Genomic DNA, 111679 nt, shown 5'->3' with positions numbered 1-111679 from the left:
GCGATCGCGCACCTGGATGCGCACGCCGCCGGCCGGGTCGTGATCGAGCTCGAGTTCGGCCGCGCCGGCGTAGTGGATCGCGTTGTCGATCAGATTGCCGACGATGCGCCGTAGTGCATGCGGACGCGTGGTTACCGGGCCGTCGACGCGGCCGGCGAAGGTCACCGGCCGGTCAGTGTCGAGGTAGTCGTAGACCAGGCTGTCGAGGAAGGCGTTGAGGTCGGTCCGCACCGCCGGCTCCGACGCGCCGTGCGCGCTGCGTGCATACGCGATGCCCTCGCGGACCAGATGCTGCATCTGGCCGAGGTCGTCGAACATCTTGTCGCGCTCGCTCGATTCGTCCATCGCCTCGGCGCGCAATTGCATGCGGGTGATCGGCGTCTGCAAGTCGTGCGAGATCGCCGCGAGGATTTGCAGCCGTTCGCGCATGTAGTGGGCGATGCGGTCCTGCATGGCGTTGAACGCGCTGATCGCCTGCGCCACTTCGGTCGGACCGCCGACCGGCAGGCGCTCGCCGTCGCCGGCCGGATGCAGGGTTTCGGCGGCTTTCGCCAACCGGCCCAACGGCCGGGTGGTCAGCCGCACCGCGGCCCAGGTGCAGAGCAGCAGCAGCGCCAACTGGATCGCGAGCACGTACGGCAGCCACTTCGCCAGCGGCATCACCGACGGCCGCACGTCGATGACCATCGCGGTGCCGTCGCTCAAGTTCAGACGCACCTGGAAGTGTTCGCCATCGCCGGGCACCGCGGTGGCGCGGGTCGGGTAACGCGGGCCCAGGGCGCTGGCGATCATCTCCGCCATGTCGCGCGAAGTGCCGCGGAGCGGTGGTTCGCTCTGCGCGCTTGCCGCGGCCTCGCCCGTCGCGCCGTTGTCCAGCATGTAATGAAACGTGCGCCGCCGCAGCAGCGGCAGCCAGCGCTCGCGTTCCTGCGGCGGCAGGCGGTCGAGCAGGTTCACCGCGACGACCACGTCCTGCTCCAGGTTGCTCATCAGCATCGAAGTCGCCGCCGTGTAGCGCTCGTAGAACAGCAGGCCGAACGACAGCGCATGCGCGATCAGCAGGCCGCTCAGCAGGATCAGCGACAGGCGCGAGGCCAAGGTGCGCGGCAGCCAGCGCGAACCGCCGCGCGCGGCCGGCGTTGGCGCTGTATCCGTATGCGGGTTCATTCGTCATCCCCCAGCAGGCTCACCGGCATGCTGAACACATAGCCTTCGCTGCGGACGGTCTTGATATAGCTCTGCTCGCGCGCATCGTCCTGCAGACGCTGGCGCAGGCGGCTCACCAGCAGGTCGATGGAACGTTCGAAATGCTCGGCGTCGCGGCCCTGGGTCAGGTTGAGCAGTTGGTCGCGGGTGAGCACGCGGTTGGCGTGATCGAGAAACACGTGCAGCAGGCGGAACTCGGCGCCGCTGAGCGCGACCACGGTGTCGTCGGGATCGAGCAGATGGCGCGCGGTGGTGTCCAGGCGCCAGCGTCCGAACGCGATCGTGCGACTGGCCTGGGTGACCTGCAGGTTCGGCGGCAGCATGCGCGTGCGCCGGATCACCGCCTTGATCCGCGCCAGCAGTTCGCGCGCGGCGAACGGCTTGGTCACGTAGTCGTCGGCGCCCATCTCCAGGCCGATGATGCGATCGGTCTGGTCGTCGCGCGCGGTCAGCATCACCACCGGGATCGCGCGGTGCTTGCCGGCGCGCAGGTTGCGGCACAGGGTCAGGCCGTCTTCGCCGGGCATCATCAGGTCGAGCACGATCAGGTCCACCGCGTGGGTGTCGAGCAGCGCGCGCATCTCGCGGCCGTCCGCGGCGACCGTCGCGCGCAGACCGTTCTTGTGCAGATAGTCGGCGACCATCTGGCGGATCTCGCGGTCGTCGTCGACGACCAGGATGTGATCTACGTGGTCCATGCGGGGCCTGTGCGATGCGCGGTGGGGGACGGAGCCGGCGGCGGAACTTCGATGGCGATTGTGCCACCGCGCGGGTGCCGCGCACGTCGCCGAGACAGCGCTCAGCGCCGCGCCAGCAGCGCGCGGATGCGCGCGTCGGTGACCTCGTACTCGCCTTCGCCGTAGTGGCGGTAGACGATGCGGCCGTCGCGATCGATCAGGTACAGCGCCGGCCAGAAACGGTTGCCGTAGGCGTTCCAGGTGGCGTAGGCGTTGTCCTGCGCGACCGGGTAGTCGATGCCCAGGCGCGTGATCGCGGCCTGCAGATTGCCGGCGCTGTGTTCCTCGTCGTACTCCGGCGTATGCACGCCGATCACCACCAGACCCTGGTCGCGGTAACGCTCGTGCCATTGCTTAACATGCGGCGCGACGTGCAGGCAGTTGATGCACGAGTAGGTCCAGAACTCCACCAGCACCACCTTGCCGCGCAGGCTGGCCATGCTTAGCGGCGGCGTGTTGAACCAGCGCGCGATTCCGGCGAATTCCGGCGCGGCCACGGCGCGCGCCGCGTCCGCATGCGCGGCCGGGGTGCAGGCCGCGGCGCTCAGGCACAGCGCTATGCCGGCGAGCATCGACTTCCACAAGGCGCGACCGGTCGAATCGGGGACGCGTGCGATAGCGGCGGTTGCGGGCAACGACGTCATGACGTGGGCTCCAGGGCGTTGGGGAAGGACGAGCTGCGGTCCAGCGAGCGGGCCCGCGCCTGTTTGCGCTTGTTGGCCTGCGCCCACTTGCCGACCAAGCGCACCGCGACGGCGGCGCACAGGATCGAGAACGGAATCGCGTACAGCACGCTCATCGCCGGAATGCGCTTGAAGAACGAGTAGCCGAAGATCGCGGCGATCACCCAGATGCCGGCGGTGTGCAGGCGCTTCCACGCCGCCGCGGTCATGTGGCGCGAGGCGAAGCGGAACGAGGTCAGCGCGAGCAAGGCGATGAACACGTAACCCAGCGTGCCCGGCGCGTTGGTCACCGCGTTGCGGCCGGGCCAGAACTGCGGGTTGAGCACACCGTAGGCGACGATCGCCAGCAGATGGACTAAGTGCGAGAACGCGAACGACAGGCCGATATAGCGCCGTTCGCGCATCAGCCCACGGGTGAAATCGTTCGGCACCAGCGCGGCCAGCGAGGACGCCACGAACGCGAGCAAGAACAAGGCGAACGAGCTGCGCGCGGTGGCGCGGATCACCGCACGCACCGCTTCGGTGGTATCGGGATTCAACGCCAGAATCAGCGCCGACATCGCCAGGATCGACAGGCCGATCAGCCAGAACAACGACCAGCCGCCGGGGATTCGGGATTTAGCGTTCATCGTATGACTCCGTAGCAAGATGGGTACCCAGGACCACGCCCTGCTCGCGCAGTTGCCGCAGCAGGCTCAGGCCATGGGTATGAAGTTCGTCGGCATCGCCGCCGGTTTGCGCGGCCAGCGCGGCGAGGTGCTCGCGGCCGCGGTACGCGTTGACTTGCAGCGAGGTCAGCAGCTGATAGACCAGCGGCGCGATGCGGGCGAACCGCACCTGGTGGTCGCGGTCGCGATGCACGAGCACGGTAGTGACATGCGGCGGCGGTGCTTGCGGAATGTGGGCAGGACCGATCTCCAGCACCGGCCAGCGATACGCCAACGGCATCGCCAGCGGCGACAGCAGCGGCCGGCCGTCGAGCAGATCGCCGTGCGGGTCGTGCGCTGGCGCTTGCGCATCGCTGATCAGCAAGGCCTGCTCCACCCATTCGTAGTGCGCGAGTTCGGGCAGCCACGGCGGCAGCTGCAGATCGTCCGCATGGGTCTCGGTGAATTCGACGAACTCGCCGGCGATGCGGGTGAACAGCGGCGTGCGGCTGCGATGGCGGGCGTAGAACGCCTGCACCAGCGAGGTCCATGCCGCGGCGCCGAGGGTTTGCCGGATCACCGGGAAACCACCGGCGAGCAGGCTGTCGATCGAGCCCAGGAACAACTCGCGATACACCCGCATGCGGCGCGCTTCGATCCCGGGCGGCGACGAATGGCGGGCCGGGTCGCGCAGGTGACACGCGAGGACGGATTGCTGTTCGCGCAGAGTGTCATGCATGGGCCGGCTCCAGTTGTGCGATGCCGGCGTGCGCGGTCTGCATCGCGCGGATGCGCTGGGTTTCGGCCAGCAGTTCGGTCAGCGGCGGGAAATTGAAATCGCGTTCGAGCAAGGTCGGACGCACGCCGAAACGGCGGTAGGCGCTGTCCAGCAGCGACCACACATCGGCCTTCACCGGCGCGCCGTGGGTGTCGATCTTGAGGTCGGCCGCTTCATCGAAGTGGCCGGCGATGTGGTACGAGGCGATGCGCTCGCCAGGCAGTCGGGCCAGAAACGCCTGCGCGTCGTAGCCGTGGTTGATGGCGTTGACGTAGAGGTTGTTGACGTCGAGCAGCAGGTCGCAGTCGGCTTCGTCGAGCACGGCGCGGATGAAGTCGATCTCGGCCAGCGCCTGGTACGGCGCGGCGTAATACGACACGTTCTCCACCGCGATGCGCCGGCCGAGCACGTCCTGCACCTGACGGATGCGCGCGGCGACGTGGCCGATCGCTTCATCGGTGAACGGGATCGGCATCAGGTCGTACAGATGGCCGTCGTCGGCGCAGTAGCTCAGGTGTTCGCTGTACAGGCCGATGCCGTGGCGGTCGTTGAACTGGCGCGTGCTGCGCAGCAGGTCCATATCGAGCGGCGCGCTGCCGCCCAGCGACAGCGACAGGCCGTGGCAGCTCAGCGGAAACCGCGCGGACAGTTCGCTCAGCGCGTCGCCGAACCGGCCGCCCACGCCGATCCAGTTGTCCGGCGCGACTTCGAGGAAATCCACCGCGTCGTCGTCCATCGCCAGCAGCGACGGCAGCAGACCGCGGCGCAGGCCGAGACCGGCGGACCGTAAGGGAAGAGTGCGCATGCTGAATTCCTCGATCGTTCGAAGGCGCCCCCGCGCCGAAGCGCAGGGGCGCGTGAGTGCGGCTTACTTGCCGGCGGGGACCTTCGCGAACAGGCCGGCCGGCATCGGCTTGCCGTTGGCCGCGTAGGTGGCCTTGAGGTAGTCGTAGGCCTCCTTCTCGGAGATGAAACCGTCGCTGTTGACGTCGAGCTTCGGGAAGTCGGCGGCGCGGGTCGGCGCCACCGCGAGGAATTCGGCGCGCGAAACCCGGCCGTCGCCGCTGCGGTCGGTCTTGGCGAACGAGGCGTCGCCGCACTTGCCTTCGCCGCATTTGCCTTCGCCGCACTTGCCTTCGGCGGTCTTGCCCGCGGCCTTGGCGTCGGCGCCGCACTTGCCCTCGCCGCACTTGCCTTCAGCGGTCTTGCCGGCGGAGGTCTTGGCGTTCGCCCCCTTGGCCTTGTCGGCACCGCACTTGCCTTCGCCACACTTGCCTTCGCCGGCGGCGTGGCTGGCGGCGACCATATAGCCCTGGGCGAGCGGCTGCATGGCGAAGGCGGATTGGCCGAGGACCAGACCGGCCAGGGCGACGCCGAGCATGCCGGCGGTGGTGGAACGCGAAGCGGAACGATGATTGCTGACGGACATGGTGATTCTCCGATGGCGCACGGCGAAGCCGCGCTGAGGTGGGCGCCGCGGATGCGGCGTGGGCGAAACGAAAGAAAGGAGCGCCGGGCCGTCAGGCTCCGGCGCAGGACAACCGGTTCGCGGCGTTGCGGCCGCGCGGCTTGATCGCCAGCACGATGCCGGCGAACGCGAGGGTCGCGCCGACCCAGGGCAGCAACAGCGACACGGTTGCGCCGATGCCGAGCAAGACCACGCCCCAGGCGAGAGCATCGGCCGATGCGGCGGCGATCGGCGCGCGGCGCGATGCGATCAGCCGGTCCAGGCTCAGGCGACCGGCGCCGCCGAGCATCAGCGGCAGCAGCATCGCCAGATAGATCAGCGGCAGCTTGTAGTTGCCGTGGCCCTCGTTGCTGATCGCATAGCCCTGCCACAGCTCGGCCAGGCTCGACCAGTCCGACGGCCAATGCACCGCGTAGATCGCGACCACCGTCAGCACCCACAGCGCGGCGGCGACGTAGCGCGTGCCCAGGCCGAGCAGTAGGGCCACGGCGCCGGCCAGTTCCGTCCAGGTCGCCAGGGTCCAGTTGAGATCGGCGCCGAGCAGCGAGAACGGCAGCGGAAACTTGTCGCCGAGGTCGGCGAACCAGTTGTCGCCCTGCAGCTTCTCGCGCCCGGCTTCGAAGAATTCCCAGGCCAGCAGGACGCGCAGTCCGAGCGGGGCGAGCCACGGCGCGACACCGTCGACGCGGGACATCAGGGGCGCTGCGGGGGTTGAGGCGACAGACATCGGGGGTTCCTTGAAGAGGCGGACCGTGCGTTCCGGTGACGCCATTTCAAGCTCGCGGGGTATCGCGCCGGTGTCCGCCGACCCGGGGATTTGTCTGCAAACGTGGCTGTCGCGGCGGCGGATACACTGCGATACAAATCCGCGGGGGCTGGGGCTGTACCGGTTTCACGACCTGGAACGCAAGCGACACGACAGCGGGCTCAAACCTCGGCCAACGAAGGGAGCGGGACATGATCCGAATCTCCGGCATCGCGCTTGCGGCCCTGTACCTGATCGGCTGCGCAGGCGACTCACCTCCCACCTCGGAGGAATGCCGCGCACTGCTGCAATCCAGAACGGCCACCCATGCGGAGATGTTCGCGTTCATCGCGCGGGCAAAGCGCGATCTGGATGCCTATCCCAGGAATCGGATCGATTCGCACACCGAAGGACTGGGCCTATGCACCGGGGCGTTGATGCGTAAGGCGCAATCGATCAAGTAGTGTGGCGCGTGCTCGCGCGATGGCCGCACCATCGGCGGGTGGCCATGCGTTCTACTCAGGAGCGGTGCTGTTTCCGTCGGCGCGGCGGCCGCGAGGGTGCGGTGAATTGAAACCGGCCTTTGCAGCCGTGACGGTCCGTTGCCGATGACGCGCTCGCGTCGAGGCGCAGACAGGCCCGCGTCGAATTTCGTCTGTGTTCGTACCCGCCCGAATAGAGAAAAGGCCGATGAGCACCTCATCGGCCTTCCTATTTCCCGCTCGAGATCGCACGACCGCCCTTATCGCGATCGCCGTCTATCGACCAGCATCAATGCCAGTTGACGTTCACCGACACGCCGACAATGCGCGGTTCGTTGTAGACCGCGGCCATATAGTTCTCGATAACGCCCTTTAGGTTCTTCTCGTTGGTGATGTTGCGCGCGAACAAGGCGACTTCATAAGCGCCGTAACCGCCGGTGTAACCCACCTTCAGGCCGCCCTCGAAATTGCCGCTGGCGTTGAATTCCTTCGAGTCGTACAGCACGAAGCTGGTGTAGCCCTGCTTGTTCCAGTCGGTGGCGACGAACAAGGCGCCGCTATCGCTCAGCGGAATGTCGTAGCGCGCGCCCAGGTTGACGCTGTACTTGGGCGCGTTCGGCAACGGGTTGCCGTCGATCTGGGCGAAGGTGTTGGCGCCGACCTTGATGGTCGGGTCCTCGACCGTGCACACCACCGCGCCGTTGAGCGCGCAGACCTGCGCGTACACGCGCTTGTCCTGGATTTCGCTGTGCAGCAGGCTCACGCCGGCGGTCAGCGACAGGTTCGGGATCGGGCGCCAGTCCAGATCGGCTTCGATGCCGTAGGCGCGGGCCTTGTCGGCGTTGAACAACACGCCGTTGCCGTTGGAGTCGTTGCCGTTGAGCTGGATGTCGTCGACGGTGTAGGTGAACGCGGTGGCGTTCAAGCGCAGGCGGTTGTCGAACAGGCTGCTCTTGATGCCCGCTTCCCACGACAGGATGGTTTCCGAATCGGCGGTGGTGAAGTCGGCGTTGAACACCGCCGAGCGGCCCTGGATGGTCGGGCCGCGGAAGCCGCGCGCGACCTTGGCGTACACGCTGAGGTTCGGGTTGATCTCGTACATCGCGCTCAGGTCCCAGCTGGGCTGGGTATCGAACATGCGCACGTCGCGGCGGCCGGTGTAGGTCGACACGCCGGCGGCGGTGTCGGCGGTCTTGAGCAGACGGGTTTCCTTGGTGTCGCGGGTCTGGCGCAGGCCGGCGGTCAGGGTCAGCGCGTCGCTGACCTTGTAGCTGAGCTGACCGAACGCGGCCCACGAGGTGTTGGCGTTGCGCAGACGCACCCAGTTGTTGGGATTGCGCGCCGGGCCGTTGAGGAACCACGCGCGCTGATAGAAATCGGTCACGTCGCGGCCGTCGAAGTAGAACGCGCCGACCTGCCACTGCAGCGCGTCGTCGGTTTCGCTGGCCAGACGGAATTCCTGGGTGAACTGATCCAAGTCGCGGATCTGCCCCATCGACTGCCCGAAGCCGTTGGGCACGCCGCGCACGGGATAGTTCGCCGCGGCGCCGCCGTCGGTGTCGCCGCGGCTGTAACCCGACGTCGTTTCGTAGGCGCTGATCGAAGTCAGCGAGGTTTCGCCGAAGTTGTAGCTCGCCTTGATCGATCCGCCATAGGTCTTGTACGCCTGCGGGTTGTTGCCGGCTTCGTCGTAGGCGACCTTGTCGCGCGGCACGTCGACATCGTTGGAGCCTTTGACGATGGCGTTGCGCAGGAACAGGGTCGAAGTGCCCGAGTAGTCGCGCGCATGCGCGGACGCGAGGATCGAGAAATTCTCGCTGGGTTCCAGCAGCAGCTGCACGCGCAGGTTGCGGTCGTCGAAACCGCCCATCGCGTCGTTCTTCGGCGTGACCGTGCCGTCGGCGCTGGCGCCGGCGAAGGTGTTGTCGACCCAGTCGTCGCGGTGCTGATACAGCGTGGACACGCGGAACGACAGCACGTCGTTGATCGGGCCGCCGATGCCGCCGTCGATCGACACGGTGTTGTAGCTGCCGACGCTGGCCTGCACGCGGCCGCTGAAATCCTGGCTCGGCTTGATGCTGTCGAACTTGATGATGCCGGCGGTGGTGTTGCGGCCGAACAGCGAGCCCTGCGGGCCGCGCAGCACTTCGACCTGATCGGTGTCGAACACTGGATTGGATTTGAGCACCACGTGCTCAAGCACCACGTCGTCCTGGATGATCGACACCGGCTGCGAGGCGCCGAGGTAGAAGTCGATATTGCCCAGGCCGCGGATGTAGAAGCGCGGGAAGATGCGGCCGGTGGTGGTTTCCGCGTACAGGCTCGGAACGCGGCCGGACAGCGCCAGCAAGGTGTCGTCGCCGCCGGCGGTCAGCGCGCGCATCGCGTCGCCCTGCATCACCCCGACCGAGACCGGCACGTCCTGCAGGTTCTGCTCGCGGCGCTCGGCGGTCACGGTGACCGCGTCGAGCGAGGTCGCCGATTGCGTGGTCGCGGGCGCGGCCGCTTGCGGCGCGTCCTGGGCCGATGCCGCGGTGGCGGCCGAGACCAGCAGCAAAGCACCGCAAGCGCGGGCCAGCGCGGTCACGGCGAGCGGACGACGGGAAACGGCGACGCCGCCGCGCATGGGCAGGCGGGGTTCGGGGTACAGGGACATCGTGGGTGATCCTTTGGGGGAATGCCTGGAGTGCAATGGCGCGCGGCGGGCGCAAGGCCGGCGACCGGTCGCGGATGCTTCCGCGTGGCCGCACGGTATGTCACGAGTGTTGCATGCGGGTTGCAGATCGGCGCGGGTGGCGGACCGGCGACGACGCGGCGCGAAGCCGCCTCGCAATGCAAATACGCAGGCTCGCCCGGCGCCGTCGACCGACACGATCAGCCGTCGCGATCGACCCATGATCATCAGGCGATGCAGGCCCGCGATCGCCCGATCCTGCCCGTCGCCAGTCGCTGCCGCAGCGCAACAACCTTATGGATCAGTCACTCCCCGGCCGCGTTTGACACGCCGCCGGGCCTGGCCCAGGCTGGTTTCAGCCTGACCATGGGTCAAGTGAATGGAAGCTCATAGCCGCCTGTCTGCCGCATTAGGGATGATCGCCATCATGAGTATGCACAGCGCCGCGAGCGCGAACCCACCGCAGGCGCCCAGCCTGTTCACCGCACCCGCGCCGGTCGCCGCGCCGGTGGTCAAACTCAATCCGCATGCGCGCGACGGCCATGTCCTGAGTTTTCATTTCGACGATCTGCCGCAGGCGCTGACTCAGGTCGCCGCCACCGCCGATTTCCAGGTCGCCAATGTCGAATGCGTGCCGGTCGATTACGGCAAGGCGATCGGCGGCGTGCGCCTGGCGCCGCGCCACAGCCTGCCGCTGAATCTGAAGCGCGACGACGACGGCCGCTATGTCGCGATCGTGCATGTCGATGCGCTGCTCGACGAGGATTATTACGGGCTCGGCGTATGCCGCTGGGAACTGACCACGGCGACGGTGCATTTCCATTCGCCCAGCACGCATTTCGTCGGCGGATTGAAGGCCGACCGATTGATCGCGGGCGGCGAAACGGTCCAGTACTACCTGGCGCGCGATCTCGCGCAGAAACCGCGCTCGATGGATTACGTGTACGGCGAAACCGCGGCCGATTTCTATCAGGCCAGCGCCGGTCCGCAGTTCACCTTGGTACTGAACGCCCACAAGGAAGTGCCGTGATGCCCAGCAGCCAGGACTATGCAGCGCTCAGCCAGGACAGTTACAACGACCACCCCGCCGATCCCAACGTCGTCTTGCCGCCCATCAACGGCGTCGATTACCGCGTATTGGCCACGGCCAACAACCCCGAGAATGGTTATCAGGGCACGGTCTACCAACGCGTGGATTCGGGCGAAATCATCGTCGCCCATCGCGGCACACAGCCGTCGAGCGGGGTCGGCGAATTCATCCGCGACGTGATTCGCACCGATGGCGGCATGGTCATCAACGGGGTCAACAATCAGGCCGCCGACGCCATTGCGCTGACCCAGCGCGCCATCGACATCGCTCAGGAACAGGCCGAACGCACCGGCCGCCCGCAGCCGCCGGTCGCGGTCACCGGCCATTCGCTCGGCGGCACCCTGGCGCAGATTTCCGCGCACCGGTTCCAGGCCGAGGGCGTGCATGGCGAAACCTTCAACGCCTACGGCGCGGCCGGTCTGAACATGGGCATCCCGGCCGGCGACAACGACCGCATGATCAACCACGTGCGCGCCAGCGACACGGTCAGCTCGGCCAGTCCGCAATACGGCCAGACCCGGGTCTACGCGACCCAGGAAGACGTCGATGCGCTGCGCGACGCGGGCTATGCGAACAACCGCAGGCAATCGTTCTGGCCGGATTTCATCGGCGGCGATCTGCGCAATCCGGTCGGCGTGGTCGCCAGCCGCGGCCTGGCCGCGCACGACATCGCGCCATTCGCCGGCAGCGGCGGCACCCCGCCGTTGATGACCCAGGCCAATGAGGACCGCGCCCAGCAGTTCGATCCGATGATCGACAAGTTCCGCGGCGACATCGGCGCTGCGCGCGCCGGCATCACCGGCGCCTCGCAGGCCGTGCAGGACGGCATCCGCCGCGTGCGCGAGGGTTGGAACGACCTGTTCTCGCACAACGGCCACGTGCAGGGCGCGCCGCTGATCAGCGACAGCCCGCTGCTGGGCCAGACCTACGCGGCGATCGACCGCGGCGGCCCGGCGCTCGCCGGCCTGGACAATCGCGCCGTGGCCAGCCTGACCGCCACCGCCGGCGCGCAGGGCCTGCACGAGATCAACCACGTCGCACGCGGCAACAACGGCACCTTGTTCGCGGTGCAGGGCCAGTCGCCCAACGACCCGGCGGCGTTGCGCGCCTCGGTCGATCTGGAAACGCAGCGGCAACCGCTGGCGGTGAGTTCGCAGCTGTCGGTGCAGCAGGCCGAACAAGCGCAACGCAATGGCGCGCAGCAAGAGGCGGTCGAACAGACTCGGCGTAATCCGTCGATGGTGTGATCGCGCGGCGGTCGCGGCTACGGAAGCGTGAGTTGCAAATGAAAGCGGGGCGGATTCGTCGTTAGACCGAATCCGCCCTTTTTTCTGTCAGCGACGTTCGTCGCGATGCGTGCGAATATTCGCTGTCGGCGCGAGCGCCAGCCTATTCGATATGCGCGGCGAACCCGACCCGCCCCGGCGCGATGTGCTCGCGCAAGGTCAATGCTGGAATGTCGTAGTCGCCGGCATTCTGGCGCCGGTATGCGATCGGCGCGGTCGTCTCCAATGCGTCCAGGCGTTGCCCCAGCGCCTCGCACAACTCGGCGTATCGCGCCTCGTCGGTGCGGCTGCTGCGATAGACCACGAACGGCGGCAGCACGCTGAAGCCGGGGTAATACAACACCCCGTGCTGGATCGGAAACAGCACGTCGTCGATCGGACCGTTGATGCCGCGCGGGCCGTAATGCGATTCCCAGCCGCCGGTGGTGACGATCAGCATCGCGCGCTTGCCCGCGAGGCTGCCTTCGCCGTAGCGATCGCCCCAGTGGCGGTCGGAGTGTTCGCCCACACCATAGGCGAAGCCGTAGGCGTACACGCGATCGACCCAGCCCTTGAGGATCGCCGGCATCGAGAACCACCACAGCGGAAACTGCAGGATCACCGTATCGGCCCAACGCAGCTTGTCCTGCTCGCGCGCGATGTCCTCGCGCTGGGTGCCGCTTTCGAACGCGCGCTTGGAATCGCGGGCGGGATCGAAGCGCGCGTCCGGGTCCTGATCGGTGCTGTCGTCGGCATCGATCGCGGCCTTCCAACGCATCGCGTACAGATCCGACACCTGCACGTCGTGGCCGGCCTGTTGCAGCCGCTGGATGGTGAAATCGCGCAGCGACCCGTTCAAGGACCGTGGTTCGGGATGGGCGTAAATCAGAAGCACGTTCATGGCGAAGGCCTGCGAAGTCGGAAAACAACACCGTAGGCGCCGGCTCGGTATATTGGAAATTGATTTGTGATATTCCAGGTATAGCCATGACTAATCTCAGACGGCTCGATCTCAACCTGCTGGTGACGCTGGATGCGCTGCTGTCGGAACACAACGTCACCCGCGCCGCGCAACGGCTGAATTTCTCCCAGCCCTCGATCAGCGTGCATCTGGCCAAGCTGCGCGATGTCTTCGCCGATCCCTTGTTGTTGCCCGGGCCGCGCGGCATGCGCCCGACCGCGCGCGCCGACGAGTTGCGCGAACCCTTGCGCCAGGCCCTGGCCGCGCTGGAACGCGCGGTCTCGCCCGCGGCCGCGTTCGATCCGGCCCAGGCCACCCAGACCTGGCGCGTGGCCGCGTCCGATTACAGCGAATCCACCGTGCTATTGCCGGCCTTGATCGGCTTGCGCGCGGCCGCGCCGGGCACGCGTCTGGCCGTGGTCGAAGCGTCGCCCTCGCGCATCGCCAGACAGGCCGAGCAAGGCGATATCGATCTGGCCTTCCACACCAGCCACGATGCGCCCAGCGGCCTGCGCCGGCGCACTTTGTTCGCCGAGCGTTATGTGCTGGTCGGCCGCGCCGGGCATCCGCGTCTGAAACGGCGGCCGACCCTAGCCCAGTTCTGCAAGCTCGATCATGTGATCGTGTCGCCCGACGGCGGCGGCTTCCATGGCGTCACCGACGATGCGCTGGCGCCGCTCGGCCTGCGGCGACGCGTGGTGCTGTCGGTGCCGCATTTCCTGTTCGTGCGCTCGGTGCTGGCGACTACCGACCTGGTCGCGATGCTGCCCGCGCGGCTGGTGCGCGACACCCCGGCGCTGCAGGTGGTCGAACCGCCGGTCGAGGTGCCCGGTTACGAGATGGCGATGCTGTGGCACGAGCGCGTGCATCGCGATCCGGCGCATCAGTGGCTGCGCGAGCACATCGCCGGTTCGGTGTGATGGAGGTTCCAACCCATCAGGACGCAGCGGTCGTGCCTACGATAGCCGCGAGATCTTTTGTGGGAGGGGCTTCAGCCCCGACGCCTTTCGCTCCGATCGCATCGCAGCTTCGTCGCGGCTGATCGGAGCGCGTCGGGGCTATAGCCCCTCTCACAAAAAACTTCCGGCATCGCGGGTGCATATGTGCGAACGGCATGCCTTGGGCATGCCGTTCGCATCGCAACTCGTCGAATCGAAGATCGAACGCGACGATCAGACTTCGTTGTTGATCGCGGTCGAACGTTCCTGCGCGGCTTCGCGCGCCGCCGCGGCCAGCTCCGGCTTGCCTTGCGCTTCGTAACGCAGGGCGATCTGTTCGCCCAGGGCGACCGCTTCGTTGCCGTAGTCTTCGCGGCTGTTGCCGCTGTAGCTCATGCCGGCGTCGATCTCGGCCTGCACCGCCGCCTTGAAGTCGTTCCTGGTATCGGTCACGTCCTTCGACTTGGCTTCCCATTCGCCGCGGTTCGTCGAAGGCTGCTCGCTGGCTTGGGTCGCCGCGTCGTACTTGGCCCCGGCCGCGTCGGTGGCCTTGGCTTCCGCGGTCGGCGCGAACACCACTTCGCCCGGATAGATCAGGTCGGCGCTGCGGGTGTTCGGATTGGAGGCCGGATCGAGGCTGAACTGCGGATTCGCTGCGAGCAGTTGTTCCAGCGGAATCTTGTTGTCGGCGGCGATCTGGCTGAGGTTGTCGCCCGGCTGGACCACGATCGGCTTCATGCCCGACGGGGTAACGACTTGCGCGGCCTCGACTTCGGCCTTGGTGTTGACCAGTGCGCCCAGCTGCGGCCCCGCGTAGGACGGGCCATTCAAAGCGGTCATGTGCTGCCTCGCAGGTTGGAAAATCTCGTGGCGGCATTGCAGCGCATGTCGCGGCGCGAACAAAGCTGGGGCTGACCCTAGCGGCCGAGCGTGCGGATGAACAGGCGCGTCGCGGCCGATCGCAGCGTGTTCGCGGTCTGCGACGCTTCGATCAGGGCCGCTGACTCATCGCATACACCGCCTGCACCACCTTCGCCATGCGCGGGTAATCGAGCCGGTCGTAGGTGTCGCTGGCCTGGTGGTAGGTGTCGCTGCGCAGGAACGCGGTGTCGCTGACCATCCAGGCCGGATAGCCCTGCGCCCAGTAGCTGAGGTGATCGGAGAAATCCACGCCCTGCACCAGCAGCGGCGGCGCGCTGATCGAATGCACCGGCAGGTCGGTGGCGCCGGCCATCGTCGCCTTCAGTGCACGGGTCTGGGCGAAGTCGCCCATGCGGCCGACCAGCACCGCGAAATCGCCGCGATCGGAATACAGCCGATGCATACCGCGCACCGGGTAGCGCTGACTGCCGGGCCGGTCGCTGAAGCGGCCGATCATTTCCAGCGACAGCATGTACTCCACCTCGCGTCCGGCCTGGCGCAGCGAGCGCGCGTGATGCGCGCTGCCCATATGCTCGCTGCGGAAATGCGGCGGCTCTTCCAGGGTGTAGGCGACCAGTTCGATCGGCCGGGTCTGCTCGCCGCGGCCGAGCATGCGAGCGAGTTCCAGCAGGCCGGCCACGCCACTGGCGTTGTCGTCGGCGCCGGGGGTGTGGGTCTTGGGCGAATAACCACGCGGGTCGTCGTTTTCGACCCCGACCTCGGCGAAGGAATCGTAATGCGCGCCGATCACTCGCAGCGGCCCGGTGCTCGGCCCGAAACGCCCGATCACGTTGCGGTAGACCATGCCTTCGACCGCCACATCCTGATAGCTGACCTGCGCGCCGGCCAGTCGCAGTTGTTCGTGGATGTAGCGCGCGGCCTGGTCGAGGGTTTCAGTCTGATCGTAGCTGCGCGGATACAGGTCCACCGACAGATGCTTGACGTCGGCGAGCAAGCGCTGCGGATCGGCGGCCGGCGGCGTGGAGGCAATGGGCCGCACCCAGGGCTGCACCACCGCGAACACGATCAGACCGGCGATCGCCGCGACGATGGCGATCAGGGTTGCGATCCGTCGCAAGAACTTCAACATGCCTCGATTCCTTTCGATGGGTGGCGACTCAAGTCCTGCGCGGTTCAAATCCAGCGTTGATCGACCAGTTCGCGCTTGATGTAAGCGTAGTAGATCGGCCCGACGATCAACCCCGGCATCGAGAACGCCGCCTCCATCACCAGCATCGCCAGCAGCAGTTCCCAGGCGCGCGCCTGGATCTCGCCGCCGACGATACGCGCGTTGAGGAAGTATTCCAGCTTGTGGATCACCACCAGGTAGGCCAGCGCGGCGATCGCGACGTACAGCGATATCGACAGCGCGGCGACGGTGATGACGGTGTTGGAAATCAGATTGCCGATCACCGGCAACAGGCCGGCGACGAAGGTGATCGCGACCAGGGTCTTGGCCAGCGGCAGGCGGATGCCGAACAGCGGCAGCACGATCAGCAGGAAGATCGCGGTGAAGGTGGTGTTGAGCAGCGAGATCTTGATCTGCGCGAACACCACCCGGCGGAACGCGTCGGCGAAGCGGCTGGCGCGGCCGAGCAGTTCGTTCGCGAGCGGGCCGAGCCGGCCGATCGGCTGCTCGTCGTACAGCGCGATCATCGCGCCGAGCACCATGCCGATGATCAGCCGCACCGCGACCTGCGCCGCCTCGGCGCCGGCCAGGCTCAGTTCGCCGCGATGCGCCTCCAGCCACGCCGACACCGCGCGCTTGAGCTCGCTCATATCGTCGGGCAGGTAGGGCTGCGCCCACGGCGGAATCTGTCCGCGCGAGGCGTCGATGATCTCCATCACCCGCGCCAGCAAGGCCTGTTCGCCACCGGTATCGACCCGGAAGAACGCCACCAGCCCGAGCACGGCCAGGATCAGCAAGCCGATGATGACGAACGCCAGCACCGCCACCGCGACGAGGCGGGCGCGGTCGCCGCGCACCTTGCGCTCGACCAGCGGCGCCAGCACGTGGATCAGCTGGAACACCAGCAGCCCCGACAGCAAGGCGCCGACCAGGCCCAGCCGCAGCACCAGGTACATGCCCGTCAAGGCCAACAACCAGGCGGCGATACGACTGACGGGACAAGCCAGGGGCGAACGGTCTGCCGCAGCGTCGGACGCGGCGGCGACGGGGGAACCGGTCATGGCGAACTCTCGAGGGCCGCGCGATCGCAGCGCCGACAGTTTACGAGCAGCGCTCGGGCTTTTGATATGCAAGTGAGCAAAGAAGGTGCCGACGCTGCCGAGCAGGATCCGGCTCGACACAGAGCCAGCCTTGCCCACAGGCAGGCTGCGGCATGGACGGCAGCTGCCCGCTTCGGCGGGCGCGCATGGCTGTGTTCTCGCCGCGATGATCGTTTGATCCAGTCCCACCACGAATTCATGGCGAAGTCTGTCCGGCCCATGACGAAAGAGCCTCGCAAGCGAGGCTCTTTCGATACCGCACGATCGACCGCGAACGCTTACAGCGGTATGCAGCAACCCACGCGGCCGCCGCCGTAGCGGCAGCCGGCCTTGCACGGACAACCCGAATCCGGGTTGATGCACTTGCCACCGACCATCGTGGTCTGGAACGCGCCGACGGCGCCGACACTGAACGACCCGACGATCGCGAGCGCCAGCAGAACCGCTTTCATCCTGGATGCGACTTGCTTCATGTTCCCTCTCCTTAGATTGAGACCTGCGCGGCGTCTTCCCTGACGCGTGAGGCGGTCGGCGGTGGGTAACGTCCTTGTGCTCGATCGTTCCGACGTGGGTGGCGGCGACGCGGAGGCCGTCGCGTGGAAAACGCGGGGCGATCGCGCTCGCGCGTCCTGTCGCCATCGCCGACAGATGCGTTCGCGTGCAACGAACAAGAAGCCCCCGCCCATCTATACCGGAGCCATGACGCCACTACTTCGACGCCGATCACGCCCTGGAAGGTCCGCTCGATGAAGCTTCGACGGCATGCATCGCAGGTCGCACTGACCCCGGCGCGGACGCGGACGACGAGCGAGCGACGAAAAACCCGCACGCCGATGCGGCGCTTCGCGAAACTTTTTTCGTTATCTCGATGCGCATCGCAGATGCGATGATCGTTGCACGCGCGACGGCGCGTCCTAACGAAAACGCGCATGTTCGTCGCGATGAAATGCGCTCGATTCGTTATCGGCATCGCATCAACAAACCCGCGAACCATGGCGGACGATTCGTGACTCGCCTCACCGACACGCACGATGCGCACTGGCTACTGTGTGCCCCTCGCATCGCCGTCGCCATCGCAACTCAGCCAGGCATCGCTCCGATCTTCATCGCATCGCATGGATCGTTTTCGCGGCCTTCAACGTCGTCATCGCTTCGATGACATCCGTGTCGGCGCGGCCATGCACAGCCATCGACAATCCACGCAAACCGTCGCCCAGGCTCGCGCGCGACGTTGCGTGGCCGCTTGACCCAGAACCCATCGCGAGCGGCGATCGCCCCATCATCGCGCTTGCGTCACCAGGACGATTCCCACACGGAGGTTTGCCATGAAACGCACATCGAAACCGCTTCACCGCCTGCTCGCCGCAGCCTTGGCGCTCGCCATCGCACCGGCCGCGATCGCCGCATCGGCTGCTTATACTCCGCCGATCAAGAAGGCCAAGACCACGCTGGGCCGCTACGACTCGCGCGAGTTCATCGAGGTCAAGTTCGTCCAAGGCAGTGGCGTCGGCCTGATCAACGGGCGCCTGTCCTCGGCCGCGCACGGCCGCGGCTCGGTGCTGGACGCGCTCACCGCGGGCGCCGGCCCGGTCGCGACGGTCGAACCGCTGTTCCGCGCTTCGCCCGCGACGCTCGCGGCCACGACCCAGGACGCGCAGCAACGATCAGGCCGCGCGCTCGCCGACCTGAGCCAGTGGTACCGGCTGCGGCTGCGCCCCGGACAGGATGCGGCGCGCGTGACCGATCAACTCAACGCGATGGCGCTGGTCGAGATCGCCTACCCGGCGCCGCTGCCGGTGCCCTCGCCCACGCCCAACTTCAACGCCTATCAGCAGTACCGCGGGCCGATCGCGAGCAACGGCGTCGACACCGACTACGGCTGGAACTACTCCGGCGGCGGCGGCGCGAACATTCGCGTGCTGGATATCGAATACAGCTGGAACACCGACCACGAGGATCTGTCCAAACTGCGCCAGCCCGGCGCGCGCATCGCCAACGGCACCCCGGTCGATCCGTTCGCCAACAGCAACCACGGCACCGCCGTGATGGGCATCCTGTCCGCCGACAACAACGGCTTCGGCGTCACCGGCCTGGTGCCCGACGCCATTCCCCAATACACCAACGCGGCGAACGCCGAACGCGGCTACGACCTCGCCAACGCGGTGTTCACCGCCGCGTACGCGCTGCTGCCGGGCGACGTGATGGTGCTGGAACAGCAGGCATCCGGCCCGCCCGGCTGCAGCGACTATGTTCCGGTGGAATGGATACCGTCGGTGTACGACGCGATCGCGCTGGCGACCTCGCGCGGCATCCATGTGATCCAGGCCGCCGGCAACGGCAACATGAACCTCGACAACGCCGCCTGCTTCGGCTCGCCGTTCCCGAACGGCCGCCCGGATTCGGGATCGATCATCGTCGGCGCCGGCGGACCGAGCGCGAATGCCGTATGCAGCAACGGCGTGGCCGAACGCGCGAGGCAGCCGTTCTCGACCTACGGCGCGCGGGTCAATCTGCAGGGTTGGGGCGCGTGCGTGACCACGACCGGTTACGGCGATCTGTACAGCGCCGGCGTCAACTCGTACTACACCGCCAGTTTCGCCGGCACCTCCAGCGCGACGCCGATCGTGGCGAGCACGGTGGTCGCGCTGTCGGGCATCCTCAAGATCCGGGGTTTCACCGCCACCCCGCAGCAGATGCGCGATGCGCTGATCGCGACCGGCACCGGGCAGACCGGCGGTGGGCACATCGGCCCGCTGCCGAATCTGCGCACGGCGCTCAATTCGCTCGGGTTGTAAACCTGCGATGAGCCCTCGGCAGACGCGCCGCCGCGTGCGGCGCGTCTGCGCGGCGGGTACGAATCACGATGACTTCGGAAGCGGCGGCAGCGGCGGCAGCGGTGCGGGCTCGCATACCTCGGGCGGACACGGCGTATCGGCAATGCGATCGATCACGACGCTGTTGATGTGGTCCTGATCGAACGGGTGGCCGATGCTGATCTTGTTGCCGCCCTGCCGGGTGGACCAGTAGCCCGACGACGCCCTGGAATGCGGACTCGGCGGCATGTAATCGGGATTCGACCAGAATCGCCGCGCGAACTCGTTCGCGTCCGGACCGGACTGGGCCAGTTCGATCACCAGCATGCTGTTGGCGGGGTCGCTGTTGCTGATCCGCAGATCGACCGCCTTCACCGCCAGCCCGGCGAACTGCCCGCCGCTCGCGGCGTAGAAGGTGAACGATCCGTTGTCGGACTCTTTTTTCAGTCGCACCGACAGCAAGGTTTCGACGTAGCCGACGCTCAGGGTGTCGGCGGCCACCACGGTGTCTATTGCGTTCTTGATCGCGGTCATGGCATCGGCCGCTGGGATTGCGGCTTGCCGCGACGAGGTCGTCGGGGTCGTGGCCGGCTGTTTTCCGGCGCTCGCGCCATCGGCCCGACTGCAAGCGGCAGCCGCGGTCAGCGCCATGACGCAGACCGCGACGCATCGCAGCAACCGACTGCGTTCGATCTGCGTGTATTGGCGCAAGCGTTGCGCGACATGCGACGATCGGTCGCGCGAGCGTCGGAATGGCATCGGTCGTCCTTGGCATGCGCCGCATCGGCGGTGGGGCGAATCTACCCGGCGGAACTTTCGTTCGCAAGCAACGCGCGGACGGCCGCGGATGTTCGATTCGCGCTCGATTCGATACGGGCACAAAGGACTTAGATGATGCGGGAGCGCTTCGAATCCGACGCACTGCGCCCATTGGCTACGCCCGCTCTTACGGATTGGGCGCCGCATCGCCCGTGGCTGGCGATGCATCGACGGCGATACCATCGACCGCCGCTTGCCCCCGCCGCAGCGGTTGAATACGCAGGCTGCGATTGCGGCATACGTCGATATCGCTGTAGACCACCGCGCGGCCGTTGCCGAAGGTGAAGCGCAGATCGTAGACGCATTGATCGCCGGCCCATTCGACCGTGGCCGAATCGCCGCCGCCGTCGATCGCTTCGCCCAGCGGCTCGGGCTGGAAGCGGTCGCTGCCGGCGGGTGCGATCGCCAACGCGACCAGGCGATCGTGGGCGCGGTTGATCAGTTCGAAATAGTGCGTGCGCGTGCCGGCCTGGCTGGGCAGGACGGTGGCGAACGAGAACATGGCGACAACGGTCAGAACTGCGGCGCGGAACGATCGCATGGCCAGAACTCCGGTGCGGGATGGACGGTGGCTCGGGCGCCGACGCCCTCCGCCGGCGCTCCGATGCGCGCATCACAGCCGGCGCGGGCCGCGCCGGTCCATGCGTTCGGGACGAATCGTCGCTGCGGCCGGACCAATCGTAGCGACGCGAACCAATGCTGTTCGAAGCGCGTGGAGGCGCTTAGGATCGGCGCTGACTCCGCTGCATCGGCCGCTCATGAACATCCAGCTCGGCGACACCGCCATCGGCCTGCGCCGCTACCTCGGCCTGTGGTCGGCGGTGGTGCTGGTGTTCGCGCTGCAAGGCTTGGTGCACGATGCGTTGCTCGGATCGACGGTGTGGTCGGTGTTCGACTACCTGCGCTGGTCGATGATCCAGTGGTACACCTGGGCCGCATTGGCACCGATGGTGTTTCGTCTGGCCGCGCGTCGTCCGATCCAGCCGCCGATGCCGCTGCGCGCGCTGACCGCGCACCTGCTCAGCGGCGCCGGCGTGACCGCGCTGGCGCTGGCGATCGGCGCGACGGTATCGACGATGACCGAGCCCGGCTCGTTCGGCGAGCAACTGCAGCAGTACATCGGTCGCTACGCCGCGACCGGTTTCATGACCTATTGGGCGCTGCTGGCCATCCAGCATTCCTTGCACTACCAGGCCGAGAAAGCACGTCGCGAAGTCGAAGCCAGCCGGCTCGCGACCGAACTGGCGCGCTCGCGGCTGCAGGTGCTCAAGACCCAGTTGCAGCCGCATTTCCTGTTCAACACCCTGCACGCCATCGTGACCCTGCTCAACGAGGACACCGTGTCGGCCGAAGACATGCTGCTGCGCCTGAGCGAGCTGCTGCGCGCGTTCCTGGAGGACTACGACGGCCAGGAAATCAGCCTCCAGCGCGAGCTGGAACTGTTGGACCTGTACCTCGGCATTCAACGCGTGCGCTTCAAGGATCGGCTGACCACGCAGATCTATGTCGCGCCCGATGCCGTGAACTGCGCGGTGCCGAGTCTGGTGCTGCAGCCGATCGTCGAGAACGCGATCCGCCACGGCATCGGCCGCCGCGTCGGCAGCGACCGGATCGAGATCGATTGCCGGCGCGAAGGCGAGCAGCTGTGCATCGATGTGCGCAATCACAACAGCACGCTCGATACCGAACGCACGGCCGAAGGCGACGGCGCGGGCCACGGCATCGGCCTGTCCAACACGCAACTGCGTTTTCAGGAACTGTATGGCGACGCCGCGCAGCTGCGTCTCGACCTGATCTGGCCACAGGGCGTGGCCTGCCGCATTCGCCTGCCGTTCCGCGAGCTCGATTCGGCCGACGACGAGCCGGAGCACAGCGGCGCATGAGCCTCACCGCGCTGGTGGTGGACGACGAACCGATCGCGCGCCGCGCGATCGTGCGTCTGCTCGACGCCGACGCCGAGATCGACGTGCTCGGCGAATGCGGCGACGGCGCGTCCGCGGTCGAGGCGATCCGCAACCAGTCGCCCGACCTGGTATTCCTCGACATCCAGATGCCGGCGATGACCGGGCTGGACGTGGTCGCGGCGATCGGCGCGCAGCGCATGCCGGCGACGATCTTCGTCACCGCCTACGAGCAGTACGCGGTGCGCGCGTTCGAGGCCAACGCGGTCGACTACCTGGTCAAGCCGTTCAGTCGTGAGCGCTTCGCCACGACCTTGCAACGCGCTAAGTCGCGCTTGTCCGCGGCCGGCGACGCCCAGGCGCGGATTCTTCAGGCGCTGGAAAGCCTGCGCCAGCGCGACGAATACCTCGAACGCATCGCGGTGCGGGTCGACGAACACGTTATTTTCGTCGCGGTCGACGACATCGTCTGGATCAAGGCCAACCGCAACACGGTGCAGATCCATCTGGCCGACCGCATCCACGAACTGCGCGAGACCATGGCCGCGCTGTCCGCGCGCCTGGACCCGCGCCGCTTCGCCCGCGTGCATCGCTCGGCGATCGTCAACGTGCAACGGGTGCGGACCATCCACCCGTGGTTCAACGGCCACCATGTCGTGACCATGGACAACGGCCAGCAACTGCGCATGAGCCGGTATCAGCACGAGGCCTTTCTGCGCCTGGTCGGCTCGCGGCGCGACGACTGAACAGCGCGTTCGGCGCTTCGTCATCCTTCGTTAACGAATCGCTCGCGTGTTCGCCGTTCCGCATCGATGCGATGCGATCGCATGTCCGGATGCATCCGAAGCCGGGTTCGCCCCGTAGTTCCTCAGGCAAACGATCAGGCCGATACGTTGCGATGCATCCATCCATTCAATGAGGAACGTATCCATGAACACCCGACTCAAGACCCTCGCGGTCGTCGTAATGCTTGCCTTGTCCGGCGCGGCGTTCGGCGCCGATGCCAAGGGCATGAACAATCCGATGGTCGGCGGCGCGCCGATGCTGGTGACCCGCGACATCGTCGACAACGCGGTCAATTCCAAGGATCACACCACCCTGGTCGCGGCGGTCAAGGCGGCGGGGCTGGTCGACACGCTCAAGAGCTCCGGCCCGTTCACCGTGTTCGCGCCGACCAACGCCGCCTTCGCCGCGCTGCCGGCCGGCACGGTCGACACATTGCTCAAGCCCGAGAACAAGGCGACCTTGACCAGCGTGCTGACGTATCACGTGGTCGCCGGAAAACTCGACGGCGCCGCGTTGATGGCGCAGGTCAAGGCCGGCGGCGGGCGCGCCCAGCTCAAGACCGTGCAGGGCGAAGTGCTGACGGTCCGGACCGCCGGCGGCAAGGTCACGGTGACCGACAGCAAGGGCAACACCGCCAATGTCACCATCGCCAATGTGTATCAGAAGAACGGCGTGATCCATGTCGTCGACAAGGTGCTGATGCCGTAAGTCGGGCGCGGGCGTGCAAACGGCCGGCGCCGTGCGCCGGTTGTTTGCCTGCGTATCCACCGGCGTGCGTGGCGGCTTGCGCTGAAACGTCGTAGGCGGGGTGTCGCGGTCGCGGCTTGCGGCGCTCCTACAGTGGGTGTTCGCGGCTACGAAGTCCTGAGATACAAGATCTTCGCGCAACCCACGTCATCCGACTGTAGGAGCGGCGCAAGCCGCGACCGCGACACCTCGCTTGCGAACGCATGTCATCGGAAGGTATCGATGCCACAGCAGTCGGTACAGCAGGCGTCCGCGCAACAACACGCTCGCCACTGCGTCAGCGCGAGGATTCATACGGAACCGTCCAACGCAGCAGCGAACGCACCGGCAGACGCTTCAGCCGCGCCGGTTGGAAGGTCCATAAACTCGCGGCCAGCGCGGCCGCGTTGTCGGTGGCGCCGTAGCCGCAGGAACGCTCGATATTGACGGCGTGCAGACGCTTGCGCGTCGGCGACCCTGTCGGGAAAGGCCGGCGGGCAGAGCGGGCACGCGGCGACCTTGAAATGATGCATGCCGCGTCCTTTCGATGAAACCTCCGTATGCGTACGCGTTCGACTAACCCAGCCAGCGGCGGATGCGCCGATACACCTGCGCATCGCCGAGCAGGTCGAGATGATGCAGGCCGTGGCCAATCCAGCGATGGCTCTTGGGAATATGCAGATCGAACGCGGGATCGGGATGCAGCCCCAGCGCGCTCGCGACCGGCACCAGGGTGTCGCCGCTGAAGCGTTGCGCGGCGGCTAGGCCGCCGACGTTCGATGCACCTTCTTTATCGGTGGATACCGCGATCGCGTAGCTGCGCACCGATTCCGGCAGCGGCAACGGCGTGCGCGGATCGCGGCGGCCGTCGTCGCCGTGCTTGCGCCAGTCGGCTTCGATCAGGTTGCCGTGGCGCAGGTCCTGGATGCCGGCGCTGCGGATCTTGCCGAGCCGCGCGAACGGCGCGGTGTACGGGCTCAGCCCGATCAGCATGTCGAACCAGCTGCCGGCGCGCTCCAGCGGCGCGCCGTGATGCGGCGTGCCGAGGAACACCAGGCTGTCGAGCCGGTTCAGCCACGGCCGCTTGCCGCGCTGCGCGCTGTGGCAGGCGCTGCGCGCGACCAGTCCGCCCATGCTGTGGCAGACGATCGCGAAACGTTCCACCGGCACCGGCCATTCGCGCAGCAACTTGTCGAGTTGCGCCGACAGTTCGCGGCCGTTGCCGGAGATGTGGCGGCCGGTGTTGTAGTGCAGGTACACCGGCGTCCAGCCGGCATCGCGGGCGAGCGCGGCGCCGTAGTCGTGGCCGTTCCAGTTCCACTGCAGGTCGTTCATGCACAACCCGTGGATCAGCACCACGATCTTGCCGCTGGCTTGCGGATACGCGGCGGCCAAGGATTTTCGCCCGAGCTTGAGCGGCCGGCCGTCCTTGCGCAGGTGCATGTCGATCGCGAGCGGGTTATCGGTCGCGGCCAGATGGTCGCCGAGCACGCCGTTGAGCGCGGACACCACCGCGCCGCGCTGCGGCAGCGAGTCGATCCGGTTCAACAGCGGCGCGAACTGGGCCAGCGCCAGGTCCAGTCCGTCGCCGACGAAACGGGTGATGCCGCGCACGCTGCGGTAAACCAGGCCGGTGATGCCGCGGGTCGGGTCGCGCACCGCGGCGCCGAGCGGCGACGGCAGGGCGACGATGGTGGCGTGGACGGATTCGACCAGATCGGTCACGCCGGTGATGGCGTCGATGGTCAGGCGGCCGATGCCGCGCAGGTCGGTGCCGTGGCCGGCCACGGCGTCGGCGGGCGAGCGTTTCGGCATGGGCGTCCTGCGTCGGTTGAGCGGACGCCCAGCCTACTGCACGCGGGGCGAATTATCGCGCGCAAGCCGCGGCGCATGCTCAGTCGCGGCCGAGGTTGCGTCAACCGTTCGCCGATACCGCGCGCGCCGATTCGTGCCAGTCATCACCCAACACATCGTCGATCGCGGCGCCGACGGTTTCGCCGCGATCGGCCTACAAAGCCTGCGCGGCTTCGACGTCCGCGCCGATCAGCGCGCGGCCCGATGCAGGCGCAGGCGCTCGCCGTCGAGTTCGTAGGCGAAGCCGGCATCGGGCCGGGCCAGAAACCCCCACAGCGGCCGCAGCACCGCTTCGGCCTTGAGCAGCACTTCCTGGAACTCGGCCTGCGGGTCGGACAGCCAGGTGATCGCGCCGCCGGCGCCGAAGGCGACGCTGTCGCCGTCGTAGGACAAGGTGCGGATGCCGATGTTGAGATCGGCGACGCGGTTGTAGCCCAGATAACCGATCGAGCCGCAGTAGACGCCGCGCGCGCTGCGTTCGAGCCGGTCGATGATCTGCATGGTGCGGCGCTTGGGCGCGCCGCTGATCGATCCGCCGGGGAAGGTCGCGCGCAGCAGGTCGATCAGGCTGCGATCGGGCCGCAGTTGCGCCTCGACCGTGCTGACCAGTTGGTGCACGGTGCGATAGCTTTCGACTTCGCGCAGCTTCGGCACTTCGACCGTGGCATGCACCGCGACCCGGTTGAGATCGTTGCGCATCAGATCGACGATCATCAGGTTTTCGGCGCGGTCCTTGACCGACTCGGCCAGATGCCGCGCGTACTGCGCATCGAGTTGCGGGTCGTCGGAGCGGCGCATCGTGCCCTTGATCGGCTTGGCCTGGATGCGACCGCCGCGGTCGACGCGCAGGAAGCGTTCCGGCGAGGTGCTCAGCACGTGGTGTTCGCCGCTGCGCAGGTAGGCGCCGAACGGCGCCGCGTTGCCGCGACGCAGGCGCAGATACAGCGCAAGCGGATCGAGTTGCGCGCGGAAGCGGAAGTGATTGGTCAGGCAGATCTGGTACGACTCGCCGTCGACGATGGCGCGGCGGCAGTGTTCGATCGCGGCCAGGTAATCGTCGTGGCCCAGGTCCATGTCGACCTCGAGCGTGTCCAGCGGCGCGGGCGGCGGCAGCGGTTCGGGCGCGGGCTGCGCGAGGGTCGATGCGGCCTGCGCGGCGACGGTTTCGAGCCAGCGCTGCGCGCCGGTTGCCTGCGCGGTATGCGGCGCGGCGATCGCGATCGCCCAGGCACGGCCGCGGCGATGGTCGAAGGCGAGGAAGCGATGCACGCGCATCCACAGCGCATCGGGCAACGGCGTGCCGGCGTTTCCGTCGCTGTCGCCATTGCCGTCGCCATCGAACAGCGCCTTCATCTCGTAACCCAACCAGCCGATGAAGCCGCCGCGGAAATCGAACGGCAAGGCGTTCTCGGCGTCGGCCGGCATCGGCTCGTCGACCTGGTTCGTCTCGAGTTCGCGTTCGATGCGATCGAGCAAGGCATGCCCGGTCGACAGCGACGCGTCGTCGTCGGCGATGCGGTAGGCGAGCAGATCGTCGTCGTCGACCGCGCCCATGAACGAACACGCCGCGCGCTCCTCGACCGCATCCTGGCTGTCGAGCCAGAAGCTGTTGCTCTGCCGCGCATACAACGCGTTGAACACGGTTTGCGGATCGAGCTTCGCGTCCAAGGGCTTGCACCACAGCTGCAAGGCGTGCGGCGGCGCGATGGGCGCGGCCGGCGGCGGCTGTGTCACCGGCGCGGCGAGGCTGACGAAGGCGCGGCCGTGATGCCGCCGCACCAGATCACGGAAATTCACGATCAGGTCGATGCCGTGCTCGCTCAGGATCGACTCGGGGTGGAACTGCACGCCCCACTGCGGGCGATGACGATGGCGCAGGGCCATGATCAGGCCGTCGTCGGTGTGCGCGGTCGCCTGCAACGCGGCCGGCATCGGCGCCGCCGCGATCAGCGAGTGATAGCGCACCACCTCGAACGATGCCGGCAAACCGGCGAACAGCTCGCTGCCGTCGTGATGCAGGCGCGAGACGCGGCCGTGATAGGGCTGCGGCGCATGCGCGATGCGGCCGCCTTCGGCGTAGGCGATGCCCTGGAAGCCCAGGCAGACCCCGAGCAAGGGCAGCGCGCTGTGCGCGATCGCCTGGCGCGCGACATGGAAGTCGGCCTCGTGCTCGACGCTGCCCGGACCGGGCGAGACCACGATGCAGTCGTAGCGTTGGTCGGCCCGCAGCTGTTCCCAGCTGCACGCATCGTTGCGCAGCACGGTCGGCGCCTGGCCGAACGCGCGCCCGATCTGGTCGGCGAGGTTCCAGGTGAAGGAGTCGTAGTTGTCGATCAACAGGCAACGCATGATCCGGCCATTGTCGTACAAAGCCCGGGCGCGGCGGTGGTTCGAAGACGACTCGCCACGATCGGCCGCATGCACGGCGCGGCAAACGGCGCTCAGTCGCCAGCGCGCAGGCAGCAGGCGATCGAACGCACGCCGCCGTCTTCGAAGGCGATATCGACCTCGAAGGCCTGCCCGGCCCGCACCGTCGGCGACAGATCGGCCGCGGCCAGGAAACCCAGGCGACCGTCGCCGACCCGCGTCAGCCGCATCGCCTCGAAGCCGAAGAACGCGCGTACCTGCGGGTACAGCGCCTTGTACAAGGCTTCCTTGGCCGAGAACGCCGCGGCCAAGCCGGCCACCGCATCGGCGAAGCCGGCCTCGATCACGGCCTGTTCGGCCGCATCGACCACCACGCCGCGGATCTCCCCGGCCAGGCGCGCGTCGATCCGCGATTCGATGTCGATGCCCAGGCCGATCACTCGCGGATCGGCGCTGGCAAGGCAGACCGCGCGATCGCCGGCATGCGAGATCGAGGCGATCGCGCCGGCCGGCCACAGCGGTTCGCGGTCCGGGCCGATCGCGATATCGGCCGAGGCGATCCCCAACCGCGCCAACGCACGCCGCGCGCAGACCCGGCCGGCGAGAAATTCGCCGCGCCGCTTGGCCACCGCGCGCGCGAGCTGCGGCGGCAGGCGCAAGCCATGCCCGGGGTACAGCGCGTCGTCGTAGGCGTCGAGGCGGAAGCGGCAGGCGTAACCGGTCAGCGGCTGGCCTTGTGCCTGCGCATCGAAGGGCGTGGCTTCGTGGATGAAGGCGTCATGGTTCGGGTGCATGCGCTCAGACTCTCGCGTCGCGCGGTAGTGCGATGGCGATCGCGGCGATGCGGCGAGTGGGCGAATGCGGGCGACGCGGTGAACGCATGAGGGGTCCGTTACGAAGATGGGGTGCAACGCGGGACGTAATCGCGGCTATATCGCTGGAAATAAAACGACTGCCTCGGCGCATGGTATCGGCTCGCGACGCAGAACGGCCCGCCGAAGCGGGCCGTCGCAAGGCGATGCGGCATCGCGCCGCCGCGCACCGGTTGAAACCGGCGCTCGGCGGCGCGGCCCTCAGCTGACGCTGGCCGCGCTCCAGGCCCGCGCGATCGTGGTCTGCTCCGGCGAACCGGCGCCGTACAACTCGGCCGCGGCGGCCAGGGTCGCCGCGCGCGCCTGCGGGTAGGTCGTGCTGGAGGTGAACTTGGTGGTCAGCGCGCGATACCAGATCTTGCCGAACTTGTCCCGACCGATGCCGACGATGCCGGTGTCGCCGTTGCACACGAGCTGGGCCGGCGTCAGCGTGGTGCCGGCCGGAGTCACCGCGCCTTCGATCGCCAGATAGGCCATGCGGTTGGCGACGCCGGAGGTGTAGTGCGGGTCGTGGATGCCGCCCGCGGCCAGATTCGGATCGAACCCGCTGCCGCCGATGTAGCAATTGAACGACTTGCCGTCGGCGCCCTGGTTGTACATGTCGCGGAACGCCAACCCGCCGGTGCGCATGATTTCGCCGATGCGGTAATCGCCCGGGTCGTTGGGGTGGTTGGCGTAGAACTCGACCAGGGTGCCGAGGATGTCGGAGTTGGCTTCGTTCAAGCCGCCGGCATCGCCCGAGTAGGCCAGATTCGCGGTCGCCGCGTTGAGCCCGTGCGACATCTCGTGGCCGGCCACGTCGATGCCGACGATCGGGCCGTAACCGCGGCTGGCGTCGCCGTCGCCGTAGAACATCACCTTGGTCAGGGCGAAATAGGCCGCGTTGACGCCGGTGGTGCCGCCGGTGGAGGTCTTGAAGTTGGTGTGGGCGTAGCTGCTGATGCCCTTGTTGTCGTTGTACAGCCCCAGGCGGCCGTGCACGTTCTTGAAATAGTCCCAGGTCGCGCCGACGCCGTAGTGGATGTCGGTGGCGACGGTGGCGCGATCGCTGAGGGTGTTGTTGCCCCAGGTGTTGTCGGCGTCGGTGAACAAGGTCGCGCCGAGGGTCGCGCCGAGGATGTCGAACAGGTTGGAGATCGCCGCGCCCTTGGCGTCGTAGACCTTGCCGCTGCCGCGGGTGGTGTCGATCAGGTCGAACTTGGTCGCGCTCTTCTGGTCGGTCGGCAGGCTCAGGTTGCCGTAATAGAACGATTTGCCGGTGCCGATCGCGGCCGCGGTCTGCAACTGGTCCTGCACGTCGAGCACGCGGCCGTCGCTGGCATCGACGTAATAGGTCACGAAGCCGGAGTGCTGTTCGGTTTCGTCGCCCTGCACGGTGACCTCGTAGGCGAGCACAGGCGCCGCGCCGCGTGCATACACCACCAGTTCGTTGCCGTGGATCTTGCCGACCCGGCCGTTGAAACGCGCGCCGGCTTCGATCGCGGCCCGATCCTTGCCGATCACGCGTGCGCTCAGCGACGGACGCTGCGCGCTGCGTAAAGTCAGCTGCGCGGACTTGAGTTCGCCACGCCGCGACTTCACCACCACGTCGCCGCCGATGACGCGCAAGCCTTGGTAGCTGCGGGCGAAGCGCGCGTGCTGGGTGCCGTCGCGGTCGATCACCACGTCGCGGGCTTCGAAGCGGTCGGCGGCGCTGGCGCGCAGCAGGCCGGCGTTGCCGGCGATCAGGCCGCGCGCCTGCGCGGTCGCGGCGTCTTTGGCGGCGAGCCCGGCGTCGGCGGCGTGGGCGAGCGGCGCGGTCAGCAGCGTCGCGGCGATGGCGAGAGAGAGTCCTTCCTGTTTGAACCGGGTAGTCATGGCGTCCTTACTCCTTGGCCTTGGGTCGCTACGGCCCGGCGCGGCGCCGGGTCCGGTTTCGATATTCGGCATATTTCAGGTGCCATGAGGCGCCATTCAGGGAGCGGATCACGGCAAAACTGCGGATCCGTTGGGAGTTCGCGCTTTTGCCCGGCCTGCCTCCGCCGGGCCCGCCTTCGCCGCATTGCCCCGACCTCGGTGGCGGCTTGCCAGCGGCGGCACGCGGTGATCTAAAGTGTGCCGTCGAACGCGCGGTGCAGCCGGTCAGGCCGCCGTGGCGCGCGATGGCGATACGCGCCGGCGCGGACGCTCGCGTCCGCGAATTCGCCGGTGCGCCCTCCTGACGAACGGATTCAACACAGGTGCCTGGATGAGAGCGATCTTTTGCGTGGTCTTGTGTCTGCTCAGCGGCCAGAGCCTGGCTGGCGGCGACATCGTCCCCACCGACGGTCCCGGCAGCGACTGCGTCGCCGCCACGATCGCCACCAAGCGCACGGCGGCCAACCGCAAGTACGACGAGGCCTACTGCGCGGTCAACAAGGACCCGGCCGCGTACCGCACCTGCCTGAACAACGCCGCCGCGAACCCGACGATTTCGTTCTTCACCGACCGCTGCGGCGACGCCGAAGACGGCGCCTACGTCAGCTTCAACGGCCAGACCCATCAGGTACGACGCAAGTCCGAATCGCCGCACCGCGAGGTGCGCTACGCCGGCACCTACACCGGCGAAGGCGTGAGCGTGCGCGTGGTGCCCGGCAAGCTGATCGAGCGTTTCGTCGAAGAAGGCGAAGTGCTGGGCATCACCCACTCGGTCGATGTGTTCATCACCCACGGCGGCGAAACCGTGAAGATCCCGGCGATCTACGACGACCGGCACTGACCCGCGGCCGCCGCGGGCGGCGTCGCGCCGAAGACGCACCCGTTCATCGCAACCGCAACGACAACGGCCCGCCGAAGCGGGCCGTTGCGATTGCCTGCACCGGCATGCGCGCGGTGCGGCTTGAAACGCTACCACTTGAAGCGGCTACAACTTGAAGCGGTGCAGCCTGAAGTAAACAGGGTCGATCAGTTGACCCTGACCGCGCTCCACGCCCGCGCCACCGCGTTCTGTTCGGCCGAACCGTTGCCGTACAGCTCGCCCGCCGCCGCCACGGTCGCCGCGCGCGCCTGCGGGTAGGTGGTGCTGGAGGTGAACTTCGTGGTCATCGCGCGATACCAGATCTTGCCGGCCTTGTCGCGGCCGATCCCAGTCATGCCGGCATCGCCGTTGCAGGCCATCTGCGCCGGGTTCAGACCCGTGCCGGCCGGAGCGACCGAGCCTTCGGCCAGGAAGTAGAAGAACAGGTTGCCCACGCCGGAGGTGTAGTGCGGGTTATGCGCGCCGTCGGACAGGTTGGGATTGAAGCCGCCGGTGATGTAGCAGTTGAACGACTTGCCGTCGGCGGCCTGGTTGTACATGTCGCGGAAGGCCTTGCCGTCGCTGCGCATCTTCTCGCCGATGCGGTAGTCGCCCGGATCGTTGGCGTTGTTGGCATAGAACTCGACCAGCGTGCCGATGATGTCGGACGAGGCTTCGTTGAGGCCGCCGGCGTCGCCGGAATACGCCAGCTTGGAGGTCGCCGCGGTCACGCCGTGGGTCATCTCATGGCCGGCCACGTCGATGCCGACGATCGGGGTGAAACCGCGCGCGGCGTCGCCGTCGCCGTAGAACATGCCCTTGACCAGGTCCACATAGGCCGCGTTGGCGCCGGTGGTGCCGCCGGTGGAGGTCTTGAAGTTGGTGTGGGCGTAGCTCTTGATGCCCCTGCCGTCGCCGGCCAGGCCGCTGCGGCCATGCACGTTCTTGTAGTAATCCCAGGTCACGCCGACGCCGTAGTGGATGTCCACGCCGACGGTCGCGCGGTCGCTGGTCGTGTTGTTGCCCCAGGTGTTGTCGGTGTCGGTCATCAAGGTGGCGTTGGAGGTCGCCGAGATGATGTCGAACAGGTTGGAGATCGCCGCGCCCTTGGCGTCGTAGACGCTGCCGCTGCCGCGGGTGGTGTCGATCAGGTCGAACTTGGTCGCGCTCTTCTGATCGGTGGAGATGCTCATGGTGCCGTAGTACAGCGAGCGGCCGGTGCCGGTCGCGGCCGCGGTCTGGATCAGGTCCTGCGCATCGAGCACCTTGCCGCTGGTCGCGTCGACGTAATACTTCACCAGGCCCGAATGGCGGCTGTTGCCCTCGCCCTGCACCAGCACCTCATACGCCAGCACCGGCTGCGCGCCGCGCGCGTAGATCACTGGCTCGTTGCCGCGCACCTGCTCGATGCGGCCGCCGAAGCGCGCGCCGGCCTCGACCGCGGCGTCGTCCTTGCTGATGCGCGGCGTCAGCGACGGGCGCTGCTTGCTGCGCAGGGTCAACAGGGCCGAACGCAACTGGCCGCGCTGCGACTTGACCACCACGTCGCCGCCGATCACCCGCAGCCCACGGAAGCTGCGATCGAAACGGACATGCTCGGTGCCGTCGCCATCGACGATCGCGTCGCGCGCCTCGAAGCTGTCCTCGCTGTTGCCCTGCAACGCATTGAGATGGTTGGCGATCAGGCCGCTGGCCTGGCTCATCGCCGAAGCCTTGCGCGCGTCGGCGGCATGGACGGCGGGCGCGACCAGCGCCGCGGCCAGGGCGAAACTCAGCACGGCGCGCTTGGGCAGATTGGAATGCAATGACATACGTGACTTCCCCTCAATTGGATCGAAAGCCGAACGGATCGGCGACTGGCAGCGACGGTGGCGGCGGCGCTGCCCGCATACTCGATCCATAACGCAAGCCGTGGCATGCGCCGGCGAAGCGAAATCGCGGGTAAAAATGTGCGGTTACGCAGAGTTCGGCGAACTCTTGCAAGCGATGCATTTCGTTTGTGCACGAAGTATGTCTACGCCACGACGATGGGCCGCGTTCGTTCGTACCTGGGCGTATGGATGCCTTCGTGTGCCTGCGCGCTTTACCCGATGCGCGGCCGGTCGCGAAGCGGATCGGCGGCGTCCGGCGAAAGGATGACTCCCGGCGCATCCCCAAACCGTCATTCCCGCGAACGTGGGCGCTGCTCTACTTCGGCGAAGCCGAATATCCAGCGCCTTTGTGCGGGAACGTTTGAAGTCACTGGATTCCCGCGTTCGCGGAAATGACGGCGCCGAATGATGGCGCTGAAGTCTGTGGATATTCGGCTGCACCGAAGTAAAGCAGAGCCCGCGGACCGACCGAAGGCCCCACATCGCCCCGCATCGCGCGGCGCACGCGATACGGGCGAGCGCGATCAGTCTTCGACGATCGCGTGCGGCATGAAGCGCGAGGTGTCCTGGGTGATCGGACTGGCGTCTTCGCGGATGCCCATGCCGGCGGCCTGGTCGGCGACGACCCAGCTGCCGATCAACGGGTAATTCGCCGCGCCGTCGTCGCCGTCGAAACGCGGCAACGGGTGATGCGCCTGACGGATGGTCGGGCCGTCCTGGTACGGGCCGTCGCTGCGCAGGCGTTCGCCGCTGGCGCTGACCAGTTCGATGTTGGCGCCTTCGCGCGAGAACAGCGGCTTGCGCACCCAGCCCGCGGCCAGTTCGGCGGTTCGCGCGGCGGCGTCCTCGAAATGCGCTTCGAGCAGATTCGGATGATCGCGATGACGTTCCCACAGCAAGGGCAGCACGCCCTTGTTGCTGAGGATCGCCTTCCACGCCGGTTCGATCAGCTGCACCTGCGAGGCGGCCAGCTTGGCGCCGTATTCCTCGACGAACATCCACTCCAGCGGATACAGCTTGAACAAGGTCTTGATGACCCGGTCCTCGCCGTCGGTGAACCAGCCTTCCTTGCTCAGGCCGATGCCTTCGATGCTCAGCTCCAGCGTGTCCACGCCGGCCTGTTCGGCGCAGTCGCGCAGGTAACGCACCGTGCCCTGGTCTTCGATCGAATCCTCGACCGCGGCGAAATGCACCGGCGTGGCGATGCGTTTTTCGCGCGACAGGGTCGCGAAGGTTTCGATCAGCAGTTCCTGGATGCGGTTGTACTGATCGCTGCCTTCAGCCAGAGCGCCGCGCGCGATCGCCTGCTCCAGCCACAGCCACTGGAAGTACGCCGCTTCGTACAGCGAGGTCGGAGTGTCGTAATTGAGTTCGTACAGCTTGGCCGGGCCGCGGCCGTCGTAGGCCAGGTCCATGCGCCCGTACAGATGCGGCTCGCGCTCGCGCCACGACGCGGCGATCAAGTCCCAGTAATCGGCGGGAATCGCCAGCCGGGTCAGCAGTTCCTCCGAACCGGCCACTTCGTCGACCAGGGCCATCGACATGTCGTGCAGCTCCTGGGTGGGCTGCTCGATGTCGTCCTCGATCTGGCGCAGGCCGAAGGCGTAGTACGCCGATTCGTCCCAGTAGGCTTCGCCGTCGATGGTGTGGAAGTGGAAGCCCAGCGACTGGGCCTGTTCGCGCCAATCCGCGCGCGGGGTCGTAAGGATGCGTTTCATGCCGCTCCGATGAACATTGCGATCGCCGCGCACCGAACGGTTCGGCGCGCGCGAGTACGACCTGGATGTGGGGCCGACCCCGGGCTCGAATCAACCGCCCCAGCTGCTGCCGCGGCTGGAGCCGCTGCTGCGACTGCCGCCGAAGCCGCCGCGCGCGGCCGCGCTGGAGCCGAAACCGCCGCGCGAGACGGTCACCGCGCGCGCCGGCAACGCGGTGTTGCCCTGCTTGCCGTAGACCGTGCCGCTGCTTTTTCCGACCAGTTCGCCGCCCGGACGCAGATACCCGCCGCTGCGGTAATCGCGGTACAGCGGCGATACGCCGCCGATGCCGTAGTACCCGCGCGGCTGCATCGCCTGGCTGAGCGCGTAGCCGATCAGAAAGCCCGACATCGAGGGCATGTAGCTGTGGCTGCTGGTGCTGGCGTTGGCGGCGAGCGGCGCCGGCTGGCAGGCGCCGAACTGGTCGTTGCACTCTTTCTCGCTTTCGAACCGCGGCGCGAGTTTTTCGTGCTCGACCAGCGCCTGCTGGTAGGCCTTTTCGCATTCGGCCGGCGAGATTTCGGTCTGCGCCGCGCAATCCTCGCGCGAGGTCAGCACCTTGCCGCTGGGTTCGTCGTCGCCGCAGCCGGTCAACACCGCCGGCACCGACACCGCCATCAACACCAGCCGCAGCTGGCGCGAACGTTTGCTGTTGCGATCGTGGACAGTCATGGCGGCGCTCACGGGGTCATGGCGGCGGCGTTGATCAGGCCGACGCTGACCGATACGCCGGCCGAGAAGATGCCGGCGGCGGTCTGGTTGAGGGTGATCTGCTGCGACAGCTTCGGCGCGACCAGGCGCGCGAGCAGGAACGCGACCGCCTGCACCACCACCGACACCGCGCCCCAGATCGCCGCGTCGACCAGGCTGACCGAGTTGGAGATCGCCGAATGCAGCGGCAGGGCCAGGCCGATCAGGGTGCCGGCGAACGCGGTCGCCGCGGCGCTGTTGCCTTCGCGGATCAGGCTCAGTTCGCGGTGCGGGGTGATCAGCACCAGGGCGAGCGCGGCCAGCACCAGCACGCCGAGGCCGATGCCGGCGTAGGCGAGGAAATTGAGGAAGCTGTGGGCGGTGATCGGTGCGTCCATGGAGAGAGTCCTTGCGGCGGAGTGATGCGGTGGAAGCGTTCGCGCTGGAGCAGCGCGTCTGCGCTCAGGTGACGTCGATATCGGCCGTGGTCAGGTCGATGCCGATCGCATAGGTAACCACGAACTCGCTCGGACCGTAGTCCTCGGCGGTGACCAGCAGGAATTCCTCGCGGTCCAGCTCGGGCACTTCGCGCCGGTACAGCATGGCGTAGTGGGTCAGGTCGTCGTCGCGGCGCGGCGGGTCGTGGCGGTACAGCACTTCGTCGTAGATCACCGGCGGCGCCTTGCCGCCGGTGCCGAGTTGATCGCCGAATTCGCGATACCAGGTGCGCCCGGCGTAGTCGATATGGTCGGCGCCCAGGTGCGGATGCTCGTGGATGAAACGCTTGAATTCGGCCTGGTTGGCCGGGTTCACGGTTTCCTGGAACACGAACGCCTTGATCCCCTCGACCTGGCCGCTGGCGGTGCTGACCTGCAGATAGGCGTCTTCGTCGAGATAGAACCGGTGCAGCGCGTGGCCGCCGCCCAGGTCGATGTGGCCGTAGCACGGGATGCCCTGGTGGCCCTCGGGCAGGCGCACGGTCCAGGCCTGCGGATGGGCGCGGAACGGCAGGGTGTCGAACGCGACCCGGCCGTTGATGCGCAGGCCCAGCGGCAATTCGTGCGCGAACGGCAACGTCGCCGTCTGCGAGGTCTGCTTCTTGCCGCCGAACAATCCGTCCAACCAACCCATTGCGTTTACCTCGTCAGGCTTTTAATCGAATCGCTGGCGATCGATTCGTTATCGATCGAACCAGCTTGCATCAGATCGTATCGAGCAGGCCGTATTCAATCGGACCGTATTCAATCGGACCGTATTCAGTCGGGCTGTACTCAATCGGGCCGGATCGAAGCGGCCGTGTCGATCCGGGCCGCTTCACGCCGCGGCCGCCGCGAGCGAGGCCCACGGCACCCGCGCGCTGTCGATGCGCGCGTCGGCAAGGTAATACAACAGTGTGCCGGCCACGATCTCGTCGTGATCGGACGGATTGAGCACCGGCGCGGCGGTGCGGCCGTCGCGATAGCCGATCCACAGCGCCGACTGGGCGCGGAACGCGGCCGCGAGCCGGCCGGCGCGCACCGGCGCGGCATCGGCCGGCACCTGCAGGCTGAACTGGGTCGGGCCGCCCGCGCCGAGCCATTCGCCGGCGACCAGCGAACTGCCGGCGTCCTGCGCGGCGCGCGCGATCACGTCCACGTGCAGCGGCCGGGTGCATTCGACATGCGGGTAGTGGCTGCGCACCAGCTGCGCGACCGCCGCGGATTCGAAATGCGCGACCACGTGCGCGCCGGGCTTGTGCGCCATCAGCGCGAACACCGCCGCCAGCGAACGGTCGTCGTGGTCGGTGTGGACGATCACCCGCGCGGCCTGCGCGATCGCGGCGCGCGGGTATTCGTTGCAATCGGCGTAGGACTCCACCGCGATGAAGCGGATCTGCTCGGGCAGCGGGTTCTCGCTCAGGCCCTCGGCGATCAGCACGATGCCTTCGTCGTCGGTGTGGGTGTCGGCCAGCAGCAACTGCACCAGCCGCTGGGTTTCGCGGCCGTGCCAGCCGATCAGCACGGTGTGGCCGTGCATGTCCTCGTAGCTCATCTTGCCCACCTGATGGCGCCTCCAGAAATTGAGCAGACCGGCGCTGGTCTTGGCCAGCACCGAGGCGAACAGCGCGATCGCGCCGGGCATCACGAACAAGGCCGCCGCCCAGCGTCCGGCCGGCGTGCCCGGCGACAGGTCGCCGTAGCCGATCGTGCTGGCGGTGGTCATGTAGTAGTAGACGAACGAATCCCAGCCCAGCAGCTTGTCTTCGCCGGCCCAGGCCAGCAGCAGCCAGGTGCCGGTCATGTGCAGCACCAGCGCGGCGGCGACCACGCCCCAGCTGATCCGGCGCAGATGGCCGCGCAGGCTGCGGAAGAGTTTGCCGAGTACGATCATGTCAGCCGGTTCGCCTGGTTATGTCCATGCCACGCGGCTTGAAGCCGATGATGCTGGGGGGTTGGGATGTGATATTGCTTGGTCGCGGTGCTGGGATTGCTGCGGTGTTGGCTACTGAGTTGCTTGTGCGATTTGCGCGTCGTGTATTTCCGGATTCAGCGCGATTTTTGCCGTCATTCCCGCGAAGGCGGGCTCCGCTTTACTTCGGCGGAGCCGAACATCCAGAGACTTCAAAGGTTCTCGCACGAAAGTCACTGGATTCCCGCGTTCGCGGGAATGACGAGCAAGAGCAACGGCAACGACAAGAGCAACAGCAACAGCAACACCACAACCGCCCTGCAACCGTCAGACCTCGAACCCGCGGCGGCCATCGACCGCCGCGGGCCCGCGAGCCGCCGTTATTCCTTGCGCTCGACCTTGTCGGTTTCCTTCACTTCCACCGCCGGCAGCGACAGCGGCTCGTGGCTGAGCTGCTGCACCGGCTTGTCGCGGAAGCGCTCGAGGATGTTCTCGACGCTGGTCGATTCCGGCAGCAGGCCGGCGTTGGCCAGCTTGGCGTTGAGATCGCCGTCGCCGCTTTCCGATTCCAGCTGCGCCGCGGCCTGCAGGCGCGCGCCGCGCTCGGCCTGGCGGGTCTGGATGCGTTCGAGCGAATCCAGCGCCGTGGTGACCTTGCCGGTGGCGCCGGAATGACGCGCGGCGACCGCGGTCTGGGCGCGCTGCACCGCTTCGGTGGCCTTGACCGTGTCGACCTGCTGCTTGACCCGCGCCAGCTTGCGCTCGGTCGCGGTGATCGCGGTCTTGAGCTGGTTGATGCTGGCGTCGTAGCTGTTGATCGCCTGCTCGTCGTTCTTCAGGTCGGTCTCGACCACCGCCAGGCGTTCGGCGACTTCGCGCGCCAGGGTCTCGTCGCCCTTGCGCAGCGCGCCGGCGATGTAGGTCTCGTACTCGGCCTTCTTGGCGAAACGGTCCTTGCTGCGGTTGGCCTGCAGCTGGCGCTGCGCCATCACCTTGGTCAGCTCTTCCTTGGAACGGATCAGCTCGGTGCCGGCATCGCGAATCTCCTGGTCGAGGATCTTCAGCGCGTTGGCGTCGACGACGGCCTGGCCGGCCTCGTGCGCGGTGCCGCGGAACAGGGTCAGGATTTTCTGCAGGATGCTCATGCGGTCACCAGATAGGACTTGAGGGCTTCCACCGCGTCGATCGCGTTGTCGGCCAGGGTGCGGATTTCCAGCTCGATCTGCTCGGCGGTGGAATCGGGCGCCATTTCGCCGAACACGATATAGACGTCGCGTTCGTTGATCGTGGTCAGGCCCAGGTTGGACAGCGGGTTGATCGGGTTCAGGCGCAGACAGGCTTCGTTGAAACCGGCCGCGTCGCGGACCTGACCGGCCTCGACCAGCGGGGTGGAGACGAAGATCTCGCGATCGGTCAGGGCGATGGTGATGCCCAGATCGCCGCTGTCGGGCAGGGTCACCTGGATCGCGCCGTCGGCGGTCGGCACTTCTTCGACATTATCGGCGCCGAAGGAGGCGCCCAGGCGGGTCAACAGTTCTTGTGTGGTCCAGCGGGACATAGGTCGGTCCTTGAAGGGAAAGGCTGACAGGCGCGGGGGCGTCCGGATCGCGGGGCGCGGCGGCGGGCGCCGTCGCGGGCCCAGCGATCATCGTCCGTGACCGAGCTCATGGATCGCAAAGGTTATAGGGGCGGGCGGCGGGCCGCGCAAGGCGCATAGGTCGCAAGTCATGCCCGCGCGCTCGCGCGCGAGCCAGGCGTGGCACGCGTTTGCGGCCGATCCGGTGGCGCGCGGCGGCTCGCATCGTGGTCCAGCCCGCGCGGCGCGCGCTTGAGCTAAACTGTCCGGCGGAACTACCCGACCGGCATTCCCGGCCCGTGGCCCCTGCGCATTGCAGACGGCCGGCGGCGTCGTCTCGGCGGGTCCGTGCAGCGGCCGCGCCGATCCCCGGTAGCGGCCTCGTCGATGGCTCTATGTGCCCCGGACGGGGCACACGCAATAGGTGGATCGTGCGCAATTACGACCTCGAATTCCTGAAGAAATTCTCGATGGTGATCGGCTTCCTCATGCTGGTGACCCTCGGCCTGATGATCGCGGCCTACTTCGTCCACAAACAGTTGCCGCAGGAAATCGACCCGCGCGCGGCCAAGCGCACCGAAAACCGGATCGGCCCGGTCGGCGCGGTCTACGCCGGCGCGACCGGCGCGGCCTCGCAGCAGGCCGCGGTCGCCGCGGCAGCGGCCAAGGCCGCCTCGCAGGTCGCCTACGACGGCACCCTCGACGGCAAGGTGATCTACGACAACCTGTGCGCGGGTTGCCACAAGTCCGGCGCCGGCGGCGCTCCGACCCTGGACGCCTCGCACTGGGCCGCGCGCATTCCGAAGGGCAAGGACACCTTGCACAAGCACGCGCTGGAAGGCTTCACCGGCACCAGCGGCGTGATGCCGCCGAAGGGCGGCAACCCGGCCCTGAGCGCGCAGCAGGTCGCCGCGACGGTCGACTGGATGCTCGACAACATCAAGTAAGCGCGGCGCGTTCAGCGCTTGCCAGCTTGCAACGACGCCGCCTTCGGGCGGCGTTTTTGTTTGGGGAATCGGGAATCGGGAATCGGGAATCGGGAATCGGGAATCGGGAATCGGGAATCGGGAATCGGGAATCGGGAATCGGGAAAGGCTCCGATCGCCTCGGCCCCAATGCAAGGGGTTCCCCCCTTTGCAAAAGGAGGGAACAGCAAAAGCCGCAACGCATGATGTTGTCTGCGCCGGTCTCCCGGCCACGGCCGTCGACCGTCGGCCTCGCACCGCCGGTCCTGGCGCTCACTGCCACCGCTCATCCACCCGCCACACAACACACGCGACAGCGCCACACGGCTGCGGATAATGGCCGCTCCAACGCCTACGCCGAGCCTGTCATGACGCGATTCCGCACTGCCCTCGCCTTCGCGCCCTGCCTGCTGCTCGCGGCCTGCGCCACCGCCCCGCGCGCCGAACGCGCCGAAGCAACGCTCGCGATCGGCAAGGTTCAGGGCCACGGCGCGGCCAGCGCGCTGGTCGGGCAGACGGTCACGATCGAAGGCCGGGTCACGCTCGCCCGCGCCGGCGCGGACGCGGCGCCGGGCTGGATCGTGCAGGACGGCGGCGACGACGATCCGGCCAGTTCCGACGCGATCTGGGTCACCGGCGCGGCCGCCGCGACGCTCGCGCCCGATCAGCTCGTGCGCATCACCGGCCGGGTCCGCGAGGCCGCGGTCAACGGCGGCCGCCGCGGCGCAGCGCGCACGGTCACCGCGATCGACGCCGAACGGATCGAGCCGTCGACCACGCGCTCGCAGCGCAAGGCCCTGGGGGCGATCGCGCCGGTCGCGATCGACGCCGCGCCCGACTGGTCGCGCCTGGAAGGCATGCGCGTGCGCATCGCCGCGCCGCTGACCCTGGGCGAACGCGATCCGAAGGCCCACACCCTCACCGCATCCTTCGACGGCCCGCTGTGGCAACCCGGCGAGCGCGCCGCGCCCGGCAGCGACGCGGCGCGCGCGATCGCAAGCGACAACGAACGCCGTCGCGTGGTGCTGAGCGGCGATGCGGCGACCCTGAGCGCGGCCGCATTCGCCGCCCGCAGTGGCAGCCGCTTGGACGCGGTGGAAGGCATCGCTTGGCCGGTCGGCGGCCACGACGGCATCGTCCTAGCCACCGCGCCGACGCTGCAGCCCGCGCAACGCCCGCAACCGCCGCAGGTCGCCGGCGACCTGCGCATCTCCGCGTTCAATCTGGAAAACCTGTTCAACGGCGACGGCCGCGGCGGCGGCTTTCCGACCCCGCGCGGCGCGCGCACCCAGGCCGAGTACCACGCCCAGTTGGCCAAGCTGGTCGAGACCATCCACAGCCTCAACCCCGACGTCGCCGCGTTGATGGAACTGGAGAACGACGGCTACGGCCCGGAGTCGACCCTGGCCGATCTGGTCGCCGCGCTCGACCGCGCCGACGCGGCCGACGGCGGCGCGCAGGACTGGCGTTTCGCGGCGCCGTGCAAGCAACCCTGCCCGGCCGGCATCAAGGGCCCGGGCAGCAACCCGATCCGTGTCGGCTTGATTTACCGCGGCCAGCGCGTGGCCGCGCGCGGCGTGTCCGCGACCCTGGAGCAAGGCTCGTTCGGCCCGCTCGCGCGCGTGCCGATGGCGCAGGCGTTCACCGCGATCGGCGCCGGCAAGCGCGCCGGGCCGGCGTTCGTGGTGGTCGCCAACCATTTCAAATCCAAGGGCTGCGCCAACGCCGAAGGCCTGGACAAGGATCAGGGCGACGGCGCGTCGTGCTGGAACGCCGAGCGCACCCAGGCCGCGCAACGCCTGGATGCCTGGCTCAAGACCGACCCGACCGGCAGCCGCGGCGATCTGACGATGATCGTCGGCGATCTCAATGCGCACGCGCAGGAGCAACCGCTGCGCGCCTTGTACGCGGCCGGCTGGCTGGACGCGTTCGCGGTGGCCAAGGTCGATGCGCCTTACAGCTATGTCTACGACGGCGAACTGGGCCGGCTCGATCACGCCCTGCTGTCGCCGTCGCTGGCGAAGCGGCTGCGCGGCGCGGCCGAGTGGCATAGCAATGCCGACGAGCCCAGGCATGCGGGCTATCGCGACGGCGGCGCGGGGCCGTGGCGCAGTTCCGATCACGATCCGGTGTTGCTCGGGTTCGACTTGATGCCGCGTTGAGCGCCGCGGCGCCGGTTCGACGCGATCCGGTCGAACCGCGCCGGGCCTGATGGACCGACCGCACAACACGTCGGGACTTGCGATGTCTCGCGTGCGGGTGAGTTTCAGCCCCCGCACGTTCCGATCCAGCGCCATCCCAACGCGATGACGCGACGCAGCCCGCAACCGCTGTACTCGACCTGTCCGCACACACCGCCCAGGCGCGCGCAACACACCGTCGTAACACCGCGCTCACCGCGCCCCGTATCATGCCGGGCATGAGCACCCCCGCCTTTCCCAGCGACGCTTCCACCGTGCTGAGCCTGCCCGGTCCGGCCGGCGCGATCGAGATGATCGTCGAGGCCGCCGAAGCGACGCCGCGGCCGATCGTGGCCATCGTCTGCCATCCGCTGCCGACCGAGGGCGGAACCATGCACAACAAGGTCGTCACCATGACCGCGCGCGCCCTGCGCGAATGCGGCGCGGCGACGGTGCGCTTCAACTTCCGCGGCACCGGCGCGTCCGAGGGCGAGTTCGATCAGGGCAATGGCGAAGGCGACGACCTGCGCGCGGTCGCCGCGTGGGTGCGCGCGACGCGGCCGGACGCGCAACTGTGGCTGGCCGGTTTCAGCTTCGGCGCCTACGTATCGCTGCGCATGGCCGACGAACTGCAGCCCAAGCTGCTGATCTCGATCGCGCCGCCGGCCGGACGCTGGGACTTCGACCGGATCGCGCCGCCCAGCGGTTACCCGTGGATCGTGATCCAGGGCGAAGCCGACGAGATCGTCGATCCCGACGCGGTCTACGCCTGGCTCGACGGCCTGCGCCAGCCGCCCGAGCTGGTGCGCATGCCCGACACCAGCCACTTCTTCCACCGCCGCCTGATCGATCTGCGCGGCGCGATCAAGAATTCGGTCCGCCCGCATCTGCCGCCGGAGACCGCGGCGAGTGCGTCGTCGGATCCGGCGACCGGCACGGCCTGATTCGGCCGGTCCGGCCTGATCCGCGCCATCATCATCGCCTTCCGCATTGCGTCCACAGGATTCCCAACGATGCGCCACGCCCTGAGCCTCGCGCTGCTGTCGCTCTGCGCCAGTCTGATCGCGACCGCCTGGCCCGGCGACGCCGCGGCCGCCGGCATCGCCTGCGCCAAGGCCGCCAGCAAGAACGAACGCGCGATCTGCGCCGACCCGGTGCTCGGCCGCCGCGACGGCGAACTCGATCAGGCCTACCGCGCCGCGCTCAAGGCCAGCGCCTACGGCGGCCAGTTGAAGAAAGACCAGCTCGCCTGGATCAAGGAACGCGACCGCTGCGACGGCCAGGTACGCTGTCTGCGCATGGCCTACGTCGAACGCCTGACCGAACTGCAACCGGCCGCGATCGCCGGCAAGTTCCAGTGGGACGGCGACTGGACCCGCAGCGACGGCGGCGCCACGCTCAACCTCAAGTCGCTGGGCGGCGACAACTACCAGATCGAACTGCAGGCCAGCTCCGGCGCCAACACCGGCCTGCTGTCGGGCCGCGCGCGCGCGGTCAACGACAACGAGATGGTCTACAAGGGCAAGCCCGGCGGCGGTGGCGACAACACCCGCTGCGAGCTGACCTTCCACCGTTTCCACCGCCAGCTGCAGATCGAGCAGCAGCACACCAGCAACGACTGCGGCGCCGGCCTGGGCGTGCATTTCAGCGGCCGCTACCTGCCCGGCCTGGGCGAGGCGGTCGCGACCACGCAATGGAACCTGCTCGACCTGGGCCTGTTGCTCAAGCCCGAGGACGACGCCAGCCTGCGCCGCCTGCTCGGCGACGATTACGATCTGCTGGTCGAACGCCTGGATGTGATCGACACCCGCGCCGATCAGGAAGGACTCAACGCCACCGTCACCAACGGCTACGTGCGCGGTCTGGCCAGCGACATGCGCGCGCTGCTGATCCAGAGCACCGAGGGCGGCAAGTTCTGGGTCGCGATCCGCGCCCAGGACAAACAGGGCAAGCCCGAACTGCGCTACTACAGCAACGACCCGGCCTGGACCGCGAAACTGCCGCAGACCATCGACACCTGGTCCGACGGTTATCAGCAACACCCGCCGGTGCGGCTGATGTCGGCCGGCGGCCGCGTGCTGCGCTCGCCATGAGTTCGAGCGCCGCACACCCCGCCGATGCGGCCGCGATGACGCCGTCGCAGGCCTACGCCGCCGGCGTTGCCCGCGGCGACTGGAGCGACGATCCGGCCCAGCACCCGGCCTTGCGCGAACTCGACCGCATCCACGCCGGCGTGCTCGATCCGCCCAGCCAGAGCCTGTTCGACCGATTGCGCGGCAAACCGCGCGAAGGCGTGCGCGGGCTGTACCTGTGGGGCGGCGTGGGCCGCGGCAAGACCTTCCTGATCGACCTGTTCTACGAGAACTTGCCGATCGCCGAAAAGCGCCGCACCCACTTCCACCGCTTCATGCGCGAGGTGCATGCGCAGTTGCGCAACCACGCCGGCGAGAGCGATCCGCTGGCCAAGATCGTGCGCGAATGGCGCGACCGGCTGCGCGTGCTGGTGCTCGACGAGTTCTTCGTGATCGACATCGGCGACGCGATGCTGCTCGGGCGCCTGCTCGATCGCATGTTCGCCGAGGGCGTGACCCTGGTGACCACCTCCAACACCGAGCCGGCCAATCTGTACGCCGACGGCCTGCAGCGCGACCGCTTCAAGCCGGCGATCGAGCTGATCCAGCGCCACTGCGAAACCGTGCTGCTCGACAGCGCCCACGACTACCGCCTGCGCGCGCTGACCCGTTCGCCGGTCTATCGCGCGCCGCTGGACGCGCAGTCCGACGCCTGGCTGGCCGGGCGCTGGAAGGAACTGGCCGCCGGCTGCGCCAGCGCGAGCGGCCCGCTGCGCATCGAAGGCCGCGACATCCCGGTGCGCGCGCTGGCCGACGGCCACGCCTGGTTCGATTTCGCCGCATTGTGCGAAGGCCCGCGCGCGGCCAGCGACTACATCGAGATCGCGACCGAGTACCACACCGTCCTGCTCGGTGGCATTCCGCGCTTTCCCGGCGGAATTCACGACGACGCCGCGCGGCGCTTCATCAACCTCATCGACGAGTTCTACGACCGTCACGTCAACCTGGTGTGCACCGCCGACGAAGCGCCGACCGGGCTGTACCAGGGCCATCGCCTCGCCGCCGCGTTCGAGCGTACCGCCTCGCGCCTGATCGAAATGCAGTCGGCCGAATACCTGGCGCTGGAGCATCGCGGCTGAGGCCGCGATCGGACCATCATTCGATCCGGTCACGCGGCCGATCACGATCGCGCGGTACCGCTGGGCACATCCGTGCCGCGCATCGCAACTCGCGCGAGCACCGGTTCGCGCGCGCATGCGCCCATCGGCCACACCGCGACTGAACGCCGTGCCGAAGTTGCACGCCGCGTGTCCGGACCGTCGCCACGCGCGGCCGATCGCGCGCAAAAGCGGCGCTGCGCCGCGACACGAAAGCACAAATGCCCTGTTTTTCAGGGTTTTTTCTCGCCCGCGGCGGATCGGCGCGCGAGCGCGCGAACGCGCCTAAACCTTCATTCGCAAGGGATTTTCCGCTCGCGATGCGTGCGCGGGCCGGCGCGCAACTGAAAAACAGCCACTATTTGCATCGAAAACTCTTGGCGGCGCGTCGAGCTTGCCCTACATTCCGCCTTGCCGAGGGGTTATCCAGGCAACCCATCCATCCAACGAGTCTTACCGGAAAAAACTATGGCTACGAAAAAACCCGCTGCAAAGAAGAAGGCCGCTCCGAAGGCTGCTCCGAAGGCCGCCGCCAAGACGGCCGCTCCGAAGCCGATCAAGGAAGTGCTGAGCAAGTCCGCTCTGGTCGCTCACCTGGCCGAAACCACCGGTGTCGTCGCCAAGGACATCCGTTCGATCCTCGGCGCGCTCGAAGGCGCCGTGCATGCCTCGATCAACAAGAAGGGCGCGGGCGCTTTCACCCTGCCGGGCCTGCTGAAGATCACCGCCGTCAGCGTGCCGGCCAAGCCGAAGCGCAAGGGCATCAACCCGTTCACCAAGGAAGAGCAGTGGTTCGCCGCCAAGCCGGCCACGGTGAAGGTCAAGGTCCGTCCGCTCAAGAAGTTGAAGGACGCCGCGGCCTGATGACCGCTGGTGCGGCGCGCCCTGTGCCGCCGCATCGCTCCGCTTCGCCGGACGCCGCCCTCGGGCGGCGTTCTGCGTTTTGGCGATCGCTACGGGCGAACCGGTTTCCGCCGTCCCGCGTCGCGGGCGGTTCGGCGATCGAGCCGTGTTTCGCTTGGTGCGCGGCGCCGCGGCCGGTGTTTGCGCGATCGGTTCGTCGGCCCATCGGCGGCAACATGAAAATCCTGAATGCGTCATTCGCGCGGCGCATTCAGCAGGCGAGGTTTCGATGTGCTGCGATGTGCGCCATGGCATAGTGCGCACACTTGTTCTGGAGCAGTACCGTGGATCCGATCAGCCTGGAAGAACTGGCGTTGCTGGACGTGTTGCAACGCATCGATCAGGGTCAGCCGCTGACCCGACATTCGCGGGCGCTGCACGATCGGTTGATCTCCACCGCCCTGGTCGAAGTCGGACTGATCGTTCCGGGCGAAGAAGCCGCCCTGCAGCTGACCGACGCCGGGGTGGAGCGCTGCAAATCGCTGCGCCACCGCGTCGCCGCCGATACCGAAGCGCTGCAGGTGCTGCGCGAACGCGAAGAGTCCGGCGCGCCGGCACAGACCGATGTCGCACGCGGCGGCTTGAGCCAGATCGGCCGCGGCGACGCCGACTCGGTGACGATCGATCTGTCCCAGGCCGGTTGATCCGACCGGGCGATTCACTCCGCCGCCCGACGCATGCGAGCGGATCGAAACCAATCCGCTCGCCGCGCTATGCCGGCTTGCATCGCGCGCGTCGATCCCGATATCGGATGATCCCGACTTCGAATCCACGCCCGCGCATGACGCCGTTCGATCGACACCTGACTGCCTGGAAGCTCGTGCCCGACGGCGCGCCGATCCACACCCACAGCAGCGATCTGCTGCCGGTGCGCTACGGCGACGAAGCGGCGATGCTGAAGATCCCGCGCGACGCCGAGGAAAAATTCGGCGCGCTGATGATGCGCTGGTGGAACGGCGACGGCGCCGCGCGCGTGTTGGCGTTCGATCAGGACGCGCTGCTGATCGAACGCGCCTGCGGCCCGCGCTCGCTGAGCCACATGGCGCGCAACGGCCGCGACCAGGAGGCCACCCGCATCCTGTGCGAGACCATCAACCGCCTGCACGCACCGCGCAACACGCCGCCGCCGTCCGAACTCGCGCCGCTGACCCAGTGGTTCGCCGACCTCGATACTTATGCGCGCAGCCACGGCGGCGTGCTGGCGCGTTGCTGGCAGATCGCCCAGGAACTGCTGGCGCAGCCGCGCGAGGTGCTGCCGCTGCACGCCGACATCCATCACGAGAACGTGCTCGACGCCGGGCCGGGGCGCGGCTGGATCGCGATCGATCCCAAGCGCGTGATCGGCGAACGCGGCTACGACTTCGCCAATCTGTTCACCGACCCCGATAAGGAAACCGCGCTGGCGCCGGGCCAGTTCGAACGCCGACTGGACGATGTGGTCGAATACGGACGGATCGAACGGCGGCGTCTGCTGCAGTGGATCGTCGCGTTTCAGGGCTTGTCGGCGGCGTGGTTCCTCAGCGACGAGGAGGAACCGGCAAAGGAGTTCGCGATCATCGGCATGGCGCTGGCGAAGCTGGATCGGTGATCATCGCCCGGTCTGTTCGCGCGATGGAGAGCGCCCCCGATGATCCGAACCCGCCGCTGGTGTCTGCTCGCGCTGGCATTGCTCATGCCGCTCGCGCACGCCGCCGACCATTGCCGCGCCGGCGAGGTCGCCTATTTCGCCTGCCAGACCCGCGCCAAGAAGCTGATCTCGCTGTGCGGCGCCGCCGCCGGCAAGACGCCGAGCGCGCTGCACTACCGCTTCGGCCCGCCGGGCAAGGTCGAACTCGAATATCCGTCGGCGAGCGCCGCCGATTCGCTCGCGCGGTTTTCCTACAACGAGTACACGCGGGCGATGACGTACTACCTCGACATCGGCTTCGCCAACGGCGGCTATCGCTATGCCTTGTTCAAGCGCTACGACGGCACCGAATCGCCGGTCACCGATTACGGCGTCAGCGTGACCGCGCCGGACGGGCGCGACACCACGATCGAATGCGTCGGCAAGACGATCCAGCGCTTGCCCGAGCTAGCGCCGGTCCTGCATTGCGACAAGGAGCATGCGTTCGGCTGTCCCGGTAGCTGATCGCGCACGGTGATCTTGCGCGGCGTGCTTCGCTTGAGGTCTTTGTGCGGCAAGCTCCTACAGGTAGTCAATATGGATTTCGCTTGAGCCTGAAGCCGCGCAGTTCATCCAGCGCTGCGAGGTCGCTAATTCGCGAGAACAAAAGCACACCCGAAGGGTGTGTTTTGCTAACACGAGCTACAAGCCTCGCAGCGCTGGATGAACTGCGCGGCTTCAAGCTCAAGCCGAAGCTGCATGGCCTACCTGTAGGAGCGACGCAAGTCGCGACCGCGGGAATGCAACTACTACGCAAGTTGCGAGGTTGTCGTAATGGCGCAGTCGCGGCTCGCGCCGCTCCTACAGGGGGCAGCGAAGCCCGCGCTATTCCCGGGCCATGCGCTGAACGCAATTTCAGGTGTCCGACCCGATCAATCGCAATCCAAAAACGCAGCGAAAAAGAACCACGAACCACCCAACCAACACCCCCCGCAAGCGATGCCGAAACCGGTGTTCGCGTCGCGGCGAAGTTTCAACGCTCCGCCGCGGCCTCCCAGCCGCCGCCCAGCGCCTTGTACAGGTTCACCTCGGCGGTCAGCGCATCGCCCTGCAGCTGCAGCACGGTGAGTTCGGCGTTGAACAGGTTGCGCTGCGCGTCGAGTTCTTCCAGGTACGAGGCATAGCCCTCGTTGTAGCGGTTGTGGGCGATCCGCAGTGCTTCGCTCAGCGCCTGCCGCTGCTGCTGCGCCTGCTCGCGCTGTTCGCGCAGTTGCGCGATCGTGGCCAGCGCGTCTTCGACTTCGGCGAACGCGGTCAACACGGTCTTCTGGTAACCCAATACGGCCTGGTCGCGACGCGCGGCGCCGGCCTGGACCTGCGCGCGCAGGCGGCCGTGGTTGAACAGCGGCGCGAGCACGCTGCCGCCGACGCTCCACAGGCGGATCGGGTCGCCGCGCAACAGGCTGGAATCGAGGCTGCCGAGCGATCCGGTCAGCCGCAACGACGGCAACAGTTGCGCGCGCGCGGCGTCCAGGCTGCTGTCGGCCGCGGCGATCTGCGCCTCGGCCTGGGCGATGTCGGGACGTCGGCGCAGCAGTTGCGAGGGCACGCCGGCCGCGGGCAGCGCGGGCGCGGCGATCTCGTCCAATGTGCGTCCGCGCGGCATCGCTTCGGGCGCGCGGCCGAGCAATACCGACAGTGCGTTTTCCTGGCGCCGGATCGCCAATCGCAGCTGCGGCACGACCTGCGCGGTGGCGCGGTATTCGGCCTGCGCCTGCGCCAGTTCCAAACGCGAGCTGTAACCGGTGTCGAAGCGGCGCTGGGCGACCTTGAGCGCGCCTTCGCGCGACACCAGCGTGCGTTGCGCGACCTCCAGCCGCGCGTCGCTCGCGCGCAGGCCGAGGTAAGCCGACGCAACCGCGGCGGCGACGCTGAGCCGCACGCTGTCGGCGCCGGTCTGGCTCGCAAGCAGGTTGGCGCGCGCGGCATCGGTCAAGGCGTCGAGCCGGCCCCACAGATCGACCTCAAAGGCGGCCTGGAACTGCGGCTGGCTGACGTCGGAGATGTTGGCGCGGCCGGTCGCGGCGCTGACGCTGCGCGAGCGTTGCGCGCTCGCAGCGAGGTCCAGGGTCGGCCATTGCGCCGCGCCCTGCGCGTCGAGCAGCGCGCGCGCCTCGGCGACGCGCGCGGCGGCCAGGCGCAGATCGGTATTGCCGGCGAGCGCGGTCTCGACCAACTGGCTCAACACCGGATCGTTGTAGCCGCGCCACCAGTCGCGTTGTACCGCGATGCCGGCGCCGGGCGCGTCGCGCCAGGCCGGCGGCGTTTCGACCGTACTCGGCGGCGGGGCGACGGTGACGCAGGCGGCGAGCATGCTCATCGCTAATGCGAGCGCGGCGGTGCGCAGCGAGATGATCGGCAACGCGCCGTGTCGTGTCGTGACGACGCATGATGTCGGTACGTGGATGCTCATCGCGTCGGTTCCGTCCCGGTGGACGGCGGCGTGGACGGCGCTTGCGCGGGCATTGCGGGCGCCGACGTCTGCGAAGCGGGCGCCGGCGAGGCTGCGTCATGTGCAGCGTTAGCACGCGTACCGTCATTTCCTCTCGACACCGGAGCCGGATTCGAACCCACGGGTTGTCCCGTCGACGCGTTCGCAGACGCCGCATTCCCAACAACAGCCGCATCGCGCGCCGCATTCGCCGCCGCGGCCTGTTCGTCGCGACGCACTGCGTCTTCGTCGACCTTGCTCGCGGTGTCGACGGTGGCTTCGACCGACATGCCCGGACGCAGGCGCGCGGCGAGTTCCTGATCGGCGTCGATCGCGATCCGCACCGGCAGCCGCTGCGCAACCTTGGTGAAGTTGCCGGTGGCGTTGTCGGTCTTGATCACGCTGAATTCCGACCCCGTCGCCGGCGACAGGCGTTCGACATGACCGTGCAACACCGCGCCATCGAGCGCATCGACCCGGAACGACGCCGCTTGCCCCGGCCGGATGCGCGCGGTCTGCGATTCCTTGAAGTTCGCCACCACCCACACCCGCGACGGCACCAGTTGCATCAGCTGCGTGCCCGGCGTGACGTACTGCCCCAGGCGCACGCCGATCTCGCCGAGCTGGCCGTCCTGCGGCGCGTGGATGCGGGTATTGGCCAGATCGATCTCGGCCAGCCGCAACGCAGCTTCGGCATTGGCGACCGCGGCGGTCAGCGCGTCGCGGTTGACGATCACCGAACGCACGTCTTCGTCGGCCGAACGCCGCGCGGCCTGCGCCTGGCCCAGGCCGGCCTCGGCCTGACGCAAGGCGGCGAGGGTCTGGTCGCGTTCGCGCAAGGACAGCGAGCCGTCGCCGACCAACGCGCTGGCGCGGCGCATGTCGGCCTGGGCGCGGGCGAGGTTGGCCTGGGCGGCGGCGAGCTGGGCCTCGACGTTGGCGACCGCGGCTTCGCGCACGCGCCGCGACTGGGTCGAGTTGGACAGATTGGCCTGCTGCGCGGCCAGATTGGCGCGCGCCTGGTCGACCCGCTGGCGGTAGTTGCGATCGTCGAGTTCGACCAGCACCTGCCCGGCCTTGACCCGCATGTAGTCCTGCACGCGGACTTGCGCGACATAGCCGTCGACCTTCGGCGCGACCACGGTGACGCTGCCGCGCACGTAGGCGTTCTCGGTGGTCTGGCGCGCGCTGGAGAACGGCCACAGCCGCCACGCGTACAGGATCAGCAGCACGCCGACGATCGCGATCACGATCGCGGGAATGGTGGCTTTGGACTTGAAGGGCGTCTTCAAAGGCATGGGGCGTCCTTCGGATCAGGGGCGGGCGGGAGCCGCTGGCGGGGATTGGATCGCAACGGCCGTGGTGGGCGCGTCGTCGGGCGGATCGGCGGGTGCCGGCGCGGCGGCGGGCGGGCCGAACGGGCCGGGCACCTGCGCGGCGAAGCTGACCACGGTGTGGCCGCGCCGCCACAGCTGCCAGCGCATCAACATCGCCCACGCCAGCACCAGCGCGGCCAGCCACGCCACCGCCAGGAACACGTCGTTGTAGGCCAGCACCCACGACTCGCGGGTGACCTGCTGGCTCAGCGAGGTCAGCGCCTGATTGCCGCGCGCGGCCGGATCGCCGACCACCCGCGCGACCGCGCCGCCGAGTTGCTGGGTGCGCAGCACCACCTGCGGATCGCCGAGGGTGAGCTGCTGCATCAGCTGCTGGTAATGCGCGGTCTGCTGCCGGGCCAGGTAGGTGCCGAGCACGGCCGAGCCGAGCAGGCCGCCGAGCGCGTTGGTGGTGCTGAACAAGACGATGAAGGTGACCAGGTTGCGCACGCCGTCGGCGACCACCCGCACCAGCGCGAGCAGGATCGAACTGGCCAGGAACATCGACGCGGCCATCGCGATCAAAGTCTGGGTGATGTAGAAATTCGCCGGCCGGGTCAGGTTGGTCGCATGCGAATCGATGTAGGCGCACACGCCGACGATCGCCACCGCGATCAGCCCGAGCATGTCGAAGCGCTGCTTGGGCAGGAACGGCAGGGTCACCACGAAGCCAGCGACCGTGCCGATCAGCACCAGCCAGAACATCGTGTGCATCTGGTCGTTGAGCAAGCCGAGCACGTTTAGCAGGCCGACCGCGCCGACCGACTGTTCCGACAACACCATGCGCGACAGCACGATCGCCAGCCCCAGCCGCACCATGTAGCCGCCGTGCAGCAGCCAGCGGATGTTGACCATCGGCTTGGAGCGGTTCATCTCGATCACCACGAACGCGCCGGCGCAAATCACCGCGGCGACCAGGCATTGGCCGAGCCATGGCGTGTCCAGCCACCAGCGCAGGCGGCCCTGGGTCAGCACCACGCAGACCAGCGCGATCGCGCTGGCGTACAGCGGGAAACTGGCGATGTCCCAGCGGTCGAACATGTTCTGACGCGGCACCGGCGTGACCCGCAGCAGATTGATCGCGGCCAGGCAGGCCAGCGCCAGCCCAAGTTCGAACATCACGATGCCGTGCCACTGCGCGTTGAGCAGCAGGCTCTCGGCGATGATCCGCGAGATCGGCGCGCCGGTCTGCAGCGCGGCGAAACCGAACATCAGGCCGATCACTTTCTTCGGCCCGGCGAACACCTCGGCCATGTACAACACGGTCAGCGAACTCAAGGGCGCGGCGGCGATACCGAGCGCGGTGCGCGCGGCGATCGCCGAGTCCAGGTCGTTGGCGAGCAGATGCACCACCGCGGCGACCACGAACAGGCCGATGCCCAGGTCGGCGAACAGGCGCAGGCCGTAGTGCAGGCGGAACTTGGTCAGCAGCAGGCTGGCCGGGATGTTGGTGGCGAAGTAGGCGGTCAGCAGCCAGGTCGCCTCGGCGCTGGTCGCGCCGAGCGCGCCCTGCACCTGCTGCAGGTTGGACGCGACCAGGTTCATGCCCAGACTCTGGGTCAGGCCGAGCAGCAGCGAGATCGAGACGAAACCGGCGATGCGCCAGCGCGACATCGGCGCGGGCGCGGCGGGCGGACCGGCCGGCGGCGATGCGTCGGTGGGCGGCGGCGTACCCGCGGCGGCTGGCGGCTCGCTCGCGGGCGGCGCGGCGTCAGCGGCGGGCGAGGATGGCGACGGGTCGGTGGCGGAGGTGCTGGCCATGGATCGAGGCACGCGGCTCCGGCGGGTTGCAGGCGTTAGTAGGCAACAGCGGGCGGTCAAGGATCAAGCGCGCGCGTGTCGGTTGGGCTGTCGGATTACGCCGGAATACTGCGCCGCGTGCGTCGCCGGGATGTGATGCGGCGCCGGGTTCGCTATCGTGCGCGGGCCGCCGCCGCGGCCGGGTTCAGGGGGAGCCCGGCGTTGTGCCGCGATGTAAACGGGATACCCGCATGAGCACTGAAGAAGATCCGTACCGCCGGCCGGAACCCGCGCCGCGCGGCGCCCTGGAGTTGGGCGACGGGCCGCTGGAATTCTCGACCTCGCGCAGCGAGCGCAACTCCGGCCCGAAGGGGCTCGGGGGTTGGCTGATCGTGGTGGCCATCGTCTTGTTCTGGGCGCTGCTGAGCCTGATGGCCTCAATGGGCTTCACCTCCAGCCAACTGGCCGCGCTGGACCCGGGCGACGCGCTGCGCGCGCCCTTGCGCGTACGCATGGCCGCCGATGGCGTGTTGCTCGCGCTGAACATCGGCGCCATCGCGCTGTTCTTCATGAAGTCGCGATGGTTTCCGCGCGTGTTCATCGCCTGGCTGGCGCTCGGCGCGCTGGCGGGAATCGTGATATTCGTGCTGGCGCGGCAGAGTCCCGATATCGCACCCGAATACTCGTACCGATTCGGCGCCGCGATGGTGAGCGCGCTGTTTTACGGTGGGATCTGGATCGCTTACACGGTCATGTCGGATCGGGTGAAGAACACGTTTGGTTCCTGAAACCGTTTCGGAATTCGTCGGCGATTGGCGCGGCGAGCGTCGTGGTTGTGAGGTCGTGGTCGCGGCTCGCGCCGCTCCTACAGGTAGCTCCGTGACCATCGGCGTCGCCCTGTAGGAGCGGCGCGAGCCGCGACCGCGGCACCGCACGAACGTCGCAAGCTCGATGTTGATACGCGGCTCCCGATTACCCGGCCGTCGCGCCACGCCGCCAAAACGCCAGCAACCCATACACCGCCACCAGCACGATCAACGACGCCACGATCGCGCCCCATTGCTCGGCGGTCATCGTCGCCAGGATCGCCGCCATCGTCAGCACCGCGAGCAACGGCATCGGCCAGCTGCCGCCGGGCATGCGGAACGGTTCGCCCGCGCCGCGCAGATCGCGCGCCTGCGCGCGCCAGGCCGCGATCGACACCGCCGCGAACAGCAGGCAGATCGCGCCGCCGGAAATCAGCGCCAGGGTTTCGAAATTGCCCATCAAGGCCAGCACCAGGGCGATGCCCGCATGCGCGAGCAAGCCCACCCGTGGCACGTGGTAGCGCGCATCGACCCGGCCGAACGCGCGCGGCAGATAACCGTCGCGGCCCAGCGCGAACAACAGGCGCGAGGACGAGAACAGATTGCCCATCAAAAAGCCGGTCATCGAAACACCGGCGGTGATCAGCAACAGGCCGTGCGCCGGCGACCAGATCGCGCCGGCCGCGTCGGCCACCGGCGCGGTGCTGTCGGCCAGGCGCGCGCCGAGCAGGCCCTGGCAGGCGACCTGGATGCCGATGTACAGCAGCACCACGACCACGATCGCCGACAAAGTCGCGCGCGGCACGTGGCGGGCCGGATCGCGCACTTCGCCGGTCGGCACCAGCGCGGTTTCCATGCCCGAATAGGCGAACACCACCAGTACCATCGACGAACCCAGCGCGCTCCACGACGGCAGTTCGGTCCAGCCGACCTGGCTCCAGTCGACGAAGAACAGGCCGACGCTGGCGAGCAGGAACAGCGGTGTGAGCTTCAGGGTCGCCAGCAGCACGATCATGCGCGCGCCGAGTTTCACCCCGAACGCGTTGAGCGCGAACAGCGCGGCATAGACAGTGGCGATGAACAGCCCGCGCGGCAGCGGATCGCGGAACAGCGTCCAGGCGTTGCCGGCCTGCTCGGCCAGAGCCGCGGCGACACCGGCGCTGGAAGAGGTATTGCAGATCCACATCAACGCGCCGGTAAGGAAACCGGCGAACGGCCCGAACGCGGCGCCGACGAAGGTGTAGGGCCCGCCGGTCGCGCTGGCGCGGCTGCCGATCGCCGAGAAGCACAGCGCGATCGGGATGATCGCGATCGCGCCGGCCACGAACACCAGCGGCGCGCTCGCGCCCATGCGTCCCATCAACAACGCCGGCAGCATGAAGATGCCGGCGCCGACGATGATGTTGATGATCGAGGCGCCGAGCTGGAACGGCCCGAGCGCGCGGACCAGGGCGGCTTCGCCTTGTAGGGTGGCGGGCGCTGGGTCGGCGGAGGACGTCGGAACGGACGGATCGACAGCGGTCATGGCGGCTTCCCGGCGGGTCGGGCGCAGCCTCGCATGGCGTGGAGGCAAAGGCGAGGTCGGGTGCAGCAAAGTGAGGGTTCGCGCGCGCGATGCCGATCGTGGTTCGTGGTTCGTGGCTTGTGGCTTTCATTGCAGCGCGGAGCAGTGCGCACTCCCCCCGACCATCGCCCGCGCTTTTCCCCCGTTTGAAAAAGGGGGGTGGGGGGATTTGCTTTTAACCACAAACACTGCGCTACGACGACCAAAGTTGCGTGGACCAGGAAGTTGCTGCGTCGGCTCGCGAGTAAAAGCGAATCCCCCCTGCCCCCCTTTTCCAAAGGGGGGAAAAGCACTCAGCGCAGGAGTGTGTTTGCGATCTCTCAAGGGACTGCATTCGGTGTTGCGGGTGACTACACCGACCGCGACGCGCGCAACCTCACATCCCCTCGCGCATGAAATCCACGAACACCCGCAACTTCGTCGGCAATTGCTTGCGCGCCGGGTAGTAGATGTAGAAGCCCGGAAACGGCGGCTGGTAATCCGCCAGCGCCTCGACCAACCGCCCGCTTTGCAGATCCTCGCGCGCGATCGGTTCGAACAGTTGCGCCAGTCCCAGGCCGGCGCGCGCGGCGCTCAGGATCATCATGCCGTCGTTGCAGATCAGCCGGCCCTGCACGTCGACTTCGAAATCGCGGCCGTCGCGGCTGAACTCCCACGGGTACAGGCGCCGGCTGCCCGGCAGGCGCAGACGGATGCAGTCGTGGCCGACCAGATCCTGCGGCGTGCGCGGCGCCGCATGACGCTCGAAGTACTCCGGCGTGGCCACGATCACCTGCCGCTGCAACCCGCCGACCGGCAACGCGATCATGTCGCGCGCCAGGCATTCGCCCAGGCGGATGCCGGCATCGAAACCGCCGGCGACCAGATCGGCCAGCGTGTCGTCGGCGAACAGCTCGACCTCCAGTTCCGGATAGCGCGCCAGGAACGCCGGCAGTCGCGGCTCGATCAGAATTTTGGCCGCGGTGCGCCCGACATTGATGCGCAGCCGCCCGGTCGGCCGGTGCCGGACCGCGTCGAGGTCGTCGAACGCGGCCTCGATCTGCGCCAGCCCCGGCCCGATCTGTTCGAGGAAGCGCGCGCCGTGTTCGGTCAGGCCGACCTGGCGGGTGGTGCGGTTGAGCAGGCGCACCCCGAGCTTGCTCTCCAGGGCGCGGACGGTCTGCGACAGCGCCGACGGCGACACCTCCAGCTCGGCCGCGGCACGGGTGAAGCTGCCGAAGTGGGCGACCCGGGCGAAGGCAAGGACGGCGGGCAAGGGATGGGCGGCCATGGCGGCTCCCGAAGCGACAATCGAGCCTCAATTATGAAGCAGATCTTCAAGAGCCATTCGGATAACGCCGGTTTTTCGCCCAATCAAACCGGCCTAAAGTGCATCCACGCCTTTACCGGGCGCGCGGTCCTTCCCCCACCGCGCCTCGTACCTTCCGATCAGGAGCCCCACCATGACCACCCTTCCGACCCGCCGCCTCGGCCGCAACGGCCCCTCCGTGTCCGCCCTGGGCCTGGGCTGCATGGGCATGAGCTTCGCCTACGGCGCCGCCGACGAGACCGAATCGCTGGCCACCCTCGATCGCGCGCTGGAACTGGGCGTGGACTTCCTCGACACCACCGACATCTACGGCCCGCACAGCAACGAGGAGTTGCTCGGCCGCGCGTTGAAGGGGCGTCGCGAGCAGGTGTTCCTGGCGACCAAGTTCGGCATCGTGTTCGACCCGGCGCGGCCGCAGGCGCGCGGCGTCAGCGGCCAGCCCGAGTACGTGCGCAGTTCGATCGAAGGCAGCCTCAAGCGCCTGGGCACCGGCCACGTCGACCTGTACTACCAGCACCGCATCGACGCCTCGGTGCCGATCGAGGAGACCGTCGGCGCGATGGCCGAACTGGTGCAACAAGGCAAGGTGCGCTATCTCGGTTTGTCCGAGCCATCGGCGGAGACCCTGGAGCGCGCGCACGCAGTGCATCCGATCACCGCGGTGCAGAGCGAATACTCGCTATGGACGCGCGACCCCGAGCGCAACGGCGTGTTCGAGGTGTGCGAACGCCTGGGCATCGGCTTCGTTCCATACAGCCCGCTGGGCCGCGGCTTTCTGACCGGCAACATCACCAGCGCCGATCAGTTGCAGAGCGACGATTTCCGTTTGACCACGCCGCGTTTCCAGGGCGACAACTTCGCCCACAACCTGGCATTGGCGCAGCAGGTCAAGGCGATCGCGGCCGACAAGGGCTGTACGCCGGCGCAGTTGGCCTTGGCTTGGGTGTTGGCGCGCGGCGAATACTTGGTGCCGATCCCGGGCACCAAGCGCCGCAAGTATCTGGAAGATAACGTCGGTGCGCTGCAGGTGTCGCTGTCGGCGGCCGAACGCGCGCAGTTGGATACGGTGTTCGCGCCGGAAGCGGTCGCGGGCGATCGCTATACCGCGGTCGGGATGGCGTTGATCGGGCGTTGAGGGTGGTTTGACGGATTGCGGCGCTGGCGTCGTGGTTCGTTGCTTTTGGGTGGCGCGCAGCGATCTGGGCGTAAAAGCGAATCCCCCCTGCCCCCCTTTTGCAAAGGGGGGAACAGCAAAAGCGCGTGCGTCGCTTCACTGCCGATGTCGCATCGTCGGCACCACCGACATCGTCATAGTCGTCGCTGTCGTTGCCGCATGCAGCTGGCATGCGCAATCACATAGCCCACTTTGGAAAAGGGGGCGAGCGCCCGGCGCAGGCACGAAGCCAGATCGCGGGCACAGCGCGGGGGATTCGCTTTTCGATCCGACGCGGCGATCTGGGCGTAAAAGCAAATCCCCCCTGCCCCCCCTTTTTCAAAGGGGGGAACAGCAAGAGCGCAGGCGTCGCTTCACTGCTTATGTCGCATCGCCGGCATTGCCATGGTCGTCGCTGTCGTTGCCGCATGCAGATGGCATGCGCAATCACACAGCCCACTTTGGAAAAGGGGGCGAGCGCCCGGCGCAGGCACGAAGTCAGATCGCGGGCACAGCGCGGGGGATTCGCTTTTCGATCCGACGCGGCGATCTGCCTCTAAAAGCGAATCCCCCCTGCCCCCCTTTTGCAAAGGGGGGAACAGCAAAAGCCCGTCAATCAGTCGCTTCAACAATCAGCGAACTCATCAATCAGCAAACGCACCCAGCGGCCAACTCACCACTGATACCGCACCGTCGCCGTCACCGTGCGCGGATAGCCGTAATAGCACCAGATCGCGCTGTTGCAGACGCTGACGTATTCCTTGTCGGTCAAATTGCTGGCGTTGAGCTGGAAGCGCCAGTTGTCCAGGTCGTAGCGCAGCGAGGCGTCGAACAAAGTGTACGACGGCGTCTTCCACTGGTTGTAGATGTCGCCGTAATGCTCGCCGGTGTAGCGCACGCCCGCGCCGATGCCCAGGCCCGACAGCACGCCGTAGCCGATGGTGTAGTCCGCGCCCAGCGAAGCCACGTTGCGCGGCTGCAGGGCGATCTGCTTGCCTAGCGCGGCTGCGTCGTTGGTCTGAGTCACCTTGCTGTCGGTGTAGGTGTAGGCGCCGTACACGCTCAGGCCGTTGCGGAAATTCCAACGTCCTTCCAGTTCGGCGCCACGCACCCGGGTTTCGCCTTGCTGGACCGAGAACAAGGTGTGGTTGGGATCGACGGTCAGGGTGTTTTCCTGCTTGATCTCATACACCGCCAGGCTCGCCAGCGCACGGCCGCTGGCCGGCTGGAACTTCAATCCGGCCTCGATCTGTTCGCCAGTGGTCGGCTTGAACGACTGGCCGGCGAAGTTCACACCGACGGTCGGTTCGAACGATTGCGACCACGCGACATACGGCGCCCAGCCCGAATCGAACAGATAGTTCACGCCCAGGCGGCCGGAGAACTTGCTGTCGTCCTGGCGCTCGCGGGTCACCGGCGTGGCCAGCAGCTGATCGGTGCGGGTGCGCACCTTGTCCTGGCGGCCGGCCGCGGTGATCACCCAGCGGTCGATCTTGATCTGGTCCTGCACGTACACGCCAAGCTGCTGTTGCACCTTGTCCTGGCGCGAGGTGTAGGCCGGCTTGACGATCGGCGCGCCGTAGACCGGGTTGAAGATATCCAGCGACGGCGCGCCGAACGCGAACGCCGAGGCGTAATCGCTCTCCAGCCGGCGGTAATCGAGACCGGCCAGCAGCGTGTGCCGCCATGCGCCGGTGTCGAATTTCACTTCCACGTTGTTGTCGACGGCGAAGGACTTGGAGCTTTCCTCCAGCGGGAAGTAGTAGCGCGTCAGCGTGCGCTGGTCGGCCTGCAGTCCGAACGCGCCGACGCCGGCGTCGTGATCGACATCGGCCTTGCCGTAGCGCAGGTTCTGCCGGAACGTCAGCGCCTCGCTGAAGCGATGGCTGAATTCATAACCCACCGACTTCATCGTCTTGAGGTAATCGTTCCAACCCGGCTCGCCGGTGTAGCGGCTGCGCGGGATGTTGCCGTTGGGATTGGCGAACAAGGTGCCGTCGGCCGGCAGGAAGCCGCCGCCCTGCGCGGTGTCGGCCTTCTGGTAACGCGCCAGCACGGTCAGCGAGGTGTCTTCGCTGGGTTTCCAGGTCAGCGCCGGGGCGAAGAAATAGCGGTCGTCCTGCACGTAATCGACCACGTTGTCGCTGTTGCGGGCCAGGCCGGTGAGCCGATAGAACCAAGTGCCGCTGTCGCCGAGCGGGCCGCCGAAATCGAACGCGGCCTGGCGCAGGTCGTAGTTGCCGATCGTGACTTCGACTTCGCGCAGCGCTTGCGTGGTCGGCCGCTTGCTGACCATGTTGATCAGGCCGCCGGGCGGCATCGCGCCGTACGACACCGAGGTCGGGCCCTTGAGCACGTCCAGGCGTTCCAGGCCGTAAGGTTCGATGCGGGTGCCGCCGGTCCACACGCCGTCAGTCAGCGCCAATCCGTCCATGTAGCGCGCCGGGTTGAAGCCGCGCACCAGCAGCCAGTCGCTGCGGGTGTCCTGGCCGTAGCCGCCGCCCTGCGCGCCGGCGGTGTACCACACCGCTTCCTCGACGCCCTGGATGCCGCGGTCGCGCATCTGCTGGGCGGTGATCACCGAGATCGACTGCGGCGCCTCGATCAGCGGGGTGTCGGTCTTGGTCGCGGTCTGGCTGCGCTTGGCGATAGGCGCGCGCACTTCGACGTTGTCCAGGGTGGTGGCGTCGGCCGGCGCCTCGGCGGCGTGTACGGCGAAGGCGCCGAGCAGCAGCGGCAGGCCGAGCAGGGACAGGCGGATCGCGCTTGCGAGCGCGCGGGGGTCGGACACGGACGAGGTCGGCATACAGGCCTGGACGGAAGCGGAGAAGGGAGCGATCGCGGCCGCGGTTCCGTGCTCGCCGGCAAACGATAACCATTCTCATTTTACGGACGCGGCGGCGTGGGGGCAAATCCGCGGGACGCGGCCGCACGGGGCAAACCGGGAGCGAGTTCGTGGCGGGACGCGGCTTCGGCCGGATCGACGCCTCGGCCCCGAGGCCCGCGCGCGGCGGCTTCGCGCCCGCGGGGATGGCGGACCTGGCCGCCGCAACGAAAGGGCCTTCAACCCCGGCGCTTTGCGCCGGCGCGAAGGCCCTCCCGACGGGCGCGTTGGCGCGCCCGCTATCGCGATGCTCAGTCGATGATGATTTCCGGCATCAACGGGCAGTTCTGCGGCGCGGCGCAGAGGTTGTGCTGGTGCGCGCAGACGCCGTAGTCGCCGCCGGTGGCGGTCATGCAGGCGTTATAGATGTCCATGCATTCGATACAACTGCCCGCCGAAGCGGTGGATACGAAGCCGGCGGCGAACACGAACGCGGCGGCGAACAGGGTCTTGTGGCGAATGGAACGCATATGAACCTTCTCCTTGGTCGACAACTGGAAACAACGCGGATGCGGATCAGATCTCCGGCATCAACAGGCAGCCCGCGCGCTGAGCGCAGATGTTGTACTGGTGCACGCAGAGCCACTGCTCCGCATCGGGTTTCGACATGCAGTAGTCGTAGGTGTTCATGCACCCATCGCAGCGGGGATTGAACTGCGCCGACGACGCCGAAGCGAAACCCGCGGCGAACACGAACATCGCGGCCAACAACGTCTTGTGCTGGGAAATACGCATAACGACCTTTCTCCTTGGTCTGTGCCGGATTGGCGGGACTGGCATTCAGTACGAATCGCCAGGATGCGGATGATCGATGGCGGGCGAGGCGAATTACGTCGGCATCAGATCGGCATGTACGGGCAGTTGTAGCGCCCGGCGCAGATGTTGTACTCGGTCACGCAGGCGTCGATCGAGGCATCGGGCTGACTGACGCAGTAGTCGTAGGTGCCCATGCACGAATCGCAGCGCCAATCGAACGAGGCCGAAGCCGTCGAAGCGAACGCGGTGGCGAACACGAATGCGGCGGCAAATAACGTCTTGTGGCGGGTGATACGCATTGACCTGTCTCCTTGGTCGGTGCCGGAACGGCCGCGCCAGCATGCCCGCGCGCACACGCCGCCGATGTGATTGGGTTCACGCATGCGGGCGCGGCGCGACGAGCGCGTTCGGCGATAAGTGCCGCGGACAGCGGCGTTCGATGCGAGTCGCACCGGCGCCGACGGACCGGAGCCGGCAACCGGCATCGCAGGCGCGACCGAAACACCGCGTTGCCAGAACACACCGCTCGCCCGCGTATCGCCGCGCGCGGATACCTTTTAGGATCGAGGGCCCTCACTGCCGCGGAGTTCGCGATGCCCTGGTCCGATCGCGCATCGATCCCGTTGTTGGCGCTGGCCCTGTCGGTCGCATCGGCGACGTCGGTCCCAGCCCAAGCCGCCCCGGCGGACCCCATGCGTACCGCCGAGGCCGCGCACGCGGTCAACGCTCAGGTCGTGGGTTGGCGCCGCGACATCCACCAGCATCCCGAGCTGGGCCAGCAGGAAGTGCGCACCGCGAAATTGATCGCCGACCAGTTGCGCAAGCTCGGCCTGCAACCGCGCACCGGCATCGCCCACACCGGCGTGGTCGCGGTGCTCAAGGGCGGCAAGCCCGGGCCGAAGATCGCGATCCGCGCCGACATGGACGCGCTGCCGGTGACCGAACCGGCCGGGCTGCCGTTCGCCTCGACCGTCAAGGCCGACTACCGCGGCCAGCCGGTCGGGGTGATGCACGCCTGCGGCCACGACGCGCACGTGGCGATCCTGCTCGGCGTGGCGACCGCGCTGGTCGCGCAGAAGGATCAGCTGCCGGGCGAGGTGATGTTCGTGTTCCAGCCGGCCGAGGAGGGCCCGCCGGTCGCGGGCGCGCCGTTCGGCGCCAAGCTGATGCTCGACGAGGGCGTGTTCAAGGAGTTCAAACCCGAAGCGGTGTTCGGCCTGCACGTATGGGCCGGATTGCAGGTCGGTGAAGTCGGTTATCGCAGCGGCCCGATGCTGGCCAGCGCCGACGAATGGAGCCTGACCGTGCGCGGCAAGCAGACCCACGGGTCGCGGCCGTGGGACGGGGTCGACCCGATCACCGTCGGCGCGCAGATCCTGCTCGCCAGCCAGAGCCTGATCGCGCGCCAGGTCAACATCGCCGCGACGCCGGTGGTGCTGACCGCCGGCCAGTTCAATGCCGGCGTGCGCTTCAACATCATTCCCGACGAAGCCAGGCTGGTCGGCACCTTGCGCACCTTCGACGCCGGCGTGCGCGAGGACGTGATCGCGCGCCTGCGCCGCACCGCGCAGGACTACGCCCACGCGGCCGGCGCCACGGCCGAGCTGCAGGTGGTCAACAACGCGCCGGCCACGATCAACGACCCGGCGCTGACCCGGCGCGTGCTGCCGTCGCTGCAACGCGCGGCCGGCAACGACAAGGTCAGGGAATCGGGACTGGTGACCGTGGCCGAGGATTTCTCCCAGTTCGCCAACACCGTGCCGGGGTTCTATTTCTTCGTCGGCTCGACCGCGAAGGGAACCGACCCGGCGAAGGCGCCGATCAACCATTCGCCTAACTTCATGCTCGACGAGGGCGCGCTGGAAGTCGGCACCAAGACCATGCTGCAGGTCGCGCTGGATTACCTGCACGGGCCCTAAGGCATGGACGAACACGCGCCGGGACGCGCCACGCACCTCACCGACGGCAAGTCGGACGACGCGAGCTCGCCGCCCGCCACCGTCGCATCCGCGCCGTTGCGGCTAAGCGGGCAGGTGCGCGGACTGGAGCGCGCGATCGAGTCCATCCGCCGCCCTGGCCACGGCGTGCTGACCCAGTTCGCGGTGTATCGCTTCCGCCTCGATCGCGTTCGTCTGGCGTTCTACGCACCGATGTCGGAAGACGAATACGCGCCATCGCCGCTGAGCGAAGGCGACCGCGTGGACGTCGCCGCACAGCGCTGCACCGGGCGACGGCACCACAACGATGAGATCGGAGCCGACGGGATCGGCGACGACGGTGTGGTCCTCGCGCTGGAAAACCGCGAGAACGGCCGCCGCTACGTTTGCCACAGCATCTTCCGTTGGCTGGTCCTGGACATCGCGCCGGTCGGCTACACCCCGCGCATGCTGCGCGACTCGCTTTACTGGACCGTGGGGATGTCGGTGGCGGCCCTCTTGGTCGTCGCGGCCATCACCGGATTGGACGCGGCGTTGTCGTCCGGCCAGGCGTCGTGGTCGTGGCTGCTCGACGAAGGCCTGTGGGTGGTCGCGCTGGTCGATGCGGCGATCTGGGGGCCGGTGGCGGCCCTGCAGCTGCGCTGGCGATCGGGGTGGCCGACCCGACGTCAGGCTTATAGCGATCGGGTGTATGCGGCGATGGGTTACGGCTCGGTGTTGCGGCCGGTGGCGGGGTTGGTTGAGTTGTAGGTCGTCGATTTGCGCTGACAGGGTGACGGTGGATGCGGCTGGGGTTGGGACGTGCTGCGGGTGGTCTGGGTCTGCGTCTGAATTTTGGGTTAGGTCTAGGTCTTTCGTGATTCCCACGCCTACTTCAAATCTCCGCGCCCCCTCCTACCGTCATTCCCGCGAACGCGGGAATCCAGTGACTTTGACGCAACCTGTACGAAAGTCGCTGGATTCCCGCGTTCGCGGGAATGACGTTCTGGAAAGATGGCGCTGAAGTCTCTGGATTCCCGCCTTCGCGGGAATGACGGTAGGTGGGTTGCGCGGAGATCGTCTGACGAAAATCGTCCCGCCGTCGCAACAGCATGAGCCTCGAGGCGAGCGCAGAGCGCCGCACCGCTTTTCTCGCCGCCCGCCGCCCGCCGCCCACTCCCACCTCCCGACTTCCGACTGCAACCTCACGATTCCCGATTCCCGATTCCCGATTCCCAATCCCGAATCCCGAATCCCGAATCCCCGCCCCAACCAACCGACCAACGTAGCGCATCCCCGCCGCCCCCCATCGGCTAGCATCGAACCTTTCCCGCCCGGAGTTCCGTCGATGAAGCGTCCGCTGTCCGTCGCGTTGCGTTGCGCCCTGAGTCTCGGCGTCCTCGCCGCCCTGCCGCTGGGCGCCGCCGCGCAATCGAGCGAACGGCCCGAGGTCGCCGCCGCCGCGGCCAAGGTCAAGGCCGACGTGATCGCCTGGCGCCGCGACTTCCATCAGCACCCGGAACTGTCCAACCGCGAGGAACGCACCTCGGCCAAGGTCGCCGAACACCTGCGCAAGCTCGGCCTCAAGCCGCTGACCGGGATCGCCCGCCACGGCGTGGTCGCGATCATCGAAGGCGGCAAGCCCGGCCCGAAGATCGCCCTGCGCGCCGACATGGACGCGCTGCCGGTGACCGAGCAGGTCGATCTGCCGTTCGCCTCCAAGGCCACCGCGAGCTTCCGCGGCGAGACCGTCGGGGTCATGCACGCCTGCGGCCACGACGCCCACACCGGCATCCTGCTCGGCGTCGCCGATGCGCTGGTGGCGATGAAGAAGGACCTGCCGGGCCAGGTCATGCTGGTGTTCCAGCCGGCCGAGGAAGGCGCCCCCGCCAACGAGGAAGGCGGCGCCTCGCTGATGCTCAAGGACGGCCTGTTCAAGGACTTCAAGCCCGAGGCCATGTTCGGCCTGCACGTGTTCTCGACCCTGCCCGCCGGCCAGCTCGGCGTGCGCGGCGGGCCGCTGATGGCCGCGTCCGATCGCTTCAGCATCAAGATCAAGGGCCGCCAGACCCACGGCTCCACGCCGTGGGGCGGGATCGACCCGATCGTCGCCGCCGCCGACGTGGTCGGCACCGCGCAGACCATCATCAGCCGCCGCACCAACATCGCCAAGCTGCCGGCGGTGGTCACCTTCGGCTCGATCAAGGGCGGCATCCGCTACAACATCATTCCCTACGACGTCGAAATGACCGGCACCATCCGCACCTTCGATGAAGGCATGCGCCAGGCGATCTTCAAGGACCTCAAGAACGTCGCCGACCACGTCAGCGCCGCCCACGGCGCCCACGCCGAAGCGCAGGTGCCCGACCAGGACGGCAACCCGGTCACCTACAACGACCCGGCGCTGACCGCGCGCATGCTGCCCAGCCTCAAGGCCGTGGCCGGCGACAAGAACGTGATCGACATGCCGCTGGTGATGGGCGCGGAGGATTTCTCGTACTACGCCAAGGAAGTGCCGGCGATGTTCTTCTTCGTCGGGTCGACCGAAGCCGGCGTGGATCCGTCGACCGCGCCGAGCAACCATTCGCCGAAGTTCAAGCTCGACGAGAGTTCGCTGGACATCGGCCTGCGCGCGATGCTGCAGGTGACGTTGGATTATTTGAATGGGGCCAAGGCCGGTTGAGGCGCGGGTAAGCACCTAAGCGGCGGAATTTTGGCAGCCGTGCGCCGTCGTGCCTGTCGGCCGATCATCAGATCGCCTAGGCACGCGAGCTTTTGCGCACTTTGAAAAAGGGGGCGAGCGCCCGGCGAACGTCCCGATTGCAGTACGTCAACCGCAGCGCGGGGGATTTGCTGTGCGCGGCAGATCGCTGCGATCTGACTGCAAAAGCAAATCCCCCCTAGCCCCCCTTTTTCAAAGGGGGGAACTGTTCTGCGGCGGCTTGGAGAACGTCGGTTGGACAGTTAACGATGCGGTCAGCGCCCTTGTGGCGACGGCATCGGGTGGACGTCGTCTGCAATAGCCCCCGCGATCATCGCCCCGGCCCTCCACCCGCCCGATCCCGCCCCGGCCGCCCCGACCCGGAGCGGCTAAAATCGCCGCATGACCACCCACGACCTCCCCCTCGGCCGCCACGTCGATTACCCGCGCGAGTACGACGCCTCGCTGCTGTTCCCGATCGAACGCACGCTCGGTCGCGCCCATCTCGGCCTGCGCGACGACACCCTGCCGTTCGTCGGCTACGACCGCTGGCACGCCTACGAGCTGAGCTGGCTCGACCGCCGCGGCAAGCCGCGCGTGGGCACCGCGACCGTGTCGGTGCCGGCCACCTCGCCGCACCTGATCGAATCCAAGTCGCTCAAGCTCTACCTCAACTCCTTCAACGCGACCGCCTTCGACGACGAAGCCGCGGTGTTGGCGACGATCGCGCGCGACCTGTCGGCCGCGGCCGGCGCGGTGGTCGAGGTCGCCGCCGGGCTGCCGTCGATCGGCCACGACGAGGCCAGCGAATCGATCGACGAGCTCGAGGTCGCGATCGACGACTACGGCCCGCCCAAGGCCGAGCACCTGGCGATCGAATCCGACAGCGTCGTCGAGGAGCGCCTGAGCAGCGCCCTGCTCAAGTCCAACTGCCCGGTCACCGGCCAGCCCGACTGGGCGCGCGTGACCCTCGCCTACCGCGGGCCGAAGCTCGACCGCGCCGCGCTGCTGCGCTATCTCATCTCGTTCCGCGACCACGCCGAATTCCACGAGCAGTGCGTCGAACGCATCCACACCGACCTGAGCCAGCGCACCGCGCCGCAGTGGCTGTCGGTGGAAGCGCGCTACACCCGCCGCGGCGGGCTGGACATCAATCCGTGGCGCGGCAGCCCCGGCCTGAGCCCGCCGCGCGCCGGCCGCGACGAGCGCCAATAGACCGGTGCGCACATCGCCTACACAGGGCGTGTGCCACCGCGTTACCGGCAAAAACCCGGGCGGAATCCGCTCATTCAGTTTCGTCATGGGCGTTCACGCGGACGCTATGTCTTTTTAACAAGCGGCATGTCATGTTCCGCTTCGCCACTTCGGCAGGAGCCCTCAACCCATGACTACCCCGGACAAGAAAGCCGATTTTTCCGATGTGCAAGGCGGTGTGTCTAGCACCGACGAAATCAAAGAGAAGGCCGACTTCAGCGACGTGCAAGGCGGCGTGAGCTCGACCGATGAGATCACCGGCGGTGGCGAGCAGACCTATACGGTCGAGAAGGGCGACACGCTTTCGCATATCGCCAAGCAGGTCTACGGCAAGTCGAGCAAGTGGAACGCGATTTTCGAAGCCAACCGCGACCAGCTCGACGATCCCGACAAGATCCAGCCTGGCCAGGTCCTCAAGATTCCGACCCTCAACGACTGATTCGTCGACTGCGTTTCACCATCATTGCCATCGTTCTCAGGAGATCCACCATGTTGATCCGCACTCGTACGCATTACGCCGTTGCCGCCGCTCTGGTCGCCACCCTGGCGCTGGCCGGCTGCAAGAAGAAAGAAGAAGCCGCGCCGACCCCGCCGCCGGCCGTCGAAACTCCGGCGCCCGCTCCGGCCGAACCCGCCCCGGCCCCGATGGCTGCGACCGCTACCGTCGCCAGCGTCGACCTGGGCAGCGCGATCGGCGCCGACAAGAAGGTCACCGCGGCGGCCGCGGCGTTCAAGCCGAAGGACACGATCTACGCCTCGGTCAGCACCAGCACCTCCGACCCGGCCGCGACCGTCGCGACCAAGCTCGGCGCCAAGTGGACCTTCCAGGACGGCCAGACCGTTCACGAAGAGCCCGCGGTTGATGTGCAGGCCACCAACGGCGGCGTGACCGCGTTCGAACTCAAGAGCCCGAAGGGTTTCCCGGAAGGCAAGTACAAGGTCGAAATCACTCAGGACGGCAACGTCGTCCAGAGCAAGGAATTCGACGTCAAGAAGTAAGCGACTCTCTCCGCCTGCGTGGGCGGGCAAGCAGGGCGCGGCTTATTGCCGCGCCCTTTTTTTTCGGTTGCGATTTGTCCGGGCAAGGTCGACTCGTTCCGGCGAACTCGTTGGCTGCCGCGCCTCGAAGGCAACCGTCTATGGCTTCGGTCCGCACGCTGCTCTGCGTATGCATTCCCCCCTTTGAAAAAGGGGGGTTAGGGGGGATTTGCTTTTGCTTTTGCTTTGCGAACTCCGAGAAGCAAAGCAAAAGCAAATCCCCCGCGTCATGGCGACGATCCCAAACTCACCCGCGCCGGGCGCTCGCCCCCTTTGTCAAAGGGGGCGACGATTGACGCGATTGGTCGGGAGTCGGGAGATCCGCGCCTGGATTTGGCATGGCGATTCGATTCGATTCGAATCGAATCGGGAATCGGGAATCGGGAATCGGGAATCGGGAATCGGGAATCGGGAAGATCCTAAGCACCAGCAGAAGCGAAAGCGGAAAATCCCGCCAGCCACCGCCGTCGTCATCCGCGCCCTAAGCCCGCGGAAACTCCCCATCCACATACACCCACCGCCCATCGACCCGAACGAACCGGCTGACCTCGTGCAGCCGCACCGCCGAGCCGCCGCCGATCCGGTAGCGCGCGGCGAATTCGACCACCGCCGCGTCCTCGCCCTCGCGCAGGTGGCGCTTGACCTGCAGGCCCAGCCAGCGCACCGACGGATCCAGGTCCAGATCGGCCGGACAGGTGTCCGCATGCCAGCTCGCGCGCAGGTACTCCAGATCGCCGACCGCATACGCGCTGTAACGCGAGCGCATCAGTTGTTCGGCGGACTCGGCCGCGAGCGTACCGTCGTGCAGCCGCCCGCAGCAGGCGGCGTAGCGGCGCGCGGGATCGCAGGGGCAGGTGGCGGGCAGGGGCAGGCGGGCGGTCATGCGGTATTTTCGGCGCAGACACGCCGCTGCGACTACCATGCGCGTCCCCCTTCGCCGCACGAGCCCCACCATGAAAGCGCCCGCCTACCTCGACGACGCCCAGATCGAACGCCTGGCCGACCTGCTCGACCAGCGCGCCGTGCCGTACAAGGGCTTCAACCTGGAAGCGCTGGACGGCTTCCTGTCGGCCCTGGTGGTCAGCCCCGCGCAGCCCGCCACCGAGCAGTGGCATCCGATGGTCTGGGGCGGCAAGGAACCGCGCTGGAACGACGCGGCCGAGGCGGCCGAGGTCCACGCGCTGCTGCAAGGCCACTGGAACATGGTCAGCGCGCGGGTCCGCTACGGCGACGACGACCTGCCCGATCACCTGGCTCCGCTGCTGTGGCTGCCCGAGGAGCTCGAGAGCGAACAGCCCGACGAACTCGACGTCGGCCGCGACTGGTCGTTCGGCTTCTTCCGCGCGGTCGAATTGAACGAGGCGGCCTGGGACGCGTGGCTCGACGACAACGACTGGATCGATGAGATCTTCACCCTGTTCGACCGCCTCGCCAGCGGCGAAGTGATGAGCGAAGACCCGCAAGCGCCGGGCACCCCGATCAGCTACCGCGAGCGCCTGGAAATCGTCGCCGGCCTGCCGGGCATGCTGGCCGACCTGCACCATCACCGCATCGAAGCGCTGACCCCGCGCGAACCGCTGCGTCGCGAAGACACCCCCGATCGCAACGATCCGTGCCCGTGCGGCAGCGGCAAGAAATACAAGAAGTGCCACGGGGCCTGATTCGCCGTTCGCGCGGCCGGCCTTTCGGATCCGGCCGCGCACTCGCTTCATTGCATTGAGCAAGCATTGCGGCACACGCTCGGCCGATCGCGACGGCAAGCGCGTCGGTCGGCGGCTTGATCGCGCCTGGACCGGCGCCTGGCGTGATACCAATCCGCATCGCGCACCGAGTATCGTCCGGACCGAATCAACCGTTTCGGACCGACCATTGCCCGGACTGCCCGCATGCGCGACACACCACTGAGTTTCCACTATTCCTGGTCGGACTTGCGTCCGGTGCGGCCGCTGGTGCTGGTGGTGCTGGGGGCCGAACTCGTCGGCGCCGCGCTCGGCTGGTCCAGCTTGTCGTCGCCAAGCGGGTTCGTGCGGCTATGGTTCGGCGGGGCCCTGGCCGCGTTGCCGGGGTACGCGCTCGGCCTGATCGTGCAATGGCTGCTGCGGCGTGAGCGGTTCGCGACCCACCCGGTGCTGATCCGCCGCATCGGCCTGATCACGGCCTTGCTGACCCTGGCCGCCGGGTTGATGTTGATGCTCGGCATCGACGCCGAATTCGGCCAATCCCGCTGACATTCGTGTTCGCGTGGACGCCGGCCTGGATCGCGCTTCTCCGCCGATGGCGGTCGATGAGAAAATCGCGCCGGTCTTTCCCGTGCCCGACGTCATGTCGCCTGCTTCCCACCCCTGCCTGAGCTGCGGCGCCTGCTGCGCCCGTTTCCGCGTCGCCTTTCACTGGAGCGAGACCGACGCGCACCCGCACGGCGCGGTGCCCAGCGACCTCACCCAGGCGCTCGACCCGCACCGCGTCGCGATGCGCGGCACCTATGCCGGCGCGATCCGCTGCGCCGCATTGCGTGGCGAAGTCGGCGCCGACGCGCACTGCGGCATCTATGCGCAACGTCCCTCGCCGTGTCGCGAACTGCGACCGGCCTGGGAAGACGGCACCGCGAGTCCGCAGTGCGACAAGGCGCGCGCGGCGTATGGGATGGCGCCGTTGTCGCCTCAGCTATGGCGGACATTGAGCCCGGAGCCATCCGAAGCCGGCTAGTCGTCCAGATCGGGCTACAGCAACGAATACCTCATGGCGATTAGCCCGATCCGATATCGCGCCGATGCTCGGCGTCTAGCAGACGTTCCAGCATCGCGATCTGCGCCACATCCTGCCGGCACCCGTAGAACGGAAGTTGCCGCAACAGTTCGCGCCAGCGCCGCAATGCGGAGAAGTCGCGTTTCAGCGTCGCGCGCTGTGCTCGCCATTGGCTTTGCAGCCGCCGCAGTTCGTCTGTCAGCGCAAGCCGCAGTCGCCAACACTCCGCGCACAAGGTCCGCTGTTGCCAGATGTACGCCTTGCGCACCTCAAATGCCTCTCGTTGCTGCGCCGCGGTGAATACGAATTCGCTGTCGCATCGACGGCAACGCAGAGACATGTCCTGGTAATGCGTGCCGGCGAATTCGGCCGCCAACGACCGGCGGCTTGGTGCCGACCAGTTCTGCGTGTTCAGCTCAACTTTCGTAGCTCGCCCCGACACAACTATTCCCTTTTCGACTTATCTGCGGATCGGCGTGACGCTGGGGATCATCACCCCTCAGCTGCCCACATCACTGAACCTGTCGATCGTTGGCCCTCAAGAGTCGATCAGGACACCAATCCCCCGTCTGCTCATCGTAGCCGTGAGTCATGGCAACGATCCATCGTCATGGCCGCAACGCGGACAGCTTGCTTTCCTCCGGCAACAGCTGCGCGGCGCGCTCCATCGGCTGCTTGCGCACGACGATGTCGTACCAGACTTCGTCCTCGTCGCATTCCGGCCCCAGTTCCAGCAGATCCATTACCCCGACGAATTCGAAGAACACCCGATTGCCGTCGCTGTTGGAATAGTCGTGGTGGGCTTTGCGCCCGCGCCGCTTCGCCTCGGCCAGCGCCTTGCGCGCATCGACGGCGTGGAACACCACGATTCGCTCCTCGCAGGTGCGCATGATGCCGGGATCGGCGCCGATCATGACGCGAAACTGGAACAGCAGTTTGGCCGAATAGCGCGGCAGCGCGAAGGCGGGTTCGGCGGCGCTCATCGGTGGCGACTCCGGGGTGAATTTTCGTCTTTTATTCCGAACAGCTTCAACGTGCGCGCCACACGCTCGGGCGAGGCGTTTCCATCCACACCGCGCTGCAAGGCTTGCCTGGCTATCGCATCCAGCGGCGAATCCTCGCGCTCGTGCAGCACCTGCGGCGAACGCCACGCGCCGAACCATGGCTCGGCGCGCTGAACGACGAAACGCAGCAGATCTTCCCGGCAGCGTTCGTAGGTGCTGCCGGAAGAGGCGTTGAAGCGAAGATGAAAGCGATCGGCGCGGAACCGATCGAGATCATTGCTGTTCGGGCCATTGAGCATCACCGCATCGCGATCGTCGTCCAACACCGCGATGCCCAGATGAATCCGCAACGACACCGATGCGTTGTATGGCGCGCCGTAACTGCTGCCCGAACGGAACAGATGGATGAAGTCGAGACGATGTTCGTATCGGCGCGTCCAGAATTTGCTGCGCGTGCGCGCAAAACCCAGACTGGCGAGATCTTGGGTGAAATCGCGCGAGATTCGCTCCATTCCAGCCCGAACGATCTGCGTCTTGGAGCCCGTGTCCGTGGTCATGCCTTGAGTCGTCCTTGTTCGTGCATCCCGATTCCCCGTCGCGCCTCACTCACCGTGCCGCAAACCGCAATGCAGGCATTTGCCCGACATCGGCCACCACAACAAATAGAACAACAACGAAAACGGTTTGCGGCAGCGCGGGCAGGCGAACCACAGCAGCCGGATCATCGTGGCGCAAAAGCTCAGCAACCACAGCACCCCTGCGGCGGCGGTGATCCACACCCCCGCATCGCCCGGCAGCGCCGGCGAAATCATCAGCAGGCCGGAGAAGACCATGAAGCCGCCGGCCCAGGCGCCGAGAAACCAGATCCAGCGCGCGTGGTAGTCGCGCCATTGTTCGGCATGAGCGGCAGGCTCGGTCACGTCGGCATCCTCGCTTGGGTCGGCCGGGGACTCGGGCCGCAGGTCCATCGAAGAGAATGGTAACCACGCGGCGCCTCACTTGGCGGCGCGCCCGCGGCCTTCGCAACACAGCGACCCGCCGCGCACTTTGCCTCGCCCCGCCCGAACCGCGACAATGGCGGGCCGGGTCGCAGCGCCATCGCGTCCCGCAAGGACCCTGCTCCGCCCCGTGCGCCCGCGCACGGTGGCCCCACTGGAGATCGTAATGACCGAGTTCGTAGCGACGCCGCCCGCAGGCGGCGCCAAGATCACCAAGAGCCCGACCGGCCTGAATGTGCCGGATCGCCCGATCATCCCGTTCATCGAAGGCGACGGCACCGGCCCCGACATCTGGCGCGCTTCGGTGCGCGTGCTCGACGCCGCGGTCGCCAAGGCCTACGGCGGCAGCAAGAAGATCGAGTGGCTCGAGGTCTATGCCGGCGAGAAAGCCAACAACACCTACGGCACCTGGCTGCCCGACGGCACCGTGCAGGCCTGCCGCGATTACCTGGTGAGCATCAAGGGCCCGCTGACCACGCCGGTCGGCGGCGGCATCCGCTCGCTCAACGTCGCGCTGCGCCAGATGCTCGACCTGTACGTCTGCCTGCGCCCGGTGCGCTGGTTCGAGGGCGTGCCCTCGCCGGTCAAGAAGCCGGGCGATGTCGACATGGTGATCTTCCGCGAGAACACCGAGGACATCTACGCCGGTATCGAATGGGCCGGCGGCAGCGCCGACTCGCAGAAGGTGCTGGACTTCCTGCAGAAGGAATTCCCGCAGGCGTTCGACAAGATCCGCTTCGGCACCGCCGAAAAGAACGCGGCGTGGCTGGGCGAACTGCAGGCCATCGGCGCTCCGGCGCGCGAGCTGCCGGTCGAAGTCGGCCTAGGCATCAAGCCGGTCAGCCGCCTGGGCACCGAGCGTCTGGTCCACAGCGCGATTTCCTACGCGATCGAGAACAAGCGCAAGTCGGTGACCCTGGTCCACAAGGGCAACATCATGAAGTACACCGAAGGTGGCTTCCGTGATTGGGGCTATCAGGTGGCGCGCGACTACTTCGGCGCGGTCGAACTCGACGGCGGCCCGTGGCACGTGATTCCGGAAGGCAAGCCGGGCGCGGGCCTGGTCATCAAGGACGCGATCGCCGACGCCTTCCTGCAGCAGATCCTGCTGCGTCCGAAGGAATACGACGTCTCGGCGACCTTGAACCTCAACGGTGACTACCTGTCCGACGCGCTCGCCGCGCAAGTCGGCGGCATCGGCATCGCGCCGGGCGCGAACATCAACTACGTGACCGGCCACGCCGTGTTCGAGGCGACCCACGGCACCGCGCCGAAGTACGCCGACCTGGACAAGGTCAACCCGGGCTCGGTGATCCTGTCGGGCGAGATGATGCTGCGTTATCTGGGCTGGACCGAAGCGGCCGACGCGATCATCGCCGCGATGGACAAGGCCATCGGCAGCAAGCGCGTGACCTACGATTTCGCCCGTCTGATGGACGGCGCGACCGAGGTCAAGTGCTCGGAGTTCGCCGACGAGATCATCAAGCACCTGTAATCGGGCGCGTTTCGATGGTCGTGCAAGAGGGCGCTTCGGCGCCCTTTTGTTTTTCAACGCGTAAATCGGGCGCTACCTGTAGGAGCGGCGTAAGCCGCGACCGCGATACCGCGCTTGCGTCGTATCTGCGGTGTCGCGGTCGCGGCTTACGCCGCTCCTACAGAGGGCTATCGAGGCAAGAATCGGATGCTGGTCGGTGGTCGCGCAAAAAGGGCGCTTCGGCGCCCCATTGTTTTGTCGCGCCAATCGGGTACTACCTGTAGGAGCGGCGTGAGCCGCGACCGCGATACCTCGCGCTTGCGTCGTATCTGCGGTGGCGCGGTCGCGGCTCACGCCGCTCCTACAGGGGGCCATCGAGGGTAAACAAAAAGGCCCGGCGGATGCCGGGCCTTTTGTTTGCAACGCTCGCCGCCAGCGCGCTCAGCGCATGTACGGCGCCTGCGTGTTGTCGACCTGCTTGCGCTGGATCTCTTCGATCTTGGCCCGCTCTTCCTCGGCGGTCATGCGGTGCTTGGGCGCGATGTTCGGTTCGATCAGGCGCATCCAGTTGCGGGTGATCTGCTTGCTTTCCTCTTCGCAGCGCAGCGCGCGCGCTTCGGGCAGGCGGCCGCTGGTGACGATGCGCAGGTACTTGCCCGGGTTGTGGCCATACACCATGCACTGCAGGTTGAAGTAACGCTGCGCGCCGACCGAGTGTTCGTCGGCATAGGTCGCCATGTCGTGCTGGCCGTCGTCGGTGGCGATGAAGAAGGTCGCCGCCAGCTGCAGTTTCTGCGCGATGTCGCCGGCCGATTCGTCGGCGCTGACGAACGACAGCATCAGGGTCGTGGCGAGCTGGTCGACCGCGTCTTCCTCGCGGCCGGTCGACGGCAGGTCGAGCATGTCGACCAGCGCGTGGCCGGTTTCGTGCAGCATCAGGAAACGCAGGTTGGCCATCAGATAATTGAGCTGATCGCGGGTGCTGCCGCCGCTGGCCTGGGTCATGGCCGCGCCCTGGCGGACCAGGAACTCGAGCATCTCGTAGCACAGCACGATGTCGCCCTTGTCCTTGGCGTAGAACGCGTTGACCGTGCCGCATTCAGCGGCGATGTAATGGATCGGCCGCGGCAGGGTCAACCAGCCGTCGAGCTGATTGACCTCGGGCAGTTGCTTGAGCACGTCGATCTCGCGCGCCATGTTGTACATCGGCAACAGGTCGGGATTGCGCGGCGACACGTATTCGTAGGTGAAGTGGGTGCCGTCGGCTTTTTCGGCCGGCACTTCGGCGGCGACCGGCACCACTTCGGCCGGCGGGGTGATGGCTTCGACCGGCTTGACCGGCACCGCGGCGGTGGCGAGGGGGGCCACGACGGGCGCGGCGGCCTGCTTGGCCTGCCACACGCTGTAGCCCCAGATCGAGCAGACCGCGATCAGGGCCGCTGCGAGAATGCCGATGATGATCTTCTGTACCATGTGAGTGGCTCTTGTCAGGAATGGCGCGGGACACGACGATCCCGATTCCGAGCGCACAAGACGCGGCTGACGATTGGACGTCTCCGATGGCCGTTCCAACCGGCGCCAGTTGCCTCCTTGCACCGTCGGGATCGGATGGTACTCCGATATTTCTGAGGATTGCATCGAATTTTTGACAGTTGCGCTCGCCGATTTGCGGCCGGGCACGGGCCACCCGCGACGGCGCGATGGGCCGGGCCGGCGACGCATCGGCGATCGACCGCGATCGCGCACACGACGTTTTAGGGACGACACGCCATGACCGATACCGACCTGCCCCTCGACGGCCCGTTCGCCGGCATCGAGCTCGGCCAGGTGGACCCCGCGCTGCGCCGCGGCTTCATCGAAGCGGCGCAGGATTTCGCCGACGTGATCGCCGGCCGTCCGCCTCGTCATGCCGGCGAGGATCGCGAAGGCCCGGTGGCGGCCGACGGCGGCAGCCGCTGCTACCGCGGCCACGGCTATACGCTGCTGGTGCTCAAGCGCCTGTCGCGATTCGGCGGCGTGGACGGGCTGGTGTACGGGCCGATCCTGAGCTTCGACGAAGCCTTCAGTCCGCACGAGCGGCAACTCAGCGCCACCCGTTTCTACACCTACGACGCTTTGCGCGCGTTGCTCGGCGCATCGGCCTGAACTGTGCCGAGTTGGGCGCGCGGTCTTTGGTTGCTGTGGGTCGCGGTGGCGCTGCCGGCGTGGGTGCATTGGCATTACGTGGTCGGCCGATTCGATCTGGCCTCGTTCAGTGAGATGAGCCCGGCGCGGTTTCTCGGCGAACTGGCGCTGGTGGCGCTCGCGCTGTTCGTGGTCTCGGTGCTGCCGTGGTCGCTGTGGCTGGCCCGGCGGCGACGCCGGCATGGCCCGCGCCGTCGCGACGCCTGGATCGGCGCGGTCGCGATGGCCGCGGCCACGCTGCTCGCGCTGCACGTCAACTTGGCCGCGTACGCGCCGTTCTATGGCAACACCTGGGCGCGGTGGGAGCCGACGTTCGAACTGGTGCTGCCGCAGTGGCCGTGGTTGCTGGCTGGTGTGGCGGTGACGATTGGGCTGGAATTGGCGGTTGCGGCGCGTGTGAGGCGGCGGCAAGAACAGAGCGTGCCGCGCTAATCAAAGCCAACTTTGTAAAAGGGGGCGGCGCCTGACGCAACGCGATGCGCGCGGAAGACTGTCGCGCGAGAGTATTCGCTTTTGCTGGCGGAACAGGAGCAAAAGCAAATCCCCCCTGCCCCCCTTTTCCAAAGGGGGGAAAAGCACGGGTACCGGGGTGTGACGAAGAAGCGTGGCCGGCCTGCGGTGATGCTCGCCATGCTTATGGGTGTTCGGCGGCGGCTACGGAAATGGGAAGCGCGGCGCTAATCAAAGCCCACTTTGTAAAAGGGGGCGGCGGCTTGCGCAACGCGATGCGCGCGAAAGACTGTCGCGCGGGGGATTCGCTTTTGCTGACGGAATAGGAGCAAAAGCGAATCCCCCCCTGCTCCCTTTTCCAAAGGGGAAAAGCACGGGCTGCGGGAAAATGGAGAAGAACGGCGTGGAAAGCGGTGCTGTTCCGGCGATGGCTCGAACAACTCCGCGCTCAACAATCGTTGTTCTCGTACACCGTGCGCTCCAACTGGTCGTCGAGCTTTTCGCGCTCGGCTTTGCCCACCACCGTCTTGCTCAGCTGCACCGGCAGCAAGCGCTCGCCGTCGGGGTTGATCCATTTGCCCTTGAGCGTGCCGCGCGTGTCGACCAGCATCATCGCGCCGGTGACGCCGGTGCCCAGGCCCGATTCGACCAGGGCCAGGTGGCCCTTGCGATCGTCGGTCGCCTGCAGCAGCAGCCATTTCGATACGCCGTCATAGCGGTAGATCGCGCTGATCAGGCGGCGGTCGCCGCCGCAGGGCACCGGTTCGCTTTTCAGGTACAAGGTCACCGCACGTTCGCCGACGCGGCCTTTGTACAAGGTCGTGGTGGTCGCGTCGCGGCCTTCGACCTCGGCTGCGTTCGCCAACGGCAGTTGCAGCGCCACGCCCGCGCCGCATAGCAGTACGAGCACGCACAACATCCGCAGCCACAGCGCCTGCATCCAGCGTGTGCGCGCCATGCGCGGCGGCGACGTCCCGGTCGGGTGGCTCATGATGGTTTCATCCGTAAACGAATCGATGCAGCCGCGAGCATGCCACAGCCCCGCGACGGTCGCCGTACACTGCGGCTATGGCCATCGCATCCGCCCCCATGCACGCCGCACCCGGCGAAGCCGAAGCCGTCGCCGGCCAGATCCGCGACGCCTTCGCCGATTACCACGCGCGTTTCGCCGCGATCACTCGCCGCGCCCAGGGCCGGTTCGAACGCAGCGACTGGCAGGGCGATCGCGCCGACGCGGTCGAACGCATCGAGCTGTACGACCGCTGCATCGCCGAGGCCAGCGATGCGTTGCAGGCGCGGCTGGGCGAACGCGCGCGCGACCGCGTGCTGTGGTCGGCGGTGCATGCCGCGTATGCGCAGACGGTCGCGCCGTTGCTCGATGGCGAGTTGTACAAGACTTTTTTCAACACTCTGACCCGGCGTTTTTTCAAGACCCGCGGCGTCGACCCGTCGATGGAATTCGTCGCCCTCGATATCGAACCGACCGATTCGATCACCCATCCGGTCGCGCGCCACAGCTACGCGGTATCGGAAGACCGCCTGGTCGAAACCTTCATGCGCGTGCTCGACGACTACCCGTTCGCGGTGCCGTACGCGCATCGCACCCGCTGCGCGGCGGGAATCGCGGTGCGCTTGCAGGAGGACCTGCAGCACTGGGGCCCGCACCCGGTGCGCGCGGTCGAGTTGCTCGACACGGTGTTTTACCGCGAACGCCGCGCCTACCTGATCGGGCGCGTGTTCGGCGAGCGTTCGTTCTCGCCGTGCGTGATCGCGCTGGTCAACGAGGACGGCGCGCTCAAGGTCGATGCGGTGCTGACCGTGCGCAGCGAAGTCGTGCAGTTGTTCAGTTATTCGCGCAGCTATTTCCATGCCGACCTGGGCACGGTCGGCGATGCGGTGGTGTTCCTGCGCACCTTGCTGCCGGGCAAGCCGATCGACGAGTTGTACACCGTGCTCGGCCGCGCCAAGCAGGGCAAGACCGAACGCTACCGCACCTTCTTCCGCCAGTTCGCGGCGCAGTCGGGTGAGCGGCTGATCCGCGCCGAGGGCGAACGCGGCATGGTCATGGCGGTGTTCACCCTGCCGAGCTACCCGCTGGTGTTCAAGCTGATCCGCGATCACTTCGCTTATCCGAAGGAGGTCGCGCGCGAGGAAGTCGAGGCGAAGTATTCGCTGGTGTTCCATCACGATCGTGTCGGCCGGCTGGTCGATGCGCAGCCGTTCCGGTTCCTGCGCTTTCCGCGTTCGCGCTTCGCGCCGGATCTGCTGGACGAGTTGCTGAGCACATGCGCCAGGAGCATCAGCCTGGACGGCGACGATCTGGTCTTGCACCTGTGCTATGTCGAACGCCGGCTGCGGCCGCTCAATCTATACGTGCGCGAGCAGACGCCCGAGGCGGCGCGCGCGGCGGTGATCGACTACGGTCAGGCGATCCGCGATCTGGCCTTGAGCAATATCTTTCCGGGCGATCTGCTGCTGAAGAATTTCGGCGTGTCGCGGCATGGGCGCGCGATCTTCTACGACTACGACGAGCTGTGCCTGGTCAGCGACTGCCGCTTCCGGCCGGTGCCGGCGCCGCGCAATCACGAAGAGGAAATGGAATCGGGTCCGTGGTTCTATGCCCACGGCAACGATGTGTTTCCCGAGCAGTTTCCGCGTTTTCTCGGCTTGTCGCCGCCGCTGCTGGGCGCGTTGATGCACGCGCACGGGGACATCTTCAAGGTCGAGTGGTGGAAGCAGGTGCAGGACGGGCTGGCCAGCGGGCAGCACAACGATGTGGCGCCGTATCCTTCGTGGCGGCGGTTGCCTTGAGGGATGGCTGCTGGGGCGTGCGGGGTTGGGAGCTCGTGGTTGCTTTTGGTTGCTTCTGCTTTTGCTCGCTTCTACCTTTGCTCGTCATTCCCGCGCAGGCGGGAATGACGTTCTGGTGGGATGGCGCTGAAGGCCCTGGATATTCATTCGCCTTCGCCGAAGTAGAGCGGAGCCCGCTTTCGCGGCAATGACGGTCTGGTGGGATAACGCTGAAGTCTCATCCCCAATCAAACACACCCGCGCGCGCCGCACTCCACCTCGACCTTCGCCGTCTCGCTCGGCCACAACCGCAGCCATGCGCGCCAGCCGGTGATCACGCCAGGCCGCGCGGCTTGAGCACGATGCGAGGCCGTCGCGACCGCGACCCGGGCCGACGCCTTGCGCGCGACCACCTTGCGGGTCGCCGCCTTCGCCTCCGCGACGGTCGGCGCGGTGCGCGCGGAGCCCTGGGCGCCGTCGTCGCCGTCGTCGTCCGCGTCGCGCGGATCGACGAAATGGCCGTGCAGGAACATCAGGTTCTTGTAGATATTCATGGCCTCGTCTCCTTACCAATGCTCGGGTTAGCGCCAGCGCGGTCGGTGTGGACTTGCACTGGCTTATTGAGTGATTCGCAAGGTACGCTCGCCCGATTCGGCAAAAAAGCGACGTGTTTGCAAGCCAGACTTGAATCAGGTTGAAGGCGGCCGCGCGGTTCGGCATCCGCCCTCAGGCCCGGGCCGAACGCCCCGTCCGACGGACCCCACGCGATGAACCGACCTCCGCTGCACGCCCTGCTGGGCTTCGCCACCGCCGCGCGCACCGGCAACCTGACCCGCGCCGCCGAGTCGATGCACCTGACCGTCAGCGCGCTCAGTCACCAGATCCGCACCCTGGAAGAACGCCTGGGCCGGCGCCTGTTCGAACGCGGCCCGCGCGGGGTGCGCCTGACCGCCGACGGCGAGCGGCTGCTGTCGGTGGTCGCGCCGCACCTGGATGCGCTCGATCACGCCCTGCGCCCATACAGCCCGCGCCGCGACGACGTGCTGACCCTGAGCCTGATGGCCTCGATGGCCTCGGCCTGGCTGGTGCCGCGGCTGGGCGGCTTCGTCGCCCGCTATCCGCAGCTCGAACTCAATCTGTTTTCCTCGACCGCGCTGGTCGATTTCGATCGCGAGCCGGGCATCGACGCGGCCATGCGCGGCGGCTACGGGCGCTGGCCGGGGCTGGTGATCGAGCATCTGTTCAACGAAACCCTGGTCCCGGTCGCCAGCCCGGCGCTGATCGAACGCATGGGCGGCCTGCCGGCGCAGGAGGATCTGCACCGCTGGCCGCTGCTCGGCGACCTGTCGACGTATTGGCAGGACTGGTTCGACCGCTACGGCGGCAAGCGGCCGAACCGCTACATCGCCCATTTCGACGATTCCGAGACCATGCACCGGGCCGCGGTCGAAGGCCTCGGGGTCGCGCTCGGCCGGCTGGCGCGGACCCGGCTGCTGATCCAGAGCGGCCAGCTGGTGCCGTTGAGCCAGGGCCGGCTGCAGATCGACTGGGGCCATTACTTGGTCTATCCCGAGCGCTCGGTCGATCACGCCGGGCTGGAGTCGTTCCGGACCTGGCTGCACGAACAGGCGCGCGCCTATGTCGCGCAGATGGAAGCCGACGTGGCCTCGGGCCGCGGCGCGGACATCGAGGACCGTTCCTGCGGCAAGCCGGGCGCGACGGACGAAGCCGAAGGCCCGCCCGATCTGGCCGCCGACGGCGAGGCCGGGGCCGGCGCGGCGGCCAAGCCGAAGCGCAAGCGGCGCTGAGCCGGACCGGCCGCGACCCAATGGCGGCTGCGGTTGCGACTTAAGTTCAGGCCATGCTGGGGTCGCCCCGCATCCCCGATCCTGAACGCATGCGGTAGGCTGGCGCCCTCACCGAAGCTCACCGGAGTCTGTTGCATGGAACGTAACCGCCCCGCCCGATTGCTGCTGCTCGCCGCGCTGCTGCCCGGCCTGACCGCAATCGCGCACGCCCAAGACAACACGTCCGAGCCCGCGCCCGCCACCGGCGAGCAGGCCTCGACCAGCGCAACGGCGAGCGACGCCACGCCGAGCGACGCCGCTGAAGCGTCCGCGGCCGCCGCCCAGGCCGCCGCGAACGAAGCCGCCGCGGCCGCCGAATCCGCCCGGGCCAGCGCCACCGCGGCCGCCGCCGCGACCGAAAGCAAGTCAACCGAAGCGGCCGCGCCGACCCCCGCCACTCAACCGGCCGAGGCGACCGCTCCCGCCCCCAAGCCCGTCGCAGCAGCCGCCCCGGTCGCCGCGACCGTGCCGGCCGAAACGATCAAGCCCGCCGCCAAGCCGGCCGAGCCCAAGCCGACCACCAAGCCCGCGGCCAAACCCGCCGGCGACGTCGGCTCCCCGAGCCTGCGCGCCGCCGTCGCCGGCAGCTGGCGCGACCCGAAGAACGTCGCTCGCGACGGCTACCGCCATCCGCTGGAAACCCTGACCTTCTTCGGCGCCAAGCCCGAGCAGACCATCGTCGAAATCACCCCCGGCGGCGGCTGGTACTCGGAAATCCTGGCTCCGTTCCTGCGCGAGCGCGGCAAGTACGTCGCCGCGGTGGTCGACCCGGACACCCAGTCCTCCGACGGCGCGCGCAAGTACCAGGCCAAGGCCAAGGCCACGCTGGAACAGAAGTTCGCCGCCTCGCCGGCGCAGTACGACAAGGTCGCGATCGCCGCGTACGACAGCTTCAAGCCCGCGTTCGGACCGGCCGACTCGGCCGATCTGGTGCTGACCTTCCGCAACGTCCACAACTGGCGTTCGGCCGGCCAAGCCGAGGTGATGTTCAAGGGCTTCTATGACGTGCTCAAGCCCGGCGGCACGCTGGGCGTGGTCGAGCATCGCGCCAAGGCCGACGTGCCGGCCGACGACAAATCCGGGTATGTCGGCCAGGCCCAGGTGATCGCGCTGGCCGAAGCGGCCGGCTTCAAGCTCGAAGCCAAGAGCGAGATCAACGCCAACCCGCGCGACACCAAGGACTACCCGAAGGGCGTGTGGACCCTGCCGCCGGTCAATCAGCACGACGCGGCCGACGACGCCAAGTACCAGGCGATCGGCGAAAGCGACCGCATGACCCTGCGCTTCCGCAAGCCGCGCTGATCGATGCGCCGGCCGATCGCTCCCGCCGTCGCCGCGCTCGCGGCGGGGGCGCTGGCGGCGTGGGCGTCCGGGGAGCTGGCGATGTCGTTGATCGCCGGCTATTTCATGGCCGAGTACGGCCTGTCCTCGGTCAGCATCGGCGCCACCGCGATCGCTTACTGGAAGGCCTGCGCGGTCGCGGTGTGGATCGTGTCGCCGCTCGCGTTCTGCACGATCGGCGGCCTGGTCTGGCGCGGATTGCGGCCGCGCAAGCGCGATTGATCGGCGCCACCTCGCGGCCGGCGCCATCACCGGTTTGGCGCCGCGCGCGAGCCTGCGCGATCATCCTCGAATGCTGATCGCGTTCAACAAACCTTATGGCGTGCTGTGCCAGTTCACCGACCGCAGCCAACCGCCGCGGCCGACCCTGGCCGGCTTCGGCCTGCCGCCCAACGTGTACGCGGCCGGGCGGCTGGATCACGACAGCGAAGGGCTGCTGCTGTTGACCGACGACGGCGGCCTGGCCCATCGCCTCACCGACCCGCGCCACAAACAGCCGAAAACCTATTGGGTGCAGGTCGAAGGCGACCCCGGCGAAGACGCCTTGCGCGCCCTGCGCGACGGCGTGAACCTCAACGACGGCCGCACCCTGCCGGCGCGGATCGAACGCCTCGACCCGCCGTCGCTGTGGCCGCGCGACCCGCCGGTGCGCTTTCGCAAGACCGTGCCCGACGCGTGGCTGGCGATCACCATCCACGAAGGCCGCAACCGTCAGGTGCGGCGCATGACCGCGGCGGTCGGCCTGCCGACCCTGCGGCTGGTGCGGGTGGCGATCGGGCCGCATCGGCTGGACGCGTTGCAGCCGGGGCAGTGGCGGGCGGTCTGAGCCGTTCGCGGTGCTTCCATCAGCGGTGTGGATAACCGGCGCGGTCCGCGCTTACGGCGGACAGTTGCGCAACGCCTCATCGGTCGTACGCACTTCCACCCCGTTGCAGAAATGGCCCGGGATCACGCAATCCAGATACGGCCGCGCCAGGCGCTTCGACTCGGCCTTGCTGGAGATCGTCTGCGGCGTCTGCGCGCCGACCTGGGCCACGCAGCGATCGTGTTTGTTGGTCACGTACTCGCGGCACTTCGGCGGCGTCAGCGTGGTCGGGCCGGGCTCATTGCCGTCGCACAGGGTCAACGCGGTTTCGCGCCACAACAGATAGAACTCGCGCTTGGGAATCGGGTTCTGCTCGATGGTGGGAATGCTGTACTCGGGCTTGGCGAACCATTGCAGGTAGGCGAACACCGCGGCGGCGGCGAGGACGATCAGCAGCAGGATCTTTTGCATGGCGGTTCCGTGGGTTCGTACTGGCCGCATCACGGCGGTGAGGCGCGAGGCATTGTCTCGCAGTCGGGATTGGGGATTGGCGATTCGTCATTCCGAGCGCCATGCGAACCGCAGGATCGCCGCGCCCGGCGGCTTCGTGGTCGCGACGGAATCCATCGGCATCGCCGACCGGCGCATCGCGGTTCTGCCGCCGCGACGGGACGAAGAGGACGGCGTCAGCGAAGACGGCGCGCCATCCAATGCAAGCAAAGCATCTGCAGCACAGGGTAGCGGCGCAAATTTTCAGCCTCCGCTCTGCCCGCAAGAGACGATTAATTCCAGCGTGCGACCGATTTCATTCGGATTCGCGGCGGCGCAGCCCCCCAATTGGGTACCTGCGGAATGCTTCAACCGCACCCACCCAAGTCACCCCAAACGGACCCCCGCCACACCTCATCTGCGACCACGATCGCAACACCAACCCCATTCGCCGCGCCCCCTGAGAAACCATCCCGGTTTGATCCCGCTACGACGCTGGAACCGCCCCCGCGCACGCCCTAGCGTCGACGGTTAGCTACGCGCCTGGCGCTACGCCACCGCGGTCTGCTCATCTCAGGAGCCCGACCCATGTCCACCTTGCGTTCGCTTTCCCTCGGCATCGGCGCCGTTGTGTGCGTCGGCAGTGCCACCCTGCTGTCTCCCGCGACCGACGCCACCGCCGCCGGCCGGGTCACCGCCGCCACCACGGACTTCGAGCGCGCGCCGCCCGCGGTCGACGCCATCCACATCACCTCGCTCGGCCAGCAGACCGGCGGCAACGCGTTGCTGGCGCTGACCTACAGCAAGGGCCAGGACCTGCCGACCCAGATTCCGTTCAACGTCGGCGACACCACCGTGCAGTTGCAGCAGGACCCGTCCAATCCCCAGCGCTACACCGCGCTCATTGCGTTCGACTTCGACGGCTTCGTCCGCGAGCAGGAAAACCGCCAGATCCTGGCCCAGTCGCAGGAGCTCGTGCCGGAATTCTCCGGCCGCGAACTGATAGGCCAGGCCACCGTGCAGTTCCTCAACCCGACCACCCTGCGCCAGCAGATCCTCGCCGGCACCCCGATCCTGGTGCCCGGGCCGGTGCTGCCGTGGCCGGCGGCGCTGGTGCGCCCGGAGCGCTCGCTGATGGTCACCCACCCCGGCGTGGTCGAAGACCCGACCCGCACCTTCGACGCCTGCACCGGCGCCGGCAATCCCAACGGCGCGTGGACCTTCAACCGGATGATGACCAACATGGCCAATCAGCCGATGACCGGGGTGCTGCCGGCGGATTTCGTCGAAAACTGGATGCGTACCTGGGGCACCTCGACCAACATCAACACCTTCCCGGTGAACCTGCGCTCGCAGGTCATCACCCAGGTGCTCAACACCTGGCCGCGCATCGCCTCCACCGGCAAGCTCGACCTCAACCGTTCGCCGTTCCGCCTGCTGGCGATCGTCAACCGCATCGACATGCGCGGCAACAGCGCCTACGGCGGCGGCAACGCCGGCGAAACCCGCTTCGTGTTCGGCGTGCTGCGGCGCAGCGGCACGACCTGCGTGGCCGCGCCGTTCACGGTGATCCTCGAATACGCGCCGAACGTCAACGGCTGCCCGGCGGTGCGCAACCTCGCCAATCAGTGGGGCAACCTGGGCACGCTGAGCCTCGGCTCGGCCACCTACAACGCCGCGCTGCAGGCGATCACCGATCCGGTCATCGCCGCCAACGCTTCGCCGCGCAAGCCCAACGGCAGCGCGATCAACCAGATCCGCAGCAACGAGTTCCTGCAGAATCCGTGGGAACTGCGCGAGTTCAAGATCCTGCAGGGCAGCCCGCAGCTGCGGATCGTGCCGGCCGCGCAGACCCCGCATCACACCCGCAACAACACCGGGCTGCTGGCCAACTACATCAACACCTTCAACACCCAGATCCTCAACAACACCTACATCGTGCCGTTGAGCTACCTGGGCACGCCGTTCCAGAGCGGGTCGGTGATCAATCCCAGCCCGCAGCAGGTGTGGAAGGCGCCGGGCATCGTCGACAACAACGGCCGCAACAAATTCTCGGTCAACACCTGCGACGCCTGCCATGGCGCCGAGACCCAGACCACCAGCTTCCTGCATGTCGCGCCGCGCTCGCCGGGCGCGCAGTCGGTGCTGTCGCGGTTCCTGATCGGCAACGGCAGCCTGGCCGCGCCGACCACCTTCACCATGCCCGATCCGGTCAGCGGGACGCCGCGCACCTACGGCGATCTGCAACGCCGCCAGAGCGACCTGGCCACCCTGCAAAGCAGCACCTGCCTGTCCGGCAGCCTGTTCCACGAGGCCACCCGGTCGCTGCTGACCGCAAGCCACTGAGCCATGCGCGGGGCGGCCGCGGCCGCCCCGTCGCGCGCGCCCATCCGCGGCCGCGCCGCATGCGCCACCGCGCCGACGCCGCCCGAGTCCGACCCGCCTTCGCAGGAGCCTTGCCATGTCCGGTCTTCGTTCGATCACCTTCGGGTTCGTCGCCGCGGTATGCGCGGCGTCGGCCTATTTGCTCTACCCCGTCCCCGCCGACAGCGCGAGCGGTCGCGTCGTCGCCGCCGCGGACGACGGCGGCTTCGATCTGATCCCGCCGACGGTCGATGACCTGTACCTCACCGCGCGTCCGCAGGATGCCCAAGGCAACGCGCTGCTGGCGGTGACCTACGCCGCCAACCAGGCACTGCCGGCGAGCCTGCCGCTGCAGGTCGGCGGCCGCCCGGCCACCCTGGTCCGCGACAGCCAGAATCCGCAGCGCTACACCGCGATCATCGCCTTCGATTTCGACGCCTTCCTCGCCGAACAGACCCGCCGCCAGCAACTCGCCCCGAGCAAGCCGTGGGTGCCGCGCTTCGACGGTCGCGAACACATCGGCGATGCGCCCTTCGCGTTTCTCGATCCGGCCCAACTGCGCAGCGATATCGCGCGCCAGGTGGCGATCCGGATTCCGCGCGAGGTCCTGCTCGGGCCGCCGATCGCGATCAGCGCGCCGCGCTCGCTGATGGTGGTCCATCCGCTGGTGGTCGAAGACCCGACCCGCACCTATGACGCCTGCACCAACACCGGCAATCCCGGCGGCGCGTGGACCTTCAACAAGCTGATGACCGACATGGCCAACCAGCCGGTCACCGGGGTCAACCCGGCCGACTTCGTCGCCCAGTGGCTGCAGTCCCATGCCAGCAGCGCGAGCGTCAACGGTTTCACCGTCGACGGCTCGCCCGCATTCGCGCAAATCCTCAGCGAGTGGCCGCGGCTGGCCAGCGGCAAGCTCAACCTGGCCAAGTCGCCGATGCGGCTGCTGGCGATCGTCAACCGAATCGACCTGCGCACCAATTCGGCCTACGGCGGCGGCAGCGCCGGCGAAGGCCGCTTCGTGTTCGGGGTGATCCGGCCGCAGACCGGCGGCGGCTGCCAAGTGCTGCCGCTGACCGTGATCTTGGAATACGGCGTGCCCAAACTCGGCTGCCCGTCGGTGCGCGGTTATGCCCAGCAATGGGCCGGACTGAGCACGCTGGTGCTGGGCTCGTCGGGCTACAACGCCGCGTTGCAGGCGCTGACCGATCAGTTCGCCCTGGCCAACGCCTCGCCGGGCAAGCCCAACGGCAGCGCGATCAACCAGGTGCGCACCAACGAAGAACCGTGGCATCCGTTCTGGGACTGGCGCCAGCGCGAGGACCAGCTGACCACCACCAGCCCGCTGCTCAAGCCCGCGACCACCAAGCAGACCCCGGACCGCGGCTTCAACACCACCGCCTCGGCCAGCCCGCGCCTGTGGCAGTACGTCAACGCCAACGCGCCGGCGATCCTGACCGGCAGCTACCGGGTGCCGCAGATCTACTCGGGCGCGCCATTCCTCGGCGGCGACACCGTCACCACGCCTTACTGGCAGCACGCCTCGATCGCCAACAACAACGCCCGCCACAAGTTCTCGCTCAACACCTGCGGCGCCTGCCACGGCCCGGAAACCGACACCGACTTCACCCACGTCACCCCGCGCGCCAGCGGCGCCCAGGCGGCGTTGTCGGACTTCCTGACCGGCGCCCCCGCCGGCGGCACCCTGGACGTCCCGCAGACCTACACCCTGCCCGATCCGGCCGTGCCGACGACCCTGCGCAGCTACGGCGACCTGGCGTTCCGCCAGAGCCACCTGTCGACCCTGGCCAGCAGCAGCTGTCCCAGCGGCGGCCTGTTGGCCGAACTGCATTTCTTCCCGATCGCGATGTCGGCCACGCACTGACGCGCGCGCGCCGACGGCGTTACTTCGACGCCGTCGGCGTGGCGGTGATCGGCACCGAGTTCGCCCCGGGCCGGCTCAGGATCACCACCCCGCCAAGCACCACCGCGGTACCGATCAGCTGGATCGCGGTGATCGGTTCGCCGAGCACCCACGCGCCGAGGAACACCAGCGACACCGGCCCGATCACCGAGAACTGCGCGGCGGTGCCGGCGCCGAGCCGCGCGACCGCGGCCATGGTGAAAGTCACCGGCAGGAAGGTGCAGAACACCGCGTTGGCGACGGCCCAGGCATACACCTGCCACGGCAGGCCGAACAGCGCCGACGGCGGGCGCGCGATCAGGTAATGGATCATCACCGCCGCGGTCGAGACGATCATCGCGTAGGCGACCAGCTGCAGCGACCCCAGCCGCTTGACCAACTCACCCGACATCGCCAGATACAGCGCATAGCTCACCGCCGCGCCGAGCACCAGCGCACTGCCGAACAGCACGTGCTCGCCCTGCACGCGCAGGTTCTCGACCATCACCAGCACCACGCCGGCGTAACTCACCGCCAGCGCGATCCATTCCTTGGCCGCGACCTTGCGCTTGAACGCGAACAGGCCGATCAGCAGCACGATGGTCGGATTGAGGAACAGGATCAGCCGCTCCAGCGACACCGGCACGTACTCCAGGCCCCAGAAATCCAGCAGGCTGGACAGGTAATAGCCAAGCACGCCGAGGATCACGATCAGGCCCCAGTCGCGCCGCGACGGCAGCGCCTGGCGGGCGCGGGCACGGCGGGTTTCGCGAATGCCGAGCAGCGCGAACAGCGGCAGCGAGAACGCCATGCGCAAGGTCAGCACCTGCAGCGAGTCCACGCCGTAGCGGTACTGCAACTTGGCCAGGATCGCCTTGGCCGAAAACAGGATCGCGCCGGACGCGGCCAGGGCGATGCCGACGCGGCGGGAGGTGGCGACGGGTGCGGCGGCGATGGGCGTGGCGGCGTTCATGGCGAAGGTGTTCGTGGCGGGGCGTTCGTGGCAAGGCGCAGCCTAAGGCGGAAGCGGGCGACGCGGCAGAGTCAGTTGCCGCGTTCGCGCGCCGGTACAGATGCGACGCAGATTCGATGCGGATTCGATCCAGATTTCGATGCGGATGCGCTGCGAACGCGAACGCGGCCGGTTTCGCTCGCGCCTCAGGCTTGCGTGCTCGCCGCATCCAGCGCAGCGATCTCGTGCGCCGCCAGGGTCAGCCGCGTCGCCGCGAGCAATTCCTGCAGCTGCGCCACGCTGGTCGCGCTGGCGATCGGCGCGGTGATCGACGGCCGCGCGATCAGCCACGCCAATGCGACCTGGGCCGGGGTCGCGCCATGCGCGCCGGCGACCTCGTCGAGCGCGGCCAGGATGCGCAGGCCGCGCGCATCGAGGTACTTTTCGACCGAGCCACCGCGCGCGCGGCTCTTGCCCAGGTCGGCGCGGCTGCGGTACTTGCCGGTCAGAAACCCGCTGGCCAGCGCGTAGTAATTGATCACCCCGATCCCGCGCTCGCGCACCAGCGGTTCCAATTCGGCTTCGAACACCTGCCGGTCGTAGAGGTTGTAGTGCGGCTGCAAGGTTTCGAAGCGCGGCAGCCCGTGCCGTTCGGCCAGGTCCAGCGCCTGCGCCAGGCGCGCGACGGAATAGTTGGACGCGCCGATCGCGCGCACCTTGCCCTGTTCGATCAGCCGCGCGAACGCGCCCAGGGTGTCTTCCAGCGGCACGCTCTGATCGTCCTCGTGGGCCTGGTACAGATCGATGACCTCGGTCCCGAGCCGGCGCAGCGAATCCTCGGCCGCGGCCTGGATATTGGCCGGCGACAGGCCCGGCCGCTGCGACCATTTGGCGACCTTGGTCGCGATCACCACCCGCTCGCGACGACCGCCGCCGTGGGCCAGCCAGCGCCCGATCAGGATTTCCGACTCGCCGCCGCGATTGCCCGGCACCCACGAGGAGTACATATCCGCGGTGTCGACCAGGGCAAAGCCGGCGTCGACGAAGCCGTCGAGCAGGGCGAACGTGGTCGCCTCGTCGGCACTCCAGCCGAACACGTTGCCGCCGAACGCCAGCGGCGCGACACGCAGGGACGAGCGACCGAGCGGACGCAGGCTCATTGGGATTTCCTTAATGGACAGGGCTGCATGATGCGCCGCCGCAAAAGCCGCGGACAGGCCGAATTTGCAACGCCGCGTTGCCGACTGCGGCAGCTTGTCGCAGCGGTGTGAACAATTCAGCTTTATGGGTGACCATCCCGCCTTTGCGTGAAGGTTTCTGTTAACTTTCCACACGATTTCCATGCAATTCATGTATGCGAAATCGACGTGAAATCACGCTTTCCCAGGTGATCCAGGGATCTACAGGACGTATGAGCACACCCGCGACATCCACCGGCCGAATTCTTGTCGTGGACGATCAGGCCGCGAACCTGCGCGTGGTGACCGCCTTATTGTCCCGGCAGGGCTATGAAGTGGTCTCGGCCTCCACCGGCGACGAGGCGCTGCGGCTGTACGCCGAATCCCCGCCGGACCTGATCCTGCTCGATGTCATGATGCCCGGCATGGACGGCTTCGAAGTCATGGCCGCGCTGCGCGCCGGTTCGCCGCTGCGCGTGCCGGTGGTGTTCGTGACCGCCGCCCACGACCGCGACCTGCTGCTGCGCGCGTTCGACGCCGGCGTGGTCGACTACGTCACCAAGCCGTTCCTGCCCGAGGAACTGCTCGCCCGGGTCAACGCCCATGTCGGCCTCAAGCTGACCCGCGACCGCCTCGAGCGGGTCGCGCGCGAACGCGAGGAACTGGTCAACCTGGTGGCGCACGACCTCAAGAACCCGTTGACCAGCGTGCTGTTCGCCAGCGACCTGCTGATCAACCACGGCTGCAAGCCCGAGCGCGTGCCGCGCTATCTGCAGATGATCCACGAGAGCGCCGACGACGCACTCGGTTACATCCGCCACTACCTGGAAAGTCAGGCCGGCACCCGCGAACGCGCGCAGCAGAACGGCCGCGCCGACCTGAGCGAAACCCTGGACTGGCTGGTGCGCCGCTACGAGATGCAACTCGATGCGCGCGGTATCCGGGTCGAGATCGCGCCACCGCCCGGCGGCGCGGCGAAGGTCGCGATGGACCCGCGCGTGTTGCGCCAGGTCAGCGAGAACCTGGTCACCAACGCGATGAAATACGCACCCGGCAGCGACCTGCTGCTGGCCGCGCGCAACAGCGCGCCGGGCTTCTGGCAACTGATCGTCGCCGACCGCGGCCCGGGCATCCCGGCCGCGCGCCAGCGCGAACTGTTCAAGCCGTTCGTGCGCCTGCACGACGACGACCTCGACGACGGCCTGTCCAACGGCCTGGGCCTGTCGCTGGCGAAACAGATCGTGGTCAACGCCGGCGGCCAGCTGTGGTACGAATCGCGCAAGAGCGGCGGTTCGCGTTTCATTATCGAGTTGCCGGAAGCCAATGCCGAGTAAGGTCGTGTTGTTGGCGCGGCCGCGGCGATGGCCGCGATGGCCATGGCGGCATCGACGACGGCACGATGCCGCACGATCGGACAGTCGGCACGTGCAGGCTTATTCGTACGGGCTCTTCAACCGCACGCGAATCGTGTCGTGCGGCTCGGTGCGCGCAGTCGCCGAAGCAAAGTCTCTATCCCCCACCGCGCCACCCACCCGAATGGGTTCCTCCCTTTGTAAAAGGAGGGCCAGGGGGGATTCGCTTTTGCGGTCAGATCGCAGCGCATCGCACGAAAAGCGAATCCCCCGCGTTGCGCATCCACCAGTAACGATCGCGCGCCGGACGCCGCCCCCTTTTTCAAAGTGGGCAATCATCAAAGCGCTCGAATGAGGAAAAGCGGTCCATCTGGCAGCCTGCGTATCCATCACGAACGGACTGTATCCAACAACGAAAAGGCCGGCGCATTGCGCCGGCCTTGGATGTTTCGCGATGCGATCAGCTTGGTTGCGACGGCGTTTTACGTAACGCCGTCGCTCGGTTAATTCGGCGGCGACCCTGACGCCATCTCCACCGATCCAACCACAAGGCTCAAACCGATTCCGAACTCACTCGTTCGGCGATTCCTCGCTCGCCTGCCGCGTGGTGCGACGACGCGAAGTCTGACCGTTGGCGCGGCGCGCTTCGACGCGGCGGGCGCTGCCTTCGATCGGTTCCTCGGATTGCAGGCGCGCCTTGCGGCGGGCGGCGGCGTACCAGAGCAGGCCGGCACCGGCGACGGCCGCGACGGCGACCACCGGGTTGCGGCGGATGAAACCGCCGGCGGTGCGGGCGCCGGTCTTGAGCGCACCGAACTTGGCGCCGGTTTCCAGCCATTGGCCGGCCTTGGGCGCGGCTTCCTTCAGATTGGCGCTGATCGCATGGACCAGTTCCAACGCGCGGTCGGGCAGGGATTCGAACTTGCTCATCGTGTCAGTCCTGGACGAGAAACGATGCCCAGTGTCGGCCGATCACCGTTGAAATTTTGTGATCGCTGCGGCTCGGGACCGGCTGGGGGCTGAATGTCTTGGGGGCGGGAATCGGGAATGGGGAGTCGGGAATCGTAGAAGCCAGAGCGCCGCGCGGCCGCTTTTACGATTCCCGATTCCCCATTCCCGATTCCCGGCCCCATCAAGTCCCACGCGGCTTGGCCCGATGCGTCGCCGTCGCCGTCCACGGGTCGTCGGGCCAGGGGTGACGCGGGTAACGGCCTTTCATCTCTTTCCTGACTTCCGGATAGCCACGCTCCCAGAAGCCACGCAGGTCCTGGGTGACCTGCAGCGGGCGGCCGGCCGGCGACAGCAGGTGCAGGGTCAACGGCATGCGGCCGTCGGCGATGCGCGGGGTCTCGGCCAGGCCGAACAATTCCTGCAATTTGACCGCCAGCACCGGCGGGTCCGCGCCGATGTGCGGGTCGTGGTATTCGGCTTCGAAGCGGTAGTGGATCGCGCGCTCCTGGCCCGACGGCACCGCGATGCGCGTGGGCACCAGGGTTTCGAGCTTCTGCCGCCAACTCCAGTCCGCGAGCGAACGCAACGCGTCGCCGAACGCGGCTTCGTCGAGCGCATCGAGCCGGGTCTTGCCGCGCAGCGCGGGCTTGAGCCACACGTCGAGGTTGGCCAACAAGCCTTCGTCGCTCAGGTCGGGCAACGCGTGTTCGCCCTTCGCCAACTCCGGCATCCACTCGCGCAGGCAACGCACGCGCGCGCGCCACTGGCGCAGGCCTTCGGTCCACGGCAGCGCGTCCAGGCCGAGTTGGCGGACCGCGTCGACCAGCGCATCGGCGTAGCGCGCCGGATCGGGCTTCGCCAGCGGCCGGCTGTCGAGCACGATGCGGTCGTAGCGGCGTTCGCGCACCGCCGCGATGCCGCGCGCGGCCGCGTCCCAGATCACCCGGTCTTCGCTGACGAAGCGCTGCGGGAATTCGCGCTGCAATCGGGTTTCGTCGAGCGGCGCGGCGCGCAGGATGCGCGCATCGCGCGGGTCGTCGCGCAGTTCGCTGATCACCAGCCACGGCTCGCCATACACCGCGCTGTCGTCGAACAGCTTGGCGCTGCGGCCGTTGGCGAGTTGGTAGCGGTACGGATCGCTGGGATGTTGATGGGCGATGCGATCGGGAAACGCATGCAGCATCAGATCGCCGAGCGCATGCGCGGGCACGCTGGCCGGCGGCGTGACATCGACACGCAAGCGGCGGCGCCATTGCTTGGCGGCCTGATCGAGCGTCGCCAGCGCCGAACGCGAGGCATCGGCCGGCGCGCGGCCACTGCGAAACGCGGCCAGCGCCTGCCAGCGCGCGGCCAGCGCATCGCCGCCGCTGCGCAGCGGGTCGCGCGCTTCGATCAGCGCGGCCAGGTCGCAGGCCAGGGCTTTTTCGCGCGCATCGCTCGGCGCCAGCAGCATCGCCGCGAGCCGCGGATGGGTGCCGAGCGCGAGCATGCGTTTGCCGAACGCGGTGATGGTCGGCGCGGTGCGTTCGCTGCCCTCCAACGCGCCCAGCCGCAGCAGCAGTTCGCGCGCCGCGCCCAGCGCGCCGCTCGGCGGCGCGTCGACGAAGCGCAGGCCGGCATCGCCCCAGGCGGCCAGTTCCAGCATCAGGCCGGCCAGTTCGACCTGAGCGATCTCGGGCCGGCGCTGCGGTTCCAGCCGCTGCGATTCGGGCCACAGCCGGTACGCCCAACCCTCGGCGACGCGGCCGGCGCGGCCGGCGCGCTGGTCGGCCGAGGCCTGCGCGATCGCCACCACGTCGAGGCGGGCGAAGCCGCTGTTAGGGTCGTAGCGGGGCTCGCGGGCGAGGCCGGAATCGATCACCACGCGCACGCCGGGCAAGGTCACGCTGGACTCGGCGACGTTGGTCGCCAACACCACCCGGCGGCGGCCGTCGGGATCGGGTTGCAGCACCCGGCTTTGTTGTTCGACCGGCAGTTCGCCGTGCAGGCTCAGCACATCGATGCCCCGCAAGGCCTCGCTGCCGGCCAAGGCGGCGTCGGCGCGCGCGATCTCGCGCTGGCCGGGCAGGAACGCCAGCAGATCGCCGGGATGCTGCGTCAGCGCGTGTTCGACCGCGCGCTTGAGTTGATGCTCGAGCTTCTCCTCGCGCCGCGCCGGAAAGTGGCTGACGTTGACCGGATAACTGCGGCCGGCGCTGCTCAGCCGCGGCGCATCGAGAAACTGGGCGAGGCGTTCGCCGTCGAGCGTCGCCGACATCACCACGATGCGCAGGTCGTCGCGCAACGAAGCCTGCACGTCCAGCGCCAATGCCAGGCCGAGGTCGGCGGCCAGATGGCGTTCGTGGAATTCGTCGAACAGCAACGCGCCCACGCCTTCGAGCGTGGGATCGTCCTGGATCATCCGGGTCAGGATGCCCTCGGTGACCACTTCGATCCGGGTCGCGGCCGAGACCTTGTTCTCGAAGCGGATCCGATAACCGATGGTCTCGCCCGCGGTTTCGCCGCGCTGCCGGGCCATGAAGTGGGCCGCCGCGCGCGCGGCGACGCGGCGCGGTTCCAGCACGATGATCTTGCGGCCCTGCAGCCACGGCGCATCGAGCAGCGCGGGCGGCACCTGGGTGGTCTTGCCGGCGCCGGGCGGCGCTTCCAGCACCAGGCGCGGATGCACGGCGAGGCTGTCGCGGATTTGCGGCAGCAGGGCGTCGATGGGGAATTGGGCGTTGATCACGCGCGCAAGGATAGCCGCGCGGCGGCGTACGCGGGTCGGTTGCGATGTTCGATTCGGAGCGGTTCGCGCGACAGCGCCGATAACTCAATCGGGGCCGAAATCGCCGCAGCCGTACCACGCGCCAGCGCGGCCGCCGTTGGCGATCACCGCGTAGGGATGGGTCCGCCCGGCGCTGTCCCTGCACGGCGAACCGGCCGCGGCGGGCGCGATCATCACGATCAACTCGTCGCTGCGCTCGCCGGATTTCAGCGGGCCCTGCAAGGCGTACTGGCCGATCCTGGGCTTGGCGACCACGCTGAGCGCGCCGAACGAGACCCCGACCCGCGCCGGCGCGACCAGGTTGTAGTGCAGGCCGCCGGCCTTGTTCGCGCCGATCACCACGCCCCAGCCGGCGTTGCCGCCGCGGAAGGTGTGCTTGGGGAAATCGGCGGCGACCGCGGGCATGGTCGTCGCGGTGAGGCCACCGCCCAGCATCAAGACTAATCCGGCGGTCAACCACGGCGAAGCGCTGCGCATGAGAAGCTCCATGACGGCGAGCGCGCCGTCTTCATGGCTGCAAACGCTGCGGGCTGCGCGCCGTGAAGGCCACTACGCAGACTCTCGCGGTCGCGACGCGCCGGCGCGCGCTTGGGCGCCCGCGCCGCAGCCACTAGACTGCGCGCTGTTCTCCGCCTCGCCCACCCGCATGCAACTGATCGACATCGGCGCCAACCTCACCCACGACAGCTTCGATCCCGACCGCGACGCGGTGCTGCAACGCGCCCGCGACGCCGGGGTGGCGCGCATGGTGATCACCGGCGCCAGCCGCGAGCATTCGCCCAAGGCATTGGAACTGGCGCGGCAATACCCGGGCGAGCTGTTCGCCACCGCCGGCGTCCATCCGCACCACGCGACCGAGTACACCGCCGAATGCGACGCGGAAATGCGCGAGCTGCTGGCGCATGAGCAGGTGGTCGCGGTCGGCGAATGCGGGCTGGACTACTTCCGCGATTTCTCGCCGCGTCCGGCGCAGCGGCGCGCGTTCGAGATGCAGTTGCAGAACGCGGTCGACACCGGCAAGCCGCTGTTCCTGCATCAGCGCGACGCCCACGACGACTTCATGGCGATGATGAAGAACTTCGACGGCAAGCTCGGCGCGGCGGTGGTGCATTGCTTCACCGGCACCCGCGAGGAATTGTTCGACTACCTCGACCAGGACTGGCACGTCGGCATCACCGGCTGGCTGTGCGACGAACGCCGCGGCCTGCACCTGCGCGAACTGGTCAAGCACATCCCGGCCGCGCGGTTGATGATCGAGACCGATGCGCCCTACCTGTTGCCGCGCACGGTCAAGCCGGCACCGTCGCACCGGCGCAACGAGCCGAAGTATCTGGCGCATATCGTCGAGGAACTCGCGCGCGATCGCGGCGAGGACGCGGCGGTCACCGCGGCGAACACCACCGCGACCGCCAACGCCTTTTTCAGCTTGCCACCGGCCCGAGCCCGCGCCGGCCACGCGCCAGATCGGTGCTGGACGATCAATCCAGGGTGAAGTTGCCGCAGCCGTACCACAGCTTCGGCCAGGGCTTGTGCTTGCTGCCGGTCGCGGGCTTGGCCGCCGTCGGCACGACCAGAACGGCGTAGGTGTACGGGCCGTAGACGCCGCCGATATCGCCCTTGTTGTCCTTGCAGGTTTCGCCGAGCTTGACCGGCGCGATTTTCACCGTCAGCGCGGTTTTTTCCTCGCCGATCACACCGAGCAGCTGGTACTGGCCCGGCGCGGCCTTGACGTGTTTCAGCGGACCGCCGAGCCGCGCGGCGGACTCGGGAACCTTCAGCTCGTAGGTCACGGTCTCGCTCTGCGTGCTGAGCTTGATCTTCCAATCGGTATTGCCGCCGCGGAACGTCGGCGAGGGAAAGGTGACGGCCTGCGCGGACACGCAGGGCGCCGCGAACGCGGCGGCCAGGGCCAGGGCGGCGGCGGCGAAGAGGATGCGCATGGATGAGTCCTGATAAGGGCGGCATGGCCGCCGGTATCGCTATCAACGCGCGGTCGCGGTGTTCGTGAATGCCGGGCCGGCGCGAATCCAGTCCCGCAACGACGTGAAAGCCTTGGCCCCTCGCGCGCGCGATCGCGGCCAGCACCAACGCGACGGCAAACGCGTTCTTCCGCTTGTCAGCTTGATCGCCGCTTCGGCTCCGACCACCACGACGGACGACAGGATGGCTTGTGATACGGGCTCCGCGCCTGCAGGTCCGTATTTGACCGCCGCCGCGCCGAGTGGATACCCGGCACGACGAACCACTCAACGCCGGATCAGAGACACGATCCGCTTAGCGCACACCGGTGATTGCATGACTGGCTGCGGGTTGGCCGCCGCCATCAGCGTGCGTGCCGCGCCCTGCTCGGCAGTGGGCGCAGCTTGCGTCATGGGAATCTCCGGATTCAGGCAGCCGCACGACGCAATGCAGTCGTTGTAGACCAGCACGCAATCCTCCTGCTGGCGACCCAGTTCTTCGCATCTGGCGATGATCTCGTTGTAACAGTGAGTGGCGCAGCCGTGATTGCATTCGTACGGCGGCGGCGGGTCGGGCGGCAGACATCCCGGGTCGCCGGGGTAACACACGCCGGCGAAGGCGCCACCTGACAACACGGCCGACGCAGTGAACAGCAAGGCCTGCATCCAGCGAACGATACGATGGTGTTTGCGAACGCGTTGCGGGTTCATCATTTTCCTCCTTGAAGCGCTATGCCGAGATGGCTAGCGGAGCGCGGCGAATCCGCGCCACGTTAAGAGTTGCTTCACCGGGTCAAACGCATTGCGAGACATGGCGCGGAGCGAAGCACCACTGCCAGCGGCGTACATCGCTCGTGCGTATCCCGGGGCGACGCAGCGGACCCGATCAGGCGATCGGGCCCGCTTTTCCAGCGATGGATTACGCTCAAACCACCAAGTCGCGGCCGATCAGTACTTCCATTCGAACGACAGGTTGTAACGACGGCCGAGAATGTCGTACACGCCGATGCCGGTGGACGGGAACGGCGGTTCCTTGTCGAACAGGTTGCTGACCGCCAGGCGCACCTTGGTCCTGTCACTGAAGCGATAGGCCAGGCCCGCGTTGACCAGCCAGTAACTGTCGATGCTGAGGATGTCGCGCGTTTCGGCGGTGTTGAGCACGTCGAACTGGGCGCGGCTGAGGTAGTTCGCGCTCAGGTTGGCGGCCAGCTTGCCTTTTTCCCAGGCGCCGCTGAACTGGTACTGGCGCTTGGACGTACCGATCTCGCCGACCGATTGGTCGGGGCTGATGCCGGTGTTGTCGACGGTCAGGTCCTTGGGGAAATAGCCGGTGACGCCGAAGGCGAAGCGGCCCAGATTTTCGGTATCGAAGCGATACGACAGCTCGCCCGAATACGCTTCCATGTTGAGGTACTTGCCGTTGACGAAGCCGCTGACGAAGGTCGTGGCCTGGCCGCCGCTGCCCGCCGGACCCGGCGCGGTGCGGGTGATCCGGCCGCAGAAGTCGTTGGCGTTGGGAATGTTCGAGGTATCGAAGTCGTCGGAGTCGAAGCACGCGCGGGCGATTTCCGCCGAGGTCAGGTTGCTGATGACGTCGATGATCTTGATGTTGTAGTAGTCGGCGGTGAAGGTCAGGCCTTCGAGGAACGACGGCGCCCAGGTGAAGCCGTAGGTGTACGAGTCGGCCGATTCGTTGCGCAGGTCCGGATTGCCGCCGGAGATGCCCTGGATCGAGGCGTTGGAGGCGTTGGAGGTGAAGGTCGAACCCGGGCCGTAGCCGTAGTGGCTCAAGAACGCCTGACAGTTGGCGGTGCGCTGCGCCTGGCGGCTGCCGCCGCTGTTGATGAAGCGCGAATCGCAGGGGTCGCCGGTGACGAACTGGAACGAACTGCCGCGCGGCAGGAACGCCTCGGCGATCGCCGGCGCGCGCAGCGAGCGGGTGAAGTTGCCGCGGATTTCCAGGTCCGCGTACGGCTTCCACTGCAGACCGTAGGTGTAGGTGTCGAACTTGCCGTTGATGCTGTTGTCGACCTGCCGGTACTTGCCGATCACATCGAGCTTTTCCAGCATCGGGATGTCGGCGTCGGGATTGACCAGCGGCAGCACGAATTCGCCGAACCATTCGTTGGTGGAGTATTCGCCCTGCAATTGCGGAATCGCCACCGAGCGGCCGCGGCCGGCGATCAGCAACGGATCGGGATCGAACAGGCCGCTTTCCTTGCGGTATTCGTAACCGACGTTGTACTGCAGCGGGCCGCTCCACAGGTCGAACAGCGTGCTCGACAGGTTGACGTTGAAGACCTTCTGCTCTTGCAACGCCTGCGAGGCGGTCTGCGCGGTCACGTAATTGCGCGCCGCCTGGCTCGGCGCGCCGTCGCCGAACAGGTTCAGCGGCACGCAGTTGGGGTCGGCCACCGGATTGACCGCGACGCCGCCGGGGCCGGGCACGCGCACGCCGGCCACCGGGGTCGGCGAGCAGACGATCTGGCCCTGGGCGTTGCGCACCACGTGCAGCGCGTTGACGAAGTTCTGCTGGATGATCGAGGTGCCGTAGGAGCGGGCGTCGCTGCGGCCGTAATTGCCCGACGCTTCCCAATAGAACACGCGCTGGCCGAGTTCGAAGTTGCCTTCCAGCCCGACCACGAAGCGGCCCAGTTCGGTGGTCGCGCTGCCGTTGTTGACCACCAGGTCGCGCGAGGCGCGGGAGATGCCGAAGCTGTTCACGCCCAGGCCTTGCAAGGTGGCGCGGGCCTGGTCGTTGAGCAGCGCATACGTGCCCGGGAAGAAGATCCGGTCGCTGATCCCGTTGGGGAACGCGGTGCCGTTGAAGGCCCACTGGTCGGTCAGCTCGGTGCTTTCGGCCGAGTAGAACTGGCCTTCGAAGAACACGTCGACGTTGTCGGTCAAGGCCCAGCGTCCGTTGGTGGCGAACGACATCCGCTTGAGATCGGAGGTGATCTGGCCGGCGTCGACCAGATTGATGCCCTGGCCGCCGCTGCCGTCGGTGCCGTTGAACGGCATGCCCGCGTCATAGGGAATCAGGTCGCCGTTGGGCCCGAACTGGAGCACGGTGTTGCCGCCCGGACCGAAACCGCCCGGGCGCAGGTTCGAACTGCCCGGCCGGAACGCATTGATCGGCGCGCCGTTGGCGCCCAGGCCCGGCGTGAGCAGGCCGCCGTAGGTCATGGTCCAGATGCGGCGGTTGCGCGCGAGCACCGCGTTGGGAATGCCGTCGGCCGGACCGGTGTTGAACGGGATGTTGGGATTGACGCGACCGTCGTTGGCCGGCGTGCGGCCGGGATAGACCGTGGCCAGCGTGCTCGCGAGCGGGTTGGTGGCGTTGAAATAGCCTTCGCTGAAGAAATCGCGCTCGCCTTGCAGCACGCCTTTCTGGTCGTCGAAGGTCAGCGAGAAGGTCAGGTTGCCGCGGCCTTCGTCGAAATTGGCGCCGACCAGGGCCCAGATGTTGTAGTGCTCGCCGTCGCCGCGTTCGGTCATGCCGTAGCTGCTGCCGAACTCCACGCCTTCGTAGTCCTTGCGCAGGATCACGTTGACCACGCCGGCGATCGCGTCCGAGCCGTAGGTCGGCGCGCCGCCGATCGCGAGGTTCTCGATCCGCTCGACCAGCGAGGTCGGGATCGCGTTGAGATCGACCTGCACGCCCGGCGCCGCGGGTCCGAACAAGGTGGTCGGCGAGCTCGACACGAAGCGACGGCCGTTGACCAGGGTCAGGGTGCGATTGCTGCCCAGGCCGAAGCGATTGACGAAGTTCACGCCGACGCCGAACGAGGATTGCCCGCCCTCGGGGGTGACGCCGGTACCGAAGCCGGGAATCTCGTTGAGCGCGTCGGCGACGTTGGTCAGGCCGCGGTTGGCGATGTAGTCCTTGGTGACGACGGTGGCCGGTTCGAGCGTGTCGAAGCCGGCGCGGCGGATGCGCGAGCCGGTCACGACCATGCGGTCCAGGTCGGTCGGGCCCTTGCCGGCGACCGCGCTTTCGGGCGCGCTTTCGGAATCCGCGGCCGCGGGCGCCTGTTGCGCGAACGCGGGCGTGGCGAGCGCGACGAGGATGCCGAGCATCAGCGGACAACGGTGCAAGGAGGTCTTGCCGCAGCGTGTGTGGTTCATTCGAATTCTCCCCCGAGAAAGCCCGGCCGATCGACCGGGAACATCATTAATAGAAGCTCGGGTGGGGATTGCGCAACCAGAGATTAAAATTCGGTGAAATCAACTTATAACTATATGATTTTAAAGACATCGTATAACTTGAATTTCTTGCTTTCCTCTCAGTACGGGCAAGTATTTGCGCCAAAGTCAGCAAAGCCGTTGGCTGAATTTGCATAAAGACATGATGTACTAAATATGCATTTTAAGTGGCCTCGACCCGCGTCATGCACGTCGTCGTCTTCATGCGCGCACAACCGTCACGGCGCTGTCGGACAGCGCCATGCCGGCTCCAGCATTGCGGCACACCGTCGCGATTGCGCCACGCGAAACAACTCGCGACTCGCCCGCGAACCGAGGCCGCTCTATCCTCGCGGACCTGATCGCCCGCGCCGTGCCGTCGCGGCGCAACGCCCCATCGCCACCTGGATGACCGGATGTCCGACCTCGCCTCTCCCGTTCGTTCGCCCGCCCTGGTTCCGCTCGCGCTCGCCGCGAACCTGCTGGTGTTTTCCGCCGCCTTCGTCCTGATCGGGCTGATGACCGCGGCCAGCGCCCAGACCGAATTTTCCGGCCTGGCGCAGGCGGTCGAATGGCTGTGTTCGATCGGCTTGCTGATCGGTTTCGTGCTGGTCGTGAGCTGCGCGCTGAGCGATCGCCACGGCGCCCCGTTGCGGCCGTGGGCGACGGTGCTTGCCGCGCTGGTGCTGATCTTCGGCCTGGGCGTGGGCTGGGCGATGCTGCAAGGCCAGGTGCTGAACAGCTTGCGTTCCAGCTACAGCGTGCAGCAACTGCTGGCCTGGACTGCCGCGATCGCCGCGCTCAAGGTCGTGGCGATCAATCTGGTCGCCGTGCCGATCGCCTGGCGCCTGGGCGGCCGCGGCACCACGCCGGTGCTGTGGCGCGGCTGGCATCGCCGGGTGATCGGCGCGCTGGTCGGCGGCTTCCTGTGCGCGGGCGTGACGCTGCTGCTGCAGAACCTGGCCGCGGCCTACACCTCGCTCGGCCACGGCGAACAACGCGTCGGCATGAGCGTGGTCGCGCTGGCGGTCGGGCTGATCCACGCACTGACGATCCTGGCGCTGCCGGTGCGGCGTGGTTCCGGCGCGTTGCCGGCGCTGCTCTCGGCGTTGCTGACGCCGCTGCTGATCGTGGCGGCCTCGCTGGCGCTGCTGGCGGTGAATTCCACCAGCTGGGCGATGACCAGCCTGATCGCGGTGGTGCTGCTGATCCTGTTGCTGGCGCCGATCATGTCGTGGCTGCTGCTGCGCTGGCTGCACGCTCGCCAATACCGCGCGCAGTGATCGAGGGCGATCGATCGCCTCGCACCCGCAACGAAAACGGCCCGCGCTGCGGGCCGTTTTCGTATTCGCTGTCGTTCGGTAACGCCGCGTGGCGACACGCGGCTTGATACCTCGGATCAGTACACCGCCAGATCGCCGCAACCGCCGCTCAGCGCATCCATGCCGTCGACATGCACCTGCACGCTGTGCATGTGCTTGTTGTCGCCGTCGTCGACGCACTCGCCGGCCTTGATCTCGATCGTCATCGGCTTGGCGCCCTGCTTGGTGTCCAGCTCGCCGCTGAGCACGATCAGGCTGCTCGGCGCGTCGGCCGGCTGGCCGTTGTAGCGCGCGCTGCCGCTGGCCTTCTCGCCGCCGCTGCCCCAGGTCAGCTCGACCTGGTGGTTCATCTCGCCGGTGGCGTGGATGTCGATGTTCCAATGCTCGCCGAAGCCCTTGAACGCGGGCACCGGACTGACCTTGCCGACCTGATCGGCGCCGATCTTGCCCATCGGCTGATCGGCCGGCGCGGCCGGATTGGGATCGGCGGCCGTCGGCGCGGTGGCGCCCGACACGGCCGTATCGGGCGTGGCGCCCTTGTTCGCATCCACCGCGGGTGGATCGGCGACCGGCGGCTTGGAACACGCGGCGAGAACGGCCACGGTGAGGATCGCGGCTAGGGGGATCAGGCGCATGGGCGTCCTTTAGAGCAGAAATGAGTTCACAGGAGTGAGGAGTGAGTAAGAGCGGGCGTGAAGCGAGCGCGAAGGCGCGGGAGACGAGTGGCGCTTTTACTCACTCCTCACTCCTCCGAACTCACTCCTCAGGCTACCAAAGCAGAAACGAGTTCATAGGAGTGAGTAACGAGTAAGACAAAACGTGAAGCAAGCGCGAAGGCATGAGAGACGAGTAACGCTCTTACTCACTCCTCACTCCTCCAAACTCGTTCCTCAGCTTCTAAGGCCCACACCGCGCTTGAGCAACCACAGCGCCAGCGACGACAACGCGACCACGAACGCGATCATCAACCCGTAGGCCATCGGCAACGGCACGTCGCTGCTGCCAAGCAAGCCGTAGCGGAAGGCGTTGACCATGTAGAAGATCGGGTTGGCGTGGGTCGCCGCTTCGGCCCACGCGGGCAGCAGTTTGACCGAATAGAACACGCCGCCCAGGTAGGTCAGCGGGGTCAGGATGAAGGTCGGCACGATGGCCACGTCGTCGAATTTCTTCGCATACACCGCGTTGATGAAACCGGCCAGCGAGAAGATCGTCGCGCCGAGCAGCACGGTGGTCAGGGTCACCAGCGGGTGCGGGATGCGCACGGCGGTGAAGCACATCGCGATCATCAGCACGATCGCGCCGACCATCAGCCCGCGCAGCACGGCGCCCGCGACATAGCCCCACAGGATCACCCAGTTCGGCATCGGGCTGACCAGCAGTTCCTCGACGTGGCGGCCGAACTTGGCGCCGAAGAAGCTCGAGGAAATATTGCCGTAGCTGTTCTGGATCACGCTCATCATCACCAGCCCGGGGACGATGAACTCCATGTAGGTGTAGCCGCCCATGTCGCCGATGCGCGAGCCGATCAGGCCGCCGAAGATCAGGAAGTACAGGGTCATGGTGATCGCCGGCGGTACCAGGGTCTGGCCCCAGATGCGCAGGATGCGCGCGACTTCGCGGCGCACGATCGTGCCCAGCGCGACCAGGTTGCGGCGCGCGGCGGTGGGCTCGACGGTGTTGGCCGGTTGCACCGGAAGGGTCTGGCTCATGCGGCGGTCTCCGTCGATGCGGCGCTGGAATCGATGGGTTGGTTGATCATGCGCACGAACAGTTCCTCCAGCCTGTTCGACTTGGTCCGCATCGAACGCACGCGGATGCCGGCCTGGCCGAGCGCGGCGAAAATGCGGTTGAGGTCCATCGCGCGCGGCATGTCCACATCCAGCGTGTGATCGTCGCTGGCGAGCATGGTCACGCCTTCGATGCTCGGCAACACGGCCGGCAAAGTGCCGTCGATGTCGAACAAAAAGCCTTCCACGTCGAGCATCGCCAGCAAGGTCTTCATCGGCCCCTGCTGCACGATCCGGCCCTGGTCGATGATCGCCAGGTTGCGGCACAGGTGCTCGGCTTCTTCCAGGTAGTGCGTGGTCAGGATGATGGTGGTGCCGGCGGCGTTGATCTCGCGCAGGGTCTTCCACATGCCGCGGCGGATTTCGATGTCGACGCCGGCGGTGGGTTCGTCGAGGATCAGCAGCCGCGGCCGCGTCATCATCGCGCGCGCGATCATCAAGCGCCGCTTCATGCCGCCCGACAGGGTGCGGCTCATCATCTGGGCCTTTTCCCACAGCTGCGCGCGCTTGAGTTCTTCCTCGGCGCGGACCAGCGCGACCGCGCGCGGCACGCCGTAGAAGCCGGCGTAGTTGACCAGGATGTCGAGCGGCTTCTCGAACATGTTGAAGTTGAGTTCCTGCGGCACCAGCCCGATCAGGCGCATGGCCTGGTCGCGATGACGGATCAGGTCGGTGCCGAAGATCTCCACCGCGCCTTCGCTCAAGTTCACCAGCGAGCTGACGATGCCGATCATGGTCGACTTGCCGGCGCCGTTGGGGCCGAGCAAGGCGAAGAAATCGCCTTCGGCCACGTCCAGCGAGACGCCCTTGAGCGCCTGCACCTTGTTGTCGTAGGTCTTGCGCAGGTCGCGTACGCGCAGGGCGGGCACGCTGGCGGGCACGTTGGCGGAGGGGGCGGCGGGCAAGCCGGCCGTGGCCGAACTGGGGCCCGTGGCGAGGGCCGTTGGCTGGGTCATTGCGGGGTGGTCTCGATCGCTGGCCGCGGGCCTCGCGGCGAATGGCTTAGTATAGGCGGCCCCGTGGCGGCACTCCGGCCACAGACTGTTGCGAAATCCCGCGTTGCGATGCCCGGCACGGGTCGCGCCCGGCCGACGCGGTCGACGCATACGCCCCGGGCTTTGCACCGTCGGGTCTTGCGCAACCTGTTGGGTCGGGATCGGCCTGGTTGTAGTCCGCTTGGTTTAGACCCATTTGGTTGAGATCGGGCGGTTCGACCGCGACAGCCCAGCCGGTCGCACAGCCGCCGGCCCGATCGCTCCTTCGGCCCGACCGCCTACGAAAACGCACTCCACATGAAGCCGCCCCGCACATGAAGCAATTCCCGCTCAAGCTCGTTTCGCGCCGGATGCTGGCCCCCACGGTCGGCCACTACGTGTTCCTGCGCGACGACGGCGAGCCGCTGGACTACATCCCCGGCCAGTTCATCCAGGTCCATTTCCAGTACGCCGACGGCACCGCGACCAAGCGCAGCTACTCGCTGGCGACCATCCACGACCACGCGCTCGGCGCCGGCGAGACGGTCGAGATCGCAGTCAGCTACGTGCCCGGCGGCGCGGCGACCGCGTTGTTCGAAGGCTTGAACGAAGGCGACCCGATCCTGGCCAGCGGCCCGTTCGGGCGCTTCTGCCTGATGCCGGCCGACGCCAATCGCCGCTATCTGCTGATCGGCACCGGCACCGGCGTGACCCCGTACCGGGCGATGCTGCCGCAGCTGGAAACCCTGATCCGCGAACGCGGCATCGAGGTGGTGCTGCTGTTCGGCGCGCGCACCCCGGACGAGCTGCTGTACGGCGACGAGTTCCGCGCCTTCGCCGAGCGCGAACCCAACTTCCGTTTCGTCCCGTGCTTCTCGCGCGAGCTGCCGGCCGATCCGCACCCGGACGTGCGCCAGGGCTATGTGCAGCAGTTCCTGGCCGAATTCAGCCCGAACCCGGACGGCGACATCGCCTACCTGTGCGGCAACCCGAACATGGTCGACTCGTGCTTCGAGGCGCTCAAGGAATACGGGCTGCCGGTGCCGCAGATCCGGCGCGAGAAGTACGTTTCGTCGAAATAGCCCGCGGCCCGCGGGCCCGTATCCCCCTGTAGGAGCGGCGCAAGCCGCGACCGCGCCGTATCCCGCGGCGGCGCAACGCCGTCGTGGTCGCGAACGCCGCATATGCTGCGCCGCGCTTTCGCTCGTGGACGACTACCGCGGACAGCGGCTCGCGGAAGCGGCCACGGTTGGCCGGGCTTCGGCTGGCGACGTCGGGCTTTAACTTCTTCCCCTTCGAGTGGTCACATCCTCCGCGCAGCCCCCGTCTGTCATTCTTGAAGGCGCACCCGCCTTGGCGATGAGACACCGACCATGCATCGATTCGGAACTGGACACCGGCCGCGCTGCGCGGCCGTGGGATTGGCCGCGACGCTCGCGGCGCTGATTCTCGGCGGCTGCGGCCGCGACACCCCGCCCACCGCCGCGGGTGCGGCGAACAAGGGCGAAAGCACCGCCGCGATCAAGCGCCGTTACGGCCGGATCGTGTTCGACCCGTGCACGTTGTCGTCGCCGCAGGCGGCCGGCACCATCGCCGCGCAGTGCGCGCAGTTCGAAGTGCCGCAAAACGCGGCCGAACCCAACGGCAAAAAAATCAAGCTCAACCTGGCCTGGCTGCCGGCCACCGACGAAGCCGGGGTCGCGCCCGATCCGGTGTTCTTCCTCGCCGGCGGTCCCGGCCAGGCCGCGACCTCGTCGTGGCCGCTGGTCGACGGCGCGTTCCGCGAAGTGCGCAAGCACCGGCATATCGTGCTGATCGACCAGCGCGGCACCGGCCGCTCGGCGCCGCTGCTGTGCCGCGGCGCGGCCGGGGTGTCCGATGACGCATCGGGCGCGGCCCAGTCCGCGTCGTCCGATCCGCAGGCCGCGAACGACGCGATGCTGCGCGCGGTCGAGCGCTGCGCGAAGGAACTCACCGTCGACGCGCGCCACTTCACCACCACCGACGCGATCGCCGACCTCGACGCGGTACGCGCCGCGATCGGCGCCGACAAGATCGATCTGGTCGGCGTGTCCTACGGCACCCGCGTGGCCCAGCAGTACGCCGGCCGCTACCCGCAGCACACCCGCGCGGTCGTGCTGGACGGCGTGGTGCCCAACGAACTGGTGCTCGGCAGCGAGCATGCGCAAAACCTCGACAGCGCCCTGGCCCAGCAATTCAAGCTGTGCCAGCAGACCCCGGCCTGCCGCACGCGCTTCGGCAGCGAGCCGCGCGAGCAGTTGCGCAAGCTAATGGCGCGGCTGCAGGCCGAACCGGTCGAAGTCGATTACCGCGATCCGAACACCGGCGAGCAGAAGCACGAGCGGGTCACCGCCGGCCACGTGGCGACGCTGACCCGGATGTTCTCGTACGCGCCGCAAGCGGCCTCGCTGTTGCCGCTGATGCTCAACGAAGCCGACCAGGGCCGCTATGGCCCGCTGATGTCGCTGTCGACCATGATCGGCAGCCAGCTCGACGAAGACCTCAACTACGGCATGCAGCTGTCGGTGATCTGCGCCGAGGACGCCGACCTGTTCAAGCCCAACCCCGCCGACGCCGGCACCGTGATCGGCGACGCCATGCAGACCGTGCTGGCGGCGCAGTGCAAGGTCTGGCCGACCGGCCAGCGGCCCAAGCAGTTCCACGCGCCGTTCAAGTCCGACCTCCCGGTGCTGCTGCTGTCGGGCGAACTCGATCCGGTCACCCCGCCGCGCTACGGCGAGCAAGTGCTCAAGCACCTGCCCAACGGCCGCCACCTGGTGCTGCGCGGCCAGGGCCACGGCGCGCTGCGGATCGGCTGCACGCCCAAGCTGCTGGGCCAGTTCATCGAAACCGCCGACGCCAAGAAACTCGAAGCGCGCTGCCTGGATTCGCTGGGCTACGTGCCGCCGTTCGTTTCGTTCAATGGGTGGGAGCCCTGACAGCCGGGATTGGGGATTGGTGATTCGGGATTCGAACGCCCGGACGTCGCGATCCCGCCGTGCTGTTGCCAATCCCGAATCCCCAATCCCGAATCACGTGGAAAAACCATGATCACCGCCCACGACCTGCACAAAGCCTTCAAGACCAAGACCGGCACCGTCAATGCCGTGCAAGGCGTCGATTTCGAAGCGCACGACGGCCAGATCACCGGCCTGCTCGGGCCTAACGGCGCCGGCAAGACCACCACCTTGCGCATGCTCTACACGCTGATGCAGCCCGACCGCGGCGAAGTGCGCGTGGACGGCGTCGACGCGCGCAAGGACCCGGCCGCGGTGCGACGCGCGCTCGGTGTGCTGCCCGACGCGCGCGGCGTGTACAAGCGTCTGACCGCGCGCGAGAACATCGCCTACTTCGGCGAACTGCACGGCATGAGCCGCGCCCAGATCGAGCAACGCACCCGCACCCTGGCGCAGGCGCTGGACATGGGCGACATCCTCGACCGCCAGACCGAAGGCTTCTCGCAAGGCCAGCGCACCAAGACCGCGATCGCGCGCGCGCTGGTCCACGACCCGCGCAACGTGATCCTCGACGAACCCACCAACGGCCTGGACGTGATGACCACGCGCGCGATGCGCGGGTTCCTGCGCGGGCTGCGCGAAGAAGGACGCTGCGTGATCTTTTCCAGCCACATCATGCAAGAGGTCGCCGCGCTGTGCGACCGCATCGTGATCATCGCCAAGGGCCAGGTCGTGGCCGCCGGCACCGCCGACGAACTGCGCGCGCAGACCGGCGAAGACAACCTGGAAGACGCCTTCGTCAAGGCGATCGGCAGCGACGAGGGCCTGCACGCATGAAGACCGGTTCGTTTTCCGCCATGTGGGCGGTGATCCGCAAGGAACTGCGCGACATCTCGCGCGACCGCCGCACCTTGGCCATCGCCCTGCTGCTCGGTCCGCTGTTGTACCCGTTACTGATGCTCGGCATGGGCGCGCTGGCCGAGAACCGCGCGCGCACCCAGCTCGACACCG

General features: G+C 67.5%; 103 protein-coding genes and 1 pseudogene (2 of these 104 only partly in view). 47 read left to right on the top strand and 57 right to left on the bottom strand.

The features are described 5' to 3' along the window. The 8 genes from AC3A4T_RS22255 to AC3A4T_RS22220 all read right to left on the bottom strand — a co-directional run. Positions 1-1167: the 5' portion of a sensor histidine kinase gene (locus AC3A4T_RS22255; protein WP_487677402.1), read on the bottom strand. Its footprint begins 219 nt before the window's first position; only the first 1167 of its 1386 coding nucleotides appear in the window; it begins with the start codon at positions 1165-1167; the stop codon falls past the left edge of the window. Beyond that, entirely contained in the window at positions 1164-1904 is a 741-nt protein-coding gene (locus AC3A4T_RS22250; RefSeq protein WP_487677401.1) for a response regulator, read from the bottom strand. The genes AC3A4T_RS22255 and AC3A4T_RS22250 overlap by 4 nt, the downstream gene beginning before the upstream one ends. A gap of 101 nt (positions 1905-2005) precedes the next feature. Next, positions 2006-2587 (bottom strand): thioredoxin family protein, encoded by a 582-nt coding sequence (locus AC3A4T_RS22245; RefSeq protein WP_487677400.1) that lies wholly within the window; start codon positions 2585-2587, stop codon positions 2006-2008. Beyond that, positions 2584-3255: a ferric reductase-like transmembrane domain-containing protein gene (locus tag AC3A4T_RS22240; RefSeq protein WP_487677399.1), complete on the bottom strand. Its 672-nt coding sequence runs from the start codon at positions 3253-3255 to the stop codon at positions 2584-2586. The genes AC3A4T_RS22245 and AC3A4T_RS22240 overlap by 4 nt, the downstream gene beginning before the upstream one ends. Continuing rightward, a complete protein-coding gene (locus tag AC3A4T_RS22235) occupies positions 3245-4012 on the bottom strand; it encodes an HvfC family RiPP maturation protein (RefSeq protein ID WP_487677398.1) in 768 nt (255 codons plus the stop codon). The genes AC3A4T_RS22240 and AC3A4T_RS22235 overlap by 11 nt, the downstream gene beginning before the upstream one ends. Further along, complete coding sequence (locus AC3A4T_RS22230; protein WP_487677397.1) at positions 4005-4856, bottom strand: HvfB family MNIO-type RiPP peptide maturase; 852 nt, start codon at positions 4854-4856, stop codon at positions 4005-4007. Before AC3A4T_RS22230 ends, AC3A4T_RS22235 begins: the two co-directional genes overlap by 8 nt. A gap of 63 nt (positions 4857-4919) precedes the next feature. After that, positions 4920-5480 (bottom strand): HvfA family oxazolone/thioamide-modified RiPP metallophore, encoded by a 561-nt coding sequence (locus tag AC3A4T_RS22225; protein WP_487677396.1) that lies wholly within the window; start codon positions 5478-5480, stop codon positions 4920-4922. Between the two features lie 91 nt (positions 5481-5571). After that, positions 5572-6213, bottom strand: a complete 642-nt coding sequence (locus tag AC3A4T_RS22220) for an HvfX family Cu-binding RiPP maturation protein (protein WP_487677395.1) — start codon at positions 6211-6213, stop codon at positions 5572-5574. A gap of 263 nt (positions 6214-6476) precedes the next feature. Here AC3A4T_RS22220 and AC3A4T_RS22215 point away from each other — a divergent pair, with 263 nt between their 5' ends. Beyond that, complete coding sequence (locus tag AC3A4T_RS22215; protein ID WP_487677394.1) at positions 6477-6728, top strand: hypothetical protein; 252 nt, start codon at positions 6477-6479, stop codon at positions 6726-6728. Between the two features lie 307 nt (positions 6729-7035). Here AC3A4T_RS22215 and AC3A4T_RS22210 read toward each other — a convergent pair whose 3' ends face one another. Beyond that, the gene (locus AC3A4T_RS22210; protein WP_487677393.1) at positions 7036-9402 is read right to left on the bottom strand and encodes a TonB-dependent receptor; all 2367 of its coding nucleotides are present in this window, start codon (positions 9400-9402) and stop codon (positions 7036-7038) included. A gap of 445 nt (positions 9403-9847) precedes the next feature. On the opposite strand from AC3A4T_RS22210, the gene AC3A4T_RS22205 reads away from it, so the two are divergent. Then, complete coding sequence (locus AC3A4T_RS22205; RefSeq protein WP_487677392.1) at positions 9848-10450, top strand: hypothetical protein; 603 nt, start codon at positions 9848-9850, stop codon at positions 10448-10450. Beyond that, positions 10450-11757 (top strand): Tle-like phospholipase domain-containing protein, encoded by a 1308-nt coding sequence (locus tag AC3A4T_RS22200; RefSeq protein ID WP_487677391.1) that lies wholly within the window; start codon positions 10450-10452, stop codon positions 11755-11757. The genes AC3A4T_RS22205 and AC3A4T_RS22200 overlap by 1 nt, the downstream gene beginning before the upstream one ends. A 142-nt stretch (positions 11758-11899) precedes the next feature. On the opposite strand, the gene AC3A4T_RS22195 is transcribed toward AC3A4T_RS22200, so the two are convergent. Beyond that, positions 11900-12676, bottom strand: coding sequence for an NAD(P)H-dependent oxidoreductase (locus AC3A4T_RS22195; protein ID WP_487677390.1), 777 nt, complete (start codon positions 12674-12676; stop codon positions 11900-11902). Positions 12677-12762: 86 nt separating this feature from the next. Here AC3A4T_RS22195 and AC3A4T_RS22190 point away from each other — a divergent pair, with 86 nt between their 5' ends. Continuing rightward, positions 12763-13656, top strand: a complete 894-nt coding sequence (locus AC3A4T_RS22190) for a LysR family transcriptional regulator (RefSeq protein ID WP_487677389.1) — start codon at positions 12763-12765, stop codon at positions 13654-13656. A 252-nt stretch (positions 13657-13908) separates the two neighbouring features. On the opposite strand, the gene AC3A4T_RS22185 is transcribed toward AC3A4T_RS22190, so the two are convergent. From AC3A4T_RS22185 to AC3A4T_RS22170, 4 genes are all read right to left on the bottom strand, one after another. Next, positions 13909-14514 (bottom strand): LysM peptidoglycan-binding domain-containing protein, encoded by a 606-nt coding sequence (locus AC3A4T_RS22185; RefSeq protein ID WP_487677388.1) that lies wholly within the window; start codon positions 14512-14514, stop codon positions 13909-13911. A 151-nt stretch (positions 14515-14665) separates the two neighbouring features. Continuing rightward, positions 14666-15685: a M28 family peptidase gene (locus AC3A4T_RS22180; RefSeq protein ID WP_487677387.1), complete on the bottom strand. Its 1020-nt coding sequence runs from the start codon at positions 15683-15685 to the stop codon at positions 14666-14668. A gap of 44 nt (positions 15686-15729) precedes the next feature. Further along, the gene (locus AC3A4T_RS22175; protein WP_487677386.1) at positions 15730-16785 is read right to left on the bottom strand and encodes an AI-2E family transporter; all 1056 of its coding nucleotides are present in this window, start codon (positions 16783-16785) and stop codon (positions 15730-15732) included. Positions 16786-17102: 317 nt separating this feature from the next. Continuing rightward, positions 17103-17297, bottom strand: a complete 195-nt coding sequence (locus tag AC3A4T_RS22170; RefSeq protein WP_487677385.1) for a hypothetical protein — start codon at positions 17295-17297, stop codon at positions 17103-17105. Between the two features lie 395 nt (positions 17298-17692). Between AC3A4T_RS22170 and AC3A4T_RS22165 the strand changes: the two genes are divergently transcribed. Both AC3A4T_RS22165 and AC3A4T_RS22160 read left to right on the top strand, forming a co-directional pair. Further along, positions 17693-17983, top strand: coding sequence for a hypothetical protein (locus AC3A4T_RS22165; RefSeq protein ID WP_487677384.1), 291 nt, complete (start codon positions 17693-17695; stop codon positions 17981-17983). A gap of 166 nt (positions 17984-18149) precedes the next feature. Then, positions 18150-19619, top strand: a complete 1470-nt coding sequence (locus AC3A4T_RS22160; RefSeq protein ID WP_487677383.1) for a S8 family serine peptidase — start codon at positions 18150-18152, stop codon at positions 19617-19619. Positions 19620-19682: 63 nt separating this feature from the next. Here the strand turns inward: AC3A4T_RS22160 and AC3A4T_RS22155 are convergent, their stop codons facing one another. After that, positions 19683-20171: a hypothetical protein gene (locus AC3A4T_RS22155; RefSeq protein WP_487677382.1), complete on the bottom strand. Its 489-nt coding sequence runs from the start codon at positions 20169-20171 to the stop codon at positions 19683-19685. 412 nt (positions 20172-20583) lie between these two features. After that, on the bottom strand, positions 20584-20997 hold the full coding sequence (locus tag AC3A4T_RS22150; protein WP_487677381.1) for a hypothetical protein: 414 nt from the start codon (positions 20995-20997) through the stop codon (positions 20584-20586). Between the two features lie 217 nt (positions 20998-21214). On the opposite strand from AC3A4T_RS22150, the gene AC3A4T_RS22145 reads away from it, so the two are divergent. From AC3A4T_RS22145 to AC3A4T_RS22135, 3 genes are all read left to right on the top strand, one after another. Continuing rightward, a complete protein-coding gene (locus tag AC3A4T_RS22145) occupies positions 21215-22339 on the top strand; it encodes a sensor histidine kinase (protein WP_487677380.1) in 1125 nt (374 codons plus the stop codon). Continuing rightward, positions 22336-23103 (top strand): LytR/AlgR family response regulator transcription factor, encoded by a 768-nt coding sequence (locus tag AC3A4T_RS22140; RefSeq protein ID WP_487677379.1) that lies wholly within the window; start codon positions 22336-22338, stop codon positions 23101-23103. Before AC3A4T_RS22145 ends, AC3A4T_RS22140 begins: the two co-directional genes overlap by 4 nt. A gap of 184 nt (positions 23104-23287) precedes the next feature. Beyond that, positions 23288-23851, top strand: a complete 564-nt coding sequence (locus AC3A4T_RS22135; RefSeq protein ID WP_487677378.1) for a fasciclin domain-containing protein — start codon at positions 23288-23290, stop codon at positions 23849-23851. A 594-nt stretch (positions 23852-24445) separates the two neighbouring features. Here the strand turns inward: AC3A4T_RS22135 and AC3A4T_RS22130 are convergent. The 4 genes from AC3A4T_RS22130 to AC3A4T_RS22115 form a co-directional block, all read right to left on the bottom strand. Further along, entirely contained in the window at positions 24446-25684 is a 1239-nt protein-coding gene (locus tag AC3A4T_RS22130) for a lipase family alpha/beta hydrolase (protein WP_487677377.1), read from the bottom strand. Positions 25685-25912: 228 nt separating this feature from the next. Next, positions 25913-28072, bottom strand: coding sequence for an aminodeoxychorismate synthase component I (gene pabB / locus AC3A4T_RS22125; RefSeq protein ID WP_487677376.1), 2160 nt, complete (start codon positions 28070-28072; stop codon positions 25913-25915). A 92-nt stretch (positions 28073-28164) separates the two neighbouring features. After that, positions 28165-28884 carry a 4'-phosphopantetheinyl transferase family protein gene (locus tag AC3A4T_RS22120; RefSeq protein WP_487677375.1) on the bottom strand — a complete coding sequence of 240 codons (720 nt, stop codon included), beginning with the start codon at positions 28882-28884 and terminating at the stop codon, positions 28165-28167. A gap of 279 nt (positions 28885-29163) precedes the next feature. Continuing rightward, complete coding sequence (locus AC3A4T_RS22115) at positions 29164-30819, bottom strand: M4 family metallopeptidase (RefSeq protein ID WP_487677374.1); 1656 nt, start codon at positions 30817-30819, stop codon at positions 29164-29166. A 370-nt stretch (positions 30820-31189) separates the two neighbouring features. Between AC3A4T_RS22115 and AC3A4T_RS22110 the strand changes: the two genes are divergently transcribed. Next, a complete protein-coding gene (locus AC3A4T_RS22110) occupies positions 31190-31699 on the top strand; it encodes a hypothetical protein (RefSeq protein ID WP_487677373.1) in 510 nt (169 codons plus the stop codon). 185 nt (positions 31700-31884) lie between these two features. Here the strand turns inward: AC3A4T_RS22110 and AC3A4T_RS22105 are convergent, their stop codons facing one another. From AC3A4T_RS22105 to AC3A4T_RS22070, 8 genes are all read right to left on the bottom strand, one after another. Then, a complete protein-coding gene (locus AC3A4T_RS22105) occupies positions 31885-33528 on the bottom strand; it encodes a M4 family metallopeptidase (RefSeq protein ID WP_487677372.1) in 1644 nt (547 codons plus the stop codon). Between the two features lie 584 nt (positions 33529-34112). After that, a complete protein-coding gene (locus AC3A4T_RS22100; RefSeq protein WP_487677371.1) occupies positions 34113-35306 on the bottom strand; it encodes a glutathionylspermidine synthase family protein in 1194 nt (397 codons plus the stop codon). A 90-nt stretch (positions 35307-35396) separates the two neighbouring features. Then, entirely contained in the window at positions 35397-36017 is a 621-nt protein-coding gene (locus tag AC3A4T_RS22095) for a DUF1190 domain-containing protein (protein WP_487677370.1), read from the bottom strand. Positions 36018-36025: 8 nt separating this feature from the next. Next, positions 36026-36433: a DUF350 domain-containing protein gene (locus tag AC3A4T_RS22090; protein WP_487677369.1), complete on the bottom strand. Its 408-nt coding sequence runs from the start codon at positions 36431-36433 to the stop codon at positions 36026-36028. Positions 36434-36497: 64 nt separating this feature from the next. Further along, positions 36498-37166, bottom strand: coding sequence for a DUF2491 family protein (locus AC3A4T_RS22085; RefSeq protein ID WP_487677368.1), 669 nt, complete (start codon positions 37164-37166; stop codon positions 36498-36500). 183 nt (positions 37167-37349) lie between these two features. Further along, a complete protein-coding gene (locus AC3A4T_RS22080) occupies positions 37350-38405 on the bottom strand; it encodes a potassium channel family protein (protein ID WP_487677367.1) in 1056 nt (351 codons plus the stop codon). Between the two features lie 398 nt (positions 38406-38803). Then, the gene (locus AC3A4T_RS22075; RefSeq protein WP_487677366.1) at positions 38804-39568 is read right to left on the bottom strand and encodes a PspA/IM30 family protein; all 765 of its coding nucleotides are present in this window, start codon (positions 39566-39568) and stop codon (positions 38804-38806) included. Beyond that, a complete protein-coding gene (locus AC3A4T_RS22070) occupies positions 39565-39981 on the bottom strand; it encodes a YjfI family protein (RefSeq protein ID WP_056109726.1) in 417 nt (138 codons plus the stop codon). Before AC3A4T_RS22070 ends, AC3A4T_RS22075 begins: the two co-directional genes overlap by 4 nt. A gap of 449 nt (positions 39982-40430) precedes the next feature. Here AC3A4T_RS22070 and AC3A4T_RS22065 point away from each other — a divergent pair, with 449 nt between their 5' ends. The 9 genes from AC3A4T_RS22065 (at position 40431) to AC3A4T_RS22025 (ending at position 49407) form a co-directional block, all read left to right on the top strand. Beyond that, positions 40431-40946 carry a c-type cytochrome gene (locus AC3A4T_RS22065; RefSeq protein ID WP_487677365.1) on the top strand — a complete coding sequence of 172 codons (516 nt, stop codon included), beginning with the start codon at positions 40431-40433 and terminating at the stop codon, positions 40944-40946. A 386-nt stretch (positions 40947-41332) separates the two neighbouring features. Continuing rightward, a complete protein-coding gene (locus tag AC3A4T_RS22060) occupies positions 41333-43126 on the top strand; it encodes an ExeM/NucH family extracellular endonuclease (protein ID WP_487677364.1) in 1794 nt (597 codons plus the stop codon). Between the two features lie 257 nt (positions 43127-43383). After that, positions 43384-44088, top strand: coding sequence for an alpha/beta hydrolase (locus AC3A4T_RS22055; RefSeq protein ID WP_487677363.1), 705 nt, complete (start codon positions 43384-43386; stop codon positions 44086-44088). A 69-nt stretch (positions 44089-44157) separates the two neighbouring features. Continuing rightward, a complete protein-coding gene (locus AC3A4T_RS22050) occupies positions 44158-45237 on the top strand; it encodes a lysozyme inhibitor LprI family protein (RefSeq protein ID WP_487677362.1) in 1080 nt (359 codons plus the stop codon). A gap of 35 nt (positions 45238-45272) precedes the next feature. Further along, complete coding sequence (zapE, locus tag AC3A4T_RS22045) at positions 45273-46355, top strand: cell division protein ZapE (protein WP_487677427.1); 1083 nt, start codon at positions 45273-45275, stop codon at positions 46353-46355. Between the two features lie 486 nt (positions 46356-46841). Beyond that, positions 46842-47237 (top strand): HU family DNA-binding protein, encoded by a 396-nt coding sequence (locus AC3A4T_RS22040; RefSeq protein ID WP_036113138.1) that lies wholly within the window; start codon positions 46842-46844, stop codon positions 47235-47237. 323 nt (positions 47238-47560) lie between these two features. After that, the gene (locus tag AC3A4T_RS22035; protein ID WP_487677361.1) at positions 47561-47920 is read left to right on the top strand and encodes a hypothetical protein; all 360 of its coding nucleotides are present in this window, start codon (positions 47561-47563) and stop codon (positions 47918-47920) included. Positions 47921-48057: 137 nt separating this feature from the next. Next, positions 48058-48864 (top strand): aminoglycoside phosphotransferase family protein, encoded by an 807-nt coding sequence (locus tag AC3A4T_RS22030; protein ID WP_487677360.1) that lies wholly within the window; start codon positions 48058-48060, stop codon positions 48862-48864. 39 nt (positions 48865-48903) lie between these two features. Beyond that, positions 48904-49407: a hypothetical protein gene (locus tag AC3A4T_RS22025; protein ID WP_487677359.1), complete on the top strand. Its 504-nt coding sequence runs from the start codon at positions 48904-48906 to the stop codon at positions 49405-49407. Positions 49408-49915: 508 nt separating this feature from the next. Here the strand turns inward: AC3A4T_RS22025 and AC3A4T_RS22020 are convergent. From AC3A4T_RS22020 to AC3A4T_RS22010, 3 genes are read right to left on the bottom strand one after another with little or no spacing between them, the layout of a single operon-like run. After that, entirely contained in the window at positions 49916-51355 is a 1440-nt protein-coding gene (locus AC3A4T_RS22020) for an efflux transporter outer membrane subunit (protein WP_487677358.1), read from the bottom strand. Further along, on the bottom strand, positions 51352-52671 hold the full coding sequence (locus AC3A4T_RS22015; RefSeq protein ID WP_487677357.1) for an HlyD family secretion protein: 1320 nt from the start codon (positions 52669-52671) through the stop codon (positions 51352-51354). The genes AC3A4T_RS22020 and AC3A4T_RS22015 overlap by 4 nt, the downstream gene beginning before the upstream one ends. Positions 52672-52686: 15 nt before the next feature. Continuing rightward, a complete protein-coding gene (locus AC3A4T_RS22010) occupies positions 52687-54510 on the bottom strand; it encodes an efflux MFS transporter permease (RefSeq protein ID WP_487677356.1) in 1824 nt (607 codons plus the stop codon). 230 nt (positions 54511-54740) lie between these two features. On the opposite strand from AC3A4T_RS22010, the gene AC3A4T_RS22005 reads away from it, so the two are divergent. Beyond that, positions 54741-55277 carry a DUF2569 domain-containing protein gene (locus AC3A4T_RS22005; RefSeq protein ID WP_487677355.1) on the top strand — a complete coding sequence of 179 codons (537 nt, stop codon included), beginning with the start codon at positions 54741-54743 and terminating at the stop codon, positions 55275-55277. A 184-nt stretch (positions 55278-55461) separates the two neighbouring features. Here AC3A4T_RS22005 and AC3A4T_RS22000 read toward each other — a convergent pair whose 3' ends face one another. Both AC3A4T_RS22000 and AC3A4T_RS21995 read right to left on the bottom strand, forming a co-directional pair. Next, complete coding sequence (locus AC3A4T_RS22000; protein ID WP_487677354.1) at positions 55462-56820, bottom strand: APC family permease; 1359 nt, start codon at positions 56818-56820, stop codon at positions 55462-55464. A gap of 415 nt (positions 56821-57235) precedes the next feature. Beyond that, positions 57236-58129: a LysR family transcriptional regulator gene (locus AC3A4T_RS21995; protein WP_487677353.1), complete on the bottom strand. Its 894-nt coding sequence runs from the start codon at positions 58127-58129 to the stop codon at positions 57236-57238. A gap of 172 nt (positions 58130-58301) precedes the next feature. On the opposite strand from AC3A4T_RS21995, the gene AC3A4T_RS21990 reads away from it, so the two are divergent. Further along, positions 58302-59303 carry an aldo/keto reductase gene (locus AC3A4T_RS21990; protein ID WP_487677352.1) on the top strand — a complete coding sequence of 334 codons (1002 nt, stop codon included), beginning with the start codon at positions 58302-58304 and terminating at the stop codon, positions 59301-59303. A 691-nt stretch (positions 59304-59994) separates the two neighbouring features. On the opposite strand, the gene AC3A4T_RS21985 is transcribed toward AC3A4T_RS21990, so the two are convergent. The 4 genes from AC3A4T_RS21985 to AC3A4T_RS21970 all read right to left on the bottom strand — a co-directional run bounded on the left by AC3A4T_RS21985 (position 59995) and on the right by AC3A4T_RS21970 (position 63260). Then, positions 59995-62112: a TonB-dependent siderophore receptor gene (locus tag AC3A4T_RS21985; RefSeq protein WP_487677351.1), complete on the bottom strand. Its 2118-nt coding sequence runs from the start codon at positions 62110-62112 to the stop codon at positions 59995-59997. Between the two features lie 344 nt (positions 62113-62456). Beyond that, the gene (locus tag AC3A4T_RS21980) at positions 62457-62675 is read right to left on the bottom strand and encodes a hypothetical protein (protein WP_487677350.1); all 219 of its coding nucleotides are present in this window, start codon (positions 62673-62675) and stop codon (positions 62457-62459) included. 46 nt (positions 62676-62721) lie between these two features. Then, positions 62722-62940, bottom strand: a complete 219-nt coding sequence (locus AC3A4T_RS21975) for a hypothetical protein (RefSeq protein ID WP_487677349.1) — start codon at positions 62938-62940, stop codon at positions 62722-62724. Between the two features lie 104 nt (positions 62941-63044). After that, complete coding sequence (locus AC3A4T_RS21970; RefSeq protein ID WP_046658523.1) at positions 63045-63260, bottom strand: hypothetical protein; 216 nt, start codon at positions 63258-63260, stop codon at positions 63045-63047. Positions 63261-63554: 294 nt separating this feature from the next. Here AC3A4T_RS21970 and AC3A4T_RS21965 point away from each other — a divergent pair, with 294 nt between their 5' ends. The 6 genes from AC3A4T_RS21965 (at position 63555) to AC3A4T_RS21940 (ending at position 69831) form a co-directional block, all read left to right on the top strand. Further along, entirely contained in the window at positions 63555-64880 is a 1326-nt protein-coding gene (locus tag AC3A4T_RS21965; RefSeq protein WP_487677348.1) for an amidohydrolase, read from the top strand. Positions 64881-64883: 3 nt separating this feature from the next. Next, positions 64884-65648 (top strand): hypothetical protein, encoded by a 765-nt coding sequence (locus AC3A4T_RS21960; RefSeq protein ID WP_487677347.1) that lies wholly within the window; start codon positions 64884-64886, stop codon positions 65646-65648. Positions 65649-66225: 577 nt separating this feature from the next. Beyond that, entirely contained in the window at positions 66226-67560 is a 1335-nt protein-coding gene (locus AC3A4T_RS21955) for an amidohydrolase (RefSeq protein WP_487677346.1), read from the top strand. A gap of 420 nt (positions 67561-67980) precedes the next feature. Then, the gene (queF, locus tag AC3A4T_RS21950) at positions 67981-68793 is read left to right on the top strand and encodes an NADPH-dependent 7-cyano-7-deazaguanine reductase QueF (protein ID WP_487677345.1); all 813 of its coding nucleotides are present in this window, start codon (positions 67981-67983) and stop codon (positions 68791-68793) included. A gap of 169 nt (positions 68794-68962) precedes the next feature. Next, positions 68963-69271: a LysM peptidoglycan-binding domain-containing protein gene (locus AC3A4T_RS21945; RefSeq protein ID WP_056109685.1), complete on the top strand. Its 309-nt coding sequence runs from the start codon at positions 68963-68965 to the stop codon at positions 69269-69271. Positions 69272-69321: 50 nt separating this feature from the next. Beyond that, on the top strand, positions 69322-69831 hold the full coding sequence (locus AC3A4T_RS21940; protein ID WP_487677344.1) for a hypothetical protein: 510 nt from the start codon (positions 69322-69324) through the stop codon (positions 69829-69831). 520 nt (positions 69832-70351) lie between these two features. Here the strand turns inward: AC3A4T_RS21940 and AC3A4T_RS21935 are convergent. Next, positions 70352-70753: a YchJ family protein gene (locus AC3A4T_RS21935; protein ID WP_487677343.1), complete on the bottom strand. Its 402-nt coding sequence runs from the start codon at positions 70751-70753 to the stop codon at positions 70352-70354. A 70-nt stretch (positions 70754-70823) separates the two neighbouring features. On the opposite strand from AC3A4T_RS21935, the gene AC3A4T_RS21930 reads away from it, so the two are divergent. From AC3A4T_RS21930 to AC3A4T_RS21920, 3 genes are all read left to right on the top strand, one after another. Beyond that, entirely contained in the window at positions 70824-71531 is a 708-nt protein-coding gene (locus AC3A4T_RS21930) for a UPF0149 family protein (protein ID WP_487677342.1), read from the top strand. A 225-nt stretch (positions 71532-71756) separates the two neighbouring features. Further along, positions 71757-72098, top strand: coding sequence for a hypothetical protein (locus tag AC3A4T_RS21925; protein WP_487677341.1), 342 nt, complete (start codon positions 71757-71759; stop codon positions 72096-72098). 94 nt (positions 72099-72192) lie between these two features. Further along, positions 72193-72576, top strand: a complete 384-nt coding sequence (locus tag AC3A4T_RS21920; protein WP_487677340.1) for a YkgJ family cysteine cluster protein — start codon at positions 72193-72195, stop codon at positions 72574-72576. Positions 72577-72616: 40 nt separating this feature from the next. On the opposite strand, the gene AC3A4T_RS21915 is transcribed toward AC3A4T_RS21920, so the two are convergent. The 4 genes from AC3A4T_RS21915 to AC3A4T_RS21900 form a co-directional block, all read right to left on the bottom strand. Beyond that, entirely contained in the window at positions 72617-72991 is a 375-nt protein-coding gene (locus AC3A4T_RS21915) for a zinc-ribbon domain containing protein (protein WP_487677339.1), read from the bottom strand. A 232-nt stretch (positions 72992-73223) separates the two neighbouring features. Next, entirely contained in the window at positions 73224-73598 is a 375-nt protein-coding gene (locus AC3A4T_RS21910; RefSeq protein WP_487677338.1) for a DUF4288 domain-containing protein, read from the bottom strand. Further along, on the bottom strand, positions 73595-74176 hold the full coding sequence (locus AC3A4T_RS21905; protein WP_487677337.1) for a hypothetical protein: 582 nt from the start codon (positions 74174-74176) through the stop codon (positions 73595-73597). Before AC3A4T_RS21905 ends, AC3A4T_RS21910 begins: the two co-directional genes overlap by 4 nt. Positions 74177-74221: 45 nt before the next feature. Further along, positions 74222-74539, bottom strand: a complete 318-nt coding sequence (locus AC3A4T_RS21900) for a hypothetical protein (protein WP_487677336.1) — start codon at positions 74537-74539, stop codon at positions 74222-74224. 244 nt (positions 74540-74783) lie between these two features. Between AC3A4T_RS21900 and icd the strand changes: the two genes are divergently transcribed. Next, on the top strand, positions 74784-76112 hold the full coding sequence (icd, locus tag AC3A4T_RS21895; protein WP_487677335.1) for an NADP-dependent isocitrate dehydrogenase: 1329 nt from the start codon (positions 74784-74786) through the stop codon (positions 76110-76112). 420 nt (positions 76113-76532) lie between these two features. Here the strand turns inward: icd and AC3A4T_RS21890 are convergent, their stop codons facing one another. Further along, a complete protein-coding gene (locus AC3A4T_RS21890) occupies positions 76533-77564 on the bottom strand; it encodes a DUF4344 domain-containing metallopeptidase (RefSeq protein WP_487677334.1) in 1032 nt (343 codons plus the stop codon). Positions 77565-77861: 297 nt separating this feature from the next. On the opposite strand from AC3A4T_RS21890, the gene AC3A4T_RS21885 reads away from it, so the two are divergent. Both AC3A4T_RS21885 and AC3A4T_RS21880 read left to right on the top strand, forming a co-directional pair. Then, positions 77862-78236: a hypothetical protein gene (locus AC3A4T_RS21885; RefSeq protein WP_487677333.1), complete on the top strand. Its 375-nt coding sequence runs from the start codon at positions 77862-77864 to the stop codon at positions 78234-78236. 3 nt (positions 78237-78239) lie between these two features. Then, positions 78240-78707: a hypothetical protein gene (locus tag AC3A4T_RS21880; RefSeq protein WP_487677332.1), complete on the top strand. Its 468-nt coding sequence runs from the start codon at positions 78240-78242 to the stop codon at positions 78705-78707. A 466-nt stretch (positions 78708-79173) separates the two neighbouring features. Here the strand turns inward: AC3A4T_RS21880 and AC3A4T_RS21875 are convergent, their stop codons facing one another. Beyond that, the gene (locus AC3A4T_RS21875) at positions 79174-79716 is read right to left on the bottom strand and encodes a hypothetical protein (protein WP_487677331.1); all 543 of its coding nucleotides are present in this window, start codon (positions 79714-79716) and stop codon (positions 79174-79176) included. Positions 79717-79793: 77 nt separating this feature from the next. On the opposite strand from AC3A4T_RS21875, the gene aceK reads away from it, so the two are divergent. Beyond that, entirely contained in the window at positions 79794-81536 is a 1743-nt protein-coding gene (gene aceK, locus AC3A4T_RS21870; RefSeq protein WP_487677330.1) for a bifunctional isocitrate dehydrogenase kinase/phosphatase, read from the top strand. 227 nt (positions 81537-81763) lie between these two features. Here aceK and AC3A4T_RS21865 read toward each other — a convergent pair whose 3' ends face one another. After that, entirely contained in the window at positions 81764-82069 is a 306-nt protein-coding gene (locus AC3A4T_RS21865; RefSeq protein WP_487677329.1) for a hypothetical protein, read from the bottom strand. A gap of 213 nt (positions 82070-82282) precedes the next feature. Here AC3A4T_RS21865 and AC3A4T_RS21860 point away from each other — a divergent pair. The 4 genes and pseudogenes from AC3A4T_RS21860 to AC3A4T_RS21845 form a co-directional block, all read left to right on the top strand. Beyond that, positions 82283-83185 (top strand): annotated as a pseudogene (locus AC3A4T_RS21860) (LysR substrate-binding domain-containing protein); the annotation flags it as partial. Between the two features lie 657 nt (positions 83186-83842). Then, positions 83843-84664 carry a class I SAM-dependent methyltransferase gene (locus AC3A4T_RS21855; RefSeq protein ID WP_487677426.1) on the top strand — a complete coding sequence of 274 codons (822 nt, stop codon included), beginning with the start codon at positions 83843-83845 and terminating at the stop codon, positions 84662-84664. A gap of 81 nt (positions 84665-84745) precedes the next feature. After that, on the top strand, positions 84746-84925 hold the full coding sequence (locus tag AC3A4T_RS21850; RefSeq protein ID WP_487677328.1) for a hypothetical protein: 180 nt from the start codon (positions 84746-84748) through the stop codon (positions 84923-84925). A 70-nt stretch (positions 84926-84995) separates the two neighbouring features. Beyond that, a complete protein-coding gene (locus tag AC3A4T_RS21845; protein ID WP_487677327.1) occupies positions 84996-85529 on the top strand; it encodes a pseudouridine synthase in 534 nt (177 codons plus the stop codon). 51 nt (positions 85530-85580) lie between these two features. Here the strand turns inward: AC3A4T_RS21845 and AC3A4T_RS21840 are convergent, their stop codons facing one another. Next, positions 85581-85979, bottom strand: coding sequence for a hypothetical protein (locus AC3A4T_RS21840; protein WP_487677326.1), 399 nt, complete (start codon positions 85977-85979; stop codon positions 85581-85583). Between the two features lie 606 nt (positions 85980-86585). Between AC3A4T_RS21840 and AC3A4T_RS21835 the strand changes: the two genes are divergently transcribed. Next, the gene (locus tag AC3A4T_RS21835) at positions 86586-88343 is read left to right on the top strand and encodes a hypothetical protein (RefSeq protein ID WP_487677325.1); all 1758 of its coding nucleotides are present in this window, start codon (positions 86586-86588) and stop codon (positions 88341-88343) included. A gap of 115 nt (positions 88344-88458) precedes the next feature. Then, positions 88459-90246 carry a hypothetical protein gene (locus tag AC3A4T_RS21830; RefSeq protein WP_487677324.1) on the top strand — a complete coding sequence of 596 codons (1788 nt, stop codon included), beginning with the start codon at positions 88459-88461 and terminating at the stop codon, positions 90244-90246. Between the two features lie 19 nt (positions 90247-90265). Here the strand turns inward: AC3A4T_RS21830 and AC3A4T_RS21825 are convergent, their stop codons facing one another. Both AC3A4T_RS21825 and AC3A4T_RS21820 read right to left on the bottom strand, forming a co-directional pair. Then, positions 90266-91237 (bottom strand): DMT family transporter, encoded by a 972-nt coding sequence (locus AC3A4T_RS21825; protein WP_487677323.1) that lies wholly within the window; start codon positions 91235-91237, stop codon positions 90266-90268. A 185-nt stretch (positions 91238-91422) separates the two neighbouring features. Continuing rightward, a complete protein-coding gene (locus AC3A4T_RS21820; RefSeq protein WP_487677322.1) occupies positions 91423-92376 on the bottom strand; it encodes an aldo/keto reductase in 954 nt (317 codons plus the stop codon). Between the two features lie 290 nt (positions 92377-92666). Between AC3A4T_RS21820 and AC3A4T_RS21815 the strand changes: the two genes are divergently transcribed. After that, positions 92667-93728, top strand: coding sequence for a hybrid sensor histidine kinase/response regulator (locus AC3A4T_RS21815; RefSeq protein ID WP_487677321.1), 1062 nt, complete (start codon positions 92667-92669; stop codon positions 93726-93728). 588 nt (positions 93729-94316) lie between these two features. Here AC3A4T_RS21815 and AC3A4T_RS21810 read toward each other — a convergent pair. The 3 genes from AC3A4T_RS21810 to AC3A4T_RS21800 form a co-directional block, all read right to left on the bottom strand. Next, positions 94317-94676, bottom strand: coding sequence for a hypothetical protein (locus AC3A4T_RS21810; RefSeq protein ID WP_046658546.1), 360 nt, complete (start codon positions 94674-94676; stop codon positions 94317-94319). A gap of 202 nt (positions 94677-94878) precedes the next feature. Continuing rightward, positions 94879-97425: an ATP-dependent helicase HrpB gene (gene hrpB / locus AC3A4T_RS21805; RefSeq protein WP_487677320.1), complete on the bottom strand. Its 2547-nt coding sequence runs from the start codon at positions 97423-97425 to the stop codon at positions 94879-94881. Positions 97426-97509: 84 nt separating this feature from the next. Next, positions 97510-97941 (bottom strand): hypothetical protein, encoded by a 432-nt coding sequence (locus AC3A4T_RS21800; protein ID WP_487677319.1) that lies wholly within the window; start codon positions 97939-97941, stop codon positions 97510-97512. Between the two features lie 169 nt (positions 97942-98110). On the opposite strand from AC3A4T_RS21800, the gene AC3A4T_RS21795 reads away from it, so the two are divergent. Next, positions 98111-98956 (top strand): TatD family hydrolase, encoded by an 846-nt coding sequence (locus tag AC3A4T_RS21795; RefSeq protein WP_487677318.1) that lies wholly within the window; start codon positions 98111-98113, stop codon positions 98954-98956. On the opposite strand, the gene AC3A4T_RS21790 is transcribed toward AC3A4T_RS21795, so the two are convergent. The 3 genes from AC3A4T_RS21790 to AC3A4T_RS21780 form a co-directional block, all read right to left on the bottom strand. Beyond that, a complete protein-coding gene (locus AC3A4T_RS21790) occupies positions 98943-99404 on the bottom strand; it encodes a hypothetical protein (protein ID WP_487677317.1) in 462 nt (153 codons plus the stop codon). The two genes, AC3A4T_RS21795 and AC3A4T_RS21790, sit on opposite strands and share 14 nt — an antisense overlap. A 306-nt stretch (positions 99405-99710) precedes the next feature. Then, positions 99711-100133, bottom strand: coding sequence for a hypothetical protein (locus tag AC3A4T_RS21785; RefSeq protein ID WP_487677316.1), 423 nt, complete (start codon positions 100131-100133; stop codon positions 99711-99713). Between the two features lie 237 nt (positions 100134-100370). Continuing rightward, positions 100371-103550, bottom strand: coding sequence for a TonB-dependent receptor domain-containing protein (locus AC3A4T_RS21780; protein ID WP_487677315.1), 3180 nt, complete (start codon positions 103548-103550; stop codon positions 100371-100373). A 473-nt stretch (positions 103551-104023) separates the two neighbouring features. Here AC3A4T_RS21780 and AC3A4T_RS21775 point away from each other — a divergent pair, with 473 nt between their 5' ends. Continuing rightward, positions 104024-104890: a hypothetical protein gene (locus AC3A4T_RS21775; protein ID WP_487677314.1), complete on the top strand. Its 867-nt coding sequence runs from the start codon at positions 104024-104026 to the stop codon at positions 104888-104890. Between the two features lie 116 nt (positions 104891-105006). Here AC3A4T_RS21775 and AC3A4T_RS21770 read toward each other — a convergent pair whose 3' ends face one another. The 3 genes from AC3A4T_RS21770 to AC3A4T_RS21760 all read right to left on the bottom strand — a co-directional run bounded on the left by AC3A4T_RS21770 (position 105007) and on the right by AC3A4T_RS21760 (position 107621). After that, entirely contained in the window at positions 105007-105564 is a 558-nt protein-coding gene (locus AC3A4T_RS21770) for a hypothetical protein (protein ID WP_487677313.1), read from the bottom strand. A gap of 255 nt (positions 105565-105819) precedes the next feature. Next, entirely contained in the window at positions 105820-106638 is an 819-nt protein-coding gene (locus tag AC3A4T_RS21765) for an ABC transporter permease (protein WP_487677312.1), read from the bottom strand. Next, a complete protein-coding gene (locus AC3A4T_RS21760) occupies positions 106635-107621 on the bottom strand; it encodes an ABC transporter ATP-binding protein (protein ID WP_487677311.1) in 987 nt (328 codons plus the stop codon). Before AC3A4T_RS21760 ends, AC3A4T_RS21765 begins: the two co-directional genes overlap by 4 nt. Positions 107622-108025: 404 nt before the next feature. On the opposite strand from AC3A4T_RS21760, the gene AC3A4T_RS21755 reads away from it, so the two are divergent. The 4 genes from AC3A4T_RS21755 to AC3A4T_RS21740 all read left to right on the top strand — a co-directional run. Beyond that, positions 108026-108772, top strand: a complete 747-nt coding sequence (locus AC3A4T_RS21755; RefSeq protein ID WP_487677310.1) for a ferredoxin--NADP reductase — start codon at positions 108026-108028, stop codon at positions 108770-108772. Positions 108773-109063: 291 nt separating this feature from the next. After that, positions 109064-110650: an alpha/beta hydrolase gene (locus AC3A4T_RS21750; protein WP_487677309.1), complete on the top strand. Its 1587-nt coding sequence runs from the start codon at positions 109064-109066 to the stop codon at positions 110648-110650. 108 nt (positions 110651-110758) lie between these two features. Next, a complete protein-coding gene (locus tag AC3A4T_RS21745; protein ID WP_056109606.1) occupies positions 110759-111505 on the top strand; it encodes an ABC transporter ATP-binding protein in 747 nt (248 codons plus the stop codon). Then, positions 111502-111679 carry the start of an ABC transporter permease gene (locus tag AC3A4T_RS21740; protein ID WP_487677308.1) on the top strand. 1010 nt of this gene lie beyond the right edge of the window, so 178 of the gene's 1188 nt are visible here — the first part of the coding sequence; it begins with the start codon at positions 111502-111504; its stop codon lies off the right edge, out of view. The genes AC3A4T_RS21745 and AC3A4T_RS21740 overlap by 4 nt, the downstream gene beginning before the upstream one ends.

Source organism: Lysobacter sp. Soil_N_51 (assembly GCF_057655755.1).
This window is presented reverse-complemented; position numbering and strand designations above follow the sequence as displayed.

Excerpts from the sequence above, each read along its gene's own strand:
- AC3A4T_RS21755 (WP_487677310.1), top strand. The coding sequence starts at position 108,026 with ATGAAGCAATTCCCGCTCAAGCTCGTTTCGCGCCGGATGCTGGCCCCC.
- AC3A4T_RS21830 (WP_487677324.1), top strand. The coding sequence starts at position 88,459 with ATGTCCGGTCTTCGTTCGATCACCTTCGGGTTCGTCGCCGCGGTATGC.
- AC3A4T_RS21970 (WP_046658523.1), bottom strand. The coding sequence starts at position 63,260 with ATGCGTATCACCCGCCACAAGACGTTATTTGCCGCCGCATTCGTGTTC.
- AC3A4T_RS22140 (WP_487677379.1), top strand. The coding sequence starts at position 22,336 with ATGAGCCTCACCGCGCTGGTGGTGGACGACGAACCGATCGCGCGCCGC.
- AC3A4T_RS22090 (WP_487677369.1), bottom strand. The coding sequence starts at position 36,433 with ATGGACGCACCGATCACCGCCCACAGCTTCCTCAATTTCCTCGCCTAC.
- AC3A4T_RS22155 (WP_487677382.1), bottom strand. The coding sequence starts at position 20,171 with ATGACCGCGATCAAGAACGCAATAGACACCGTGGTGGCCGCCGACACC.
- AC3A4T_RS22095 (WP_487677370.1), bottom strand. The coding sequence starts at position 36,017 with ATGACTGTCCACGATCGCAACAGCAAACGTTCGCGCCAGCTGCGGCTG.
- AC3A4T_RS22025 (WP_487677359.1), top strand. The coding sequence starts at position 48,904 with ATGATCCGAACCCGCCGCTGGTGTCTGCTCGCGCTGGCATTGCTCATG.
- AC3A4T_RS22010 (WP_487677356.1), bottom strand. The coding sequence starts at position 54,510 with ATGGCCAGCACCTCCGCCACCGACCCGTCGCCATCCTCGCCCGCCGCT.
- AC3A4T_RS22185 (WP_487677388.1), bottom strand. The coding sequence starts at position 14,514 with ATGACCGCTTTGAATGGCCCGTCCTACGCGGGGCCGCAGCTGGGCGCA.
- AC3A4T_RS21940 (WP_487677344.1), top strand. The coding sequence starts at position 69,322 with ATGTTGATCCGCACTCGTACGCATTACGCCGTTGCCGCCGCTCTGGTC.
- AC3A4T_RS22005 (WP_487677355.1), top strand. The coding sequence starts at position 54,741 with ATGAGCACTGAAGAAGATCCGTACCGCCGGCCGGAACCCGCGCCGCGC.
- AC3A4T_RS22060 (WP_487677364.1), top strand. The coding sequence starts at position 41,333 with ATGACGCGATTCCGCACTGCCCTCGCCTTCGCGCCCTGCCTGCTGCTC.
- AC3A4T_RS21965 (WP_487677348.1), top strand. The coding sequence starts at position 63,555 with ATGCCCTGGTCCGATCGCGCATCGATCCCGTTGTTGGCGCTGGCCCTG.
- AC3A4T_RS22030 (WP_487677360.1), top strand. The coding sequence starts at position 48,058 with ATGACGCCGTTCGATCGACACCTGACTGCCTGGAAGCTCGTGCCCGAC.
- AC3A4T_RS22170 (WP_487677385.1), bottom strand. The coding sequence starts at position 17,297 with ATGAAGCAAGTCGCATCCAGGATGAAAGCGGTTCTGCTGGCGCTCGCG.
- AC3A4T_RS21775 (WP_487677314.1), top strand. The coding sequence starts at position 104,024 with ATGTCCGACCTCGCCTCTCCCGTTCGTTCGCCCGCCCTGGTTCCGCTC.
- AC3A4T_RS21840 (WP_487677326.1), bottom strand. The coding sequence starts at position 85,979 with ATGCAAAAGATCCTGCTGCTGATCGTCCTCGCCGCCGCCGCGGTGTTC.
- AC3A4T_RS22130 (WP_487677377.1), bottom strand. The coding sequence starts at position 25,684 with ATGCCGAAACGCTCGCCCGCCGACGCCGTGGCCGGCCACGGCACCGAC.
- queF (WP_487677345.1), top strand. The coding sequence starts at position 67,981 with ATGACCACCCACGACCTCCCCCTCGGCCGCCACGTCGATTACCCGCGC.
- AC3A4T_RS21745 (WP_056109606.1), top strand. The coding sequence starts at position 110,759 with ATGATCACCGCCCACGACCTGCACAAAGCCTTCAAGACCAAGACCGGC.
- AC3A4T_RS22225 (WP_487677396.1), bottom strand. The coding sequence starts at position 5,480 with ATGTCCGTCAGCAATCATCGTTCCGCTTCGCGTTCCACCACCGCCGGC.
- AC3A4T_RS21800 (WP_487677319.1), bottom strand. The coding sequence starts at position 97,941 with ATGCGCAGCGCTTCGCCGTGGTTGACCGCCGGATTAGTCTTGATGCTG.
- zapE (WP_487677427.1), top strand. The coding sequence starts at position 45,273 with ATGACGCCGTCGCAGGCCTACGCCGCCGGCGTTGCCCGCGGCGACTGG.
- AC3A4T_RS22245 (WP_487677400.1), bottom strand. The coding sequence starts at position 2,587 with ATGACGTCGTTGCCCGCAACCGCCGCTATCGCACGCGTCCCCGATTCG.
- AC3A4T_RS21910 (WP_487677338.1), bottom strand. The coding sequence starts at position 73,598 with ATGAGCGCCGCCGAACCCGCCTTCGCGCTGCCGCGCTATTCGGCCAAA.
- AC3A4T_RS21765 (WP_487677312.1), bottom strand. The coding sequence starts at position 106,638 with ATGAGCCAGACCCTTCCGGTGCAACCGGCCAACACCGTCGAGCCCACC.
- AC3A4T_RS21920 (WP_487677340.1), top strand. The coding sequence starts at position 72,193 with ATGTCGCCTGCTTCCCACCCCTGCCTGAGCTGCGGCGCCTGCTGCGCC.
- AC3A4T_RS21780 (WP_487677315.1), bottom strand. The coding sequence starts at position 103,550 with ATGAACCACACACGCTGCGGCAAGACCTCCTTGCACCGTTGTCCGCTG.
- AC3A4T_RS22040 (WP_036113138.1), top strand. The coding sequence starts at position 46,842 with ATGGCTACGAAAAAACCCGCTGCAAAGAAGAAGGCCGCTCCGAAGGCT.
- AC3A4T_RS22195 (WP_487677390.1), bottom strand. The coding sequence starts at position 12,676 with ATGAACGTGCTTCTGATTTACGCCCATCCCGAACCACGGTCCTTGAAC.
- AC3A4T_RS21995 (WP_487677353.1), bottom strand. The coding sequence starts at position 58,129 with ATGGCCGCCCATCCCTTGCCCGCCGTCCTTGCCTTCGCCCGGGTCGCC.
- AC3A4T_RS21955 (WP_487677346.1), top strand. The coding sequence starts at position 66,226 with ATGAAGCGTCCGCTGTCCGTCGCGTTGCGTTGCGCCCTGAGTCTCGGC.
- icd (WP_487677335.1), top strand. The coding sequence starts at position 74,784 with ATGACCGAGTTCGTAGCGACGCCGCCCGCAGGCGGCGCCAAGATCACC.
- AC3A4T_RS21905 (WP_487677337.1), bottom strand. The coding sequence starts at position 74,176 with ATGACCACGGACACGGGCTCCAAGACGCAGATCGTTCGGGCTGGAATG.
- AC3A4T_RS21790 (WP_487677317.1), bottom strand. The coding sequence starts at position 99,404 with ATGCGCATCCTCTTCGCCGCCGCCGCCCTGGCCCTGGCCGCCGCGTTC.
- AC3A4T_RS21810 (WP_046658546.1), bottom strand. The coding sequence starts at position 94,676 with ATGAGCAAGTTCGAATCCCTGCCCGACCGCGCGTTGGAACTGGTCCAT.
- aceK (WP_487677330.1), top strand. The coding sequence starts at position 79,794 with ATGGCCATCGCATCCGCCCCCATGCACGCCGCACCCGGCGAAGCCGAA.
- AC3A4T_RS21930 (WP_487677342.1), top strand. The coding sequence starts at position 70,824 with ATGAAAGCGCCCGCCTACCTCGACGACGCCCAGATCGAACGCCTGGCC.
- AC3A4T_RS22175 (WP_487677386.1), bottom strand. The coding sequence starts at position 16,785 with ATGACCGGTTCCCCCGTCGCCGCCGCGTCCGACGCTGCGGCAGACCGT.
- AC3A4T_RS21975 (WP_487677349.1), bottom strand. The coding sequence starts at position 62,940 with ATGCGTATTTCCCAGCACAAGACGTTGTTGGCCGCGATGTTCGTGTTC.
- AC3A4T_RS21935 (WP_487677343.1), bottom strand. The coding sequence starts at position 70,753 with ATGACCGCCCGCCTGCCCCTGCCCGCCACCTGCCCCTGCGATCCCGCG.
- AC3A4T_RS22135 (WP_487677378.1), top strand. The coding sequence starts at position 23,288 with ATGAACACCCGACTCAAGACCCTCGCGGTCGTCGTAATGCTTGCCTTG.
- AC3A4T_RS22110 (WP_487677373.1), top strand. The coding sequence starts at position 31,190 with ATGAGAGCGATCTTTTGCGTGGTCTTGTGTCTGCTCAGCGGCCAGAGC.
- AC3A4T_RS21960 (WP_487677347.1), top strand. The coding sequence starts at position 64,884 with ATGGACGAACACGCGCCGGGACGCGCCACGCACCTCACCGACGGCAAG.
- AC3A4T_RS22205 (WP_487677392.1), top strand. The coding sequence starts at position 9,848 with ATGAGTATGCACAGCGCCGCGAGCGCGAACCCACCGCAGGCGCCCAGC.
- AC3A4T_RS21825 (WP_487677323.1), bottom strand. The coding sequence starts at position 91,237 with ATGAACGCCGCCACGCCCATCGCCGCCGCACCCGTCGCCACCTCCCGC.
- AC3A4T_RS22180 (WP_487677387.1), bottom strand. The coding sequence starts at position 15,685 with ATGTTGAAGTTCTTGCGACGGATCGCAACCCTGATCGCCATCGTCGCG.
- AC3A4T_RS21820 (WP_487677322.1), bottom strand. The coding sequence starts at position 92,376 with ATGAGCCTGCGTCCGCTCGGTCGCTCGTCCCTGCGTGTCGCGCCGCTG.
- AC3A4T_RS22055 (WP_487677363.1), top strand. The coding sequence starts at position 43,384 with ATGAGCACCCCCGCCTTTCCCAGCGACGCTTCCACCGTGCTGAGCCTG.
- AC3A4T_RS21795 (WP_487677318.1), top strand. The coding sequence starts at position 98,111 with ATGCAACTGATCGACATCGGCGCCAACCTCACCCACGACAGCTTCGAT.
- AC3A4T_RS21890 (WP_487677334.1), bottom strand. The coding sequence starts at position 77,564 with ATGGTACAGAAGATCATCATCGGCATTCTCGCAGCGGCCCTGATCGCG.
- AC3A4T_RS22190 (WP_487677389.1), top strand. The coding sequence starts at position 12,763 with ATGACTAATCTCAGACGGCTCGATCTCAACCTGCTGGTGACGCTGGAT.
- AC3A4T_RS21925 (WP_487677341.1), top strand. The coding sequence starts at position 71,757 with ATGCGCGACACACCACTGAGTTTCCACTATTCCTGGTCGGACTTGCGT.
- AC3A4T_RS21885 (WP_487677333.1), top strand. The coding sequence starts at position 77,862 with ATGACCGATACCGACCTGCCCCTCGACGGCCCGTTCGCCGGCATCGAG.
- pabB (WP_487677376.1), bottom strand. The coding sequence starts at position 28,072 with ATGCGTTGCCTGTTGATCGACAACTACGACTCCTTCACCTGGAACCTC.
- AC3A4T_RS21850 (WP_487677328.1), top strand. The coding sequence starts at position 84,746 with ATGTCGTTGATCGCCGGCTATTTCATGGCCGAGTACGGCCTGTCCTCG.
- AC3A4T_RS22210 (WP_487677393.1), bottom strand. The coding sequence starts at position 9,402 with ATGTCCCTGTACCCCGAACCCCGCCTGCCCATGCGCGGCGGCGTCGCC.
- AC3A4T_RS22105 (WP_487677372.1), bottom strand. The coding sequence starts at position 33,528 with ATGTCATTGCATTCCAATCTGCCCAAGCGCGCCGTGCTGAGTTTCGCC.
- AC3A4T_RS22115 (WP_487677374.1), bottom strand. The coding sequence starts at position 30,819 with ATGACTACCCGGTTCAAACAGGAAGGACTCTCTCTCGCCATCGCCGCG.
- AC3A4T_RS22250 (WP_487677401.1), bottom strand. The coding sequence starts at position 1,904 with ATGGACCACGTAGATCACATCCTGGTCGTCGACGACGACCGCGAGATC.
- AC3A4T_RS22070 (WP_056109726.1), bottom strand. The coding sequence starts at position 39,981 with ATGTCCCGCTGGACCACACAAGAACTGTTGACCCGCCTGGGCGCCTCC.
- AC3A4T_RS21980 (WP_487677350.1), bottom strand. The coding sequence starts at position 62,675 with ATGCGTTCCATTCGCCACAAGACCCTGTTCGCCGCCGCGTTCGTGTTC.
- AC3A4T_RS22150 (WP_487677381.1), bottom strand. The coding sequence starts at position 20,997 with ATGCGATCGTTCCGCGCCGCAGTTCTGACCGTTGTCGCCATGTTCTCG.
- AC3A4T_RS22075 (WP_487677366.1), bottom strand. The coding sequence starts at position 39,568 with ATGAGCATCCTGCAGAAAATCCTGACCCTGTTCCGCGGCACCGCGCAC.
- AC3A4T_RS21750 (WP_487677309.1), top strand. The coding sequence starts at position 109,064 with ATGCATCGATTCGGAACTGGACACCGGCCGCGCTGCGCGGCCGTGGGA.
- AC3A4T_RS22235 (WP_487677398.1), bottom strand. The coding sequence starts at position 4,012 with ATGCATGACACTCTGCGCGAACAGCAATCCGTCCTCGCGTGTCACCTG.
- AC3A4T_RS21835 (WP_487677325.1), top strand. The coding sequence starts at position 86,586 with ATGTCCACCTTGCGTTCGCTTTCCCTCGGCATCGGCGCCGTTGTGTGC.
- AC3A4T_RS22020 (WP_487677358.1), bottom strand. The coding sequence starts at position 51,355 with ATGAGCATCCACGTACCGACATCATGCGTCGTCACGACACGACACGGC.
- AC3A4T_RS22230 (WP_487677397.1), bottom strand. The coding sequence starts at position 4,856 with ATGCGCACTCTTCCCTTACGGTCCGCCGGTCTCGGCCTGCGCCGCGGT.
- AC3A4T_RS21785 (WP_487677316.1), bottom strand. The coding sequence starts at position 100,133 with ATGAACCCGCAACGCGTTCGCAAACACCATCGTATCGTTCGCTGGATG.
- AC3A4T_RS22145 (WP_487677380.1), top strand. The coding sequence starts at position 21,215 with ATGAACATCCAGCTCGGCGACACCGCCATCGGCCTGCGCCGCTACCTC.
- AC3A4T_RS22200 (WP_487677391.1), top strand. The coding sequence starts at position 10,450 with ATGCCCAGCAGCCAGGACTATGCAGCGCTCAGCCAGGACAGTTACAAC.
- AC3A4T_RS22240 (WP_487677399.1), bottom strand. The coding sequence starts at position 3,255 with ATGAACGCTAAATCCCGAATCCCCGGCGGCTGGTCGTTGTTCTGGCTG.
- AC3A4T_RS21770 (WP_487677313.1), bottom strand. The coding sequence starts at position 105,564 with ATGCGCCTGATCCCCCTAGCCGCGATCCTCACCGTGGCCGTTCTCGCC.
- AC3A4T_RS22215 (WP_487677394.1), top strand. The coding sequence starts at position 6,477 with ATGATCCGAATCTCCGGCATCGCGCTTGCGGCCCTGTACCTGATCGGC.
- AC3A4T_RS22220 (WP_487677395.1), bottom strand. The coding sequence starts at position 6,213 with ATGTCCCGCGTCGACGGTGTCGCGCCGTGGCTCGCCCCGCTCGGACTG.
- AC3A4T_RS22120 (WP_487677375.1), bottom strand. The coding sequence starts at position 28,884 with ATGCACCCGAACCATGACGCCTTCATCCACGAAGCCACGCCCTTCGAT.
- AC3A4T_RS21845 (WP_487677327.1), top strand. The coding sequence starts at position 84,996 with ATGCTGATCGCGTTCAACAAACCTTATGGCGTGCTGTGCCAGTTCACC.
- AC3A4T_RS22165 (WP_487677384.1), top strand. The coding sequence starts at position 17,693 with ATGCGCATCGCAGATGCGATGATCGTTGCACGCGCGACGGCGCGTCCT.
- AC3A4T_RS22080 (WP_487677367.1), bottom strand. The coding sequence starts at position 38,405 with ATGATCGTACTCGGCAAACTCTTCCGCAGCCTGCGCGGCCATCTGCGC.
- AC3A4T_RS22160 (WP_487677383.1), top strand. The coding sequence starts at position 18,150 with ATGAAACGCACATCGAAACCGCTTCACCGCCTGCTCGCCGCAGCCTTG.
- AC3A4T_RS22000 (WP_487677354.1), bottom strand. The coding sequence starts at position 56,820 with ATGACCGCTGTCGATCCGTCCGTTCCGACGTCCTCCGCCGACCCAGCG.
- AC3A4T_RS21865 (WP_487677329.1), bottom strand. The coding sequence starts at position 82,069 with ATGAATATCTACAAGAACCTGATGTTCCTGCACGGCCATTTCGTCGAT.
- AC3A4T_RS22100 (WP_487677371.1), bottom strand. The coding sequence starts at position 35,306 with ATGAAACGCATCCTTACGACCCCGCGCGCGGATTGGCGCGAACAGGCC.
- AC3A4T_RS21945 (WP_056109685.1), top strand. The coding sequence starts at position 68,963 with ATGACTACCCCGGACAAGAAAGCCGATTTTTCCGATGTGCAAGGCGGT.
- AC3A4T_RS22015 (WP_487677357.1), bottom strand. The coding sequence starts at position 52,671 with ATGCCTTTGAAGACGCCCTTCAAGTCCAAAGCCACCATTCCCGCGATC.
- AC3A4T_RS22050 (WP_487677362.1), top strand. The coding sequence starts at position 44,158 with ATGCGCCACGCCCTGAGCCTCGCGCTGCTGTCGCTCTGCGCCAGTCTG.
- AC3A4T_RS21875 (WP_487677331.1), bottom strand. The coding sequence starts at position 79,716 with ATGAGCCACCCGACCGGGACGTCGCCGCCGCGCATGGCGCGCACACGC.
- AC3A4T_RS22085 (WP_487677368.1), bottom strand. The coding sequence starts at position 37,166 with ATGGGTTGGTTGGACGGATTGTTCGGCGGCAAGAAGCAGACCTCGCAG.
- AC3A4T_RS21990 (WP_487677352.1), top strand. The coding sequence starts at position 58,302 with ATGACCACCCTTCCGACCCGCCGCCTCGGCCGCAACGGCCCCTCCGTG.